Origin of the sequence: Alcanivorax sp. IL3, from assembly GCF_047495465.1 — a bacterium.
Taxonomy (GTDB): Bacteria; Pseudomonadota; Gammaproteobacteria; order Pseudomonadales; family Alcanivoracaceae; genus Alcanivorax; species Alcanivorax jadensis.
On the sequence record NZ_CP179931.1, the window covers coordinates 3,088,126 to 3,203,468 of the forward strand.

At 59.4% G+C, this 115,343-nt stretch carries 99 protein-coding genes and 1 tRNA gene; 35 read left to right on the forward strand and 65 right to left on the reverse strand.

All coding sequences use genetic code 11. The annotated features are described in order from the left end of the window. Window positions 1-103: 103 nt before the first annotated feature. The 4 genes from ACMG4M_RS14395 to ACMG4M_RS14410 form a co-directional block, all read right to left on the reverse strand. Window positions 104-2,851: a peroxidase family protein gene (locus ACMG4M_RS14395; RefSeq protein WP_414430276.1), complete on the reverse strand. Its 2,748-nt coding sequence runs from the start codon at window positions 2,849-2,851 to the stop codon at window positions 104-106. Between the two features lie 255 nt (window positions 2,852-3,106). Further along, window positions 3,107-5,737, reverse strand: coding sequence for a LuxR C-terminal-related transcriptional regulator (locus ACMG4M_RS14400; protein ID WP_414430277.1), 2,631 nt, complete (start codon window positions 5,735-5,737; stop codon window positions 3,107-3,109). A 324-nt stretch (window positions 5,738-6,061) separates the two neighbouring features. Beyond that, on the reverse strand, window positions 6,062-7,021 hold the full coding sequence (gene folE2 / locus ACMG4M_RS14405; protein WP_232221982.1) for a GTP cyclohydrolase FolE2: 960 nt from the start codon (window positions 7,019-7,021) through the stop codon (window positions 6,062-6,064). Window positions 7,022-7,195: 174 nt separating this feature from the next. After that, window positions 7,196-8,089, reverse strand: coding sequence for a tetratricopeptide repeat protein (locus tag ACMG4M_RS14410; protein WP_414431141.1), 894 nt, complete (start codon window positions 8,087-8,089; stop codon window positions 7,196-7,198). A gap of 718 nt (window positions 8,090-8,807) precedes the next feature. On the opposite strand from ACMG4M_RS14410, the gene ACMG4M_RS14415 reads away from it, so the two are divergent. The 4 genes from ACMG4M_RS14415 to ACMG4M_RS14430 all read left to right on the forward strand — a co-directional run bounded on the left by ACMG4M_RS14415 (window position 8,808) and on the right by ACMG4M_RS14430 (window position 11,715). Then, window positions 8,808-9,350: a MarR family winged helix-turn-helix transcriptional regulator gene (locus tag ACMG4M_RS14415; RefSeq protein ID WP_273009810.1), complete on the forward strand. Its 543-nt coding sequence runs from the start codon at window positions 8,808-8,810 to the stop codon at window positions 9,348-9,350. A gap of 4 nt (window positions 9,351-9,354) precedes the next feature. Beyond that, a complete protein-coding gene (ectA, locus tag ACMG4M_RS14420) occupies window positions 9,355-9,897 on the forward strand; it encodes a diaminobutyrate acetyltransferase (RefSeq protein ID WP_272961531.1) in 543 nt (180 codons plus the stop codon). Window positions 9,898-9,947: 50 nt separating this feature from the next. After that, complete coding sequence (gene ectB / locus ACMG4M_RS14425) at window positions 9,948-11,252, forward strand: diaminobutyrate--2-oxoglutarate transaminase (protein ID WP_272961532.1); 1,305 nt, start codon at window positions 9,948-9,950, stop codon at window positions 11,250-11,252. Window positions 11,253-11,319: 67 nt separating this feature from the next. Then, complete coding sequence (locus ACMG4M_RS14430) at window positions 11,320-11,715, forward strand: ectoine synthase (protein ID WP_035244958.1); 396 nt, start codon at window positions 11,320-11,322, stop codon at window positions 11,713-11,715. A gap of 159 nt (window positions 11,716-11,874) precedes the next feature. Here ACMG4M_RS14430 and ACMG4M_RS14435 read toward each other — a convergent pair whose 3' ends face one another. Continuing rightward, on the reverse strand, window positions 11,875-13,068 hold the full coding sequence (locus tag ACMG4M_RS14435; RefSeq protein ID WP_035244959.1) for a DcaP family trimeric outer membrane transporter: 1,194 nt from the start codon (window positions 13,066-13,068) through the stop codon (window positions 11,875-11,877). Window positions 13,069-13,343: 275 nt separating this feature from the next. Between ACMG4M_RS14435 and acs the strand changes: the two genes are divergently transcribed. Both acs and ACMG4M_RS14445 read left to right on the forward strand, forming a co-directional pair. Next, window positions 13,344-15,293, forward strand: a complete 1,950-nt coding sequence (gene acs / locus ACMG4M_RS14440) for an acetate--CoA ligase (RefSeq protein WP_272997907.1) — start codon at window positions 13,344-13,346, stop codon at window positions 15,291-15,293. 170 nt (window positions 15,294-15,463) lie between these two features. After that, on the forward strand, window positions 15,464-16,120 hold the full coding sequence (locus ACMG4M_RS14445; RefSeq protein ID WP_035244961.1) for a response regulator: 657 nt from the start codon (window positions 15,464-15,466) through the stop codon (window positions 16,118-16,120). Window positions 16,121-16,252: 132 nt separating this feature from the next. Here ACMG4M_RS14445 and ACMG4M_RS14450 read toward each other — a convergent pair whose 3' ends face one another. The 6 genes from ACMG4M_RS14450 to ACMG4M_RS14475 all read right to left on the reverse strand — a co-directional run bounded on the left by ACMG4M_RS14450 (window position 16,253) and on the right by ACMG4M_RS14475 (window position 24,820). Then, window positions 16,253-19,720, reverse strand: coding sequence for a PAS-domain containing protein (locus ACMG4M_RS14450; protein WP_414430278.1), 3,468 nt, complete (start codon window positions 19,718-19,720; stop codon window positions 16,253-16,255). A gap of 33 nt (window positions 19,721-19,753) precedes the next feature. Continuing rightward, window positions 19,754-19,969 (reverse strand): hypothetical protein, encoded by a 216-nt coding sequence (locus ACMG4M_RS14455; RefSeq protein ID WP_414430279.1) that lies wholly within the window; start codon window positions 19,967-19,969, stop codon window positions 19,754-19,756. Window positions 19,970-20,105: 136 nt separating this feature from the next. Beyond that, window positions 20,106-20,717: a 3'-5' exonuclease gene (locus ACMG4M_RS14460; protein WP_286827473.1), complete on the reverse strand. Its 612-nt coding sequence runs from the start codon at window positions 20,715-20,717 to the stop codon at window positions 20,106-20,108. 30 nt (window positions 20,718-20,747) lie between these two features. Further along, window positions 20,748-22,559, reverse strand: coding sequence for a putative nucleotidyltransferase substrate binding domain-containing protein (locus tag ACMG4M_RS14465; RefSeq protein ID WP_272997263.1), 1,812 nt, complete (start codon window positions 22,557-22,559; stop codon window positions 20,748-20,750). 193 nt (window positions 22,560-22,752) lie between these two features. Continuing rightward, a complete protein-coding gene (locus tag ACMG4M_RS14470) occupies window positions 22,753-24,549 on the reverse strand; it encodes a sodium:solute symporter family protein (RefSeq protein WP_035244965.1) in 1,797 nt (598 codons plus the stop codon). 13 nt (window positions 24,550-24,562) lie between these two features. Next, the gene (locus tag ACMG4M_RS14475; RefSeq protein WP_035244966.1) at window positions 24,563-24,820 is read right to left on the reverse strand and encodes a DUF4212 domain-containing protein; all 258 of its coding nucleotides are present in this window, start codon (window positions 24,818-24,820) and stop codon (window positions 24,563-24,565) included. 293 nt (window positions 24,821-25,113) lie between these two features. Here ACMG4M_RS14475 and ACMG4M_RS14480 point away from each other — a divergent pair, with 293 nt between their 5' ends. Next, window positions 25,114-26,121, forward strand: coding sequence for an MBL fold metallo-hydrolase (locus ACMG4M_RS14480; RefSeq protein ID WP_414430280.1), 1,008 nt, complete (start codon window positions 25,114-25,116; stop codon window positions 26,119-26,121). Here the strand turns inward: ACMG4M_RS14480 and ACMG4M_RS14485 are convergent. After that, on the reverse strand, window positions 26,069-27,031 hold the full coding sequence (locus ACMG4M_RS14485; RefSeq protein WP_414431142.1) for a tRNA dihydrouridine synthase: 963 nt from the start codon (window positions 27,029-27,031) through the stop codon (window positions 26,069-26,071). The two genes, ACMG4M_RS14480 and ACMG4M_RS14485, sit on opposite strands and share 53 nt — an antisense overlap. 317 nt (window positions 27,032-27,348) lie before the next feature. Here ACMG4M_RS14485 and dctP point away from each other — a divergent pair, with 317 nt between their 5' ends. The 8 genes from dctP (at window position 27,349) to dxs (ending at window position 35,597) form a co-directional block, all read left to right on the forward strand. Then, window positions 27,349-28,359, forward strand: a complete 1,011-nt coding sequence (gene dctP / locus ACMG4M_RS14490) for a TRAP transporter substrate-binding protein DctP (protein WP_052042483.1) — start codon at window positions 27,349-27,351, stop codon at window positions 28,357-28,359. 181 nt (window positions 28,360-28,540) lie between these two features. Beyond that, window positions 28,541-29,116: a TRAP transporter small permease gene (locus ACMG4M_RS14495; protein WP_035244967.1), complete on the forward strand. Its 576-nt coding sequence runs from the start codon at window positions 28,541-28,543 to the stop codon at window positions 29,114-29,116. 6 nt (window positions 29,117-29,122) lie between these two features. Then, a complete protein-coding gene (locus ACMG4M_RS14500; RefSeq protein ID WP_335627224.1) occupies window positions 29,123-30,406 on the forward strand; it encodes a TRAP transporter large permease in 1,284 nt (427 codons plus the stop codon). Window positions 30,407-30,442: 36 nt separating this feature from the next. After that, on the forward strand, window positions 30,443-30,883 hold the full coding sequence (locus ACMG4M_RS14505; RefSeq protein ID WP_035244968.1) for a universal stress protein: 441 nt from the start codon (window positions 30,443-30,445) through the stop codon (window positions 30,881-30,883). 28 nt (window positions 30,884-30,911) lie between these two features. Next, window positions 30,912-31,979, forward strand: coding sequence for a porin (locus ACMG4M_RS14510; protein ID WP_414430281.1), 1,068 nt, complete (start codon window positions 30,912-30,914; stop codon window positions 31,977-31,979). A 506-nt stretch (window positions 31,980-32,485) separates the two neighbouring features. Beyond that, the gene (locus ACMG4M_RS14515) at window positions 32,486-32,728 is read left to right on the forward strand and encodes an exodeoxyribonuclease VII small subunit (RefSeq protein ID WP_035244971.1); all 243 of its coding nucleotides are present in this window, start codon (window positions 32,486-32,488) and stop codon (window positions 32,726-32,728) included. Continuing rightward, complete coding sequence (locus tag ACMG4M_RS14520) at window positions 32,718-33,614, forward strand: polyprenyl synthetase family protein (RefSeq protein ID WP_035244972.1); 897 nt, start codon at window positions 32,718-32,720, stop codon at window positions 33,612-33,614. The genes ACMG4M_RS14515 and ACMG4M_RS14520 overlap by 11 nt, the downstream gene beginning before the upstream one ends. Before the next feature lie 66 nt (window positions 33,615-33,680). Next, window positions 33,681-35,597: a 1-deoxy-D-xylulose-5-phosphate synthase gene (dxs, locus tag ACMG4M_RS14525; RefSeq protein WP_414430282.1), complete on the forward strand. Its 1,917-nt coding sequence runs from the start codon at window positions 33,681-33,683 to the stop codon at window positions 35,595-35,597. Between the two features lie 153 nt (window positions 35,598-35,750). Here dxs and ACMG4M_RS14530 read toward each other — a convergent pair whose 3' ends face one another. The 9 genes from ACMG4M_RS14530 to ACMG4M_RS14570 form a co-directional block, all read right to left on the reverse strand. Beyond that, window positions 35,751-36,977, reverse strand: a complete 1,227-nt coding sequence (locus ACMG4M_RS14530; RefSeq protein ID WP_414430284.1) for a diguanylate cyclase domain-containing protein — start codon at window positions 36,975-36,977, stop codon at window positions 35,751-35,753. 187 nt (window positions 36,978-37,164) lie between these two features. Next, window positions 37,165-37,650 (reverse strand): phosphatidylglycerophosphatase A, encoded by a 486-nt coding sequence (locus ACMG4M_RS14535; protein WP_035244975.1) that lies wholly within the window; start codon window positions 37,648-37,650, stop codon window positions 37,165-37,167. A 70-nt stretch (window positions 37,651-37,720) separates the two neighbouring features. Next, window positions 37,721-38,674 carry a thiamine-phosphate kinase gene (thiL, locus tag ACMG4M_RS14540; RefSeq protein ID WP_414430285.1) on the reverse strand — a complete coding sequence of 318 codons (954 nt, stop codon included), beginning with the start codon at window positions 38,672-38,674 and terminating at the stop codon, window positions 37,721-37,723. Between the two features lie 40 nt (window positions 38,675-38,714). Next, window positions 38,715-39,167 (reverse strand): transcription antitermination factor NusB, encoded by a 453-nt coding sequence (gene nusB, locus ACMG4M_RS14545; protein WP_272961543.1) that lies wholly within the window; start codon window positions 39,165-39,167, stop codon window positions 38,715-38,717. A gap of 60 nt (window positions 39,168-39,227) precedes the next feature. Then, window positions 39,228-39,698: a 6,7-dimethyl-8-ribityllumazine synthase gene (gene ribE / locus ACMG4M_RS14550; RefSeq protein ID WP_035244977.1), complete on the reverse strand. Its 471-nt coding sequence runs from the start codon at window positions 39,696-39,698 to the stop codon at window positions 39,228-39,230. 134 nt (window positions 39,699-39,832) lie between these two features. Next, entirely contained in the window at window positions 39,833-40,942 is a 1,110-nt protein-coding gene (gene ribBA / locus ACMG4M_RS14555) for a bifunctional 3,4-dihydroxy-2-butanone-4-phosphate synthase/GTP cyclohydrolase II (protein WP_035244978.1), read from the reverse strand. Between the two features lie 218 nt (window positions 40,943-41,160). Next, window positions 41,161-41,826 carry a riboflavin synthase gene (locus tag ACMG4M_RS14560; RefSeq protein ID WP_035244979.1) on the reverse strand — a complete coding sequence of 222 codons (666 nt, stop codon included), beginning with the start codon at window positions 41,824-41,826 and terminating at the stop codon, window positions 41,161-41,163. Window positions 41,827-41,939: 113 nt separating this feature from the next. Continuing rightward, window positions 41,940-43,070 (reverse strand): bifunctional diaminohydroxyphosphoribosylaminopyrimidine deaminase/5-amino-6-(5-phosphoribosylamino)uracil reductase RibD, encoded by a 1,131-nt coding sequence (gene ribD / locus ACMG4M_RS14565; protein WP_414430286.1) that lies wholly within the window; start codon window positions 43,068-43,070, stop codon window positions 41,940-41,942. A gap of 10 nt (window positions 43,071-43,080) precedes the next feature. Next, window positions 43,081-44,049, reverse strand: a complete 969-nt coding sequence (locus ACMG4M_RS14570; RefSeq protein WP_414430287.1) for a LysR family transcriptional regulator — start codon at window positions 44,047-44,049, stop codon at window positions 43,081-43,083. A gap of 95 nt (window positions 44,050-44,144) precedes the next feature. Between ACMG4M_RS14570 and ACMG4M_RS14575 the strand changes: the two genes are divergently transcribed. Together ACMG4M_RS14575 and ACMG4M_RS14580 are read left to right on the forward strand one after the other, a co-directional pair. Further along, the gene (locus tag ACMG4M_RS14575; protein ID WP_272961546.1) at window positions 44,145-44,351 is read left to right on the forward strand and encodes a hypothetical protein; all 207 of its coding nucleotides are present in this window, start codon (window positions 44,145-44,147) and stop codon (window positions 44,349-44,351) included. Beyond that, window positions 44,341-45,276 (forward strand): sodium-dependent bicarbonate transport family permease, encoded by a 936-nt coding sequence (locus ACMG4M_RS14580; protein ID WP_414430288.1) that lies wholly within the window; start codon window positions 44,341-44,343, stop codon window positions 45,274-45,276. The genes ACMG4M_RS14575 and ACMG4M_RS14580 overlap by 11 nt, the downstream gene beginning before the upstream one ends. Before the next feature lie 83 nt (window positions 45,277-45,359). Here ACMG4M_RS14580 and nrdR read toward each other — a convergent pair whose 3' ends face one another. The 3 genes from nrdR to glyA all read right to left on the reverse strand — a co-directional run bounded on the left by nrdR (window position 45,360) and on the right by glyA (window position 47,568). After that, entirely contained in the window at window positions 45,360-45,830 is a 471-nt protein-coding gene (gene nrdR / locus ACMG4M_RS14585; protein ID WP_035244983.1) for a transcriptional regulator NrdR, read from the reverse strand. Between the two features lie 58 nt (window positions 45,831-45,888). Beyond that, on the reverse strand, window positions 45,889-46,245 hold the full coding sequence (locus tag ACMG4M_RS14590; protein WP_035244984.1) for a four helix bundle protein: 357 nt from the start codon (window positions 46,243-46,245) through the stop codon (window positions 45,889-45,891). A 66-nt stretch (window positions 46,246-46,311) separates the two neighbouring features. Continuing rightward, window positions 46,312-47,568: a serine hydroxymethyltransferase gene (gene glyA / locus ACMG4M_RS14595; protein WP_035244985.1), complete on the reverse strand. Its 1,257-nt coding sequence runs from the start codon at window positions 47,566-47,568 to the stop codon at window positions 46,312-46,314. A 241-nt stretch (window positions 47,569-47,809) separates the two neighbouring features. Here glyA and ettA point away from each other — a divergent pair, with 241 nt between their 5' ends. The 4 genes from ettA to ACMG4M_RS14615 all read left to right on the forward strand — a co-directional run bounded on the left by ettA (window position 47,810) and on the right by ACMG4M_RS14615 (window position 50,757). Further along, window positions 47,810-49,477 (forward strand): energy-dependent translational throttle protein EttA, encoded by a 1,668-nt coding sequence (gene ettA / locus ACMG4M_RS14600; RefSeq protein WP_035244986.1) that lies wholly within the window; start codon window positions 47,810-47,812, stop codon window positions 49,475-49,477. 68 nt (window positions 49,478-49,545) lie between these two features. Then, window positions 49,546-49,899 carry a PilZ domain-containing protein gene (locus tag ACMG4M_RS14605; protein ID WP_414430289.1) on the forward strand — a complete coding sequence of 118 codons (354 nt, stop codon included), beginning with the start codon at window positions 49,546-49,548 and terminating at the stop codon, window positions 49,897-49,899. Window positions 49,900-49,915: 16 nt separating this feature from the next. Beyond that, window positions 49,916-50,527 carry an RNA polymerase sigma factor gene (locus ACMG4M_RS14610; protein WP_035244988.1) on the forward strand — a complete coding sequence of 204 codons (612 nt, stop codon included), beginning with the start codon at window positions 49,916-49,918 and terminating at the stop codon, window positions 50,525-50,527. Next, window positions 50,521-50,757 (forward strand): zf-HC2 domain-containing protein, encoded by a 237-nt coding sequence (locus ACMG4M_RS14615; protein ID WP_035244989.1) that lies wholly within the window; start codon window positions 50,521-50,523, stop codon window positions 50,755-50,757. The genes ACMG4M_RS14610 and ACMG4M_RS14615 overlap by 7 nt, the downstream gene beginning before the upstream one ends. Window positions 50,758-50,792: 35 nt before the next feature. On the opposite strand, the gene ACMG4M_RS14620 is transcribed toward ACMG4M_RS14615, so the two are convergent. The 7 genes from ACMG4M_RS14620 to ACMG4M_RS14650 all read right to left on the reverse strand — a co-directional run bounded on the left by ACMG4M_RS14620 (window position 50,793) and on the right by ACMG4M_RS14650 (window position 56,261). Beyond that, a complete protein-coding gene (locus tag ACMG4M_RS14620) occupies window positions 50,793-51,209 on the reverse strand; it encodes a hypothetical protein (protein WP_052042458.1) in 417 nt (138 codons plus the stop codon). 81 nt (window positions 51,210-51,290) lie between these two features. Beyond that, window positions 51,291-51,653 (reverse strand): glutaredoxin family protein, encoded by a 363-nt coding sequence (locus ACMG4M_RS14625; protein WP_052042459.1) that lies wholly within the window; start codon window positions 51,651-51,653, stop codon window positions 51,291-51,293. Window positions 51,654-51,717: 64 nt separating this feature from the next. Next, a complete protein-coding gene (locus ACMG4M_RS14630; protein WP_414430290.1) occupies window positions 51,718-53,010 on the reverse strand; it encodes an esterase/lipase family protein in 1,293 nt (430 codons plus the stop codon). A gap of 37 nt (window positions 53,011-53,047) precedes the next feature. Further along, the gene (locus ACMG4M_RS14635; protein ID WP_035244991.1) at window positions 53,048-53,812 is read right to left on the reverse strand and encodes a phosphate ABC transporter ATP-binding protein; all 765 of its coding nucleotides are present in this window, start codon (window positions 53,810-53,812) and stop codon (window positions 53,048-53,050) included. Beyond that, a complete protein-coding gene (gene pstA / locus ACMG4M_RS14640; RefSeq protein WP_035244992.1) occupies window positions 53,812-54,642 on the reverse strand; it encodes a phosphate ABC transporter permease PstA in 831 nt (276 codons plus the stop codon). Before pstA ends, ACMG4M_RS14635 begins: the two co-directional genes overlap by 1 nt. Further along, window positions 54,629-55,489, reverse strand: coding sequence for a phosphate ABC transporter permease subunit PstC (gene pstC / locus ACMG4M_RS14645; protein WP_414430291.1), 861 nt, complete (start codon window positions 55,487-55,489; stop codon window positions 54,629-54,631). The genes pstA and pstC overlap by 14 nt, the downstream gene beginning before the upstream one ends. Continuing rightward, on the reverse strand, window positions 55,458-56,261 hold the full coding sequence (locus ACMG4M_RS14650; RefSeq protein ID WP_414430292.1) for a phosphate ABC transporter substrate-binding protein: 804 nt from the start codon (window positions 56,259-56,261) through the stop codon (window positions 55,458-55,460). Before ACMG4M_RS14650 ends, pstC begins: the two co-directional genes overlap by 32 nt. Window positions 56,262-56,437: 176 nt before the next feature. Between ACMG4M_RS14650 and ACMG4M_RS14655 the strand changes: the two genes are divergently transcribed. The 5 genes from ACMG4M_RS14655 to ACMG4M_RS14675 all read left to right on the forward strand — a co-directional run bounded on the left by ACMG4M_RS14655 (window position 56,438) and on the right by ACMG4M_RS14675 (window position 61,184). Beyond that, window positions 56,438-57,481, forward strand: a complete 1,044-nt coding sequence (locus ACMG4M_RS14655) for a methyltransferase domain-containing protein (RefSeq protein WP_414430293.1) — start codon at window positions 56,438-56,440, stop codon at window positions 57,479-57,481. Between the two features lie 94 nt (window positions 57,482-57,575). Beyond that, on the forward strand, window positions 57,576-57,713 hold the full coding sequence (locus ACMG4M_RS14660; RefSeq protein WP_156964813.1) for a hypothetical protein: 138 nt from the start codon (window positions 57,576-57,578) through the stop codon (window positions 57,711-57,713). Between the two features lie 18 nt (window positions 57,714-57,731). Further along, a complete protein-coding gene (gene lpdA / locus ACMG4M_RS14665) occupies window positions 57,732-59,876 on the forward strand; it encodes a dihydrolipoyl dehydrogenase (RefSeq protein WP_035244996.1) in 2,145 nt (714 codons plus the stop codon). A gap of 78 nt (window positions 59,877-59,954) precedes the next feature. Further along, on the forward strand, window positions 59,955-60,749 hold the full coding sequence (locus ACMG4M_RS14670) for a DUF547 domain-containing protein (protein WP_035244997.1): 795 nt from the start codon (window positions 59,955-59,957) through the stop codon (window positions 60,747-60,749). A 3-nt stretch (window positions 60,750-60,752) separates the two neighbouring features. Next, window positions 60,753-61,184, forward strand: coding sequence for a hypothetical protein (locus tag ACMG4M_RS14675; RefSeq protein WP_273009844.1), 432 nt, complete (start codon window positions 60,753-60,755; stop codon window positions 61,182-61,184). Between the two features lie 167 nt (window positions 61,185-61,351). Here the strand turns inward: ACMG4M_RS14675 and radA are convergent, their stop codons facing one another. From radA to rpsF, 7 genes are all read right to left on the reverse strand, one after another. Beyond that, window positions 61,352-62,719, reverse strand: a complete 1,368-nt coding sequence (gene radA, locus ACMG4M_RS14680) for a DNA repair protein RadA (RefSeq protein ID WP_035245000.1) — start codon at window positions 62,717-62,719, stop codon at window positions 61,352-61,354. Window positions 62,720-62,950: 231 nt separating this feature from the next. Further along, a complete protein-coding gene (gene alr / locus ACMG4M_RS14685; RefSeq protein WP_035245001.1) occupies window positions 62,951-64,012 on the reverse strand; it encodes an alanine racemase in 1,062 nt (353 codons plus the stop codon). A gap of 85 nt (window positions 64,013-64,097) precedes the next feature. Then, the gene (gene dnaB / locus ACMG4M_RS14690) at window positions 64,098-65,492 is read right to left on the reverse strand and encodes a replicative DNA helicase (protein WP_035245003.1); all 1,395 of its coding nucleotides are present in this window, start codon (window positions 65,490-65,492) and stop codon (window positions 64,098-64,100) included. 260 nt (window positions 65,493-65,752) lie between these two features. Continuing rightward, window positions 65,753-66,205: a 50S ribosomal protein L9 gene (gene rplI / locus ACMG4M_RS14695; protein WP_035245005.1), complete on the reverse strand. Its 453-nt coding sequence runs from the start codon at window positions 66,203-66,205 to the stop codon at window positions 65,753-65,755. 15 nt (window positions 66,206-66,220) lie between these two features. Then, complete coding sequence (gene rpsR / locus ACMG4M_RS14700) at window positions 66,221-66,451, reverse strand: 30S ribosomal protein S18 (protein WP_035245006.1); 231 nt, start codon at window positions 66,449-66,451, stop codon at window positions 66,221-66,223. A 15-nt stretch (window positions 66,452-66,466) separates the two neighbouring features. Next, entirely contained in the window at window positions 66,467-66,781 is a 315-nt protein-coding gene (gene priB / locus ACMG4M_RS14705; RefSeq protein ID WP_297769819.1) for a primosomal replication protein N, read from the reverse strand. A gap of 2 nt (window positions 66,782-66,783) precedes the next feature. Then, the gene (rpsF, locus tag ACMG4M_RS14710; RefSeq protein WP_035245010.1) at window positions 66,784-67,125 is read right to left on the reverse strand and encodes a 30S ribosomal protein S6; all 342 of its coding nucleotides are present in this window, start codon (window positions 67,123-67,125) and stop codon (window positions 66,784-66,786) included. 287 nt (window positions 67,126-67,412) lie between these two features. Here rpsF and ACMG4M_RS14715 point away from each other — a divergent pair, with 287 nt between their 5' ends. Next, a complete protein-coding gene (locus ACMG4M_RS14715) occupies window positions 67,413-68,147 on the forward strand; it encodes a hypothetical protein (protein ID WP_414430294.1) in 735 nt (244 codons plus the stop codon). Window positions 68,148-68,184: 37 nt separating this feature from the next. Further along, complete coding sequence (locus ACMG4M_RS14720; RefSeq protein WP_297769812.1) at window positions 68,185-68,778, forward strand: hypothetical protein; 594 nt, start codon at window positions 68,185-68,187, stop codon at window positions 68,776-68,778. A 133-nt stretch (window positions 68,779-68,911) separates the two neighbouring features. Here ACMG4M_RS14720 and rlmB read toward each other — a convergent pair whose 3' ends face one another. Together rlmB and rnr are read right to left on the reverse strand one after the other, a co-directional pair. Beyond that, a complete protein-coding gene (gene rlmB, locus ACMG4M_RS14725) occupies window positions 68,912-69,679 on the reverse strand; it encodes a 23S rRNA (guanosine(2251)-2'-O)-methyltransferase RlmB (RefSeq protein WP_414430295.1) in 768 nt (255 codons plus the stop codon). Between the two features lie 132 nt (window positions 69,680-69,811). Further along, a complete protein-coding gene (rnr, locus tag ACMG4M_RS14730) occupies window positions 69,812-72,229 on the reverse strand; it encodes a ribonuclease R (RefSeq protein WP_414430296.1) in 2,418 nt (805 codons plus the stop codon). Between the two features lie 130 nt (window positions 72,230-72,359). Between rnr and ACMG4M_RS14735 the strand changes: the two genes are divergently transcribed. Together ACMG4M_RS14735 and ACMG4M_RS14740 are read left to right on the forward strand one after the other, a co-directional pair. Further along, a tRNA-Leu gene (locus ACMG4M_RS14735) sits at window positions 72,360-72,446 on the forward strand. 83 nt (window positions 72,447-72,529) lie between these two features. Then, window positions 72,530-72,757 carry a hypothetical protein gene (locus ACMG4M_RS14740; protein WP_035245017.1) on the forward strand — a complete coding sequence of 76 codons (228 nt, stop codon included), beginning with the start codon at window positions 72,530-72,532 and terminating at the stop codon, window positions 72,755-72,757. Window positions 72,758-72,829: 72 nt separating this feature from the next. On the opposite strand, the gene tatC is transcribed toward ACMG4M_RS14740, so the two are convergent. From tatC to ACMG4M_RS14860, 24 genes are all read right to left on the reverse strand, one after another. Then, on the reverse strand, window positions 72,830-73,564 hold the full coding sequence (gene tatC / locus ACMG4M_RS14745; protein ID WP_273009852.1) for a twin-arginine translocase subunit TatC: 735 nt from the start codon (window positions 73,562-73,564) through the stop codon (window positions 72,830-72,832). Beyond that, window positions 73,561-73,848, reverse strand: a complete 288-nt coding sequence (gene tatB, locus ACMG4M_RS14750) for a Sec-independent protein translocase protein TatB (protein ID WP_273009854.1) — start codon at window positions 73,846-73,848, stop codon at window positions 73,561-73,563. The genes tatC and tatB overlap by 4 nt, the downstream gene beginning before the upstream one ends. A gap of 5 nt (window positions 73,849-73,853) precedes the next feature. Next, on the reverse strand, window positions 73,854-74,081 hold the full coding sequence (locus tag ACMG4M_RS14755; RefSeq protein WP_272961570.1) for a Sec-independent protein translocase subunit TatA: 228 nt from the start codon (window positions 74,079-74,081) through the stop codon (window positions 73,854-73,856). Between the two features lie 171 nt (window positions 74,082-74,252). Beyond that, window positions 74,253-76,406, reverse strand: a complete 2,154-nt coding sequence (locus ACMG4M_RS14760; protein WP_414430297.1) for a PhoX family protein — start codon at window positions 76,404-76,406, stop codon at window positions 74,253-74,255. A gap of 262 nt (window positions 76,407-76,668) precedes the next feature. After that, complete coding sequence (locus tag ACMG4M_RS14765) at window positions 76,669-77,961, reverse strand: adenylosuccinate synthase (RefSeq protein WP_035245022.1); 1,293 nt, start codon at window positions 77,959-77,961, stop codon at window positions 76,669-76,671. A gap of 146 nt (window positions 77,962-78,107) precedes the next feature. Further along, window positions 78,108-79,283, reverse strand: coding sequence for an ATP phosphoribosyltransferase regulatory subunit (locus ACMG4M_RS14770; RefSeq protein ID WP_332248852.1), 1,176 nt, complete (start codon window positions 79,281-79,283; stop codon window positions 78,108-78,110). Window positions 79,284-79,605: 322 nt separating this feature from the next. Continuing rightward, a complete protein-coding gene (locus ACMG4M_RS14775) occupies window positions 79,606-79,746 on the reverse strand; it encodes a DUF2065 family protein (RefSeq protein ID WP_414430298.1) in 141 nt (46 codons plus the stop codon). A gap of 140 nt (window positions 79,747-79,886) precedes the next feature. Next, window positions 79,887-83,702 (reverse strand): CshA/CshB family fibrillar adhesin-related protein, encoded by a 3,816-nt coding sequence (locus ACMG4M_RS14780; RefSeq protein ID WP_414431143.1) that lies wholly within the window; start codon window positions 83,700-83,702, stop codon window positions 79,887-79,889. Further along, window positions 83,648-83,857, reverse strand: coding sequence for a hypothetical protein (locus ACMG4M_RS14785; protein ID WP_232222011.1), 210 nt, complete (start codon window positions 83,855-83,857; stop codon window positions 83,648-83,650). Before ACMG4M_RS14785 ends, ACMG4M_RS14780 begins: the two co-directional genes overlap by 55 nt. 843 nt (window positions 83,858-84,700) lie before the next feature. Continuing rightward, a complete protein-coding gene (locus ACMG4M_RS14790; protein WP_414430299.1) occupies window positions 84,701-87,568 on the reverse strand; it encodes a hypothetical protein in 2,868 nt (955 codons plus the stop codon). Beyond that, on the reverse strand, window positions 87,565-88,158 hold the full coding sequence (locus ACMG4M_RS14795) for an OmpA family protein (RefSeq protein WP_414430300.1): 594 nt from the start codon (window positions 88,156-88,158) through the stop codon (window positions 87,565-87,567). Before ACMG4M_RS14795 ends, ACMG4M_RS14790 begins: the two co-directional genes overlap by 4 nt. Further along, complete coding sequence (locus tag ACMG4M_RS14800) at window positions 88,155-89,522, reverse strand: outer membrane protein (protein WP_414430301.1); 1,368 nt, start codon at window positions 89,520-89,522, stop codon at window positions 88,155-88,157. The genes ACMG4M_RS14795 and ACMG4M_RS14800 overlap by 4 nt, the downstream gene beginning before the upstream one ends. Beyond that, entirely contained in the window at window positions 89,414-94,429 is a 5,016-nt protein-coding gene (locus ACMG4M_RS14805) for a hypothetical protein (protein WP_414430302.1), read from the reverse strand. The genes ACMG4M_RS14800 and ACMG4M_RS14805 overlap by 109 nt, the downstream gene beginning before the upstream one ends. 107 nt (window positions 94,430-94,536) lie before the next feature. After that, on the reverse strand, window positions 94,537-97,482 hold the full coding sequence (locus tag ACMG4M_RS14810) for a beta strand repeat-containing protein (protein ID WP_035245036.1): 2,946 nt from the start codon (window positions 97,480-97,482) through the stop codon (window positions 94,537-94,539). Window positions 97,483-97,643: 161 nt separating this feature from the next. Beyond that, complete coding sequence (locus ACMG4M_RS14815; RefSeq protein WP_232221988.1) at window positions 97,644-98,114, reverse strand: hypothetical protein; 471 nt, start codon at window positions 98,112-98,114, stop codon at window positions 97,644-97,646. A 318-nt stretch (window positions 98,115-98,432) separates the two neighbouring features. Further along, on the reverse strand, window positions 98,433-99,491 hold the full coding sequence (hflC, locus tag ACMG4M_RS14820; RefSeq protein WP_035245038.1) for a protease modulator HflC: 1,059 nt from the start codon (window positions 99,489-99,491) through the stop codon (window positions 98,433-98,435). Next, complete coding sequence (gene hflK / locus ACMG4M_RS14825) at window positions 99,491-100,660, reverse strand: FtsH protease activity modulator HflK (RefSeq protein ID WP_035245040.1); 1,170 nt, start codon at window positions 100,658-100,660, stop codon at window positions 99,491-99,493. The genes hflC and hflK overlap by 1 nt, the downstream gene beginning before the upstream one ends. A 38-nt stretch (window positions 100,661-100,698) precedes the next feature. Continuing rightward, window positions 100,699-102,072 carry a ribosome rescue GTPase HflX gene (hflX, locus tag ACMG4M_RS14830; RefSeq protein ID WP_035245041.1) on the reverse strand — a complete coding sequence of 458 codons (1,374 nt, stop codon included), beginning with the start codon at window positions 102,070-102,072 and terminating at the stop codon, window positions 100,699-100,701. Between the two features lie 153 nt (window positions 102,073-102,225). Next, a complete protein-coding gene (gene hfq / locus ACMG4M_RS14835; protein WP_035245043.1) occupies window positions 102,226-102,516 on the reverse strand; it encodes an RNA chaperone Hfq in 291 nt (96 codons plus the stop codon). Between the two features lie 252 nt (window positions 102,517-102,768). Beyond that, window positions 102,769-103,740 carry a tRNA (adenosine(37)-N6)-dimethylallyltransferase MiaA gene (miaA, locus tag ACMG4M_RS14840; RefSeq protein ID WP_035245045.1) on the reverse strand — a complete coding sequence of 324 codons (972 nt, stop codon included), beginning with the start codon at window positions 103,738-103,740 and terminating at the stop codon, window positions 102,769-102,771. 33 nt (window positions 103,741-103,773) lie between these two features. Continuing rightward, window positions 103,774-105,600: a DNA mismatch repair endonuclease MutL gene (gene mutL / locus ACMG4M_RS14845; RefSeq protein ID WP_414430303.1), complete on the reverse strand. Its 1,827-nt coding sequence runs from the start codon at window positions 105,598-105,600 to the stop codon at window positions 103,774-103,776. Between the two features lie 189 nt (window positions 105,601-105,789). Beyond that, complete coding sequence (locus tag ACMG4M_RS14850) at window positions 105,790-107,142, reverse strand: N-acetylmuramoyl-L-alanine amidase (protein WP_414430304.1); 1,353 nt, start codon at window positions 107,140-107,142, stop codon at window positions 105,790-105,792. After that, on the reverse strand, window positions 107,129-107,563 hold the full coding sequence (gene tsaE, locus ACMG4M_RS14855) for a tRNA (adenosine(37)-N6)-threonylcarbamoyltransferase complex ATPase subunit type 1 TsaE (RefSeq protein WP_035245051.1): 435 nt from the start codon (window positions 107,561-107,563) through the stop codon (window positions 107,129-107,131). The genes ACMG4M_RS14850 and tsaE overlap by 14 nt, the downstream gene beginning before the upstream one ends. 11 nt (window positions 107,564-107,574) lie before the next feature. Continuing rightward, window positions 107,575-109,086 carry an NAD(P)H-hydrate dehydratase gene (locus ACMG4M_RS14860; protein ID WP_414430305.1) on the reverse strand — a complete coding sequence of 504 codons (1,512 nt, stop codon included), beginning with the start codon at window positions 109,084-109,086 and terminating at the stop codon, window positions 107,575-107,577. Window positions 109,087-109,131: 45 nt separating this feature from the next. Here ACMG4M_RS14860 and queG point away from each other — a divergent pair, with 45 nt between their 5' ends. Further along, window positions 109,132-110,181: a tRNA epoxyqueuosine(34) reductase QueG gene (queG, locus tag ACMG4M_RS14865; RefSeq protein WP_272963254.1), complete on the forward strand. Its 1,050-nt coding sequence runs from the start codon at window positions 109,132-109,134 to the stop codon at window positions 110,179-110,181. Between the two features lie 175 nt (window positions 110,182-110,356). Here the strand turns inward: queG and orn are convergent, their stop codons facing one another. Beyond that, on the reverse strand, window positions 110,357-110,902 hold the full coding sequence (gene orn / locus ACMG4M_RS14870) for an oligoribonuclease (protein WP_414430306.1): 546 nt from the start codon (window positions 110,900-110,902) through the stop codon (window positions 110,357-110,359). Window positions 110,903-110,969: 67 nt separating this feature from the next. On the opposite strand from orn, the gene rsgA reads away from it, so the two are divergent. The 4 genes from rsgA to ACMG4M_RS14890 all read left to right on the forward strand — a co-directional run bounded on the left by rsgA (window position 110,970) and on the right by ACMG4M_RS14890 (window position 115,171). Further along, complete coding sequence (gene rsgA / locus ACMG4M_RS14875) at window positions 110,970-112,001, forward strand: small ribosomal subunit biogenesis GTPase RsgA (protein WP_035245056.1); 1,032 nt, start codon at window positions 110,970-110,972, stop codon at window positions 111,999-112,001. A gap of 100 nt (window positions 112,002-112,101) precedes the next feature. Beyond that, a complete protein-coding gene (locus ACMG4M_RS14880) occupies window positions 112,102-112,917 on the forward strand; it encodes a sulfurtransferase (protein WP_035245058.1) in 816 nt (271 codons plus the stop codon). A 19-nt stretch (window positions 112,918-112,936) separates the two neighbouring features. After that, window positions 112,937-113,815 (forward strand): archaetidylserine decarboxylase, encoded by an 879-nt coding sequence (gene asd / locus ACMG4M_RS14885; protein ID WP_273009870.1) that lies wholly within the window; start codon window positions 112,937-112,939, stop codon window positions 113,813-113,815. Window positions 113,816-114,025: 210 nt separating this feature from the next. Continuing rightward, window positions 114,026-115,171, forward strand: coding sequence for an alpha/beta fold hydrolase (locus tag ACMG4M_RS14890; RefSeq protein ID WP_035245062.1), 1,146 nt, complete (start codon window positions 114,026-114,028; stop codon window positions 115,169-115,171). Window positions 115,172-115,343: the final 172 nt, after the last annotated feature.

Consider the following 115,343-nt stretch of genomic DNA (forward strand, 5'->3'; position numbering starts at 1 on the left):
CGAACGACCGCTCCCACAGAGTGGTGATGTGGCGGGCATAAAAAAAGCCCGGGCAGCTTGTGGCTGCCCGGGCTTGGTAGTGGCGGGTTAGCGCCGCTCTCCCTTAACGGTCTTCGTAACGCTGGTGCTTGAAGAAGATGCCGGTATCACCGAATTGAGACAGGGTGAACTCGGACTGGGTGACCAGTTCGCCGATTTTGACGGCGCTGTTGCGACGCTCGCGGGCGTAGCGTTCGGTGACCCAGGGCCAGATGGATTTTCGGATCTGCCTATCGGTGCCGTAGACGTCGTACACCTTGGTGCCCGCCGGGATGGCCGTGAGATCATCACGGAAATCGTGAGGGGCGGTGCTGATGGTGTTTCTCAGATCCGGGTTGGGCACGAAGTAGACCTGCGTCGGCGTTTTGACGCTGCCTGCGGCGCTGCCGTCCTGGTTCACTTTGGCCATGTCGCTCATCACCAACAGCGTTGGCTTGGTGGAGACCAGCGAGAATAGCGCGGTGGTGCCCAGGGTTTCATTCACTTCCGCCTGCACGTAGTTGGACAGTTCGTTGGCGAAGATGTTGTGGTTGTCGCCCTGCCCGCTGAGGGTATAAAGCGCCGACACGTTTTCGGAGCGTTTGCCATCCACCAACAGTTTCAGCGCCAGGCCGGGGGCGAAGCCTCGGTCGGACGGGTCGCCGGTGACGGACAGGCGCAGCAGGCCGTGGTCGGCGCCCTGGAACAGGCCGCTGTAATCATGGCCGGCGGCAGACTGGAACTGCACCTTGGCTAGGGCACCGCGCGGGTGAATCGGCTTGCTGTAGCCCGGGGGCGCCACGTCGGTGACATCCTGCACTTTTTTCCACAGTACCGAGTTGATCAGGCCGCCGATGTCGATGGGTTCGATGGCGGGCACGTCACTTTCTTCGTAGCTGGTGCGCAGGGCGCCGTTGACCCACAGGTGATCCTGCTTGGCTTGGGCGGACCAGTCCTGATAGTCGTCGGGCATGTTCAGACCCCAGGGTTTGAAGGCGTTGTTCATGCCCACCAGGCTGGTGGCCAGTGCCGGGAAGTGACGACGTATCACGTCTACCATGGTGTGGTCTTCCACCCAGTCGATACCGCCGGCGGTGTAGACCTCGTCGGTGTAGTCGGTGGTGAAGAAGCGGTCGGTCATCAGACGACGGGAGGCATTGAGGATGAAGATCTGGAATGAAGTCTCGCCGAAGCCGAAGCCTTCCGGACGGGTTTCTTCCGCCAGTTGCCCGACCAGGGTGTCGATCATTTCGATGTCGTTGTTGTAGAGCGACTTCAGATCCGCCAGCAGCTGGGGATCGCTGGTGAGATCCTCGAAACTGGTGATGGGCTTGAGGCCGATCTGGCGACGGAATTCGTTGTAGCGCGGCACACCGCGTTCGCGATCACGCAGTACGTCGATAGCAGCCATGTCGATGTCGCCGATCAGCGGCATGGACAGGTTACGCAGGAAGTCCGGGTAGTTGTTCAGGGTCAGCGAGCCCGGGTGGGTGATGCCGAAGGAATACCACAGGCGATCCTGGCCCACGTCGCCGAGCAGGTCTTCCGCGTCGCCGTTACGGGTGTCCTCAATAGGAATTTCCTGATCGACGATGTTGGAACCGATGTCGTACACCTTGATCTCGTCGCGCAGCAGCGGGTGCATGCGGTACACGGAGACAAATTCTTCGGTCAGGGTGTAAGGCACGCCGTAGTTGTTCGGGGTACGCGAGCCGACCAGGCCGGCCAGGGCGTGTTCGATGGAACTGGTGGGGCTGTCGCCCAGACCGGTGTCGATGCCGACCAGATCAAACAGGCTGCCCAGTTGACCCAGGTTGTTGTTGAGCACGTCCAGGTCTTCCTGGAATTTATCACGGGTGTCGCGATCGCCGCCCAGGCCCCACCAGTTGGCGTACATGGCCCGCTCCAATACCGGGTTGGCCAGAATCGCCGGGGTCCATTCCACGGTGTGGATCTTGGCCATCAGCGCGGAGTTGATCAGGCGCGCCTTGTCGAACAGCCACTGATCGGACTTGCCCGGGTTGTTGGCCTTGAGCATGTCGGCAATGGCGTTGTGCTCCAGGGTGAACAGGTGGTGCATCATGCTCAGCCCCACCCACCAGTTTTCATTGAACCCGGTGATGGGTTTGCCGCTGAGGAATTCCGTGGGCAGGCGGCCGTTGCCGTCCACTTTCAGCTTGCCGTCCACGAACGAGCGCACTTCGTCGTTGGTGTCCTTGTCGCTACCGTAGAGCTGGGAGCCATCCCACCAGTGGGTGTTGATGTTCTCGTAGGTAACGATGGATTCATCGCCGCTGACGTCCGGGTCCGGGCGGGTACGCTGCACGGACATGGTGCCATCGCCCAGCACATCGCCAGGCGGCAACGGGAATTCAATCGGGTTGGCCTCGGTGCGGGGACCGTGGTCGAACCAGTCGTGCACCATGAACTGAATCCAGGAGGTGGCGATAAAGTTCAGGGTGGTAGCAGGCTTGAAATCACCGCCACGGGACATGATCAGGTTACTGACTTCCCGGGGGTTGGGGGTCAGCAGGTTGCCACTGGCGTTTTCCGCATACACCGATGCCGGGTCTACGTTACGGCCGAAGTTGGCATGGGCGGAACCTTCCGCCGGATTGTCGAGAATATTACAGGTGCCGTCTTCGGTACGGGCGGTGAGACTGCGTTCGTCGCAGACAATGCTGGCGTTCTTTTCGTCCCAACTTTCCATGTCGAACATGTTGTTTTCGAGCAGGTCTTCCCGCTGCCCGGCCAGTACCAGCAACGCACCCATAACGCCCAGGGTGCCGAATTTGGTGAGGGCCGGCCAGGTAACCCAGGGGGTCATAGCCATGATAAGCCTCCGTCTTTTGTTCTCGGGTATGTCGGATGACAACGCCCGGACTCTAGCAACGGGGTCGACCCCTCCACCCCCTCCTGCGGGAGGGGGTGAGCGGAAATCGCGAACCGGGTCATGGTTTGCAACGATAGGATTAAGGAGCCTCTGTAGGAGCGGCGCTTGAGCCGCGAACCGAGCGTAGCGAGGAAATGTTTTCCCGAGTACGGTTCGCGGCTCAAACGCCGCTCCTACAGGTGGGGTTTAGAAAGGCTATCGTGGTGCGGCGCGCAGGACGGCTTCGGTGCGGCTGGAGACGCCGAGTTTGCTGTAGATGTTTTTCAGGTGCCACTTGGTGGTGGTGACGGAGGTGCCGGTCTTTTCGCTGATATGGGCATTGCTCAGGCCGCTCTGCAGCAGCTCGAAGATCTCCAGCTCTTTCGGCGTCAGTACCGAGTCCGGATCTACCGCCAGGGGATCGTTGGCGGGCGCCGCATCGAAGACAGAAGGGAACAGCTCGGTATAGAAATCCGGCAGCATCAGGGCTCCACTGCCCCATAGCCGCTGCATCAGGCTGGCCAGCCCCGGCGCTTCGTCAAACACGGAGCGGTTGATGTTGAGCAAGCCGTAACGGGTAATCAGTTCATCCACCCGCTTGGCTTGCTCGCTGGCAGAAAGCCCCTTGCCGGTGATCACCAGCAGGTTGGCCTCGATGATGGAGGCCCGGGTCATGATGCCCGCCGCCTTCACCACCGCCAGCAACCGCTGCAACACGGCTTCCGCTTCGGCAAGACGGCCATTGGCGATCAGCCAGTAGGCCGCGGCCAGCCCTTTGCGCTCCCAACTCTGGCTGTAGGTGGGCGGGGTGCGCGCGGCGTTTTCAGCGACCCAGCCGGCCAGATCAAACCGTTCCGCCACCGCATCCAGTCGGGCCCAGTGGCCGGTCGTAAACGCCTGGCGCATCATTTCCAGCACCGCCATATTGACGAAGCGTTGGTAATTTCCCAGCTGCAGGATGCCGAGCAGTTTTTCCAGCATGCGCTCGGAGGGTTTCTGCTTGCCCTGCAAGTGTTGCAACCGCGACAGCGTCAGGTAGACAGTGGAAATCACTTCCGTGGCCGAGGCGGATGACACCATGGGCAACAGGTCTTCGCACAGTTGCTGGGCTTCTTCCAGCCGGTTCTGGTCGTACAGCACTACCACCATGCCCGTCGCCCACAGGGACCAAGTGGGGCAATCCCGCGAGGTGCCGTGAAAGTGTTCATTGATAAAGGCCACCGCTTCACCGATATGGCCAAGCTGGTGATTGGCCAGGGCGGTAATCAACCCGGCGTAACCGGCGGTGAAATGATGCCCCAGCCGCAGCAGCACGTCCCGGGCCTGACAGGAAAACGCCAGTGCGGATTCCAGACGGCCATGCTGCAAATGGTAATAAGCCACCATGGCCAGGGAGAAGGCGCGGATATCCCGGTGCCCGCTACTTTCCATCAGCAGCGACAGATTGGCGCCTTCCATGAAGTCGGTGTCGTGTTGAAACAGTTGCAGGTGCATTTCCAGAAAATCGATCACCCGGGCATGGTTTCCCCAGGCAGCTTCGCCAGTGCGTGTCGCCTCCTTCAAGGCATCCAGGTAATAGCGGGCGCGAAAGAAACGGCGTGACAGGGTCAGGGTGCTGATCAGGGGCGCGGACAGCTCGTCGCGACTGAGAATCACGCTATCGGGCAGAGTTTCCGCCCAGTCGAGAATATGGGCGGTGTAGCCTTCGCGCAGCCAGTAATCGAACGCCTGCTCCAGGCAGTGAATGAACAGGCTGTCGTCCCCGGCCCGCTTGGCATGCCACACCGCCTGACGAAAATTCTGCTGACGCACGAAATAGCGGGTGGCCCGGCGATGAATCGGCGCGATGCAGTCGGGCATGTCGATGGCCACCCGGGCACGCAGGAAATCCTTGAGCAATGCATGGTAACGATACCAGCCGGGCTTGCCGGGTACCGGGATCAGAAACAGCTCCCGGGAGGTGAGCTCTTCGATCAGGCGGGCGGCGCGATCGCTTTGCAGCACCTGGTCACACAGCTCGGCATTGAAACTGTCCAGTAGCGAGCTCTGCATGAACAGGGTGCGGGCGGTATCGGGCAGGCCCTTCAAGACCGCATGGCCGAAGTACTCCATCAACTCCGGCTGGCTGGCATCAAAGTCCTGAAGGGTCTGCATCCCTGAGCGCATGGCCGCCAGCAGGGCAATCTTGACCCCAGCCATCCAGCCTTCGGTGATGGTGAGCAGGTGGGCCAGCTCGTCCTCGTCCAGGGCCTTGCCACCCAGGCCTTCATTGAGCGCGGTAACTTCCTCGCGACGGATCTTCAGGTCGACGGCGCCGATCTCCACCACCGCGTCATCCAGTCGCAGGCGACTGACATCGAAGGCCGGCTGGGTGCGACTGGCAATAATCAGGTGTACGTCTGCCGGTGGCTGGTCCAGCAGGGTGCTGATGACGCTGAGGGTTTCCGGGCTGCGGATATGCTGAAAGTCATCAAAGACAATGAACAGGGGCTCACGGACCTGCTCCAGCGCATCAAACAGGGCATCGGCAATGGAAGATGGTGGCAACTCAGCCACGTCAAAAGGCATGAACCAGGAGGTATCAAAGGCCGGCACCACTGCCCGGGTGCGTTCGGCAAAACGGCGCAGGAAGCGCACCGGATCATCATCCGCCGGGCGCAGGTTCAGGGACACAACCGCACGGGACTCGCCCCCGCTCTGCCACTGGCTGAGCAGCGTGGATTTGCCCGCCCCGGCCGGGGCCAGCAACAGGGTCAGCGGAACCCGGACACAATGATCCAGCAATGCCACCAGTTCCTTCCGGTAGAACCGACCCGCAGCGGGCCGGGACGCATCAGTCGTACTCATTTCTGGTCTGCCTAGCGTGTTTTTATTGTTGTCGGCCTGGATGGGACGTCAGTACCGATATGCAAACTAGCGGATATCGATACGACCGGCCCGGCATTTGATCACAACTTGAGCAACCGGGTAGCACCGTGGCCGCAAATCACAAAAGGGGGTCGCAACGAAGGGGACGGGGAAAAATCGAAATGGTGGAGCCATCAATACGCTAACGGTGCCAGCCCTTCGCGATGCAAGCATCGCTTCCCACAAGGACCTGAAGGCCCCGGCAGCCACAAAAAAGCCCCCTTCCCGTTAAGGAAGGAGGCTTTAAAGAACTCCCTGAGAGGATCAGGGAATCGGCAGGTAGCCACCGTCCACTTCTTTGGTGACGATCGCCACCGCGTTGTGGGCATGCAGGCTTTCCAGGTGGTTCACACGCAGCCAGAAGTCCTTGTAGCACCCCTGCGGGTTCAAGGCCTGCTTGAGACGGCGCGCCGCATCCTCGCAGAACATCAGGTTCTGACCGTTAAGCAGGGCAAATTCCTGCTCGTCCACCCGTTTCACGGCGGTCTGCACCGGCGTTTTCAGGGAACCCTCGATGGAATCGATCAAGGCGGTGATCGGGAAGGCATCCCCTTCGGTGTGGTCCAGCAACACCCGCACCTGGGCCACGGAGCGCTGGCTGTGTGGGGTCGCCAGGATGCCCTCTTCGGTACCAAGCCATTCGAACACCGCATCCGCATCCACTTTGCCTTCGGCAAAATCGCGGCGGAACTGTTCCTGAATCAGCTGGCGGGACAGCGCTGCAGAACAGGGGCAGGTAGAGGAATATGGCACTTCCACGTACATCTCGATACGCATGCCTTCTTCACACAGGGTGCCCTTGATGCTCACCGGATAGCTCTTCCAGCCGGAGTAGCTGCTTTTCAGGGCCGGGCGACGCATGGAGTATTCAAAGTCCAGCTGCACAAAGCCACGCGTACTGAGGCCTTCATGGGTCTGCAGGAAATTACGCAGCAGCTGCTCGATGGACGCGGCACTGACCGAATGGTCGCCGAAGGTCTCTTCCAGCATCAGGAACAGCCGGGACATATGAATGCCCTTGGCGTCCGGATTGGCCAGGTTCACATAGGCCTGAATGGACGTGCTCACCGGGCGCTCGCCGGCCAGGGTGTCACTGACCCGGGCTGGCAGATGAATTTCGCTCATGCCGACCCAATCCAGGGTGCTATGGATGTGATCCACCATGGAATTGGACGCAACGTCCGGCATCTGTTTGGTGCCACCGGCACCCGTTTCACGTGTCATGGGATTCTCCATAGGGGCGTGCAAGGGGCCATGATAGGACCCTCCGGGTGAACAAAACGGTAACCCGGCCGTCATCGCCCTGACTGACAAGGGGGGCAAGTCTAGCAGAAAGTATCCCGCAAATTGACCATTTGCGGGCGCGGCTTTGTCTATGGGATTGACAGAAGCGGGCTATCAGTCAGCCAGGCCGCTATCGTCAGTAACTCCAACCAGTTCCTGAAAGCGGGCCAACTCGTGCAGCGGCCGGAACATTTCTTCGCTACGGGCGTGGCGACGCAGGGTTTCCGAGGTCTGGATGGCAGCCTCCAGATCGGTAAAGGCATTATCGATTTCGCCCAGCCCGGCCCAGGCGCAGGCGCGCTGGTATAGGGCATGGGAGTTCTCTTCATCCACTTCCAGTACCCGGTCGCACAGGCTCAGGGCCCAGCGCTGCTCCCCCAGCTCCAGGGCCGCATCCGCCTTCCAGGCCAAGGCTTCCGGATCGTCCGGGCGCAGTTCCAGAATCCGGTCGTAGAGCTCGATCTTGGCCTGGGCACTGGGCTCTTTGGTGGCCTTCAGCCAGAGGCTGTGGATCTCGTTGGTACGCTCGATCTCTTCCTGGTTTTCGGCGATGGTCAGGGACTTCTTGCGCAGCTCCCGTTCCAGGTCCGCCAGGCGAGCCTCGTACTCACTGGTGAGGCGGGCCATTTCCTTTTCCGCGTAGACCCGCACGTTGTCCTTCAGGTCACGGATGGTGGACCAGCCCACCAGGGCCAGAATGGAGGCGGCGCCAGCAATCAGGTAGAAGAAATAGGTCACCGTATTGGTGGCGTAGCCCATGGCCTTGTCGGCCACTTCCAGCTCCCGGTCGGTGACCAGCAGGTTCATCTGGTTACGGTACTCCATCATGTCCTGACGGAGGTTACGCAGCTCGCCAAGGATCCAGTTTTCCCGAAACTGGGAAATCACCGGCCCCTTCTCGATTTCGCTTTCAGCTTCCTGGCGGGGAGCCTCGTCGGTTTCCGCCAATACCGTGGGCACCAGGCCCATAAACAACACCCCCAGCAAAGCCAGGCGCGCAAGTCGCATTGTCTGCAAGACTCTATCCTCAATCTGTCGACTTACGTTCAAAAAACGGCCCCGAAGCGGTCACTTCAGGCCCAGGGTATGGTCGCATTAAGCCCTGCCATGCGCCACCACTGTGGCCACATTGGCCAGGACAGCTCAACCCCGGGAACGGTTTTGCCCAGCGCGCAATATTGATTCAACAAGGGAGGGGTTTCGGCCCATGACAGGGCTTGAGGCAAACCCCGCGCAGGCCAGAGAAGACGTAGAGTGGCGCGGTTTTGGCGGGTTCCCGCCGGCAGTTACTTTGACTTCTAAATGTTTTATCTCTAAAATAGCTTATCACTTTTAGCAAGGAATTACTTGGCGTTGCCCTGAACGGTGCGAGGTCAAGGAGCCTCTGAATAACTCCTTGCATGCTCAGTCTTTCAGGCTGGTTCGTAATCTAGGCGCAATTTCGAAGGTGTGTGTCCACCCATCGAGACATTGCAACAACGAGTGCGGGCCAGCATGGAAGACCCGGAGGGCGCGGCCTGAAGGGCACATCTGCTGCGCTTTGTCGCTAGGAAAGGGAACCACCCTGACCGTCGCAACAAAACGCAACAGCTGCACCCTTCAGGCCACGCTGAGTACGCAAGGAGTTACTCAGAGGCTCCTTAAATCCTTACATCTCAAAGGTGATTGCAGACATCCTATGTCTAATAACGGTCACATTACTTTGTTATCAAGAGAACTCACGGCAATGGCCAGACACGAAGACGTGCTGATCGCTTTACGACAGATTATTCGCGCCACCGACCTCTACTCACGGAAATTGAGCAAGGTCTCCGGCCTGACATCGCCGCAACTGCTTATCATGCAGGCGATCTCTGCCCACGGTGAAATCACCATGGGCGACTTGGCTAATGAGGTTTCCCTCAGCCAGGCCACCATTACCACGATTCTGGATCGCCTGGAAAAGCGGGCCCTGGTGGAACGAAAGCGCGGCGAGCAGGACAAACGCCGGGTGTATGCCCACCTTACCCGGGCCGGCGACGAAATTATCGACAAGGCCCCTACCCCGCTTCAGGACGAATTCATCGAGCGTTTTGACCGCCTGGAAGACTGGGAGCAATCTTTAATACTGAGCTCCTTGCAACGGGTGGCCGCCATGATGAATGCCGGAGACATCGATGCGTCTCCGGTACTGGACCTGGGCGCTATTGACCGCGCCCAACCAGCGGTGGACTTAAGCAGCCGCCGCGAACGCGAAGCCAACTCTTTCTCTAAAACGGACCAAAAGTGAAACCATGGTTGCAGACAGTGCAAAGAAAACGGGCTCATCCACCGACAATCAGGATGACATTACTTTCCGCAAACCGGAAAGCCAGGACGGCAGCCGAGTGCACAAGCTGATCAGCGAGTGCAAGCCGCTGGACGAGAACTCCGTCTACTGTAATTTGCTGCAATGCACGCACTTTGCAGACACCTCTGTCGCCGCAGAAATGGATGGCGACCTGGTGGGCTTCATCTCCGGCTACATTCCACCCAAGCAGCAAAACGCGCTGTTTGTCTGGCAGGTGGCCGTGCATGAGAAAGCCCGCGGCAAGGGTCTGGCCAAGCGCATGCTGGCCGAGCTGATAGAGCGCGAAGAAAGCGCCGACGTTCAGTTTATCGAGACCACCATTACCCCGGACAATGAAGCGTCCTGGGGAATGTTCCGCAGCTTCGCCTACCAGCGCAGCATACCCACGGAAGAATTTATTCTGTTCGATTCGCGCATTCATTTTGCCGGCGAACACAATGACGAATACCTGCTGCGTATCGGGCCGTTCAATAGAGACGAAGCCTGAAACCCAGACCAGAACGAACAAGCACCGAATTCACGCGAGGAACAGGAATCATGGATACCGACATTTTTGACAGTCACGAATCGGAAGTAATGAGCTATGCGCGCAGCTTCCCGGTGGTCTTCAACCAGGCCAAGGGCAGCTACCTGTATGACGAGAACGGCAAGGAATACATCGACTTCCTGGCCGGCGCGGGCACCCTCAACTATGGCCACAACAACCCGATTCTGAAAGAGAAGCTGCTCGAGTACATTCAGCGTGACGGCATTGTTCATGGCTTGGACATGCACACCACCGCCAAGCGGGAATTCATGGACGCTTTCTATGAAGTGATCCTGAAGCCCCGCGACATGGACTATGTCATGCAGTTCACCGGCCCCACCGGTACCAATGCGGTAGAAGCGGCACTGAAGGTTGCCCGTAACATCAAGGGTCGCGAGAACATCATCAGCTTTACCAACGGCTTCCATGGCGTGAGCCTGGGCGCCCTGGCCACTACTGGTAACAGCCACCACCGTGGTGTTGCAGGTGTCACCATGGGTGGTGTCACACCGATGCCGTACGACGGCTATCTGGGCGATGCCTTCGACACTACCGAGTACCTGGACAAGGTACTGGGCGATTCTTCCAGCGGCGTGGACCACCCGGCTGCTGTGATTGTAGAAACCGTGCAGGGCGAAGGCGGCATCAACGCAGCCAGCTTTGACTGGTTGCGCAATCTGGAAAAAGTGTGCCGCAAACACGACATGCTGCTGATTCTGGATGACATCCAGGCTGGCTGTGGCCGTACCGGCACCTTCTTCAGCTTCGATGATATCGGCATCACCCCGGACATTATCACTCTGTCCAAGTCCCTGAGTGGCTACGGTCTGCCGTTTGCCATGGTGCTGCTGAAGCCGGAACTGGACATGTGGAAACCCGGCGAGCATAACGGTACTTTCCGTGGCCACAACCTGGCGTTCGTGACTGCTGCCGCTGCGCTGAACCACTACTGGCGCGACGACAAGTTCGCCAAGGAAGTACAGCGCAAGGCGGACATCATCACCGACCGTTTCCGCGAGATCGCCAACACCTATGACGACCACTGGTTCTACCTGAACGGTCGCGGCATGATGCAGGGCCTGGTAGCTCGCGATGGCGAAGTGGCCGGCGAAATCACCAAGGCCTGCTTCAAGCGCCAGCTGGTGATCGAGACCTCCGGTGCCGATGATCAGGTGATCAAGACCCTGTGCCCGCTGACCATTGATGAAGAAGACCTGACCCGGGCTCTGGATATCGTCAAGGAAAGCGTTGCCGAAGTGATGACTGACCGCATCAAGCGCGGTGAAGCGCACTCTGTTGCCAGCATCTCTGCCTAACAGGCTGCCCGCTCCCCCTCCCCGGGGGAGCCTTTCCTCTCTCCCTTTTTGCTCAGGAGTCATATTCATGATCGTTCGTACTCTGGCTGAAGCCGAAAAATCAGAGCGTTGTGTCAAAGCCGAAAACGGCAACTGGCAGTCTGTGCGCCTGTCTCTGAAAGATGACAAGATGGGTCACTCCTTCAACATCACCACCATCTTCAAGGGCACCAAGACCCACATCCATTACAAGAACCACTGGGAATCCGTGTACGTGATTTCCGGCAACGGCAAGATCGAAACCATCGCCGACGGCAAGGTCTATGATCTCACCCCCGGCACTATCTACCTGCTCGACGAACACGACGAGCACTGGCTCTACGGTGGCGACGAAGACATGGTGGTGGCCTGCGCTTTCACCCCGCCCCTGAGCGGCAAGGAAGTGCACGACGAGCACGGCGTGTACCCGGCGGATCTTGATTAAGAGACGCAGCTACACGAATGCACGTAAAAAAACGGGGCGCTTTTCAGCGCCCCGTTTTTTATGTGAAATAAACATCTTTTCACCACAGAGAGCATAGAGGGCCCAGAGTGCAACCCTTTTCTCTATGCGCTCCGCGACCTCTGAGGTGAAATGTTTTCTTTAGAATGCGTACTTGGCCGTAAGCTGTACGCGCTTCAGGTTACCGTCATCACCGGCCTCGGTTTCCCGCTCGGCATAGATCAACTCGCCCCCCAGAGACAGCGGCTTGGCCACCTGCCAGATCAGGTTGGCATGGGCGCTCTGCACGCTTTCATTACTGGTGCCCGCCACAGTGTCCGGGTTGTCCGCTTCGCTCATGGATACCGCAAAATTGGACCGCCAGGTATCATTCCAGTGGTGACGCAGGGCCAGAACCGCACTCCACTGATCAATCAGATCGATATCACCGTCCGCTTCAATCTGCCCGGAGCGGAACGCATTCAGCGTGTGGTAACGGCCAATGGCGTTGCCGTAATTGAGCTGGAAGCGCACGTCGTCCATCTCGCCCAACATCATCTTGCCCGCCAGAGCCAGACCATAACCGTATTCGCTTTCGTCACGGTCCTGCCCACCAATATTGTCCTGATAGGCCAGCTCACGCCCCATGCCGGAAAGGCTCACATTGCCCCAGTCGCCGGTCAGGTTGTAGCGCAACACCACATCAGGCACACCGTTATCGTCGTAGGGATTTTCCGCACCGCCGTAGAGGGTGGTGGACGGGTTTTCCAGGGCCAGCATGATTGGGCCAGTGGTGTAGCGAATCTGCGCTTGCCGCTGGAACACGGTGCCGGCAGCCCCGACAAAGTCCAGGGTTTCCGGTAGCGCGCTCACATTGAAGAAGGTGGACCAGGTTTGCCCGAACAACCATTTGTCCCAGCTCAGATAGGCATGGCGAATCCGCGGCGCATAGCTGTTGGTAATACGCTCATTACCCAGGCCGTTGGTCTGAAAATCGATCTCGATGTGGCCTTTCACATCCCCCACCGGGGTATGCGTCACGCTCTTTAGCCAGAAACGGCTTTGTTTGGCGATCATGTGCAGCTTGCCGGAACCCTCTTCACCGGCGACGGGAATGGTAGAGGGCACCATAAAGTCTTCCCCGATTGCCGACGATGCTTCTTCCCCATCACTGTATTTGCTGAAAATGGTATCGGCTTTGATAAAACCGCCGAAGGTGATCTGACTATTGCCACCGCTGTGCTGCAGCTTGTTCTCCAGATCGGCAACGCGCTCCTCCAGCGTTGCGGCACCTGCGATACCCGCGTGGGCAAACAAAACGGCGGCACACAGGTACGTGGGTTTTATTGCTGTCATGGCCCTGTCCTCTTGTTTTCATCAACACGTAAGTCACTCCACGAACAGCTTGCTCGGACCCTGTGTGCTCAACTATTAGCCATAGGTCGAAGTCCGTGACATGCCAGAAGCCCGGAGCAGCAGGCCCACTACGATGCCTTGCCGGTTTTGCCTTGTTGCCTGAAGCCTGCCGCCTGTTGCGCTACTAAGACCAAGGTCTAATTCAGACCCCCGTCGTGCTTTCGCACACTGGCAATACTCCTATAACAACTGCATCACATCAGTGAGGAAGCCCCATGGAAACGGGTAAACGCGTGCCGGTAAAAGCCGCACTGAAATCCCATTGCTGGATAGACGCCAACGACTACCAGTCTCTCTATCAGCAAAGTCTGCAGGACAGTGTCGGTTTCTGGCGCAGCCAGGCTCAGCGAATCGACTGGCTACGCGAGCCGCAGCAAATTCGCGATACCCGCTTCCACCCGGATGATGTCCATATTCGCTGGTTTTATGACGGCGAGCTGAACGCCAGCAGCAATTGCATCGACCGTCACCTGGCCGGCAATGGCGATGCGGTCGCCCTGTACTGGGAAGCGGATGAACCCGGCCAACCGAGCCGAGAGATCACCTACCAGGCTTTGCACCTGCATGTCTGCCAGCTCGCCAATACGCTCAAGCGACAAGGTGTCAGCAAGGGCGACCGGGTGATGATCTATATGCCGATGATCCCGGAAGCCGTTTTCGCCATGCTGGCCTGCGCCCGCATTGGCGCCATCCATTCCGTGGTGTTTGCCGGCTTTTCCCCGGATGCGCTGGCCGGTCGTATTGCCGACTGCGGCGCCAAAATGGTGATCACCGCCGATGCCGGTCGCCGCGGCGGCAAGCCGGTTCCACTCAAGGGCAATGTGGATGAGGCCCTGCTCCAGGACGGCACCGATGTGGTGGAAAAAGTGCTGGTCGTTCGCCACGTGGGCAATGACATCCACTGGCAGCCCGGTCGCGATCTGGACTACACAGAGGAACAGGCGCAGAGCGACAGCCACTGCCCGGCGGAAGCCATGAACGCGGAAGACCCGCTGTTCATCCTGTATACCTCCGGCTCCACCGGCAAACCCAAAGGCGTACTGCATACCACCGGCGGCTACATGGTCTACGCCTCATTGACTCATCAGCTGGCATTCGATTACCAGCCCGGCCAGGTGTACTGGTGCACGGCCGATGTGGGCTGGATCACCGGGCACACCTATCTGGTCTACGGTCCTCTGGCCAACGGTGCCACCTGCGTCATGTTTGAAGGGGTGCCCAACTACCCTAACGATCAGCGGGTGGGCGATATCATCGACCGCTACGATGTGGAAATTCTCTATACCGCCCCCACCGCGATCCGAGCCCTGATGGCCGGCGGCGATCACTGCTGCCAGAGCAGTCGCCGTGACAAACTGCGTGTGCTCGCCACCGCCGGCGAGCCGATCAATCCGGCGGCCTGGCAGTGGTTCCATGATGTGGTCGGTAACGGCCAGGCGGCCGTGGTGGATACCTGGTGGCAGACAGAGACCGGCGGCATCATGATCTGTCCGCTACCGGCAGCTATTGAAGCCAAACCCGGTGCTGCCACCCTGCCCTTCTTCGGCGTACAACCGGCCCTGGTGGACAACGATGGCAACCTGCTGGACGGCCCCGCCGAGGGCAATCTGGTGATCACCGACAGCTGGCCGGGCCAGGCCCGCACCCTGTGGGGCGACCATGAGCGCTTTGTGCAGACCTACTTCAGCAGCTTTCCCGGCTACTACACCACCGGCGACGGCGCCCGTCGCGACGAAGACGGTTACTACTGGATCACCGGGCGAGTCGATGATGTGCTCAACGTGTCCGGCCACCGCATGGGTACCGCCGAAGTGGAAAGCGCCTTGGTCGCCCACCCGCAGGTGTGCGAAGCCGCCGTGGTCGGCTACCCCCACGACATCAAGGGCCAGGGCATCTATGTCTATGTGACCCTCAATGACGGCGAAGCCGCCAGCGATGCCCTTCTCCAGGAACTGCGCCAGTGGGTACGCCGGGAGATCGGCCCCATCGCCACACCGGATCTGATCCATTTCACTGCCGGGCTACCGAAAACCCGCTCCGGCAAAATCATGCGCCGCATCCTCAGGAAGGTTGCCGCCAACGAGCACGACAGCCTGGGAGATATTTCCACCCTGGCAGACCCGGCCGTGGTGGCCAGCCTGGTGGAGACCCGGGTGAACCGGTAATTTCATGTCAGCACAGGGAGCCCTGAGCGTGCACAACCCGACTCTCAGGGCTCCATGCATCAAGAGCCAGAGAATTTACGCTGAAGGGAGTCTGTTGTTTTATTGTTTTTCCACCTTCAATGCTGCCCGCCAGGGCAGCATCTTTTTTCTTTCATGATTAAATCGAGGTCATGACAACAATACTGATAGCCGATGACCATCCCCTTTTCCGCGCTGCCCTGAAACAGGCGGTGGAGGCCAGCTTTGTCGATGCCACCATCCACGAAGCGGACTCCCTGGCCACCCTGGAAACCCTGGGCCAACAGGCCATTCCCTTTGATGTGATTCTGCTCGACCTGCACATGCCGGGTACCCATGGCTTTTCCGGCCTGGTCTATCTGCGCGAGCAGTATCGCAAGGTGCCCCTGGTGGTCATTTCCGCCACCGAAAGTGTCGACGTGATTCAACGCGCCATTCACTTTGGTGCCGATGGGTTTATTCCCAAGTCGGCCTCCATCGATACCATGACCGATGCCATGCGCAAGATCATGGAGGGTGAGCGCTGGCTCCCCGAACATGCCCGCCGGGCCATGCCCCCCACCCTGCCCGACCATTCCGCCATGAGCGAACGCATCGCCAGCCTCACCCCCCAGCAATTCCGGGTGATGGGAATGTTGATGGAAGGTATGCAGAACAAGGTCATCGCCTACGAGCTGGATGTCTCGGAAGCCACCATCAAGGCCCACATGACCGCTATCTTCCGAAAACTGGGCGTACGCAACCGCACCCAGGCTGTATTGGCCTTGAAGGATTTGGCGATTGAACCGCAAGGGATGGAAGGGAGTTAACAGTGAACAGTTAATAGTGCGCGCCGAGCGCATGTGTTTCTAATACGCATGAGGCCGCGACCATGGTTTGGTCGCGGCCTCATGCCTTGAAGAAAAATAAACACCAAACCGCGAGCTGTTCACTGTTCACTGTTAACTATTCACTGCTTCTAACGTTCGCCGCAACATCCCCTCCGTCAACGGCTTCTGCAAAAACCCAATCCCCTGTTCTTCCGCGCGCTCGCGTACGGCCGGGTTGCGGTCGGCGGTCATCAGGATGGCGGGGACCACGTCTTCCCAGCCGCTGTCCAGGCCGTCGATAACAGTAAAGCCGTCTTCATTATCCAGCTGATAATCCACCAACAGCACATCCGGGACCGGGCAGGTGGCGGCTTTTTTCAGGGCGTCATCAAGGCCGCTGGCGGCGATCACCTCACAGTCGAGCATCTCCAGGGCAGCCACCAGGCTGGCGAGCAGCGCCGGATCGTTATCCACGCAGAAAACCCGCATGCCTTGAATGCCCTGGCTGACGGTGTCTGTTTCCTGCAGCACCGGCGGCACCTCACCCTTGGCCAACGGCACGGTGACACTGAATACGGTGCCCTTGCCCGGCCAGGAGCGAACCGTTAAACGATGTCCCAGAAGACGACAGATGCGATCGGCAATGGCCAGGCCCAGCCCCAGGCCCTTTATCGATTTACGGCTTTGTTGCGGCAGGCGCTGGAATTCCCGGAAGATCGCCTCGTGCTGATCATCGGGAATCCCCGGGCCTGTATCCCACACGTCAATGCGGATGGCATTGTGCTGGCGACGACAGCCAAACAGGATACGCCCCTGCTCGGTATAGCGAATGGCATTGGAGAGCAGATTCTGCAACACACGGCGCAACAGGCCTTCATCCGTTTCCACCACGGCGTTACAAATGACAGCCCGCAGACTGAGGTCATTGGCGGCGGCCAGCGCAGAAAACTCCTGGCTTAACGGTTCCATCAGACTACCCAGGCGCAGCGGGTGCACGTGGGCGGGCATGGTGCCGGTATCCAGTTTGCTGATTTCCATCAGCGCGCTAATGATCTGCTCGGCGGCCTGCAAGGAGGTATCCACATGCCCGAGCACAGCCACCTCATGGGCAAAGCCACCACCATCACGCTTGATCAACTGCTGGCGCAGTGACGAAGTAAACAGCTGGGCCGCATTGAGTGGCTGCATCAGGTCATGCCCGGCGGCAGCCAGGAAACGGGTCTTGCCATCGTTGGCGCGGGCCAGTTTTTCATTGACCTCGGTAAGCTTGCGGGTGCGCTCGGAGACCATGTTTTCCAGGTTTTCGTTGATCTGACGCAGGGCCTGTTCGTCGCGTTTTCGTTCGGTGATATCCATGTAGGTACTGACAAAGCCACCCCCGATCATCGGCGTGCCGCGCACTTCCACGACGATGCCGTTGGGCAGCTCCCGCTCGAACTGGTGGGAGTGACCTTCGCGCAGCAACTGCACCCGCTTGCTCACATCCTCTTCCAGGTTGTCACCCTCGTAGTAGCCGCGCTCCGCGTTATAGCGATACACATCCTCAATGGACCGCCCCAGCCGGATCAGCCCCTCCGGATAATCGAACAGCTTCACGTAGGCCTGATTCCAGGCCACCACCTGCATCTCTCGGTCCACCACACAGATACCCTGGCTGATGGTTTCGATGGTGGTGCGCAGCAACTGGTGATTGAACTGGATGAGCTCGGAGGCCTCATCCATCATCCGCACCACATCGTCATGACGGCTGTTCTGCTTGCGCAGCAGGGTGCTCATCACGATCCGTGCGGTAGACGCCCCCATGGTGCCCGCCAGCAACCGCTCCACGTAGCGCACCAGATGCAAAGGCGCCGGTAATGCCAGCTCCTCGGACACACTGCGCCGACGCATGTAATCGAAGAACAGCGGCTCGGCTCGGGGATGGCCAAGCCCGCGTTTGCACACTTCCAGCAGCTCTGCGGTAGTAATGGACGGGTGGCCAATCCCTTCGCGCCACCAGTCCATGGGCATGTCCACAAACCGGGCCGCCTGAGCCTCGTCGAGGGCATCGTGGGTCGCACGTCGGGAAAAATAGATAAACGCTGCCAGGTTCCCCAATAGAGACCAGAACACGCCATGGGTGAGCGGCTCCAGCCCCTCGATGCCAAACAGGGCATGGGGCCGCAACAAGCCCAGTCCGAGCAGGCCCCGTTCGTTTAGCACCTGCACCCATTCCATGGGCAATATCACCGGCACCAGCAAACAGTAAAACCACAGCAGAAAGCCGACACCCAACCCGGCAAAAGCGCCCTGCTTGTGACCGGTGCGCCAATACAGCGCCCCTACCAGCGCCGGGGCAAACTGGGCCACCGCCGCAAAGGACAGCAGGCCAATACTGGCCAGCCCATCAAAACGGTCAATCAGGGTATGGAAGGCAAAGGCCAAGCCCAGCAATACCAGAATGCTGGCCCGGCGCAGGAATCGCAGCTGCCGGCTCAAGCCGGCCAGTTGATCCTTTTCATGGAGCCGGGACTGCAACCACAAGGGCAACAGCACCTCGTTGGTGAGCATGATGGCCAGCGAGATGGTGGACACAATCACCATGCCGGTTGCCGCCGCGATGCCGCCAATAAAGGACACCATCAGCATGGCGGAATTGTCCTGGGCTATGGGCAACGACAGCATATAGGTGTCTGCCTGACCAATCAGATAAGGCTGGGTGATGACCCCGGCCACCACGATGGGCAGCACAAAGATGGCAAACATCAATAGATACAGCGGAAACAGCCAACGGGTGGTGCGCAGGTGTCGCAGGTCATTGTTCTCCACTACCCCCGCATGGAACTGACGAGGCAAACAGAGGATCGCGACCATGGACAGCAACAGGGCGGTGACAAAACTCTGCGAGAACAGGGTGGGCTCGAAAATCTGCAGCACGTCACCTTGCAACTCCAGTTGCTGCCACATATCCATGGGGCCATCGAAAATGGCATACAGGCAGTAAAGCCCCAGCAACACAAAGGCCACTACCTTGATAAAGGACTCGAAGCTTACCGCCAGCATCAGGCCGGACTGGTGTTCGGTGGTATCGATATGGCGGGTACCGAACAGCAGGGTAAAGACCGCCATCAGTGCCGCCACCACCAGGGCGGTATCCACCCCGTACTGGGCGGAATCCTTGAGCACATAATCAAACGACAGGGTGACGGCTTTCAGCTGCAGGGCGATATAGGGGAGCACACCGATGATCGCCACCAGGGTGACCAGGACCGCCAGCCGGCGGGACTTGCCGTAACGGGCAGCAAGGAAATCGGCGATGGAGGTAATATGATGCTGCTGGGCCACCGTCACCATCTTGTAGATCAGGGCACCGCCCAGCAGTACCGTGAGAATCGGGCCGAGGTAGATGGGCAGGTAGTTCCAGCCGTTCTGTGCGGCTTCCCCCACCGCCCCGTAGAACGTCCAGGAAGTGCAATAGACACCCAGACCCAGGCTGTAGACCCAGGCATTCTGAAAGGTTTTGCGACCCTTGCGTGCCGCCCGGTCGCCCCACCAGGCGATCACGAACAGCACCAGCACATACCCCAGTGCCAGGCCACTCAGCTGCCACAATGAAAACACCGCCGCTCCCGGTTAACGGATACAGATTTCAGCTTATAGCAACGCCTGAACGAAACGTAGCGCCACCGCTACCAGCAATAGGGCGACGCCTGCCCGCTGCCATTTGAATTCACTCACAGTGAGTGTCATTTCCCGTCGCCAGAACATCAGCAGGCCACGGGTGTCCCGGGTCCGTTGCCAGTAACGCAGGTAGGCATACAGCACGATACAGAGACCGGCGATCAAGGCCAATTTTTCTGCGTAGAGCATTTTCCTCTCCACCATCGTTGTGTTGGAGCCTTCCTTGCAAGGCGAAAGGCCAGGCACTTATGACCGGTCGGAGTTATTCGCTTTGCAAGCAGAGCCCCAACGGTCAAGACGTCCTGACCACGGCGTGATCCATCACCTAATTCATCGTCGACTTCTGCAGCTGCAGATACATCAGTGCCGCGGTCACTGCATCGCCACGGGCGGTATGCCGCTCCATGACAGGAACCTGCAGGGCGGCGGCCATGGCATCAAAGTGCAGATCCGGTTCCAGCTCCGGCTTCCAGTGGCGCATTTTTTTCTGGTACAGGGACGACAGCTCGATAGTAGTGTTGGGCAGATCAAACCCCATCAGCGGGCGCAGATAGCGGTTGACCATGGCCACATCGAAATCCACGCACCAGCCCACCAGGGGACGATTGCCGATAAAGTCCAGCAGCTGCTCCAGTGTAGCGACTACGGACTCCCCCTCATCCAGGTCCACCGGCCGCAAACGGTGAATACGAATGGAACTGCCTTCCAGGCTATCCGGGGCTTCCAGTTTGATATCCAGCGCCTGGCTGGTCAGCACCCGCCCCTGCTTCACAGGCACCGCAGCAATGGATACCAGTTCAGCATGGCGGCTATCCAGACCCGTGGTTTCACAATCGATGGCGATCACATCGCTGCCTTCATAGGGCATGAACAGATGTGCGAAAGGCCCATGAGCGTGGCGGTGTCTATCACTAAAACGTCGCAGTTGTCTCAGCATGGCTTGTATCCTCGCACCCATGGGCCGCCCTCAGTATTCCAGATGGAAACGACGGGACAGGCGCTGCTTGAACTCACTGACCAGATGCAGGGCATCACGGAGCAGATCCCGCTCCAGGGATGACAGCCGTTGCACCACAATATGGTTGTCGGGAATATTCATGGCATCGCCATGAAGGTGCTCCAGTTGATGATTCAGACGCAGCTCACTGAACAGCTCCATGGCTTCGCCCAGGTCTTCCGCAATGCCTGGCTCCAGCACCTTCGCTGCCACCAGCTTTTCCAGCCGTGACAGTGTTGAGGTTTCACGAATACGTTGCTGCAACGCCAGAGCGCGCACGCCATGAACCACAGGAAACAAGGCACCCTTCTTGATATCGATACCATGCTGCGGTTTTTTCAAGGAGCCGAACAGGTTCAGTGGCGTGGCAAACTGAAGAACAGGACGGGCAAAATGCGCCATGAACAAATCGTCATTACTGCAACGATCAAACAAGGCCGAACGAACGGTTTCCAGCAACCGGTTGTCTCCTGCCACACAATGGGCATCCATCAGCGTTGTGATGCGTATCAACCCTTCTCCACCGACATCCCCCGCCCAGTCATGAATGCGTTGCTGCCACTGGCTCAGACTGCCCACCCATTCCGGGTTGGACACCATGACCTTGCCGGGGCAAGGCGGGTAGCCCAGGATCAGTAGTGTTTCGGTAAAACGACGGGCGTCGATTTCACAGGAGGGCCAGTGCTGACCATCCGCCAGGATCAGGCCATTATCCTGATCGGTTTTCAGTATCTGCTCCCCGCGCCCCTCACTGCCCATGATGATCAAACAGGCCTGCTGTTGTTCCTCAGGCATAACCATGCCGAAGGTCTTGGCCATGATGCGCCCATTCAGTGCGGCCAGCAGATCCATGGCGAAGCGCATCTTTACGCCCTGGGCCATCAAGGCTTCCACCAGTTCCGGCAGACGCTCGCTGGCCTGCCGTAACTCATCCAGGGATTCTGCCTTCTCGATTTCCAGACCCACCACATAGGAACGGCTGGAAAAGAAGCTGAGTACATCGGTGAGTTCCACCACACCCACCGCCTGCTCGCCGGCCATCACCACTACCCGGGCCACCTTGTGGCGAGTCATGCGGGTCAGCGCGGTAAACAGATAGTCGTCCGGGCGGGTGGTCACCAGCTGCCGCTCTGCCGCCGCTTCCAGCGGCGTGTCGGCAGTTTGTTCATTGACTACCAGGGCTGTCAGCAGATCGGTCTTGGTGACAATGGCAAAGCCCTCATCACTGTGAATCAGCACGCTGTCCACACCGTGCTGCTTGAGCGCCGTCACTGCATCGCGCAGGGTCGCCTTGGGGGCCATGACAAGGGGCTCGCGCATGCACTGATCCACCCGTGCCAGCATGAATCCGGCCAGGGTGACGCCCCCCTCCCGCCGCTCTGCCAGACGCTGGCTTTTTTCCGCCAGCGTCTGGCGAAAGAACCGTCCAAATTCCGGCTCACTGTCGCACAGCTCCAGAAACAGGGCGGCGGGAATCAGGTGGCACAGGGTCTGTTGCTCGGCACGGAAGCGGTAACGGCTTTTGCCGTTGAGTACACTGATGGCCCCGAAAAGATCCCCGGCGGCATACACTCCCACCTGGCTGCGCCCATCCGGGGCATTCACGTCCAGCTCCGCCACGCTGCCCTTGTGAACCACGTAGACGTAATCACTGGGGCTGGCCGCCTCCAGAATAATATCGCCGGGCTCGTAATAGGCCAGATCAGTGCCCTGATTCAGACGATGCCGACCCGCTGTTCCCAGCAGGCTGAACGGATACTGGTCGAGTTCCTTTTCAATCATGGCCACGGACCGATCAATTAAAAGTGGAAAGTTCAACGCCTAAAAGCGCGAGAAGCAAAGCAACTGGCAGGCGTCTGCCTAGCCCTCGTTTCAACTTTGAACTTTCAACTTTTAACTCTCCTCCCTTATTCCGGAAAGCGCAAAACCGGTGCGGACTGACTGCTTCCACACCGGCTTCGCTCATCTCCTACCTTTAGTGCGCCACAGCTTCCCCGGCACCTCGCGGAACACGGATATCTTCCACGATATGCTGGATATGATCCGGTGGCGGGGCGGTAAACCGGGATACGGTGAAGGCCACGGCGAAGTTGAGCAGCATGCCAACGGTACCGATACCTTCAGGAGACACGCCCAGCAGCCAGTGCTCGGCGCTGTTCAGCTCCGGAGACACGAACTTGAAGAAGACGATGTAGCAGAAGGTAAAGGCCAATCCGGTGAGCATGCCAGCGATGGCCCCTTCCTTGTTCATGCGCTTGTAGAAGATGCCCATGAGGATGACCGGGAAGAAGCTCGCCGCTGCCAGACCGAAGGCGAACGCCACCACCTGCGCCACAAAGCCAGGCGGGTTGATACCGAAGTAGCCAGCGATACAGATCGCCACCACTGCCGCCCCCCGAGCCGCCAGCAATTCCTGCTTCTCTGTGATATCCGGCTTCAGGGTCTTCTTCAACAAGTCGTGGGAAATGGCACTGGAAATCACCAGCAACAGCCCTGCCGCCGTGGACAATGCTGCCGCTACCCCACCGGCCGCGACCAGCGCGATCACCCAGGCCGGCAGATTGCCGATTTCCGGGTTGGCCAGCACGATGATGTCACGGTCGATATATACCTCGGCATCGTTGTCGGTTGGCGTATTGGTCAGAACCCGCTCGCCATAGCTGCCCTGGACTTCGGCACGGGTGCCCGCAAAGGTAGGCTTGCCTTCGAAGGGAGCGCCGGCACTCATTTGCACCGCACCGTCACCATTCTTGTCCACCCAACCGATCAGGCCGGAGTTTTCCCAGTTATAGAACCAGTCAGGCAGTTTTTCATACTGGGTCTGGTGAACCGTATCGATCAGGTTGAGTCGGGCAAAGGCACCCACCGCAGGAGCGGAGGTGTACAGCAGGGCAATAAAGAACAGCGCCCAGCCAGCACTGATGCGAGCATCCTTCACGCGCGGCACGGTGAAGAAACGAACGATCACGTGGGGCAGACCGGCAGTACCACACATCAGCGCAGCGGCGATAAAGAACACATCAATGGTGGATTTTGAGCCATCGGTATATTCAGTAAAGCCCAGGTCCGTCACCACCTGATCCAGTTTATTGAGCAGATAGACCCCGGAATCATTACCTGCCGCATCCAGCACGGTGGCACCAAAACCGGTCTGCGGTAGCACATGACCGGTCATCATGATGGACAGGAAGACTGCCGGCACCAGGAAGGCAAAGATAAGCACGCAATACTGAGCCACCTGGGTATAGGTAATCCCTTTCATGCCGCCGAGTACCGCATAGAAGAACACGATGCCCATACCGATAACCACACCGGTATTCACATTCACTTCCAGGAAACGGGCAAACACAATACCGGTGCCACGCATCTGCCCGGCCACGTAGGTAAAGGACACAAAGATCACGCAGATCACAGCCACGGTCCTCGCCACGTTCGAGTAGTAACGGTCACCGATAAAATCGGGCACCGTAAACTTGCCAAACTTGCGAAGATAGGGTGCCAGCAACATCGCCAGCAACACATAGCCCCCCGTCCACCCCATCAGGTAAACCGAGGCATCGTAACCGGAGTAGGCAATAATCCCCGCCATGGAAATAAAAGAGGCTGCGGACATCCAGTCCGCCGCCGTCGCCGCGCCGTTGGCGATGGGAGACACACCGCCACCAGCCACGTAAAAGTCTTTGGTCGACCCGGCTCGTGACCAGATCGCAATCCCGATGTAGAGCGCAAAGGAACCGCCCACAAAGAGATAGGTGAGTGTTTGAACATCCATAATCTTACCCCTCTCAGTCTTCGTGGACGTCGAATTTACGATCCAGCTTGTTCATGGATCGCGCATACATGATGATCAGCACCAGGAACACATAGATGGCCCCTTGCTGCGCAAACCAGAAACCCAGTTTGAATCCGAAAAACTGAATATGATTGAGTTCATCCACCAGCAGGATTCCGCAGCCATAGGAAACCGCGAACCAGATAGCCAGGTAGGTCAGAATCAATCGCAGGTTGGCAGCCCAATAGGCGCGGGCATTTTCTTCTTTCATTACTCGTCCCTCTGCGTCCTCGTTGTAACGGGCTATCCACAAATCGGGATAGGCTCGCTATCAAGACTAGCCAAAGGGCACCGGCGGCACAGTATGACTTTAGTCGAAGCCCTGGCAGAGAGGGCGGACGGGATGGGCAACGATATGACTGACAGAAAACCCGCCAGCATCGTGTCGACTTTGCGAAAGAGCACAGTCTATTGCAGTAGATTCCCTGTCAGAATGCAGGTTTTCCGTTAAAATGCGTCCCCAGGCCCGGAACGGCCTGCCCACAGAACAACATTGGATGTCCCATGAAAATTGCGCGATGGATGATCGGCGCCCTTTTGGTAGCGGCTGTTGCTATCACTGTGTCATTCCAGTTATCCCCCCCACGGGATCACTGGCCCGTTGCCCAGGCTCAGCCTCAGGCCCAACCCGGCGAGGTTACCCTTACCTTTCTTGGCACCAGCACCGTGCTGGTCAGCGACGGCACCACCCACTTGCTCACCGACGGCTACTTTTCCCGGGTCAGCATCCCCCAGCTTTTTGGTACGATCGAGCCCAATCAGCAGCGTATCGATAATGCCCTGAAACAGGCCAACATCAGCGAGCTGGATGCCATCCCGGTACTGCATTCCCATTTCGACCATGCCATGGATTCGCCCATGGTGGCGCAGCGGACTGGCGCTCAGCTGCTAGGGTCCGCGTCCACTGCCATGGTGGGCCGCGGTGGCGGCTTGCCGGAAGCACGCATCACCACGGTACAGACTCACCACCCCTACCGGTTCGGCGATTTCACGCTCTACTTTGTACCCGCCGGCCACGTGCCCTTGCCGGCAGCCATCGAAAAGTGGACCGGCAAGGGGGAAATTACCGAACCGGTAACGCCACCGGCGCCACTGGGCGCCTGGGAAGAAGGCACCAGCTACGGGCTTGTGATCAGCCACCCGGCCGGCAGCCTGCTTATTCAGGGTAGCGCCGGCATGCAGCCCGGCGAACTGGACCGTTACCAGGCGGATTATGCGTTGCTGGCCAGCGCCAGCCTTGGCAAACAAAGCGAGGCCTATCAGCAAGCCTTCATGGAGGAAACCGCCCAGGCGGTGGGGGCGCACACGGTGATACCGGTGCATTGGGATGATTTTTTCGCAGAACTTCGTGACGACGTGGCGCCATTGCCATGGGCACTGGACAATCTGGATGCCTCATTCCGGGCCATGGCCGACCGTCACGACGGTGATTTTTTTGTGTTGCCGCCGTTCCAGCGCTTTACTCTGACGCCGCCTGGCCCGACATCGGCGCCGCCAGAAACGGCGCCATAGCCTGAGGATCAGATTCACGCTTGATCTGCTCCAACAGCACACCGGCCTGGGGCCATTGACGACGCAGATAGCTGAGCCACTGCTTGACCCGCCCCGCTACCTGGGCATCGGTGCCGGTGCCGATCACATCGGCCAGAAACCGGCTCAGCACTGGCGGTATATCCTCCCAGCGAGTGGCGCGACCTTCATCACGTAGCGCATTGACCAACCAGGGATCAGCCACCGCACCGCGACCCAGCATCAAATCCTGGCATCCACTTTCATGCTGGCAGCGGCGGGCGTCTTCCGGGGTCCAGATTTCCCCGTTGGCAATCACCGGCAGCGATATGGCCTCACGGATATGGCTGATGCGGTCCCAGTAGGCCGGCGGCCGGTAACCCTGCCGCTTGGTGCGAGCATGAACCGTCAGCCAGGCAGCCCCCGCCGCTTCCACCGCCCGGGCATTATCCTCCGCCAGCGCATCCTCTTCATTTCCCAGGCGCATCTTCACCGACACGGTAATGGATGACGGCACCGCGCGGCGCACTGCCGCCGTGACCGCATGCACCACGTCCGGCTCATCAAGCAGCACAGCCCCGCCACGATGGCGATTGACGGTTTTTGCCGGACAACCGAAATTCAGATCGATGGCCGGCGCGCCCAGTTCCACCGCCCGGGCCGCATTCTCCGCCATGCAGGCAGGGTCCGAGCCCAACAATTGAACGTGCACAGGAATTCCCGCCCGGGTACGGGAGCCCTGTTTCAGCTCCGGACACCAGCGATAGAAGACACGGGGCGGCAACAGCTGGCCGCTGACACGGACAAACTCGCTGACACACCAGTCATAACGGCCCACGTCGGTGAGGGCCTGGCGAACCCAGAAGTCCGCCAGGCCCTCCATGGGGGCAAGGATCAGTTTCATGGCGCGGATTCTAACAGAAAGCGTCACCAGCTCCCCTGGTGTTTTACCGTAGAAACCCGCAGCGCATCAGCACTCCTCGACAACCTGACCACACCAGAAACCGCAAAAAGACGCACTTCGGCACACCCTGCATCGGTCCACAAAACAGGTGATATTCCTGACACAAACGGGACCCGGTTTCTTGCACTTCCGGTTTTCCTTTGCCAAGGTGAACCTCAATGTTCGTGAAAAATGGAAGATTTTGCGGGCATTGTTTCACCGTCAACCAGACATGAGGGTACACAATGACCATTCGATCACTAGCAGGCGCCGCCGCGGCCACAGTGATGATGGCGTCACTGGCAGCATGTAGCGATAACGCTGAAGAGCCCGCCGCCAGCGCCGAAGCACAGGGACAGAACTGGCGCTATGCCCACGAAGAATACGAAGGTGATGTGCAGGATGTTTTCGCACACAAATTCAAGGAATACATCGAAGACAACTCGGCACACACGTTACAGATTCACCGCTTTGGTGAGCTGGGTGAATCCGATGACATCATGGAACTGACCCAGGCCGGCGTGCTGCAGTTCGTCAACCAGTCACCGGGCTTTACCGGTTCCCTGATCCCCGAGGCACAGATTTTCTTCATTCCTTACCTGCTGCCGGTGGAATCCGAAAAAGTGGTTACCTTCTTTGAGGAAAGCAAAGCCATCAACGAGATGTTCCCCAAGCTCTACGCTGAACAGGGCCTGGAACTGCTGACCATGTACCCGGAAGGGGAAGTGGTGATAACCGCCGATGAACCGGTGACGTCACCGGAAGGTTTCCAGGGCAAAAATATTCGCACCATGACCAATCCGCTGCTTTCCGAAACCTACCAGGCATTCGGTGCCACCCCGACTCCCCTGCCCTGGGGCGAAGTGTACGGTGCCCTGCAGACCAATATCATTCAGGGGCAGGAAAATCCCATTTTCTGGATCCAGTCCGGCGGACTCTACGAAGTATCGCCAAACCTGATTTTCACCGGCCATAACCAGTTCACCACGGCCATGATGGCCAACCAGGAATTCTTCAACGGCTTGTCTGAAGAAGATAAAGAACTGGTTCGCAATGCCACTGATCACGCCTTTGAACATATTGCAGGCTACGTGCCCGGTCTTGGTGAAAAAATGCTCGACAAGATTCTTGAGGACAGTGACGAGGTGACCGTGACCCGCCTGACCAAAGAACAGCGTCAGGCATTCCGGGAGCGGGCTCCGCAGGTGGAAAACCGTTTCGTGGAAATGACCGGCGAAAGCGGCGCCGAACTGCTTGAGCAGTTCAAGGCTGACCTTGAAGCCATCGAAAACGAATAACAGGCAATACCACGCCGGGGCCGAACAGCTCTGCGGTCGGTTCCCGGCGACTAATCAATTCCGGAACCCTGAATAGCAGTACAGGATTCCACGGGGTTCCCCGGCAACACCAAAATCACCACAAGCCGGGGGCGCGGATCAGGATGATCCGCTCAACCGGCAATCGCAGAAGGACGCTATCATGAACGATGGGGCGCCATCACCGCAGAAGTCCACCCTGCCAGGCTTTCTCGGCACCCTCGACAACGGCATCGCCAAAGTCGAAGCCGTTATTCTCGCTACCGGCGTCCTGCTCATGGCCATCAACACGGTGGCAAACGTGGTAGGCCGTTTCATTCTTGGCGAAAGTCTGCACTTCTCCGAAGAACTCAACCGCATCCTGATCGTCATGATCACCTTTGCCGGGCTGGGCTATGCCGCCCGACATGGCCGACATATACGCATGTCCGCCATCTATGATGTGTTCCCGACTTCGGTCCGAAGGTGGATGATGATTCTGATCAGTTTCGTCACCTCCGTGATCATGTTTTTCCTTTGCTGGTATTCGATCAGCTATATCTACTCGGTGTACAGCAGCGGCCGGGTACTGCCCACCCTGGGCTTCCCGATTTATCTGATTTATCTATGGGTGCCTGTGGGGCTCACCGTCACAGGCATTCAGTACTTCATGGCCGGGATAAAGAATATTTTCTCCCGGGACGTGTATCTGTCCACCACTGTGCTCGATGGTTACGACGAACAGGAAACGGAGATCTGACGGATGATGGCCTGGATCATGTTTCTCGTCATGTTGGTGCTTTTGCTGTTCGGGTTTCCGATGATGGTACCGCTGATTGTCGGCGCCGTGGTCGGCTTCGTGATGATGTTCGACGGTTTCGACCGCATGGATTTCTTTATCCAGCAAATGCTCGCCGGCATTCGCCCGACTGCCCTGATAGCGGTTCCCATGTTTATTCTCGCCGCAGATATCATGACTCGTGGCCAGTCAGCCAATCGTCTGGTCAACATGGTGATGGCCTTTATCGGCCATATCAAAGGAGGCCTGGCGGTCAGCACCGCCGCCTCCTGCACCCTGTTCGGGGCGGTGTCCGGCTCCACCCAGGCCACCGTGGTGGCCGTTGGCTCGCCGCTGCGCCCGCGCATGCTGGAATCCGGTTACAAGGATTCCTTTACTCTGGCGCTGATCATTAACGCCAGCGATATCGCTTTTCTGATTCCGCCCAGCATCGGGATGATTATTTACGGGGTGATTACCGGCACCTCCATCGCCGAACTGTTTATTGCCGGCATCGGCCCCGGCCTGCTTATCCTGCTGATGTTCTCCGCCTACTGTGTGACCTACGCCCATATCCAGAAGGTGCCCACCGAGCCCAAGGCAAGCTGGAACGAGCGCTTTTCCTCAGTGCGAAAAGCGCTCTGGCCACTGGGGTTTCCCGTCATCATTGTCGGCGGCATCTACGGTGGCATTTTCAGCCCGACGGAAGCGGCCGCGGCTTGTGTGCTGTATGCGGTCATTCTGGAGTTCGTGATTTTCCGATCACTCAAGGCCATGGATATCTATGCCATTGCCAAGTCCACCGGCCTGATCACCGCGGTGGTGTTTATTCTGGTGGCAGTCGGCAACGGCTTCTCCTGGATCATCTCCTTTGCCCAGATTCCGCAGACCTTGCTCGGAGCCGTGGGCATCAATGAAGCCGGACCTTTCGGCGTACTGATGGCCATTGCCGTGGCGTTCTTTATTGCCTGCATGTTTGTGGATCCCATCGTGGTAATCCTGGTTCTCACCCCCATTTTCGCGCCAGCGGTCGCCTCTGCCGGTCTTGACCCGGTGCATGTGGGGATCCTGATCACCATGATGGTGGCGGTCGGCTCGGCTACGCCACCCTTTGGTTGTGACATCTTTACTGCCATCGCCATTTTCAAACGCCCGTACTGGGAGGTGATACGAGGCACCCCACCTTTCGTCATCATGCTTCTGCTAGCCACGCTGCTGGTTATCGTGTTTCCACAGATCGCCTTGTCCCTGCGAGATCTGGTCTTCAACTAACTGGAGCGAGGAATAACTCCCCGCAAGGAGGCAGTTATGTACCAAAGGATTCTGGTTCCCGTGGATGGCTCCCAGGGCTCGCTCAAGGCCCTGGATCATGCTGCCAAGCTTCAGCAGGACAACGATGCCGAGCTGTATCTGCTCTGCGTTTTCAAACACCACAGTCTGTTCGAGGCGTCCCTGTCCATGGTTCGCCCCAACGATGTGCAGCTACCGGATGAAGCGCTGAAGGAATATGCCTCTTCCGTTGCAGAGCAGGCAAAACAGTTGGCCTCCGACGCCGGCGCCGAACAGGTGCGGGCCTTCGTCAAGGGAGGCAGACCTTCCCGGGCCATTATCCGTTTTGCCAAGGACAACAACGTGGACCTGATCGTGATGGGTTCACGGGGTACCAGTGGCGATGTGGACGGCTACTTTCTGGGCAGTGTCTCCCAGCGGGTCGCCAGCCTGTCGCACTGCCCGGTACTGATTGTCTGAATTTAAAACGAAAGAAGGGAGCTCAAGGATGAAATACCCATACACTCTGCCGCTCAGCGCGGCGCTAATCAGCGGCATGGCTGCCCTGCCTGCCAATGCGGAACTGACCGTGACCCCCTACGGTTCATTACGCATCCAGACGGAAGCGGTTTCCGTGGATGAAGCTCAACCCGGAGAGGACGACTCCTACACCGGCCTGCGCGACGCCTATTCGCGGCTCGGCGTCAACGCCAGCTATAACGACTTCGACAACGTGGATATCACTGCAACGCTGGAATTTCCGATCAACTCTGCCCGACTGCGCGCCGAGGACCCGACCTTCTTTCATGAACTCTATAAAGAAGACAACAACAGCATGCCCCGGGTGGCGACGATTTCTGCGGCCCATGATCAGTTCGGCAGTGTGACGGTGGGCACCCAGTGGCTGGCTTACTACAACAACGTGGCCTACCCGGTGGATTTTTTCAGTTCGTTCTACTCCGGTTATGCCACCCAGGCCGCCTTCCGCCGCGACGCCCTGACCTATACCTCGCCGAGTATGGCCGGGATCACCGCCACGGTATCCGGGGTGGACATGACTGACGAAGCCGGCACCAGCTATCTGGATACCATGCAATATGCCTTGTCCTGGTCAGTGGACAACCTGACCCTGGCGGCGGCCTATCAGGACACCGAACAGGACTCCGGTGACCGCCCGGATCAGGTCGGCGCTTCAGCCACCTACACCACCGGGCCCTGGCGTTTTGCGGCCAAGGTGGAACAACTGCTTTCCCACAGCAGCGTCACCGTGGATGAGGATCCCGTCACCTACAACCTGTACGGCTCCTACACCTGGAACAAGTACACCTTCAAAGCCATGTATGCCCAGGGGGAAGAGAGCGACGGAGAAGGAGAAGCCTTTTTCCAGGGGGATTCCGCCCATGTGGGCGTGGACTACCAGCATACCGAGGCGCTCAAGTTCTTCGCCGAATACTTCTATGAGGAGCTGGGCTACGCCATCTACACCCCCAACTCGGACAGCTTCAACCCGCTGGCTGGCTACCAGGTACAAAGTGACGGACAGGTCTTCACGGTGGGGCTGCGCTACGATTTCTGAAGGCGACAGTACGCCTTAGTGCAGCTTGAAACGAAACAGGCCGCGCCCAGCCAGGGCGCGGCCTGTTTCATTATTTAACCCTTGAGCCTTTCGCGTTGTTGCCGCGTCGATAGGATCCCCGCCGGGGACGCAGACTAAACGCCATAGCTTAGGAGATCAGAGGAAGAAGCTGCCTGCGACCCCCGGTGGGCCTTTCACTATAAGCAGGCCACCGCCAGCACCGGAACCCCCTGTTTAGAACCATTTGGAATCAATTCTCCCCGGCTTCTAAAAGCCCATTTTTACCCTTTCATTATCAGCCACTTGCGACCCATCAAAAAAATCGAACAATGGCGCCTCAAGGCCCCACAGACGGTCAGATAGCAATTGATTCACCACCGCCTGTGCATTACTGTTCCCGCCAAATACACCGGCCCAGACCGCCCAAATCGCCTTTCCGACTGCTATCATCACACCTGTGCATGGTTTAGCGCGTTTTGGTGACATACTCAGGCTAGGAGAAACACATGGCAAAGCAGGCAGCCCCCGCGCTGGAAACCTCACTGGACAATCTTGAATCCCTGGTGGAACGGATGGAATCTGGTGACCTGACCCTGGAAGAGTCCCTGAAAGCCTTTGAAGAAGGGGTTCGCCTTTCCCGGGAGTGCCAACAGGCCCTGCAACAGGCCGAGCAGAAGGTACGTATTCTGCTGGAGCAGAACACTGACGCCGAGCCGGCTCCTTTTGCCGGTGAAGACAATGGCCAGTAACTTCCCCGCCCTGGACCAGCTCGGCGAGACCAGCCGGGCCCGTCTGGAGCAGGCACTGGCCACCTTCGTGCCCGCCGCCAGTGCCGCACCACGACTGAGCCAGGCCATGCGCTATGCGGCCCTCAGCGGCGGCAAGCGTATCCGCCCACTGCTGGTTTACGGTGCCGCCCAGCTGGCCGGGGCCGAACCGGCCAAAGCCGATGTGCCCGCCGCCGCCGTGGAACTGATTCATGCCTATTCGCTGGTCCACGACGACCTGCCCGCCATGGATGATGACGACCTGCGCCGGGGCCAGCCCACCTGCCACAAGGCTTTCGACGAGGCCACCGCCATCTTGGCCGGCGACACCCTGCATACCCGTGCTTTCGAATTGCTCGCCAACAGCGGCCATTACCGCGCAGAAACCCGCATCGCCATGATCCAGCACCTTTGCCTGGCCGCCGGCGTGGACGGCATGGCCGCCGGGCAGATGCAGGACATGCTCGCCCAGGGCCAGCAGCAGACTGTCGCGGCACTGGAAGAAATGCATTATCTGAAGACCGGCCGGCTGATCACTGCCAGCCTGCAACTGGGCTATTTCGCCGCGGAAGTGGATGCCACTGCGCTGATCAACGACCTGAACCGGTTTGGCGATGCCATCGGCCTGGCCTTCCAGATACAGGACGATATTCTCGATATCACCGCCGGCACCGAACAGCTGGGCAAACCCTCCGGCTCCGACCAGAAACTGCAGAAAAGCACCTTCCCTTCCTTGCTAGGCCTGGAGCAGAGCCAACAGCGGGCCCGGGAGCTCTGCCAACAGGCCCAACAGACCCTGGCGGACTACGGAGAACGCGCCCAACCACTGCAACAATTGGCGCAATACATCATCTCCCGCGATCACTGACGCCTGACGCCTGCTGAAGGTATACTAGGGTCTCATTTCGCCGTGCATTTCAGGCTGCATACCTCTATGCCCAAGACATTTACGCAAATCCCGCTGACTCGCCCGGCCACTCCGCTGCTGGACATGCTGACCAGTCCCGCCGAGTTACGAAGGCTGCCAGCCACCCGGCTGGAACAGGTGGTGGACGAACTGCGTGAATACCTGCTCTACGCAGTGGGCCAATGTGGTGGCCACTTCGGCGCCGGTCTGGGTGTGGTGGAGCTGACCGTAGCTCTCCACTATCTGTACAACACCCCTGACGACCGGCTGGTGTGGGATGTGGGCCACCAGTGCTACCCGCACAAGATTCTCACCGGCCGCCGTGAAGGCATCACCAGTATCCGCCAGCAGGATGGCCTGTCCGGATTTCCCAAGCGCAGCGAGTCCGAGTACGACACCTTCGGTGTAGGCCACTCGTCCACGTCCATCAGCGCGGCCCTGGGCATGGCCCTGGGCGCGGAAATGGCAGGCAGTGACCGGCGTGCGGTGGCCATCATCGGCGACGGCGCCATGACCGCCGGCCAGGCCTTCGAGGCCATGAGCCACGCCGCCCACACCCGCTCCAACTTGCTGGTGATTCTCAACGACAACAACATGTCGATTTCCCACAACGTGGGTGGCCTGTCCAACTACTTCGCGCGCATCTGGGCCAGCAAGAGCTATATCGCCCTGCGCGAAGGCGGCAAGAAGGTGCTCTCCACCATGCCGGCAGCCTGGGATTTTATCCGCCGCACTGAAGAAAGCATGAAAAACATGGTGAGCCCGGACATGCTGTTCGAGGCCATCGGCTTCAACTACATCGGCCCCATCGACGGCCACAATGTGGACGAGCTGGTGCGCACCCTGGGCAACATGCGTGCCCTGGAAGGCCCGCAGTTACTGCATGTCTACACCACCAAGGGCAAGGGCTTCGCCCCCGCCGAAGCGGACCCGGTGGGCTACCATGCCATCAACAAGATCGAACCCAAACCCAAGGTACAGGTGGCCGTCCCCAGCCAGCCGAAGAAACCCAAGTATCAGGACATCTTTGGCCAGTGGCTGTGCGACATGGCCGAGCAAGACAAGCGCCTGGTGGGCATTACCCCGGCCATGTGCGAAGGCTCCGGCATGGTGGCGTTCAGCCAGCGCTTCCCGGATCGCTTCCATGACGTGGCCATCTGTGAACAGCACGCGGTGACCCTGGCCGGTGGCCTGGCCTGTGAAAACCAGAAACCGGTGGTGGCGATCTACTCCACCTTCCTGCAGCGCGGCTACGACCAGCTGATTCATGACGTGGCCCTGCAGGATCTGGATGTGACCTTCGGCCTGGACCGGGCCGGCCTGGTCGGCGAAGACGGCGCCACCCATGGCGGCGTGTTTGATCTGGCTTACCTGCGCACCGTGCCCAACATGATCATCGCCGCCCCCTCCGACGAGAACGAGTGTCGGCAGTTACTATACAGCGCCTACCAGCACGAAGGTCCGGCGGCGGTGCGCTACCCGCGCGGCACCGGGCCCGGCGTAGCAATTGAAAAGGCCATGGAAGCCCTGCCCATCGGCCAGGCGCGTACTCTCCGTGACGGTCAGCAGGTGGCGATCCTGGCTTTCGGCGCCCTCACCCCGGCAGCGCAGGAAGCGGGCAAGGCCCTCAATGCCACCGTGCTGGATATGCGCTGGGTGAAGCCGCTGGATCGTGACGCCATCCTCCAGGCTGTCGCCAGTCACACCCTGCTGGTGACCGTGGAAGACCACCAGCGTATGGGCGGCGCCGGCTCGGCGGTGAACGAACTGCTTCACGAGGAAGGCCTGCTGGTGGATGTGCTCAACCTGGCTCTACCGGACCACTTCATCCACCACGGCAAACGGGATGTGCTGCTGGCCGAGGCCGGACTGGATGCCCAGGGTATCGAGGCGCAAATCCGCACCCGCCTCAGCGAACAACAACGCCTGCGCGAAGCACGCTGAACAGCGAACCGTTTTTACCACAGAGGACACAGGGCTCACTGAGGAAAAACTTTTCGGGATTTTCTCTGAAAGCTCTGTGTCCTCTGTGGTGAAAATCGGGTTTGAGATCTTGTGGGTGGACCTGCCCCACCCAGCAGGCATTCTGCGTGAGCCCTACAACCCCTTGTCATCCTTGACCAGCCGCACTCTGGGTGGCGGCTCATACAGTCGCCAGGTGTCCCGGCCACTTTGTTTCGCCTGGTACAGGGCACGGTCCGCCGCATCCAGCAAGGCCCTTGCGGTCTGTTTCGGGCCGGGGGTCAATACGGCTACGCCCACACTGACGGTGACTTCGCCGGTGTCGGGATTGCAGGAATGCGGCATTGCCAGAGCGCGTATCGAGCGACATATCCGGGAAGCCAGTTGTTTTGCCTCGGTGTCCGCAATGCCGGGATAGAGCAACACGAATTCTTCACCACCGAAGCGCGCCACCACGTCGCCGCCCCGCCGCCCGTAACGCCGTAATTCACTGGATAGCTGCTGCAGACAGCGGTCACCCTGCAGGTGTCCGTAATGGTCGTTGTAGGCTTTGAAGCAGTCCACATCCACCAGCATGATAGTCAGCGGTTGCTGCTCACGCTGGCAGCGCCGCCATTCCCGATCCAGGGCCTCATCAAAGGAGCGCCGGTTGGCAAGCCCGGTAAGACTGTCCTCGCGACTGAGCCGATGCAGCCGTTCCGCCAGAGCCTGGGTGCGTTGCTGCTGGCGCAGCAATTGCCGCTGGTTGAAAAACAGCTGGCGATCTCGCACTTCTGAGGTATAGCACAGGAACATGCCCAGCAGACTCACCCCGGTATAGGTACGGTGAGCCACCTGCCAGTCCACCCCGTGACCGAAGCGCTCAGACAGCCACCAGCCCAGCAACCCGCCACCCCAACAGGCCGCTACCGCCACCGGGAAGCGCAGCCCCACCATGGCATAGACAATTACCAACGCATAGATCACCGACACATGGGCCAGCTGGACGGAAACCGACCCATCGATAAAACCGGGAATGGCCATGGACACCGCCACCGCCAGAAAGCTACCCAGCCCCGCGTACCAGGGAAAATAACGATTCAGGGCGGACACCTGGGCCAGGCCGCCGGCCACCAGCACGATAACCCCCACCCAGATATAGGTCGCCAGCCAGCGGCCACGTACCGCTTCCGGCGCCAACGCATAGATACCGGTGATCAGGAGGAGATAAAGCAGAAGAATATAAAAGGCATTGACCCGGAAACCTTCCACGGCTTCCCGGCACTGATATTCACGGTATTCGGTTTCCAGGCGCCGGGGAAAGCGTAACCAGCGCACCCCCGGCACCACCACCCGCCTGGAACGGGGATCGGTATCCGACATGGCAAATCCCTGCCTGCGGTTGATCAGTTATTATCCATTCAGGCTAAGGGCTAAGCCGGCGTGGCGCCATCCTTTTCGTGCCAGCGGTAGTGACAAAACGATATTAGGGCAATTCAGATCAATGCAACAAACCTCTTGGACAGCCCTGTGGCCACAGCCCCTAGTGGCGACGCTTCCTGGCGATTACTCAGGTAAACCACTGCGGCAGAAAAATAATCAGCAACTGTACCACCACTGCCGCATACACCCCGGCCAGCAGGTCGTCCACCATGATACCCAGCCCGCCTTCCACGCGACGGTCCAGCCAGCCGATGGGCCAGGGCTTGATAATGTCGAACACCCGGAAAGCCACAAACCCGGCCAGCGCCCCCCACCAGGTCACCGGCACTGCAATCATGGTGATCAACAGACCGGCGATTTCATCCCAGACAATGCCAGGGTGATCGTGCACATTCATGTCGTGGGAGGTTTTCCCACACAGGAACGGGCCCACCGCGATCACCAGCGCCGTCACCAGCAGATAGCCCCACATCGGCAACTGGGCACACAACCACCAGATCGGCATGGCCGCCACCGTGCCGAAAGTCCCTGGCGCAATGGGCGCCAGGCCTGAGCCAAAGCCGAAGGCAAGAAAGTGGACCGGGTTTGTCATCTTCGGGCGTTTCAGTTCCATCGACATCTCTCGCTTGTACGCAACACGCAACATGCTTCACCCATCATGCCGACAAGCCCGTGTGCGTTACTCAAAAATGTTGCCAGCCAGTGGCGTGCAACGTCGTTATTGTTCCGTCCTGGCCTGCCAGTCGCAGGCCCGCCTGCCGCTCCACCGTGCCCAGACAATAGCAGCCCGGCGGCAGGCTTTCCTGCGCTGGCAGGGTAAAAAGTAGCAGGTAATCATCGCCGCCCTGGAGCTGCAGCCTACGTTGCTCTGCATCGCTGCAACCGGCAAGCACAGCATTGCCCAGCGGCAAGGCGTCTTCCTGCAAACAGGCCCCCAAACTACCGGATGCGGCCAGAATATGGCCCAGGTCCGCCAGCACCCCGTCGGAGATATCGATGCAGGCCGTGGCACGTCCCCGCAGCGCCTGCCCCAGGCTGAGTTGTGGAGACGGACGTCGGAAGTGATCGATGGCGACACCGCTGCGCATTCCTTGCTGCCATTGCTGTAAACCCAGCAGGCCTGCGCCGGTGACACCGCCCACACAGATTTGATCGCCCGCCTGCGCGCCATCACGGCGCAGGGCCTGCCCCGGCGGCACTGCCCCGGTGGCCTGAATGGAGACGGACAGCGGGCCCCGGGTCACGTCGCCCCCCACCAGGGAGATGCCGGCCTGGTCGGCCAGGGTAAACATGCCATCGGCAAAGCCTGACAGCCAGGCTTCATCCACGTTGGGCAGGGTCAGCGAGAGCAGAAACCAGAGGGGGTCGGCGCCCATGGCCGCCAGGTCGGACAGATTCACCGCCAGGCAGCGGTAGCCCACATCAGCGGCATCCATGTCGTCAGGAAAATGGCGCCCGGCCAGGCTTGTGTCCTGGGTCATCACCAGTTGCTGACCGGCGGGGGGAGTCAGAATCGCCGCATCGTCACCGGGGCCAAGCACCACGCCGGCATCCGGACCGTGGTGACCATGGCGATGAAAGTAACGCCGAATCAGGGAAAATTCATCCAGCGTCTGCAGCGTCGAGGTGTCTGTCATGGGAGAAGCATAGCGCGCAGAGAGCCCTGCGCGCACCCGCTCAATCTCGGAAAGGACGTTCTGCGGCTTCCTGGTAACGCAGCTTGCGCGCCAGCTTGTCGAGCACGCCGTTGACGTACTTGAAGGAATCGTCGGCACCGAACACCTTGGCCAGTTCGATGCCTTCGTTGATCACCACCCGATAGGGCACATCCAGGCGCTCTTTCAGCTCGTAGGCGCCGAGGCGCAGGATCGCTTTCTCGATCTGGGACAGTTCTTCTACCCGACGATCCAGATAGGGCGTCAGCAGCTCGTCGAGCTCTTTCACCTGGGCCGGCACCCCGTGCAGCAGGTCATGGAAATACTCGCGATCTGCCTTGGCAAAATCCTGGTTAGCCAGGAACTGGGCTTCGATGTCGCTCACGGCGGCACCCGCCAGCTGCCACTGATACAGGGCCTGCATGGTGAATCGGCGCGCCTTGCGGCGGGCACTGGGTGTGGAAGGATTGTTCATGCTGCCTCAACGTCAGGAAGTGGTGCGGGACGCCTGCGCCCCGCGCCGCGTCCCGAATAATTACAGTGCCTTAAACAGGGAGACCATTTCCAGCGCGCTCATGGCCGCTTCGGCACCCTTGTTGCCAGCCTTGGTGCCGGAACGTTCGATGGCCTGTTCAATGGTGTCCACGGTCAACACACCGAAGACCACCGGTACGCCTGTGGCGTTCTGGACAGCGGCAATGCCTTTGGCTGCTTCGCCGGCCACATATTCGAAGTGGGCGGTGCCACCGCGAATCACCGCACCCAGGGTGATCACTGCATCGTAATCGCGCTTTTCGATGACCTTCTTCACTGCCACCGGCATCTCCCAGGCACCGGGGACACGGATGATCTCGATATCATCAGGGCTGACACCGTGACGGACCAGCGCATCCACCGCGCCTTCCAGCAGGGCTTCCACCACAAAGCTGTTGAAACGTGCAACGACGATACCGTAACGACCGCCCACATTGTTCAGAGTGCCTTCCAGGGTTTTGATGTTTTGCATGCTTGCCTTCCTGTCAGTGCCGGTGGCTCACGGCGACCGACTCAGTATTTAACTTGCAGTCGGACGTCGAAAGTCGGACGTCTGACGCTCTTGAAATTGTCGTCCGACGCCAAACTTCAGACGTCCGACTTATCTCAACTATCTGCTTCAACATACTCGGTGATTTCCAGATCGAAACCACTGAGCGCATTGAACTTCATCGGCGAGCTGAGCAGGCGCATCTTGCGCACCCCCAGGGCCTTGAGAATCTGGGAGCCGGTACCGATGTTGCGGTAGGCACGGGATTCCCCTTTGGGTTTGCTGGCAGTGCCGCCGAAGAAGGCTTCCAGCCGCTCCACGGTATCCTGGGATTCATAATCCTGACCCAGAATAATCACCACGCCGGCATCCGCCTGGGAGACAGATTCCAGAACGCGATGCATGTTCCAGCCGGTGCGGCCATTCATCTTGGCGCTCATCAGATCTCGCAGCGGATCCACCTGATGCACCCGAACGGTCACTTCCTTGTCTTCGCTGATCTCACCTTTGACCAGGGCCACATGGGTCAGGCCATCCACGGTGTCGCGGAAGGCGACCAGACGGAAATCACCGTACCAGGTATCCAGGGTGTTATCGGACATCAGCTCGATGGTTTTCTCGTTGAGCGCACGATACTGAATCAGATCGGCAATGGTGCCAATCTTCAGCTCGTGCTCCTTGGCGAACACTTCCAGGTCTTCGCGGCGGGCCATGGAGCCATCGTCGTTCATCACCTCACAGATCACCCCGGCGGACTCGCAACCGGCCAGCATGGCCAGATCACAGGATGCCTCGGTATGACCGGCACGCCGCAGCACGCCACCGGGCTCGGCCATTAACGGGAAAATGTGGCCAGGCTGGACGATGTCATAGGCGCGGGCATTGCGGGCCACGGCGGCCTGCACCGTGCGGGCACGATCGGCAGCGGAAATCCCGGTGGTCACCCCTTCACGGGCCTCGATGGAGACAGTGAACTTGGTACCAAAACCACTGCCGTTGCTCTGTACCATCAACGGCAGTTCCAGCAGCTCACAGCGCTCGCGAGACATGGGCATACAGATCAGGCCACGGCCGTAGCGGGCCATGAAATTGATTGCCTCGGCGGTGACATGCTCGGCGGCCATCACCAGATCGCCCTCGTTTTCCCGGTCTTCATCATCCATCAGGACAACCATCTTGCCCTGGCGAATATCTTCGATCAGTTCTTCAATACTGTTGAGCTGCATAGTGGTACTCGACCTATTTAGCGTGGAAGCAAACGGCACTTCCTCTGCATTTTTCACCGGTGATGAGCTGCAAGCTACAAGCCGCAAGCTACAAGGAAAACCAGTGCGAACCCTGTCTTTCCGGTACGCCGCGATGTTGGCGCACTCCAGCCTGCAATTGATGGCAACCCGCTTTTATCGCGTTGAAGCTTGTCACTTGCGGCTTGTTACTGGCGGCTTCAGCCGCCTTTCAAAAACCCGTTTTCGGCCAGAAATGCCATAGAGATACCTTCCGCATTCGGCTCGGCGGCCTTGTCGCCCAGCAACAGGCGCTCCAGATAGCGGGCGATTATATCAACTTCCAGGTTCACTGGCGTCCCCACCTTCCATTGACCAATGGTGGTGACATCCTGGGTATGGGGGATGATGTTCAGGGAAAAGACCGCACCGTCCACGCTGTTCACCGTCAGGCTGATGCCATCCACGGTGATCGAGCCCTTGTGGGCGATGTAGCGGGCCAGCTCCGCCGGCGCTTCGATATCGATGCGTACCGAGCGGGCATCCTGCTTCATCTGCACGATCTTGCCCAGGCCATCCACGTGACCACTGACCAGATGACCGCCCAGCCGGGTGGTCGGCGTCAGGGCCTTTTCCAGGTTTACCTGGCTTCCCACGGCAATCTGCTTGAGTGACGTCAGCGACAGGGTTTCCCCGGATACATCCGCCTCGAAGGCACCACCGGGCAGGGCCGTGGCCGTCAGGCAGACGCCGTTGACGGCGATGGAATCACCCAGCTGCACATCGGAAAAGTCCAGCGCGTCGCTCTTGATCAACAAGGTCACGTCGCCCCCCTTCGGGGTCATGGCCGCGACCTGGCCCATGGCTTCAATAATGCCGGTAAACATGGAAAACCTCGTTATTTCAGGCTGTAGGAGCGGCGCTTGAGCCGCGAAGCCAACTGCGGGAACCTTGCCGAAGCGCTTCGCGGCTCAAGCGCCGCTCCTACGGCGAAATTCCATCACGCCGGAACCAGCGTCAGCCGCAGGTCATTACCCACCTGCCGCACGTCCTGCCACTGCAGCGACACCTTCTCGCTCATGCTGGCCAGTTGCGGCAACCCCAGCAATGGACGGGCCGATGAGCCCAGCAGGGCCGGCGCCATATAGACGATCAACTCGTCAAACAGCCCCTCGCGAACGAAGGCCCCGGCCAGCGTGGCGCCACATTCTACCAGTACTTCGTTGCATTCGCGCCGGTTCAGTTCGATCAGTAACTGTTGCAGGTCGATCCCGGACCCGGAGGCGGGCAGCAGCATCACCTCGGCACCGGCGGACTCCAGCGCATTCTGCCGCCCCGGGTGCTGCTCCCCGGCTACCAGCAGGCAATGCCCCGGGGCGCTGACTACCGGCACACCCGGCGGGGTTTGCAGGGTACGATCGAGGATCACCCGCAAGGGCTGGCGCACGCGGTCACTGCCCCCAGAGTGTTGCTGATAGTCAGTCAGGGCCCACTGCTGCGGGCGAACCGTGTAGGAAGGCCGGTCCGCCAGCACGGTGCCGACACCGGTAATCACCGCAGAGCTGCGGGCACGCAGGCGCTGCACATCCTCGCGAGCCGCAGGGCCTGTAATCCACTGGGATTCGCCGCTGGCCATGGCCGTGCGACCATCCACACTGGCGGCAATCTTGATGCGCAGGTAGGGCCGCTGGCGTGTCATACGCGAGATAAAGCCGGGATTCAGCGCCCGTGCGTCGGCTTCCAGCAAGCCGGACGCGGTTTCAATACCCGCTGCCGCCAGCGTTTGCATGCCATTACCGGCTACCTGGGGATTCGGGTCTTCCATGGCCACCACTACCCTGGCCACCCCGGCGGCCACCAGCGCATCCGCGCAGGGCCCGGTACGGCCGGTGTGGGAACAGGGCTCCAGAGTCACATAGGCAGTGGCCCCGAGAGCCCGATCACCCGCTTCCGCCATGGCATGACGCTCCGCATGGGGCTCGCCGGCACGGGCATGAAACCCTTCCCCGACAATCTCGCCATCGCGCACCAGCACGCACCCCACCCGCGGGTTGGGGTCGGTGGTGTAGAGCCCCTGCTCTGCCAGCTGCAGGGCACGGGCCATATATTGATGATCCAGACGCGTAAACATGGCTGGCATTCTACTGGATGCCGGCGTCCGGTGCCGCAACAAAGCGATCTGCATCCTCGACAAAATCCGCCAGCACCGCTTTGCCCTCGTTCGCCATGAACTGCTGGAACGCCTGCGCCACGATAGAGAGTTTTTTCCCGGAAGGCCGCACCAGGTACCACTGGGTCACAATGGGAAGGCCGACCACCTTCAGCGGCGCCAGCCCCACCCAACCGCCCAGATTGAGGGTATGGGCGGAGAGAATGGAAATACCCAGCCCGGCCATCACCGAATGGCGGATGGCTTCATTGCTTTCCACGGTCATCTTCACATTCAGCTGTTTGCCCTGCTGCTGCAGATAATGCTCGATGGCGTGACGGGTACCGGAACCAGGTTCGCGCATCAGAAAGGGCTCGCTGGCGATGTCATCCAGGGTCAGATGGTTACGGCGAGCCAGCGGATGGTTTTCCGCGGCAATGGCCACCAGCGGATTATCCAGGAAGGCGCTGGAGATCAGCGGGCGCCCACCGGGAACATGACTGAAGACACAGAAATCATCCAGCCCCTGCTCCAGCCGCTCGATAATCTGCTCACGGTTGCCCACATGGAAAGACACTTCCACGCCGGGATAGAGGGCACAGAAGGGCCCGAGTAGATGGGGCACGAAATACTTGGCCGTGGTGACCACCGCCAGGCGCAGTGTCCCGGCCTTGAGTCCGCGCAGGTCCGCCAGGGTCATGTCCAGATGCTCGAACTCCTCCATAACCCGACGGGCACTGGCCACTGCCGCCAGCCCCGCATCGGTAAAGCGTAATTTGCGACCCTGTTGCTGGTAGAGCGGCATGCCCATGGCACCAACCAGTTTGCGCAACTGCATGGATACTGTGGGCTGCGTCAGATGCAGCGTTTCCGCCGCCCCGGTCACGGTACCCGCCTCATGCACTGCCAGCAGGATTTCCAGTTGTCTGAGGGTACCCACGCGGGCATGTAACCGGCTCATGATTAGACCTTTATCTATATCAAACCTAGATAGTATCTATTTTTATCTAATCTTTCTCTCTCTGATAATGGCCTCCGATTTCACCCGGAGGTCCCATGCCACAACATACCCGACAGCGTTTTTTCATTCTCTTCGTTGCCCTGATCAACCTTGGCCTGGCCACGGCCCTCATCGCCAACGGGCACGCCGGCATTCCACTGGGGGTAATCGGCATCGCCTTGCTGCCCCTGGCATGGCTGGCAGGGCGCAACCCGGCCGTCGCCACCGGTGATCAGCAAGGCGGGGATAGCTATGCAGCTTGATGCGGTAGTGCTTTTCTTCGTGCTGGGGCTGGCCGCCGGCATATTGAAGGTTCGTCTTCCCTTTCCCGGCGGCCTTTATCAGACCCTGACCCTGTTTCTGCTACTGGCCATCGGCCTGAAGGGCGGCGCCGCCCTGGCGGAACATGCCAGCCTGCGAATCGTCCAGGAATCGTTACTGGTGGTGGGGTTCGGCGTGGTTCTGCCATTACTGGCCTTCCCGCTGCTACGCTATGTGGGCGGCCTGAACAGGGTCAACGCGGCCGCCATTGCCGCCCATTACGGCAGCGTCAGTGTGGCCACCTACGCTGTCGCCGTGGCAGTGCTGGATGCCGCTGGCGTGGCCTACGAGCCCTACTTCCCGCTGTTTGTGGTACTGCTGGAGATTCCCGCCATCATCGTCGGCCTGGTGCTGGCAAAGGGGCTGTCTGCCGGCCTGGCCAGCCGCCAGCTTGCCCATGAAACCCTGCTCAGCCCGGGGATCGTGTTGATGGTGGGCGGCCTGCTGATCGGTGCCTTCGCCGGCGATAGCCTGACCAAGATTTCCCCCTTCTTCATGGACCTGTTCCAGGGCGCCCTGGCGCTGTTCCTGCTGAAGATGGGGCTGATTACCACGGAACAGCTGGGCGCCCTCAAGCAAGACGGCCCGTTCCTGACCGCCTTCGGCATCTTCATGCCGCTGCTGGCCGGCGGACTTGGCGCCCTGCTGGGCCAGGGGCTCGGCCTGTCGGTGGGCGGCATCACCCTGCTGGCCGTCCTGGGCGCCAGCGCGTCCTACATCGCGGTGCCCGCAGCCATGCGCGTCGCCCTGCCCCAGGCGAACGCCACCCTGTCCATGGCCGCGTCACTGGGCATTACCTTTCCGTTCAATGTGCTGGCAGGTATCCCGCTGTATCTGCTGCTTGCTCAATGGCTGCATGGCAGCTGAGCTTCGCTCGCAACACAACGAAAAAAGCCACCGGTCACGCCCTGTGACCGGTGGCTTTTTCGATGCTCAACCTGACGAAAAGACTAGTCGTCTTTCTTGTCACTTCTTCCGCGCAGGCGATCTACTTCTGCGGAAAACTCGGAGATATCCTGGAAGCTGCGATACACGGACGCGAAACGCACATAGGCCACATCGTCCAGTTGCTGCAACTCTTCCATCACGAACTCACCCAGCTCCCGGGCCGGCAACTCACGTTCCCCAGTGGCGCGCAAGCGGTGACAGACACGACTGATCGCCGCCTCCAGATCCTCCATGCTCACCGGCCGCTTCTCCAGCGCCCGCAACATCCCGGCCCGCAACTTGGCTTCGTCAAACGGCTGACGGGTGCCATCGGACTTCACCAGCCGCGGCATCACCAGCTCCGCCGTTTCAAAGGTGGTAAAGCGTTCGTTACAGCTAAGACACTCACGCCGACGACGCACCTGCCCGCCATCCGCGACCAGACGCGAGTCGATCACTTTGGTGTCTTGGGCGCTACAGAACGGGCAATACATGGAAACCCCAGTTGACAGTTGATAGTTGACAATTGACAGCTAAAACCTTGAAACCCGTTTATCGGCGCGTTTTGGTGGTTTTGATAATTGCCGTCAATATCTTTACTAGCTCTTTGGCGTCAGCCATAACTGACTGACCAGACGAAGGCTCCAAATAGCCGGACTCCGTCAATAACTCCAGCCAATATTCCGTTTCATTAGCCTCTTTGAGAGCGATAGACAGCTTATGCACGAAGTCTGCACGACTCTCAGCCTGCTCAGCTTCCCTGACCAAGGCTCCAATTGCTGTTCCACTGCGCAGCAATTGCTTACTTAATATGAATTCTCGCTTCTGCTCTTGTAGATACTGATAAACCTTTATCATCCGCAAAGCAAAAGCGCGGGATTTCTCCCGCGCTGCATACCTCGTCGTCATCCGTGACCCTACGTATTTGTTCGCTTTTCGCTGTCAACTATCCACTGTCAACTGTCAACTCATCTTCTAGCGCTCATACACCGGCAACCGCGCACAAATCTCCTTCACCTTGCCCTTCACGGTCTCGATCACAGACTCATCGCCCATGTTATCGAGGATGTCGCAAATCCAGCCGGCCAGTTCCTTGGCGTCGGCTTCATCGAAACCACGACGAGTGATGGACGGGGAGCCGATGCGCAGGCCGGAGGTAACGAACGGGGAACGCGGGTCGTTGGGGACGGCGTTCTTGTTCACTGTGATGTTGGCGCTACCCAGGGCGGCATCCGCATCTTTACCGGTGATGTCCTGCTTGATCAGGCTGAGCAGGAACAGGTGGTTTTCGGTGCCGTTGGAAACCACATCAAAGCCACGCTCGATGAACACGCTGGCCATGGCCTGGGCGTTCTTCACTACCTGCTGCTGGTAGCCTTTGAAATCAGCCTGCATGGCTTCCTTGAAGCAGATCGCCTTGGCGGCAATCACGTGCTCCAGCGGGCCACCCTGGCCACCGGGGAATACCGCGGAGTTGATCTTCTTCTGAATCGCTTCGTTGGCCTTACCCATGATCAGACCGCCACGGGGACCACCCAGCGTCTTGTGGGTAGTGGTGGTGGTGATGTCAGCAATGCCCACCGGGCTCGGGTAGACACCCGCAGCAACCAGGCCGGCCACGTGGGCCATGTCCACCAGCAGGATGGCACCCACTTCGTCGGCGATGTCGCGGAAACGCTGCCAATCCACCACTTGGGAATAGGCAGAGAAGCCGGCCACAATCATTTTCGGCTTGTGCTCACGAGCCAGGGCTTCCACCTGCTCGTAGTCGATCAGACCGGTGTCGTTGTTCAGGCCGTACTGCACCGCGTTGTAGGTCTTGCCAGAGAAGTTGGGCTTGGCACCGTGGGTCAGGTGACCGCCGGCGTCCAGGCTCATGCCCAGCACGGTGTCGCCCGGCTGCAGCATGGCCATGTAGACCGCACCGTTGGCCTGGGAACCGGAATGCGGCTGTACGTTGGCCCAATCGGCGCCAAACAGTTCACAGGCCCGGTCGATGGCCAGCTGCTCGACCACATCCACATTCTCGCAACCGCCGTAATAGCGCTTGCCCGGGTAGCCTTCCGCGTATTTGTTGGTCAGCACGGACCCCTGGGCTTCCATGACCCGTGGAGACGCGTAGTTTTCAGAGGCAATCAGCTCGATATGCTCTTCCTGGCGAACTTCCTCGGCCTCAATGGCCGCCTGGATTTCCGGATCGAACTCGGCGATGGACATGGATTTCGGGAACATGGGCTACCCTACGGAGTCATTGGTGGATTCGGGGGCGCATATTCTAACCAAAACCGACCGCAAAGACACATGAAGTCGACTCATGGGAACCTGCCGGTCATCTCATCCGCCGTTCGGCTCCACCCGCCTCCCCGGGAAGACCCGGCGGCCTTTCACTCAGAGGCGCTTTCCGTTAGCTTAGGCGCCATTCCGACGGGGCCCGCCGGGCCCCGTACACTCAATGACACTGCGGTCGGAGTTTATGAGCCAGTACATCTTCACCATGGACAAGGTGGGCAAGGTTGTCCCGCCGAAAAAGCACATTCTCAAAGACATCTCCCTGTCCTTCTTCCCCGGCGCCAAGATCGGCGTGCTGGGCCTGAACGGGTCGGGTAAATCCACCCTCCTGCGCATCATGGCCGGGGTGGACAAGGATTATCTGGGTGAAGCACGGCCGCAGCCGGGCACCAATATCGGCTACCTGCCCCAGGAGCCGGAGCTGGACCCAAGCAAGAATGTCCGCGAAATCGTCGAAGAAGCCCTGTCCGAGATTCTCAGCGCCCAGCAGCGGCTGGACGAAGTCTATGCTGCCTATGCGGAAGAAGATGCGGATTTCGACAAGCTGGCCGCCGAGCAGGCCAAGCTGGAAGCCATCATCGAAACCAGCGATGCCCATAATCTGGAGCGCAAGCTGGAAATCGCCGCCGATGCCCTGCGTCTGCCACCCTGGGACGCCAGCGTCGAGCATCTGTCCGGTGGTGAGCGCCGCCGGGTGGCCCTGTGCCGCCTGATCATGAGCGCCCCTGACATGCTGCTGCTGGATGAGCCCACCAACCATCTGGACGCAGAGTCCGTGGCCTGGCTGGAGCGTTTCCTGCACGAGTTTCCCGGTACCGTGGTGGCGGTGACTCACGACCGTTACTTCCTGGACAACTCCTGCGAATGGATTCTGGAACTGGACCGCGGCGAAGGCATCCCCTGGAAAGGCAACTACTCCTCCTGGCTGGAACAGAAAGAAAAACGCCTGGAGCAGGAAGCCAAATCCGAATCGGCCCACCGCAAGACCGTGGAGAAGGAGCTGGAATGGGTGCGCCAGAACCCGAAGGGCCGGCGCAGCAAGAACAAGGCCCGGGTGAGCGCGTTCGAAGAGCTGGCCAGCCAGGAATTCCAGAAACGCAACGAAACCCAGGAACTCTATATCCCACCGGGTGACCGTCTCGGCGAGCAGGTTTTCGAGTTGCACGGCGTGGGCAAGCAGTTCGACCACAAACTGCTCTACGAAGATCTGAGCTTCCAGATTCCCCGTGGTGCTATCGTCGGCATTATCGGCCCCAACGGTGCCGGTAAAACCACCCTGTTCCGCATGCTGGCGGGCCAGGAAACCCCGGATAGCGGTGAAATCGTTACCGGCGACACCGTACAGATGGCCTATGTGGACCAGAGCCGCGAGGACCTGGACAGCAAGAAAACCGTCTGGGAAGAAGTGTCCGAGGGCAACGACATTCTCAAGATCGGCAACTACGAAGTTCCCAGCCGCGCCTACCTGGGCCGGTTCAACTTCAAGGGTGGCGACCAACAGAAACGGGTCGGCGATCTGTCTGGCGGGGAACGAAACCGTCTGCACCTTGCCAAACTCCTCAAGCAGGGCGCCAACGTGCTACTGCTCGATGAGCCCACCAACGATCTGGATGTGGAAACCCTGCGGGCCCTGGAAGAAGCCCTGCTGGCCTTCCCCGGCTGTGCCATCGTGATTTCGCACGATCGCTGGTTCCTGGATCGGGTGGCGACCCATATTCTCTCCTTTGAGGGGGATGCACGGGTAGAATGGTTTGAAGGCTCCTATACCGAGTACGAGGAGTTCAAGCGCAAGCAACTGGGTGACGACGCTCTGCAGCCCAAGCGCATGAAATACAAACGTATCGAGGTGTAAGACGAGTGAGGGTCACCCCGGCGGCAGGAGCGTCGCCGGGGTGCGGGGATTAACAAGGACATAACAACATGAATGAACGGCGCCGGGCCAACCGCGTTGCCTTTGATGGCGAAGCCACACTGATCTTTCAGCAGGATACCGTTGCGGTAGAACTGGCGGACCTGTCCGTCATGGGCGCCCAGGTGCACAGCAGCCAGCCGTTGGCCCTGCCCGATGCCTCGCCGATCACCCTGACCATTATCCTGGAAGATTCGGACATTCACCTGACCCTGCCCGGCACCGTGAAACGTCAGCAGGGCCTGGAAATCGGCATCATGTTCAGCCGTCCTTCCGTGGACGACATGCAGCACCTGCGCCGTCTGGTCATGCTGCACCAGGGGGATGAGGGTGAAGACAACCCCAGCGACCTGCTCCCACGTTAGCTAACCGGAATCGCCAATGGCCGATATTCAGCTGGAAGATCCCCAATTCATCGAACAGCTCCGCCAGGGAGACCGGGCCGCCTTTGGCAAACTCGTCAAAGGCCATCACAACATGCTGCTGGCCACCGCCCGCACCTTACTCAGCCCGGCAGATGCCGAAGAGGCCGTACAGGATGCCTGGATAGCCGCCCATAGAGCGATCGCAAAATTCGAGGGCCGCAGCCTGTTGCGCACCTGGCTGACGCGCATCGTGATCAACCAGGCGAAAATGATGATCAGAAAACGCGGCCGGGAAGTTCAGTTTGATCCCACCAACGACCCTGACGCACTGGCGCATCGCTTTCACGGTGATGGCCACTGGCAACATCCTCCGCAGCACTGGGAACTATCCAGCCCTGACAACCTGCTGACCCGCGAAGAACTGCGCCACTGTATGGAAAAGCACCTGCACTTCATGCCTGACAGTCAGCGCCTGGTGCTGGAGCTGCGTGATATGCAAGGCCTGCCCGCAGAGGATGTCTGTAACATGCTGGAAATCAGTGCATCGAATGTGCGGGTATTGCTTCACCGAGCAAGGGCCCGTTTATTCGAAATGGTGGATCACTTCCAGGAGACAGGCGAATGCTGAAATGCCAACACCTCGTTGAAAAAGCGGACGCACTGGTAGATGGCAGTCCGATCAGCCTTCGCGAGCGCCTTGCTCTGCGCCTGCATCTGATGATGTGCCACCATTGCCGGCGCTATGTGCGCCAGCTTCGCGCCCTGCTTGGCTTTTTGCCACGGGACAAGCAACCTCTGGAAGAGGCAGCGATTGAGGACATTCTGAAAAAGCTGGATACACCACAAGATCAGCCCTGATCCCCCTGCTGTTTTACTTAGTCAAAGCCTCACCGTTATGTTAGCCCCGGTGTTGCCCGGTCTCCTGCCACCCACTTGGCACTGTCCATCACATCAAAGGCCAGGCTGATGCCATTGACCACCAGCAGCAGCACCGCCAACCCCAACTCCAGGGCTCCCGCTTCGGCACGGAAGCCGCTATCAGCCAGCAGCATCAACAGATAGATTTGTAGCGGCCCCCAGGCAATCAAGTGCGGGATCGACAACACCTTGTTCATGCCTTTGTAAATCCACATCAGCGGCACATTGGTCACTACTACGAACAGCGCCGCCAGACTGGCAGCTAACCCTACCCGGGTATCGAGCAGAAAAAATGGCAAACCATTCACCGGCACAAGAATCCCTACCACCCAGATTTGCACCCACAGCGGCAAGCTACGCAACGAACGCCAGATGTCATTGATACGATTCATAATGGTCCCCGGTACATTGTTATTGAACAAGAGAGACGCCCGGCAACCTGGGTTGTTACACCCTGGCAATAGGAAGATGTATCAGCCAGACAACACCGATGCCGACCAGGCACGCAAGAACCTGACGATATCAGACGATTCATACAGCCACTGGACTTGCTCGCCCTCGCTAATACGCAGACAGGGCACGGTGGTGCGCCCACCTCCCGCCTTCAGGGCATCACGGGCACCTACATCCTGCCGAATATTGCGACACTCGATGGTCAGCTGCATGTGCTCAATCTCACGCAATACCTTTCGACAAAATGGGCAGGAGGGAAAAAAGAACAATGTCAGGTTTTCACCGGCCTGATCCAGTGTTCGCTGCTGTGCGGGAGAGCGCCCTAGCGCCGGCGAATCCGAGCCCTGAAACCAGCGCTTCCACTTTGTCACCAGTCTTTTCATTCCCTTTTCCTCCTTTTAATTACCGCCCCCCCCTTGGCGCAAAAACGACACAGGCTGATTCACATCAATGATCGATGCTGAGCAGAAGATGGAGCAAGTTGTCCTGAAAATTCACATTGCCGGTGAGACCATCATGTTGCTCACAAAGAAAAAAAGCACTGCGTGCAGGAAAGTGAATATGGGGGTGACGCGGCAAGGCCGGGTTCAATACATTACGCGCCAACAACGAGGACTTGGTGACCACACCATCCCCCGGCTCCAACATCCAGCGCTGATAGTCCCGGCCCGGCTTTCGGTCCGCAATGTCCTCAGGCCACAGCCGCAGATGTGACGTCCCGTTAACCTCCTCCACCAGAAAACGGCTGGGAGAGGGATGGCAATCGCCGCCAAGCTGGTAAATGTCTGCCTCACCCGCCGGCACCGGCACCGTCAAAGACCAGGAGAACCGACGGGCTCTTTCCAGGTAACGTTGACTGGCCTGCTGCAGGGACTCAAGGTGCTGCGGCTCTATCCGCTTCGCCAACGCCGGATCCCAGGGTCCGATCTGAAAACGTTTCCAGATATAGGCATCAAACTGGTCACGGGATAAAGGCTGACCGGTTTCCGTCACCAGCCAGGGCGTCAGAGCATGAGGCATCAGTTGATAGACGGAAGGGAACGACAACATCACCTCCGCCGGCACCCGACGCAACCCTACTCTCTGCCCTTCCAGCAACGAGGTCATGGCGGTAATCGAGCCAAGATTCGGGGTACCCAACAGGATCAGCCGATGAATCCGCTCGGCGCCCACGCCGTTGACAGGAAAATCGTTGCTTTCCAGCACATCCACGGTGCCATAACGCAGGTAATAACGTAGCGCCAGGCCACCCATGGAGTGGGCAATCACATCTACTTTCAGGGCGGGATCATCATGGTCTCGACGAATCTGTTCGATCAGAGCATGCAGGTGACGGGCAGTGGCCACGTTGTCCTGTCGCCAGTCGTAATCAAACTCGTAGTAGCGAGCCACAGGTTCATCAATCGGGCTTCCGGGTTCGGTACGCTGGTAACCCGCCGCCTCTTCCAGGGTGCGCACAATGCGACCATAGAAATCCTGACCTGCTACACCATCAAAGAACCCGGCCACCTGCCACTCTGACTCCTGAGGGTCACCCGACAATGGCAAGGCCAGATCCGCATAGTAAGAAAACAACAGCCGCCCGAGCCCACCCGGCCAGACCTCTTTGCCGCTGTCCGTCGCCACCAGCCGGCTGCCCATGACCCCCGGCACCACAATCAGCGGTGGAGGCACCCGGGCTTCCCGTGCCTCACCGTAAAGCCAGTGCAGATCCGGTTGCGGCTCTGAGCAACCAGCCATGATGAGCCCGACCAACAACCCTAGCCGCCACATGTCACTAACCCGCCTCCCCGGCACAATAGGCGGCGGTGATCGGGTGGCTGGGGTGTTCGAACACCTGACGGCAGCCGTTGGATTCCACCACGCAACCACACCCCGCTTCGACCCAACACACCGTCACGCTGTCAGCAATACGCCGGGCTTGCGCCAGATTATGGGTGACCATCAGCAGGGTATAACGGCCTTTCAGAGAGACAATCAGCTCCTCCACCACCTTTGAGGACACCGGGTCCAGTGCGGAACAGGGCTCGTCCAGCAACAGCACCTGCGGCTCCAGCACCAACGCCCGGGCAATACAAAGGCGCTGCTGCTGACCGCCGGACAGCCCCAGGGCCGACTGATTCAACCGCCCTTTCACCTCCTCCCACAGCCCCACTGCCCGCAGGGCCTGTTCAGCAAGGGCATCACGATCGCGACGAGGCACGCCGTGTTCAGAGAGGGGGAAACGCAGATTATCGATGATCGACAACGGGAAGGGATTGGGCTGCTGAAACACCATACCGATCTGGCGGCGCAACGTTGCCGGATCGCGGCGGGCAGAAATAACCTCATCTCCCAGCAATACACGACCACTGACCCGACATCCGGGAATGCTGTCGGTCATGCGGTTGATACTGCCCAGCAGGCTGCTTTTGCCACAGCCACTGGGGCCGACCAGTGCCATCAACTCACCACCACCCACGGTCAGGCTGGCATGTTCAATCGCTGCCTGGTTGCCGTAATGCACACACACGCCTTGTAGTTCCAACGAAGGGGGCATCATCAGTACAACACTCCTTGAGCCGGACGCAGCCAGCGCCGCACCAGCAGATTCAGTATCACCAATATGGCCACCAGCACCAAGCCGGTGGCCGCGGCCCGGGGCATACCACCGGGCACGTTCATGGCCAGATCGTAGATATGCACGCTCAGGGCACGACCGGAATCCATAACCGAATCCGGCCGCCGCAACACATAGCCGGCGGTGAACAACAGCACGGCGGTTTCAGCCAGTGCCCGACCGATGCTGAGAATAATCCCCACCGCAATCCCCGGCGCGGCCTGCGGTACAAGGATGCGTCTTACCCAGCCCCAACGACTGATCGAGAGCGCCTCACCGGCCTGCCGATAGGACAGCGGCACCGCCCGCAGGGCCTGCTCTGCACTACGAATCATCAGCGGCAACACCATCAGCGCCAATGCCAGACCGCCACTGAGAATGGAAAACCCCAGCCCCAGACTGATGGCAAAAAACTGGTAGCCGAACAGGCCGTAAACAATGGAGGGCACTGCCGCCAGCATATCCAGCACGCCACCCAGCCATTGGGCGCGGCGGGTGCCCGCTGGCACCTGTTCACTCAGATACAGTGCGCAGCCAAGCCCCAGCGGCACGGCCACCAGCAGACACACCGCCAGAATCCAGCCAGTGCTGATCATCAACGACGCGATACCACCGGCACGGCCAGCCTGACTCGGATCCTCAAACAGAAAATCGACGGATAACACACTGCTGCCTTGCGCCATCAGCGACCACAGCATCAGGCCCATGGGCACAAGCACCGCCAGCAGCAGTAATGCACCGGTCACTGCCGCCAGACGATCAGGCCAGCGCATGCTTTTCTCCCCGCAACCGCCAGCTCAGCAACAACAGCAGCGCGGTAACCAGTAACAGCAACAGCCCGCTGGCAAACAGTGCCACTCGATGGTCGCCAGTAGCATAGGCCATTTCCAGGGCGATATTGGCGGTCAACGTCCGTACCGGGTCGAACAGGGAGGTTGGCCACTGCACCACATTGCCCGCCACCATCAATACCGCCATGGTTTCCCCGAGGGCACGACCGAATTGCAGCACTAGCCCACTGACAATGGCCGGCCCCGCCTGGGGCAGCAGGACCCGGCGGAGCATACCCACCCGGGACAGGGATAACGCCTGGCCGGCCTGCAGGTAGCGAACGGGCAACTGGCCCAGGGCCGTATCGGTGACCAGCAATGCCAGCGGCAGAATCATCAGGGCCAATACCAGCGATGCCGCCAGCCACGAGGCCCCCGGCGGTGCCCACTGGTTGATCCAGGGCACCAGTACCAGCATCCCCCACAGGCCATACACCACTGAGGGGATGCCGGCCATCAACTCCACCAGCGCCAGCATAGGCCGGCGCAGTGCAGGGGCGAAATAACGCAACCAGGCAGCCAGCAATACCGCCAGCGGCCCGGCCAGCAGCAGCGCCAGCACGCTCACCACAATAGAACCGGCCACCATGGCCGCCATGCCATAACGGGCCTGGCCGGGTTGCCAGTCGTTGCGCCACAGGTCACTGCCATGATCAAACAGAAACGGCGCGGACTGCATCAGCAGTACCAGCACGATACCGCCCAGCACCAGCACGGCTGCAGCGCCGGCCAGCCTTAGCCCCCAGCTCAGCAGCCGGTCAGCGCGTGGCGGGGAGGAAGTAGTAAGCATGGTATATCTCGGCCTGGGCCGGATCAGAGAGGAAATCCAGCAGCGCCTTTGCCTGTGTGTTCAGCTCGCCCCGGCTGACCAGGTTCAATTCACGGCTTAACGGGTAATCGCCCTGCTCCAGCGCCGCCAGGCTGGCCGGCACGCCCTGCAGCGGCAACAAGCGCAGCGGCACGTCATGGTCTGCCTCATAAACCGCCGTGCCAATGGAGACATAGCCAATGGCATACGGGTCGCCGGCCACCGCCTTGATCCCCTGCTGGTTTTCACCAATCACCAGGTCCGGCTGAACCTGGTCGTTATCCAGGCCAAAATGTTCAAGAAAAAGCTCCTGCGTCGATCGGCCGTCGGCCTTGTGAACCACGGTGATGGGCCGATCTGCGCCACCCAGCAGCGACCAACTGTCGAGCTTTCCGGTATAAATAGCGATAATCTGATCCTGGGTAAGCGGGGCCACCGGATTCTCTGCGTGCACAATCAGCGCGATGCCATCGCGGGCGATCACATGGCCGGTCAGGTCCTGCTCGTCCTGTTTCAACGCACGGCTGACCATGCCCAGATCCGCCAGCCCCTGGCGTACATCGCTGATGCCGCGACCGGAACCGCCGCTCTGCACATCCACCTGCACCCCGGTTTGTGCCTCATAACGTTCAGCCAGCTCCGCCATCAGCGGAGCGATGGTGCTGGAACCGGTAATCACCAACTTGTCAGTTGCCGGCTGACAGCCCGCCATTGCCAGCACGAGCAATAGTGCGCTCCATCTTTTTCGTTGCATCTTTTGTCCTTGTTTTCACTTTTTACTGCCGTCTTGGATGCCATCTTGACGCAATAATTACAGTCATCGTCTCTCGCCGGTGTAACCTGAACACAAAGATGGCATCTTTACTTCATCGCACTACACCGTAAGCAGTGAAACCACGTTACACCGAAGCCACCACCAGAGGATCAACAATGCGTGAAGAGGTACAGAACTACTACGGCCAACAGCTGCATTCCAGTGACGACCTGCAGACCAATGCCTGCTGTGATCAGGAGCCGCCGGCCTATCTGAAACCCCTCCTTGCGCAGCTCCATGATGAAGTGGTCATGCGCTACTACGGCTGCGGCCTGGTAGCTCCACAGCAATTGAAGGGTATGCGTATTCTCGACCTGGGCTCCGGCTCCGGGCGCGACGTCTATCTCCTTTCTGCCTTGGTGGGCGAGCGCGGTGAAGTGGTGGGCGTGGACATGACCGACGAGCAGCTGGAGGTAGCCAGACGTCATCAGGACTACCACCGGGACGTTTTCGGCTATGCGAAAAGCAATGTGCGCTTTCTCAAAGGGTATATCGAAGAGCTGGATCAGCTGGATCTGCAAGAGGGCTACTTCGACATTGTTATTTCCAACTGCGTGATCAATCTCAGCACCGACAAGCCCAAGGTCATACGTGACGTGAAGCGGCTGCTCAAACCCGGTGGCGAGTTCTTTTTCTCCGATGTGTATGCAGACCGCCGCGTGCCGCAACCGCTGCTCAATGACCCGGTGCTGTACGGTGAATGCCTGGCCGGCGCCCTGTACTGGAATGATTTTATCAATCTGGCTAAACAGAACGGCTTTGCCGACCCCCGCCTGGTGGAATCCCGCCGGCTGACCATCGAAAACCCGGACATCGAAGCGCGCCTCGGCCAACAACGTTTTTATTCCGCCACCTACCGTTTGTTCAATATCGAAGGGCTGGAACCGGCCTGCGAAGACTACGGTCAGGCGGTGATCTATCAAGGCACCGTAGAGCAGCATCCCCATGCGTTCATGCTGGACGATCACCATGTCATCGAAACCGGCAAGGTGTTTCCGGTGTGCGGCAATACCTGGCTGATGCTGGAGAAAAGCCGCTTCGCCGAGCATTTCACTTTTATCGGGAACTTCGATACCCATTACGGCATCTTTGAAGGGTGCGGATTGAACGTCCCCTTTGAAGAGAACGATGCCAGCAACGGCGCCGCTCCCTGCTGCTGAGACGCCGACGTAACGCCTGCTGTTATCGACTCGCGGTGTAACACCGGTTCTCGACACGCATCCTATTGCTGCATCCGGTCACCAGGAGAAGATAATGCAACGGGCCATGATCGTGCTGGCATTACTGGCATTTAGCAGCCTTACCCTGGCGGGCACGGCTTATTCTCCTGGCGAGCAGGAGCAGTGCTCGCTTTGGACCCTGATCGACCAACCCTGGATTTTCCAGGGTTAATCCGGCAAGGACTTTTCCATGAATGTTCGCAAACTCATCCTGCTGGCGGTCTTTGCCACCCTGATCGCCAGCTACTTCTTCTTCGATCTTGGCCAGTACCTGAGCCTGGATTACATCAAGAATCAACAAGCCTCTTTTGATGCCCTGTATCAGGAAAATCCGGCACTGATTCTGGGCGGCTTCTTTCTCATGTATGTGGTGGTTACCGCCCTGAGCCTGCCCGGCGCTGCCATCATGACACTGGCCGCCGGCGCTCTTTTCGGTTTCTGGGTGGCCTTGCTGCTGGTGTCTTTTGCCTCATCCATGGGGGCCACCCTGGCCTTTCTCGCTTCCCGGTTTCTGTTCCACGATACGGTGCAGCAACGCTTCGGCGACCGCCTGAAAAAGCTCAACGAAGGTGTCAGGAAAGACGGGGCGTTCTATCTCTTTACCCTGCGTCTGGTGCCGGCTTTTCCGTTTTTTGTCATCAATCTGGTCATGGGTCTGACCCCCATCAAGGTCCGCACTTTTTACTTTGTCAGCCAGGTGGGCATGCTGGCGGGCACCGCCGTCTATGTACTGGCGGGCACGCAACTGGGGCAGATAGAGAGCGCCAGCGGGTTGCTGTCACCGGAACTGATCGGCGCCTTTGTATTGCTGGGCATCTTCCCCTGGATTGCCAAATTCATCATGGCCAGACTCCAGGCCCGCAAGGTATATCGCGGCTGGCAGAAACCCGATCACTTTGACCGCAACCTGATCGTCATTGGCGCTGGTTCCGCCGGACTGGTCAGCGCCTATATCGCTGCCACTGTCAAAGCCAAGGTTACCCTGATTGAAAAGCACAAGATGGGCGGTGATTGCCTGAACACCGGTTGCGTGCCGTCCAAGGCATTAATCAAAAGCGCACGTCTGGCCTGGCACGACAAGGAAGCAGACAAGTACGGCTTCGATGCCATCCGTAGCGATTTCCGTTTCAGCAACCTGATGGCCCGGGTGCACCGGGTGATCGAAAAAATCGAACCCCATGACTCCGTGGAACGCTACTCGGAACTGGGGGTGGATTGCCGCCAGGGAGAAGCGCGCATGGTCTCACCCTGGGAAGTGGAAATTCGCAACGGTGACAACATCGAGACACTCACCGCCCGCAGCATCATCATCGCCACCGGCGCGCGCCCCTTTGTGCCACCCATTCCCGGCATCGAGGACATGGATATCCTTACTTCCGATAATTTGTGGGAGCTGCAGGATCAACCCAAACGGCTGGTGGTACTCGGCGGCGGCCCGATTGGCTGCGAGCTGGCCCAGACCTTCGCTCGCCTGGGCAGCCAAGTGATGCAGGTGGAAATGCTGCCACGGATCATGCCCCGCGAAGATGACGACGCCGCCGCCCTGGTCACCGCCTCACTCCGCGACAATGGCGTGGACGTGCTCACCGAACACAAGGCCGTGCGTTTTGCCCGGGAAGGCGACGACAAGGTGCTCTATGTCGAACACAACGGCGAAGAAAAACGCCTGGTGTTCGATGCGGTACTGGTGGCAGTGGGTCGCCGCGCCAATACCGATGGCCTGGGTCTGGATGAGCTCAACCTGCCCACCAACGGCAATGGCACCGTCACCGTCAATGAGCGACTGCAAAGCCGCTACCCGAACATCTACGCCTGTGGCGACGTAGCCGGGCCCTACCAGTTCACCCACACCGCCGCCCATCAGGCCTGGTATGCGTCAGTGAACGCGCTGTTCGGTTCCTTGAAAAGCTTCGCCGTGGATTACCGTGTGATCCCCTGGTGTACATTCACTGACCCGGAAGTGGCTCGCGTTGGTCTAAACGAACAGGAGGCCGAAGAGCAGGGAGTGGATTACGAAGTGACCCGCTATGGTATCGACGACCTAGATCGGGCCATTGCCGACAGCAATGATCACGGCTTCGTGAAAGTGATTACCGCCAAGAGCAGCGACAAGATTCTCGGCGTTACCATCGTCGGCGCCGGTGCCGGCGACCTGATCGCCGAATATGTGTTGGCCATGAAACACGGCCTGGGTCTGAACAAAATTCTCGGCACCATCCACATTTACCCGACCATGGCGGAAGCCAACAAGTTTGCCGCCGGTGAATGGAAGAAGGCCCACAAGCCGGAAGGCGTGCTGCGGTGGGTGGAGCGCTTCCATAACTGGCGACGATAGACTGCCATTTTCATCCGGCGCTCTCGTCTTGCAGACCGGGCGCCAACAGATTTTCACATCGATTTCTCTGGAGGCCCCATGGCTGCTCGGCTACTGCTACCACTACTGTTATTACTTGCCAGCCCGCTGATGGCCTTTGATCACCAGCGCTGGGATGCATTGCTGGACAACCATGTGCAATGGCAACGGGGCGGAGTCACCACCAGTGTTGATTACCCTGGCTTGCGCAAGGATCGGGCAGCACTCGACGAATATCTGGGCGCTCTCTCGCAGGTATCAAAAGATGACTTCGAAAGCTGGCCTCGGGATAAGAAGCTTGCCTTTCTGATCAATGCCTACAATGCCTTCACCATCGACCTGGTCCTGCGCCAGGACACCCTGCCCGACTCCATCCGTGATATCGGCTCCTTCTTCTCCGGCCCCTGGGATCAGCGCTTTTTTACCCTGCTGGGTGAAGCACGCACCCTGGACGAAGTTGAGCACGACATGATTCGCGGCAACCCCGCACTGATGGATCCGCGCATTCATTTTGCTGTGAACTGCGCCTCCGTGGGCTGCCCCGCCCTGCGCCCGGAAGCCTATCGGGCCAAGGAGCTGGAACAGCAACTGGCCGACAGCACCCGCCGCTTTCTGGCCGACCGGCAGCGCAATCGCTTCAATGAAAAACCGCCCCATCTGGCAGTCTCAAAGATCTTCGACTGGTATGAAGACGATTTCATCGATGCCGCCGGCAGCCTGTCTCATTACCTTCTGCAGTATGCGGATACGCTGGAGATACCTGCCAACCACCGAAAATCACTGGACGCAGAACGGCTGAAGATTCAATTTCTGGATTATGACTGGTCACTGAATAGTGAAACCAACGGGAGCTGAGTCATGGAAGGCAACTCCACCTCACATCGCCTGCTGGGCATCTGGCATTCCTTTCGCAACCTGCCCCTGTGGCTGCAAGGCTGGGTACTACTGATCCTGATGCCCCTGAACGGCGCCAGCCTGTTACTGCTGAGCAGCTTCAGCGGCCAGGCCACCGCCCTGGCCCTGTTGCTGGTTCTGGCAGTCAACCTGTCACTGATGTGGCACCACGGCGGCATGAACAAGGACATGTCCCTGGTTCACCTGCTCGCCTGGATCCCCCTGGAGCTGGGCCTGCTCGGCCAACTCGCCGGCCTCTGGGGCGACGACTTCATGACCGCCAGCCAATGGGCCTTCACCGTGGCCATCGTGATGACCAACGCCGTCAGTCTGTTCTTCGACATCGTCGATGCCTGGTGCTGGGCGCAGGGAGATCGGGTGACGCTCCACCCGTGAAATGCAATTGATAGTTGAGAATGGATAATTGATAACTCGCGATGCGGCATTACCCTTTCTGAAATTTATGAGGCCGCGCCCATGCTTTGGGCGCGGCCTCATAGGTTTTAGGTCGTGAGGGCATTTCTCGCGACGTTATCAATTATCCATTCTCAACTATCAATTAACTAAAGGTATTCCAGCGCCTCCCCCACCGTACTCACCCCGATCACCTCCACCCCTTCCGGCAGTTGTCGTGGAAGGTTTGCCTTGGGAACAATGGCTTTCTTGAAGCCGTGTTTGACCGCTTCGTAGAGACGCTCCTGGCCCTGGGGCACCGGGCGGATTTCGCCGGACAGGCCCACTTCGCCGAACACCACCAGTTCCCGGCCCAGAGCCCGGTCGCGAAAGCTGGAGACGATGGCCAGTACCTGGGCCAGGTCGGCGGCGGTTTCGGTGACCTTGACGCCACCCACCACATTCATGAACACATCCTGATCGCCTACCTGGATGCCACCATGGCGATGCAGCACCGCCAGCAGCATGGCCAGACGATTTGCCTCCAGGCCCACACAGACCCGGCGGGGGTTGCCGAAGTGGGAGGCATCCACCAGCGCCTGCAGCTCTACCAGCAAGGGACGAGTACCCTCCCAGACCACCGTCACCAGGGAACCGGACGCAATGTCGTCGGCCCGGTTGAGGAAGATGGCTGAGGGGTTCTTCACTTCTTTCAGGCCTTCGCCGGTCATGGCAAACACACCTAGCTCGTTGACTGCACCGAAACGGTTTTTCAGCCCACGTAAGGTGCGAAAACGTGAATCCGTGGAGCCTTCCAGCATTAGTGAGCAGTCGATCATATGCTCCAGCACCTTGGGGCCAGCCAGGGTGCCATCCTTGGTGACATGGCCCACCAGCAACAGCACGGTGCCGGTCTGCTTGGCAAACCGGGTCAACGCCGCCGCACACTCACGCACCTGGGCCACACTGCCCGGGGCGGACTGCAGGGCAGCAAGGAACATGACCTGAATGGAATCGACCACCAGCACCCGGGGCTGCTCCTTGCGAACCAGATCCAGTATTTGCTCCACATCGGTTTCCGCCGCCAGCCGCAGCTGCTCCTTGGGCAGCTTGAGCCGGTCAGCGCGCATGGCCACCTGGGAGAGGGATTCTTCACCGGTGATATAAAGGCACTTCTGGGTGGCCGCCAGCTTGCACAGCATTTGCAGCAACAAGGTGGATTTGCCGGCACCGGGGTGCCCGCCAATCAGGATCGCCGAGCCCGGCACCAGGCCTCCGCCCAGCACCCGGTCCAGCTCGCCCATGCTGGAACTGATGCGCGGGGTTTCCGCCAGCACGATCTCGCCAAGGTTCTGCACCTCGGACAATTGCCCGGAAAAGCCGCCACGGCTACCTGCGCCCTTGGACATGGGCGTGGCCGGATCATGAACGAATTCCTGCAGGGTGTTCCAGGCGCCACAGGCGGGGCATTGCCCCTGCCACTTGGGGAAATCAGCGCCACAATCGGTGCAGACAAAGGCAGTTTTTTTCTTGGCCACAAAAAAATCCTTCTTATGTATTACTCTCTACGATAGCCGCTGTAGGAGCGCCGCTTGAGGCGCGAATCCAGGCCTGAAGGGAAGATTTTTTTACCACAGAGGACACAAAGACAACTGAGGATAAGCCGGTTTTCTCTGAGAGCTCTGTGTTCTCTGTGGTGAAATCGCACTTGGTTTTCGCGCCTCAATCGGCGCTCCTACAGCGGCTTCGCATGATACCGACTGTGCGAATCAAACGATGACGCGTTCCGGCCGACCGGTGATCTGGCAGAACAGTTCATAGCTGATGGTGCCGCAGGCGCGGGCGACCTTGTCCACGTCCACGTGGTCGCCCCACAGCTCTACCTCATCACCGATATCGGCCTCAATGCCATGCAGGTCAATGGTCAGCATATCCATGGAGACACGCCCCACCAACATCGTGAGCTGGCCATTAACGGCGGCGGGAGTGCCGCTGGGGGCATGACGCGGGTAACCATCACCATATCCGGCGGCCACCACGCCGATGCGACCGGGACGGGTGGCGGTCCAGGTGGCGCCGTAACCCACTGTGTCACCCGGCTGGATCTCATTAATGGCGATCAGGCGGGCACTGAAACGGTGGCTTACCGCCAGATCCAGCTGCGCGGCACTCTGCCAGTCGAAGGGTGACGACCCATACAGCATAATGCCCGGCCGTACCCGTTGGGCACGGGTATGGGGGTAGCGGATCAGGGCCGCCGAATTGGCCGCCGAGAGAGGCAAACCCAGGCGATCTGCCACTTCACCGGCCAGCGCCATCTGGGGATCAGTACGACCCTCATCGGCTTCGTCGGCGCAGGCAAAATGGCTCATCACCCCCACCGGGTTCATGCTCGCAGCGGCCAACTGCTCGGCGGCTTCCAGGGCAATGTCAGGACGCAGCCCCAGCCGGTTCATGCCGGTATTCAGCTTCAGCCAGAGGCGCAGCGGGCCGGGGTTGTCTTGCAACAGGGCGACCTGCCAGGGGGAATGCACGACCATCTCCAGAGACAAGGCCCTGGCCTGCTCCAGCTCTTCGCGATCAAAAAAACCTTCCGCCACCAGAATCGGTGCACTGATGCCATGCTCACGCAGGGCCCGGGCTTCTTCCAGCACCGCCACCCCGAAGCCATCCACCTCTCCAGCCAGGGCATCCGCAGCCAGTGTCAGACCATGGCCGTAGCCGTCGGCCTTGATCATGGCAAACACCTCGGCACCGTCTGCCAGAATCCTGGCTCGCCGCGCATTGTTCCTGAGCGCCCCGGGACGGATTTCGATACGGGTTCCTCTCATTGAGAGACACTCCCACGCCACCATGCCTCACGCCGGCACACCAGAGCACTCCCTTGCAATTTACCTCTTGAAACTTGCAACTCAATCACTCGTCCATGGCCGACAACTGGGCATAGTATTCCGGTGCCAGGTCATCGAAGCGCAGGAATTCACCCCGAAACGCCAGGCGCACGGTGCCGATGGGACCGTTCCGGTGCTTGCCGAGGATGATTTCCGCCACGCCTTTTTCGTTGGTTTCCTTGTTATAGACCTCATCGCGGTAGAGGAACACGATCAGATCCGCATCCTGTTCAATCGCCCCGGATTCGCGCAGGTCGGACATCACCGGGCGTTTGTTGGGGCGTTGTTCCAGGGAGCGGTTGAGCTGGGAAAGCGCCAGTACCGGGCAGTTCATTTCCTTCGCCAGCCCCTTCAGATTACGGGAAATCTCGGAGATTTCGTTGACCCGGTTTTCCACGCCGGGCACCTGCATGAGCTGCAGATAATCGACCATGATCAGGCCCAGCTCACCGCCGCATTCCCGGGCAACCCGGCGCGCCCGGGCACGCATTTCCAGCGGGCTCAGGGCCGCGGTGTCGTCGATGAAAATCTTCTGCTCACTGAGCATATGAATGGCGGAGGTAATGCGCGGCCAATCATCCTTGTCCAGGTTACCGGAGCGAATCGAACTCTGATTGATTCTGCCCAGGGACGAGAGCATCCGCATGACGATGGCATCGGCGGGCATTTCCATGGAGAACACCAGCACCGGCTTGCCGTTCTTGATGGCCACGTTCTCGCACAGGTTCATGGCAAAGGTGGTTTTACCCATGGAAGGACGCGCAGCAATCACCACCATGTCGGAGGGCTGCAGGCCTGAGGTGATCTTGTCCAGCTCCTCGAAACCGGTGGTCAGACCGGTCAGCGAGCCCTTGTGCTTGTAGAGCTCATCAATGCGGTCCACCGCCTTTTTCAGCACGGTTTTGATGTCCAGCGGGCCCGCCCCTTTCTTCTGCTGTTCGGCAATGCGGAAAATCGCCGATTCCGCTTCATCAAGAATCTCCAGGGATTTGCGGCCCTGGGGGGTGAAGGCGTTCTTGGTGACATCCTGGGACACATGGATCAACTGCCGCAGGATGCTGCGCTCGCGCACGATATCCGCGTAGGCGTTGATATTGGCAGCACTGGGCGTATTGCGAGCCAGTTCGGACAGATAGTTCATGCCGCCCACATCGTCCAACTGGTCCAGATGAGTCAGCGCCTGAGACACGGTGACCAGGTCACAGGGCTTTTCCTCTTCCACCAGTTGCCCGATGACGGAAAAGATCTGGCGATGCTCCTTGCGATAGAAATCTTCCGTGCTGATCCGCTCGGCGACGTCATCCCAGGCGCTGTTATTCAGCAACAAGCCACCCAGAATGGCCTGTTCCGCCTCCAGGGAATTGGGGGGGACCCGGAGGTTTTCCGGCAGGTGTTTATCCAGCGACAGGGCATCATTCATGGGGCAACCAACATAAGAGGAGAAAGTTGAAAGTTAAAAGTTGCAACGCGACAGGGGGGAAAGCGCCATTCTAAACGTCTCTCCGCGCCAACGCCCTGAACGCGGCCAGCAACCCTGAAATTGTGACCGGATTGGCTCGCGTTTCCACTTTGAACTTTCAACTTGTCACTAAACGAAAAAGGGCACTGCCCTTGCGGACAATGCCCTAATTCTGTCACCGCGCCCCGCAAGGGGCAAACCGGTTGTCGGTCAACTGTCGATTACTCGGCAGGAACCACAGCCAGCTTGATGGTCACGGTCACGTCGGCGTGCAGAACCACGTCGATGTCGTACTCACCAGTGTTACGCAGCGCACCGTGGGGCAGCTTCACTTCGGCCTTTTCCACTTCCACACCAGTAGAAGCAGTGATGGCGTCGGCGATGTCGCGGGTACCCACGGAACCGAACAGCTTGCCTTCGTCACCGGCCTTGGAGGTCACGGTCACGCTGGCTTCGTTCAGTTTTTCACCACGTTCCTGGGCGGCGGCCAGCTGCTCGGCAGCTTGCTTCTCCAGCTCGGCGCGACGCTGTTCCACTTCGGCCAGGTTGCCTTTGGTAGCCGGCAACGCTTTACCTTGCGGAATCAGGAAGTTACGACCGTAACCGGAACGCACATCCACCACAGCACCCAGGTCACCCAGGTTCTTGATCGTTTGCAGCAGGATCACTTGCATGATGGTCCCCTCGGCTTAATTGTCGTGGCTGTCAGTGTACGGCAGCAGCGCCAGGAAGCGGGCCTGCTTGATCGCAGAGGCCAGCTGACGCTGGTAGCGTGCCTTGGTGCCGGTAATACGGCTGGGCACGATCTTGCCGGTTTCAGTGATGTAAGCTTTCAGGGTGTCGAGATCTTTGTAATCGATGTACTCAACACCTTCCGCGGTAAAGCGGCAGAACTTGCGGCGGCGATAAAAACGGGCCATTGGATAATCTCCTCTTTAATCCTGGTTGAGGGTGTCCAGCGTTTGGGCAATCAATTGCAAACGGTCCCGGGCGTCACCTTTGTAACCGGCGCGACTCAGGCAACCGGTAACTTTAATGCGCTGACCCTCTTTCAGGCTCTGCGCCTGTCGGGTCATCCCACCTGCCAGTATCACGGCAATGCGGGCCTGGACTTCGCGGGGATGGCCATCTTCCAGTTGCCGGGAGCGATGCTCCAGCCACAGGCGTTGGCGCGGTACCCCTGCCGGCGTCACGATCACTTTTTCCAAAGTGACAATCACACCAGTGAGTTCACAGCGATTGCTTTCCAAAATCAGCTGGCAGCCCCCTCCTTCTCGTCATTCTTGGCTAGCGGGGACGGCTCGGAGGCCGCCTTGTCGCAACGAATCACAAGGTGACGGATTACGGCATCGTTAAAGCGGAAAGTGTTTTCCAGCTCGCCCAGGGTCTCGCCGTCACATTCGATGTTCAGCATCACGTAGTGGGCTTTGTGGATCTTGTTGATCGGGTAAGCCAGCTGACGACGGCCCCAATCTTCAAGACGGTGGATGGTGCCCTTACCATCGGTCACGATCGCGCTATAACGCTCGATCATGGCCGGCACCTGTTCGCTCTGGTCCGGGTGAACCAGGAACACAACTTCGTAATGACGCATGTTAGCTCCTTACGGTTGCGATACCTCACGGCATCAATTCAGCTTCCCATCCGCCAGATGCTGGACGGTGAAGCAAGGAGACCTGCTCGACAGGCTAAAGCCTATAGGACGCAGGAAGCGCGCGATTCTATCCCATTGCACGCCCTTTCCTCAAGGCATATCCGTTGCCATCCGGTAAAGACGGACGTATGCTCAGTAGAAACAAAACGCTACAAACGCTTACAAGAAGCGTCGTTAACCCTAAATCCCTGAAATAAAAGGGAAAACAACAAGAACGGGATACGACCATGAAATTTAGCGCTCTGGCCTTCGGCCTGTGCAGCCTATGCCTGCTGAGTCCCCTGTCCGCCCAGGAATCGGCCCCGCCACCCTGTGGCAGCCCGGTGGCCGTGCCGGACAAACCGGCTCTTGAAGATTACCCGGATTACTCGGACTTCCTGCTGCAGGTGATGCAGTACAAGCAGGCCAATCGTCAGCAAGCCAACCATCAGGCAGCCTGCCCGCAGGATTATGAGCCCGACCCGGTGGCCAGCAGCGACCCCACTGTCATCGACCAACCGGAAACCCTGGACAGCGCCCTGGCCCGCACCGAGCGCCTGAGCCCGATTGATTACCAGCGCAATCGCACCTGGTATAACCGCTCCACGTCACAGAGTTTTGGCCTGCCGGCCCTGCCCGGTAACTCCCTGTCCGGAGAGCATATCCGCACCCTTCTCGGCAACGCCGGGTCAGACACCCCGCTGGTGCTGCCGATGACCATCGTCGGCATGCAGCTAAACGGGCTGAACGATGGCGGCGAAGCCTGGAACCTGCTCACCGAACAGCTTTACCGAAACCTGTTTGGCGAAGAGCGCAAGGCAGACCTGGCCACCCAGATGGCCGGCAACCCCAATGCCATCGTCGAGATATCCAGCAACGGCAATCTGATGCTCTACCTGGATGTGAACAATGAGTCAGTGCTGACCACCGGCCTCATTGAAGTGGAAAGCTGCCTGAGCAGCGGCTGCGAGAATTCGCCCTGACCCGCGCGCAGATGTGAAAGAGGCCCCGGAGCACGCCATGTCCCTGATCCGCTTAATCATCCTGCTGACCCTGCTAGGGCCGCTGCTGCCGACGATGGCAGCGGCCGCCGGCAGCAGCGGGCTGAGCCAACCCCAGCAACAGGCCCTGAAGCAGGCACTGGGGCCTCGACCGGACATTCATGAGTACAATCGCCAGGACCAGTTCGTCACCGATCTGCTGGCCTGGCAACAGCGCAAGAGCCGCCTGACCGCCAGACTGGCCCGCGGCGAATCCATCGCCCCACCCCGACCCAGCAGCCCCAATGACTGGCACCATGTCACCGGCCCGGAGGATCTGGACACCGCCGTGCGCAATGCCGATGGCTATGTGCAGCCGCAATACCGGGAACCGATTCGCTATAACCGCACCACCCATATCAGCTTTCCGCTGGCGCCACTGCCCGGCCAGAAGCTGGCCGACAAGGCTCTCAGTGTCCCCGGCGCTCTGCCCAATAACCTTGACGATGACATTCCGGAAATACTGCTGGAGGACAACGTGCGCATCCAGCGGGAACTGTCCGTCAGCCGCACCCCGCTGCCGCTACCCACGCTGGAGCGTCAGACCGTCGTCAACCAGGCAGAACTGCGGTAGCAGTTAATAGTGAACAATGAATAGTTAACAGCCTCGCGATTCAGGCTTGTAGCCTTCCCAACGCATGAGGCCGCGACCAGAATCTGATCGCGGCCTCATATATTCAGAAAACCGGACACCGTTGCTCGCGCAACTATTCACTGCTTTCCCTCTGTGCGCACACATGAAACAGCATCACCCCCGTGGCCACGGACACATTCAGGCTCTGCACCTCGCCGGCCATGGGGATTTCCAGTAGCTGGTCGCACTTGTCCCGGGTCAGGCGCTTCAGGCCGGCACCTTCCGCGCCCATCACGACTGCCAGGGCATTCGGGGGCTGGAACGCAAACAAGGATTCACTGCGCTCTTCAAGTGCAGTGCCCACCACCCAGACGCCCCTTTCGCGCAGCTGATCCAGCAAACTGGCCAGGTTGCCCACCTCGTAATAGGACAGGCTTTCCGCTGCCCCCACCGCCGTGCGACAGGACACCGGAGTGAGCCCGGCGGCGTTGCGGCGCGGTACGATCACCGCATCGACTCCGGCCGCATCGGCACTGCGCAGGCAAGCCCCCAGGTTATGGGGATCGGTGACATTTTCCAGAATCAACAGCCAGGGGCGTTCGGGTTTGCCATCCAGCCACTTCAGCAGGCCACTCTCATCGCCGGGCTTGCGCGGCCGCGCCCGGGCCACGATGCCCTGATGCTGGGGACCGGCGTGTTTTTCCAGCACCTCCCGACGCGCCCGCTGTACCGCAATGCCGAAGTCCCTGGCAGACTGGATCATGGCGGCCAGCCGAGGCTCCTCCCGCTCGGCACGGCTGTCTTGTACAAACAGCTCCAGCACCGCCTCAGGACGATGCCGCAACAGGGCTTCCACCGCGTGGAAGCCGGAATACATCTGGGGTTTCTGGGGTTTGCTCATGATAACGCCTGCACGCATCACACCCGCACGCGGCGCGCCCGGGCAAATAGGGGATCAGGGGAGCCTGACCACAAACGACGCCACCGGGACCGGGGGTCACTTGCAGGCAGGCTCGCTCCTGCAGAGAAGGGCCTAGCTTTTGCTGCTACGCCGGGCCGCTTTTTTACCGCGCGGCGGCCCCTTGCGTTTGGGCTTGGCTTTGGGGATATCGCCCTTGGCCAGCTTTTCCCGCTCGCTGTTGCCGCCTCTGCGATTACCGCCACCGCCTTTCTTGCTGCCGCCCTTGGGACGACCCTTGCCGGAAGGCGTGGACGACTCCAGCTGCAGATCAATCTTGCGGTCTTCGGTATGGACTGCCGCCACACGCACGGTGACGCCATCGCCGAGCCCGAATTTGCGGCCACTGCTTTCCCCGGTGAGGGTCAGATTGACCTCATCGAAGTGGTAGTAGTCGCTATCCAGGTTGGCCACGTGTACCAGGCCATCGATATGCAGCTCATTGAGCTGGATAAAGAGACCGAAATTAGCCACACCGCTGATCACGCCTTCGAAAACGTCACCGATATGCGATTCCATGAACTGGCATTTGAGCCAGGACACCACATCGCGGGTGGCGTCGTCAGCCCGGCGCTCGGTCATGGAGCACTGCTCACCGATGGCCACCATGTCTGCCTGACTGTAGGGAATCAGCTTCTCAGCGGGAATCTTCGGAAGTTTGCCGGGATTGTCCACGTGATTGGGCTCACCTTCGCTACGAATGAGGAAGCGGATGGCCCGGTGTACCAGCAAATCCGGATAACGGCGAATCGGCGAGGTGAAGTGGGTGTAGGCCTTGTAGGCCAGCCCGAAGTGCCCTTTGTTCTCCGCCTCGTATTTGGCCTGGGTCATGGAGCGCAGCATCATGGTCTGAATCACGTTGCGATCCGGTCGATCCAGAATCTGCTCACGCAAATCCTGATAGACGTGCGGCTTGGGCGCGCCTTCCGACCAGCCCAGGCTCAGCCCCAGGCCACCCAGGAATTGCTGCAGCTTGCTGAGACGCTCTTCCTTGGGGGGCTCGTGGTTACGGAACAGGGCCGGCAGACCTGATTTTTCCAGCAGTTTGGCGGAACAGATGTTGGCGGCCAGCATGGCCTCCTCGATCATGATATGCGCCACATTGCGGGTCACCGGCACAATGGCCTGAATCTTCTGGTTTTCATCGTAGATGATGCGGGTGTCATCGCTGTCGAAATCGATGGCGCCCCGTTCCGCACGGCGCTTGCGCAGTGCCAGGAACATTTCATGGAACGACCAGATCATGTCCAGGGACTCGTCGTCCAGACTGGCCACGGTGTCCTGGGCCAACTGGGAATCCGGTTCTTCGATGATCGCGCCGACCTTGTTGTAGGTCAGGCGGTGCCGCGAGCGCATCACCCCTTCACGGAAGACAAACCCGGTCAGACGACCGTTGGCGGAAATTCTCATGTCGCAATACAGGCACAGCCGATCCACATGGGGATTGAGCGAGCACAGCCCGTTGGACAGGGCCTCCGGCAGCATCGGCACCACCCGGTTGGGGAAGTACACCGAATTGCCACGGGTAGCGGCCTCCCGATCCAGGGCAGAACCCGGCGCCACATAGTGGCTGACATCAGCAATGGCGACGATCAGGCGCCAGCCACCACGGGGGCGACGCTCCACATAAACCGCGTCATCAAAATCCCGGGCGGTTTCGTCATCAATGGTGACCAGCGGCAGATCACGCAGGTCCACCCGATGGGCTTTCGCCTTGTGGGGCACACCGGTGCCAAAACGCTCGGCGTCGGCTTCCACACCGTCCGGCCAGACATGAGGAATCTCGAAACGGCGCAGGGCCACCTCGATTTCCATGCCAGCCTGATCCGGAGTGGCAATAATCTCTTCCAGACGCACCAGCACATGGTGGTCACGGCTGGGGTACTGGGTAATCGTGGCGCGTACGTGGTCACCCGGGTTGGGTTTGAGGCCATTCTTGTCCTCAACCAGCACTTCACGGGTAATACGCCGGTTTTCCGGCTGCAAGAAGCTGATGCCGGCCTCGCGGGAGTAGCGGCCGACCACTTCGGTGGCAACCCGTTCGGTGATCTCTACGATGCGGGCTTCTTTTTTGCCAAAGCGGTTATAGCCGGCATCGCTGACCAGCACCCGATCCCCATCCAGGACTTTTTCCATCTGGCGAGGCCCCAGAAACAGGTCGCTCTGGGTTTTGTCATCGGGAATCAGGAAGCCAAAGCCGTCCTTATGAGCCTGAACTCGGCCGGCGATCAGGTCCATACGGGACACCACGCCCAGCTTGCCATTGCGGTTCTGTACCAGTTGGGCATCACGCAGCATGGCTTTGAGACGACGTTCGAGGCCGACTTCACCATCCTCGTCCACCTCCAGCAGGGAGGCGATTTGCTCGAACTCCATGGGCTTGCCATGGTCGTTGAGCACCTCAAGGATCAGTTCCCGGCTGGGAACAGGGTTTTCGTAGTTTTCGGCCTCACGATCGGCATGGGGGTCACGGTAACGTTTTTTAGGGGGCATTAAATTTTTTTCGGAAAGAGGGTTTGACATCCGGCCATCATATACTAGAATGCACGCGCTTTCGCGATGAACCGGCCGGAAACGGTAAGCAACTTTACCTTATATTGAAGGGTTCGGTACAGCACGAAACGCCGAGGTGGTGAAATTGGTAGACACGCTAGCTTCAGGTGCTAGTGGGGGCAACCCCGTGGAGGTTCAAGTCCTCTCCTCGGCACCAATTCAAAGGGCTCCCAAACGGGGGCCCTTTTTTGTTTCAGGCCAAACACCGCCAGCCGTCCCAGAGCCAAGGTGCAGAAAGCCATGAATATCCTACGTTCCATGATCGCAGCCTTCGTATTGGCCACCAGCCTGTTCCTGGCGCCGGTTGCCACCTATGCCGACGATGGCAGCGCCAAACACCCCGCTATTCAGCAAGCTGATGCCCAGCGCGAGAAAGAAGCCAATCGCAAACGCTACCTGCTAGTGTTTCCGGCGGCAGTCATCGGCATCACCGTGGCACTGATCATCATTACCCGCCGCAGGAAGTAACCAGCTGGCCCTGGCAGCGCCCCTGCCGACAGGCTCCGCGTGATCTAGACCCCACACCCTGCCTGCGCCCCGTCAGGACAGCGCCTCACTGTCATCCGCCATCGGCTCCACCCAGCGCGAACACAGCAGCCCCACCTCAAAGAGCACCCACATGGGGATCGCCAGCAGGCTCTGGGAGATAATGTCCGGCGGCGTCAGCAACATGCCCGCCACGAAACACCCCACCACCACATAAGCCCGCCCACCGGCCAAAACTGTCGGCGTGACAATTCCCGACGCTACCAGCAGCACCACAGCCACGGGCAACTCAAAGGCCATGCCAAAAGCCATCACGAATGTCATGGTGAACCCCAGCCAGGCACCGATATCCGTCATCACCGCCACCCCTTGCGGGGCCACCGAGATAAAGAACGCAAACAACAGCGGCATGACCACAAACCAGGCGAACACGGCACCGAAATAGAACAACAGCACGCTGGCAAACAACAGCGGGCGCGCAAAACGCTTCTCACGCCGATAAAGCCCTGGTGATACAAAGCTCCAGCATTGGTGCAGTAAAAACGGCATGGCCAATAACATGCTCAGGTACAACGCCAACTTGAAGGGCACCAGAAAAGGCCCGGTTACATCAGTGGCGATCATGCTGCCGCCTTCGGGCAGCGCCTGCATCAACGGCTTCGCCAGCAGGGTATAAATGTCCCCGGCAAACATGAACAAGGGGATGAAAATCAACACAACAGCAACGACTGAGCGCAACAGTCGCTGGCGCAGTTCCAGCAAATGCCGGGTCAGCGGCATGGAATTCATGATGACTCCATTTTCTTCGCCGACCCATTTTCCTCCATGGGGGGCTTATCGACAGGCTCTTGTTGCAATAACGCCAACTCTCGCTGGATCTTGTCACGGCGTTCTTTCATATCCAGATTGCGCGCTTCGCTTTCCAGCTGTTGCTGCACCTGCTTCATCATCGCGCGGCTTTTACCCAGCCACTGCCCCAGAGTGCGCACCAGCCTGGGTAGCTTTTCCGGCCCCAGCACCACCAGCGCGATCACACAGACCAGCAGCACTTCCATGAACCCGAAATCGAGCATGACTCTCAGCTCCGCATGGTGTCTTTCTGAGAGTCCAGATCACTGGACACCAATGACGCCGAATCCTCCTGTTCCGCTTGCAGGCTTTTCTCGCCATCCTTGACCGCATCCCGGAAGCCCTTGAAAGCGCCTCCCAGATCAGAACCAAGACTACGGATTCGTTTGGTACCAAACAGCATGATGACGATGACCAGAACAATAAGAAGTTGCCAGAGGCTGATACCGGAAAGCATGTTTTTCACCTGCGTTTGTCTGATGGGATATGACGAACATTGTCCCGACTCCGCATGACTCCGCGATGACAGCAACGCGCTATCTCAGTGACGCTTTGACTTTAAAAAACACAACCCGGAACGAAAAAAGCCGCCCACAATGTGGGCGGCTTTTTTCGTTAGATTGCCGACTTACAGTGCGATTTCACCACCATCTTCACGGGTGATCACGATAGTGGCAGAACGAGGACGGCTGACACCATTGCCCAATGACAAGGCATCACCATTCGGGTTTGGCCATGTGCTTACATCCGTGTTGAAGTTGGCGGCAGAGCCACCCTCGCCGGGGTGCTGCACGTTGATGAACAGACTGCGGGCATCCGGCGTCATGGTGATACCGGTAATTTCACAGCCTTTCGGGCCGACCAGGAAACGGCGAAGGTCCACCGCCGATGCATCCTTGCCAACGAAGGTGGTATTTTCCTCAGCACCAAAATCATTGGTAAAGGTAAGCATGCCACCGTCACCGACCTCGCCCGGTATAGCCACCAGCATCTGGTTATTCACCGTATCGCGGTAGGCGCCATCATCGGTCTGAATCCACAACAGACCACGTTGGTCGAAGTACAAACCATCCGGGCTGGAGAAATCATTGTCGGCGGTCAGGCCGGACAGATTGATGCTCTGAGCATCCTTGTCGGCAGGGGCGCCGAACAGGAACACATCCCAATCGAAGCTGGTGGCGGCATGATCGCCACCCTCTTCGCGCCAGCGGATAATGTGACCATTGGGGTTACCGCCCGAGCCGCCATAGGTGCGCGGATTGACGCCATCAACGGTATCCGGGGTACGGTTTCTGCCGTTGTTGTTGGTCAGGGTCAGGTAGCACTCACCATTCATCGGGTTGACCGCCGCCCACTCCGGGCGATCCATCTTGGTCGCACCAACATGGTCTGCGGCAAGACGGGTCGCCAGGATTACATCACCCTGACTGGAGAAGGGGTAAAGGGGATTCGCTGCATCCAGCCCGTTCACTCCGAAGCTCAGCTCTTTCCACTCGCCGGTGCCGTCATTGTTGAAGATCGCCACATACAGCTTGCCGTCATCCAGATATTTGTTGCCCGCAGTGGTTCCCATACCCACGTCAGCGGGATCCCAGCTGGCAGCACTGACAAACTTGTAGAGATATTCGTTGCGGGAATCATCGCCCATGTAATACACCAGCGGCTTGCCGGCTTCGGCGGGAGCAAAGATGGCGCCTTCATGGGCAAAGCGGCCCATGGCGGTACGCTTGACCGGTTTGCTGGCGGTATCGAAAGGATCCACCTCCACAATATAGCCAAAGGTGTTCGGCTCATTGCGGAAATCATCCGTGGCCGTGGCACCGATGACACTGATATTGAACCGCTGGTACATGTCGCCGGCAACGGTGTCCCATTCCCGATATGAAAACCCTTTGCTCACCAGCCCCATGCCGTAGCGCGCGAACAGGTCATTCTCGACCGCACTGCGCGCATCAGACGCGTCGTTGCGATTGAAATACGAAAACCAGTTTTCTTCACAGGTCAGGTAGGTGCCCCAGGGAGTGCGGCCGCTGGCGCAGTTATTGAGGGTGCCAAAGCCCTTGTCGCCGGCAGGGCTCAGTTTGGTTTTCAAGGCGTCATGGCCTGCGCAGGGGCCTGAAATCACCGCTTCAGTGGCACCGGTAACACGACGGTTAAATGCGGAATCCTTGACGTAACGCCACTGGCCATCCTCTTTGATCACTTCCAGACACGCCACACCATGGGCGAGGATTTCCCGGTCAATCTCCACCTGCGGACGGGCACCGCCGTTATCGGCGGCATCGGTCACCCCATTCTCATGCAGGGTGTCATCTTCCAGATTCTCGTGATTCATGCACAACACGCCACGCTCAGAGGCATTCGGCTCCCAGACACCCGCAGCCCCCAGGCCGAAGAACTCCATGCCGTCGTGCTCATCGCCGGAACGCTTGTCGAAGTCCTCACCGCTACCATCGTTCTGGTAATCCGCGATATCGGAAAACAGCGCATCACCTTTGGCGATCAGCACACTGGCCTGGTAGCCATCAGGCAGCACCACCCGATCCTCCAGTGACCGCGGCACCGCCGCAAAACCCAACTCGGCAGGCGTCTCACTACCCGCATCACCGCCATTACGATTGTTGCTGTCGCCACCACAGGCCACCAGGCTGGCACCTGCCACCATGGTGGCAGCGGTAGCGCCGCCGCGCAGGATCTGGCGACGGGAAAGGTGCTGCTCCAGCACAGTGTTGATGGTGGTGTTATCGGAACGGTTGCTGTCTTCTACGGGATGGTGGCCCATCTCTGTTCTCCCTGTGTCTGTTTTCGTTGCCTGCCTGCAGCCGGACGTACCGGCCACTGAGTCGGTGAAAGTACGCAAACGAGGTTAGGCAGAACGAATGACAAAAAGGGGTACAGACCATGTCATTTTCAATGCATGGATGTGTCTATCAAAAGACAGTCAGCGCGGGGGATAATCAGGGCAGAACAGGAAGGCGCAAATAGCGCGAACCGTCACGTCACCAGATGCCCGGCGGGCATCGGTGACGTGACGGAAGGAGCCGTCAGGAGAACGGGTGCCGCTTGATGATGGTTTCCACACGGTCCGGGCCGGTGGAAATAATATCGATGGGCGCACCGGTCACTTCTTCGATTCGCTTGAGGTAGGCCACCGCATTGGCAGGCAGGTCATCCACGGATTTGGCACCCAGGGTGGACTCGGTCCAGCCGGGCAGGCTTTCGTAAACCGGTTTCACTTCTTCGTAGCTATCCGCATCCCAGGCGCAGGTGAGGGAGTTGCCTTCCGCATCCTGATAGCCGATACAGATATTCACTTCTTCCAGACCGTCGAGCACGTCCAGCTTGGTCAAACACAGGCCGGTAATGGAGTTGATCTGGATGGAGCGCTTCAGAGCCACCGCATCGAACCAGCCGCAACGGCGGGCACGCCCGGTGGTGGAACCGAACTCGTGGCCTTTCTCTGCCAGGTAACGGCCATTCTCATCGAACAACTCGGTGGGGAAAGGACCGCTGCCTACCCGGGTGGTGTAGGCCTTGGTGATGCCCAGCACATAGTCCAGATAAAGCGGGCCGAAACCGGTGCCGGTGGCGGCGCCACCAGCGGTGGTGTTGGAGCTGGTCACATAGGGATAGGTGCCGTGATCGATATCCAGCAGGGTGCCCTGGGCGCCTTCGAACATGATGTTCTCGTTGCGCTCACGGGCGCCGTGGAGCACGGTGGTCACGTCGGTGACCATGCTGCGCACGTCTTCGCCCATGGCCAGGGTTTCATCCAGGGTTTTCTGGAAATCCACCGGCTCGGCATTGTAGTAACTGCGCAGCACAAAATTGTGGTAGTCCATCACTTCGCCGAGCTTGGCGGCGAAGCGCTCACGGGAATAGACATCTCCCAGGCGCAGGCCTCGACGGGCCACCTTGTCTTCATAGGCCGGGCCGATACCACGACCGGTAGTCCCGATCTTCTTGTTGCCACGGGCCGCTTCCCGGGCCTGATCCAGTGCCACGTGCACCGGCAGGATCAGCGGGCAGGAGGCAGAAAGGCGCAGACGCTCACGTACCGGCACGCCATTGTCTTCCAGGCCGCCGATTTCCTTGAGCAGGGCATCCAGGGCCAGCACCACACCATTGCCGATCAGGCACTGAACGTCATCGCGCAAAATGCCGGAAGGAATCAGATGCAGGACGGTTTTCTTGCCATCGATCACCAGGGTATGGCCGGCATTGTGACCACCCTGAAAACGGGCCACCAGAGAGGCCTGATCGGTAAGCAGATCGACGATCTTGCCCTTGCCTTCATCACCCCACTGGGTGCCGAGAATGACTACGTTCTTACCCATGATTGCTAGCTGCCGTGTTGAGTTATAACAAACGCTTGCACGCGACCCGCTTAACGGGGCACGCACGATCTTTATCGCAGGAGCCGTGCTCGCATGACAAACGCCATCGCAAGCAAATTCGCCATGCAAGCATGGCTCCTACGGGTTCAGTCGATATCCTTGATGACCCAGTCGCTGCCTTCTGACACCAGCTTGCGCTGACAGCCCAGTTCCTGCGGGTCATTGTCTGCTCCGGTCAGGGCCAGGACCACCCGCTCACCGCTACCTCGCAGCTCGTTCACCCGGGCGACAAAAGCAGCATCCTGCAGGGAGCCCTCCGCCAAAATGCCACTCAGCGCGGCAGCGTCAGTGCGCGCCGCGAGCATTTTCAGATCGGCACTGAACCCGGTCGCCGGGCGAGCCCGCCCGAACACTTCACCGATATGGTCATAACGGCCGCCCTTGGCAACCGGCTCGCTCTCACCGGGCAGGTAGGCGGCAAAGACACAGCCGGTGTGGTAGTGATAGCCACGCAGTTCGCCCAGATCCAGGTGCAGTTTTACACCCCGGGCATCCAGTACTCCGGCCAGCACCGCCAGTTCATCCAGCGCCGCCACAGCACCGGGAAAATCACCCAGCAGGGTGCGAGCCTGATCGATCACGTCGACGCCACCCGCCAACCAGGGCAGGGCCGCCAGGGCACGAGCCGCGGGAGCCGGCAGATCACGCTCTGCCAGGAAGGTATCCAGCTCTACCCGCGCCTTACGCACGTAAATGTCTTCCAGCTGACTTTGCTCGGCATCGCTCAGGTCACAGGCATCCAGCAGCCCACGGAACAGGCCCACGTGGCCCAGATCCAGCACCACCTGATCGGCCACACCGGCCAGCGCCAGGGTATCCAGCAGCAGACTCATCACTTCCAGATCGCTGTCGCTGCCAGCATGACCAAACAGCTCTACACCAAGCTGGTAAGGCAGACGGGTGGCGCCGGCCACGGCCGGGCGAGTACGCAGCGCGCTGGAGCAGTAGCAAAGGCGAGAGGGGGCCGAACGGCGCAGGCTGTGGGCATCCATCCGCGCCACCTGGGGCGTGATATCCGCGCGTACGCCCATCAGGCGGCCAGTCAGTTGATCGGTAATCTTGAAGGTTTCCCGTTCCAGATCACGACCGGCGCCGTTGAGCAGGGATTCGAGGAATTCGATCAGTGGCGGAAATACCAGTTCATAGCCCCAGCGCTGGTAGAGATCCAGCGTCTGCCGGCGTAATTGCTCAATGGCCCGGGCTCGTCCCGGGAGAACCTCTTCTACCCCGTCGGGCAGTAGCCACTGTTCTTCCTGGTTCATCATTTACGACCGCATCAGTAGTAGCAGGCCGGCACCCAGTATCATCAGCACCAGCCCCAGAATTCTTAGAGCCTGTTTAGACTCTCTACGCAACCGCGCCGGAGTCAATTCTTTCGCCAGGTCGTGATTTCGCGCGTGTCGTGTAGTCATTCTACATAAACAAGCGCAATCGCGGGCTGGCGGAAAAAGGGGCCCGGCCCTTCGGGTTGCCGCTTAAAATGGCGCCATGCTGTGTTGTGAACCTTGAACTTGACCCGTCAGGCCCTGCGGTTCACGCCTTGCTTGGCGCCATTTTAAGCGGCAACGCGGCTGCGTAGAGAGTCTAAACAGGCTCTCGTGTTCGCCCGGGCATCCGGGCAACCTGCAGCGCTGCCTCACGCGCACGATTAGGCGCCAGAAACAGCGGAATGCCCTCTATGACCAGTACCAGGCACAGGGCCTTGATCAATAAGCCTAAATCCATTGTTCCTGCCAGACAGCCACAAAAAAACCGGGAGCCTCGGCCCCCGGTTGCAGCATTCTACCACGGTCGCCCGGCGGCAGATAGGTTCCGGGCGCCCCATCATCGACTGGCTGACAGAGGGCCTGGAACGGGCCTTCGGGCTAGTCCTGGCTAACCCTTACGTCATAGCTGACAGCCCCCTGCCCGCCGGGTTGCAGCTCGCCGGTAAACTGCCATTGCAGGCCACCCTGATAGCCACTGCCATTGCTGCCATCCGGGGCAGACAGGGCACAGGCGCTGAGCGCTGCCGGCAATGCAGCAGGGCAAGTCGCCGCCGCATTGAGGGCGCTGTAGGCCGGGGTGCTGTCTGTGACGATAACCTCGGTCAGAGGATTGCTTCCCTGATTACGGAATATCAGCCGGTAGCGCAACACATCCCCCGGCGCCGCCTGGTTGGCTGTGGTGTCGGTCGCGTCCACATCATCGCCGGTGTTGGCGATGCCATCCGGACCAATATTGCGCACCTGCTTTTCCAGCTGTAGCTGGCCGGCAGCCAGCCGGGTCGTATCCGTCACCTGCGCAGTGGCCTGGAACGCGGTACCGGTATAGGTCTGGGTAGCGGAAAGCGGGCGGCTGTGGAGCGCCTCCACCGGTGCATCCGCAGGTGCAAACACTTTGGCCAGCAGGCACAGCCGGTCACCCGCCGTCACATTGACACCGACGAGAGGCAAGGAGGCATCCGCGCCGTCCAGCTCGCCGTTACAATTGTCATCACGATACAGCGCATCGTTCCAGGCGGGTGCCGCCGGGCTGGTGGTGGGGGCTTCCAGTACAAAGTCCACATTGCCGGCACTACGGGCGGTAAAGCGGTGGCTATAGAAACGGCTGCCGCCCGGCGCTACCACGCCCTGCTGATCCGGCTCCAGTATCGGCAGGCCGGCATCACCAAACAGGATGCCATCCCAGACAGTGCCGGTGGCAGGCACCGTCAGGCTCATCACATCGTCATTGGCGGCACCGGTATTGATACCGGCACCGGCGCTGCCGCTATTCTCGGAGACCGACAGCAAACCATTTGGAGTAGCCACCACCAGACAGGCGCTCTTGCCCACATCCGCCAGAGCCGCTACCAGCTGCCAGGCACCATCCCCATCCGTGGTGGCTTCCGCCAGCACCGGGTCGCTGGCAGAACATTGCCCATTATTGTCCACGTCGTGGTACAGGGTTACCGGCACATTCGCCAACCCCGGCTCATCCGGCCCTTTCTGGCCATCGTGGGCCGTTGCCCCAACGCCGTTGTCTTCAAATACCCAGCCGGACAATGGCCCGGCGGTAGCCGCCGGGGCCACCGTCACCTTGTAGTCCTCCACTTCACCGCCCATGACCAGCAAGCCACCCGCAGGCACGTCCGGGGCATTGGCGAAACGGAAGCGGGCATAGGTATCGCCTACAAAGGCTCCCGGAGGGACAAACACATTCAGCCGGATCTCACCCGCCGCCGGGTTGGTATCTTCCGGGCCATTATCCCGCACGTTCAGTGCCACCTGCTCACCAGCATCATTCAGATCGCTGTCCCGGTTCCAGTCGATCCAGCCTTGCAGGTAACCCTGCCCCGCTGAGGTCTCGGTAACGATAATGTCCAGAGTCGCATTACTACCCGGCACTAATGAGGAGAAGACAACCCCCTCTTCTTCCGCACCGTCCGCATCGGCGTTGGCTGAATTCTGGTCCGCCTCTTCCGGGCCTGGCGGAATCACGCCCAGATATGGTTCAGGAGCAGCCAGGGTTGCCAGAGAAATATTATTGATATCGGTATCCGCTGTCGGCTTGCCGCCGCCCTGAGCTACCCAAGAGGCGAAATGGCCACCACTTTCCGGATAGCCACCAGCAATATCACCGTGATCTTTCTGAATAAACACGCCGAACGCCAATGCCTGACCGCCACCGGTATTGATGGTATGCCGGGTGGTCATAACGCCCTGGGTCATTGCCAGGAAGCTGCCCACGCCATTGCCAGGCAAACTGGACAACAGCATCCTCTCGCCACCATTTTCAAAACGCATTTGCAGATCGTTGGTCCCCGGGGCGACGGCAAATAGCTCCCATGGACCGCCATTGGTTTCCGAGATAATGGATTCACCATTATCCGTATCTTCCGCATCAGCGATGATAATCTCAGCGGATATCGGATCACCTTGAAGAAAAACCTCCCAATCGATCCGGAATGAAGGATTGGTATTGTCAACATTCCCCAACCCGATGGGATTCACCCCTACATAAAGGTCATCAAGGAGATCACCCGTCCAGCTACCCGTCACATAAGGCTCAATCGGCGACGTGATATCCGACACTGTGGCGCGAATTTCAACGGGACCGTACACCCAGCTTTTCAGGATCACATCCGAGGTCTGGAAAACGCTTTTCCCCAGACAGTTCCAGTCCAGCCAGTAGATTGCGTCCCGGAAAGGGCCATTGCCACCAGAAGCGATCCCTCCACCGGAAGCGGACGAGCCCGCCTCACAGAGGGAAACAGAGCGAGAGGTAATCAAATAGTCCTCAACCTCACCATCCGGTGCACCTTCCGTTGCATCCAGCTCCTGCACGGACGACCAACGGAAGCGGGCATAGGTGTCACCCTCTACGACGGTGCCACTGGGTGCCGCTGTCACCAGGATAATGCCGTCGCCATCCTCATCCTGGAGGTCAGTGGCGATACGCTCTTGTGGGTCGTCGAAAACACCGTCGCCATTCCAGTCAACCCAGGCCTGCAGGTAACCATCATCACCGGAAACCGAGACTTCGATGGGAGTCAGATTGGGCAGCGCTCCAGGAAAGATCACACCATCATCGAAACTGTCAGCGGCAGCATCCTCATCGTCATAGCTCAGGGCATCCGGTGACACCTCATCACCCAGTTGCAGATTTGAGCCGAGGATATGTGATGGCTCACCAAAACTGATTGGGGCATCACCATAATCTACCAGCACCTGTGGCGGCGCACTGGTGACACAGATTTTCTGCAAGTTTGAAGAGCCACCCGTGGATGCGGTGAATCCAAAATATACGTTGGGATCACCGGAAAAAACCGTGTTAACAAAGTCCACATTCACCGTGGACGTCAGATTGCCATCAAAAAAATACTGCAGCTGATCACTAGCCGGATCCCAGTTCAACTGAACGGTATGCCAGTTACCGTCCTCTATATTCCCAAGATCTTCCACGGAACTATAAAGACTGGCAGCACCACCACCGGATGAATTCGCATAATTTTCGGGGTTATAAATAGCAGTATGATCGTTAGCAATATCGCCGTAACCGCTGCCGTTATCATAGGTATCAAACTCAACGGCAACAGCAGGATTGAGCCCGCCCACGCCCAACGCGCCACCAAACACACCCGTAGCACTATTCCCCGCAGGATCATTCTGAAACGCAAACGCTATACCATCAGCCCCTGCAGCATTCTTGGTACCCAGATAGACGGAAAACTCAACAGTAAACGCTGAAAGCAAACTGATGCGTTCATTAGACCACGCCGAGCCCGCCTGATTGCCCAAATCTTGCGTTAACGTGATTTCCCCCGTGCCATTATCCCTGGTTGCAGAGCCACTTAACTGCATGCTCGTAGACACAGGAAGATCACAGAACAGAGAGCTCAACGTTATCGCGTAATCTTCTACCTCACCATCATCTGGGCTGTTACCAACCCCTGGATCCGGCGATTGTGTGAACTTGAACCTGGCATAACTGTTTCCATCCGAAATAGCCGACGGAACCGATACCGGAATAGCCGTTTCCGTAACAAAGTTACTGGAGCCTGCACCGCTGACCGTCTCACCATTATTTTCAATATAAACATTGCTTACTGCCCGCTCCCCGGGATCGGAGAAGTCACCATCACGATTCCAGTCGAACCAGGCATTTAAATAACCACTTCCGTAAGTGGAAACGTCAATATCAACATCTTCATCAGGCACAAAAACCCGACCATCCAGAACATTGCCAGCAACGGAAATGCCATCTTCATCATCAAAATTGACAACCGCCCCACCAGCACCATCAGTGTCATCACCCCGCGCATCAGCGCTTTGTTGCTGCGCACCATCGCTGTCTGGCACCAGGCCTCTGCCAAGCCCTAACCGGCTGGAAATTGATTGGCGCGATGATGGATACGCAGCCGGGGTATCACCATAATCCGTATTGCTTTCGATAAGATCCTCAAAATCATCGACCCTGAAGGAAATAAAGTACCCTCTATACGACCCCAGACCTGAATTGTTGCCATAGGCGTTATCGTTTTGAATACGAATGTCGGCTGTTGATGTTCCTACAAAAACCACACTGGCGCGGCATTCCGGGTCGACCGAATTGCTATCATCCGTACAGTTACCAGAAGTTCTTCCTTGAATGCGAGTATTGTAGTTGCCGCCAAAATACGAGCCGGAAAGAACAGATGTCTGCGAATTTTCTGATACGTAGGATTGAGTAGCAGGACCGGTATTGAAGTACAGGTCATCTGTGGAAGTGCCTGAAGATGAATCCAGATCGAACCCGGTGACGATCAAGCGATCAACTTCTACAGGGGTTGAGGTTCCTGCCCGCACCAGTGTTAAGCGCATATCTACATGGGCCGCATTGTCTGCAAAATCCTGATCGTTGATATACACTTCCAGAACTTGATTGCCGACACCGACGCAACTTGGTCGCCCCCCTCCTGGCGAATGCTCATTATCTTCGCTCAAGACGTCGACAAGCAGATCCAGGGGCTGCCCTTCATACGTGGTATTGGTACCAAACCGGTAGCTGGCCACTCCACAATCCTGGCCAGATGTAACACTTCTCGTTCCACTCAGAGGAACACTGACGCCCCATGCCTGTTGACTTAAAAAAAACGATATCAACAGGACAAAAAACACCCCGCACGGCATACCCGCTAAAAAAGGATTGTTGTAAGAAGGGTTTCTGTGAGCCATTTTCATTCCACCCGTAAGCCGAAAATCAGCATGGCGGCTTCGCCGGGACCCAGCAACCCAATCTCGGCAGACACATCGCCAGTGGCTGCATCCGCTGGTTCCACCACGCTGCAAACACCCGCCGGGGCTTCACAGCTGGTTGCTGCTGCCAACATGCTGGTGAATGGCTGGGTACGATCGTTGATGATGACCTGATACATAGGCTCCGCGCCGGTGTTGGTGGCGGTCAGACGATAAATGACGCACTGCTCGCCGGGAGTCACTTCGAAGCGAGTGAAGACAAAACAGTTGTCGCCGCTGCATGCGCCAGGGCCATCGGGAATACCATCGCAATCCGCATCCAGGGCTTGCTCCTTGGTGATGGCCACGTCGGTGTTGTTGGTTGTAGTGGTATCCGTTGCGGAATCGCTAACACTCTGGCTGGCGCCCTCAGCGTTAGCGGTGAGCGTTTTCACATTGGTGATGCCGAAGGCCACGGAGGCCGGAGCAAACACCTTGGAAAAAATAGCCAGGCTTTCACCCACATCCAGAACGCCATCGGCGCCAGCCGTCTGCAGTGCCACGCCATCTCCGATTACCGTATCTGTCGGGCCCCAGACACCATCGCCGTTACTGTCTTCATAGAGCACCACGGACCAGCCATCGTCGGACGCCGCATCCGGGGTGCCCGAAAGCAGCACATTGCTGAGCGGCACATTGCCGGTGTTGGCCAGTTGATGGGTATAGACCACCGAGCTTCCCGGCTCTACCTGCCCCACCTGATCCGGGGTCAGGGCCAGGGCAGGGCCAGCCACCACGGCCACCGCATCCAGCTTGATATCGCTGGCGCCGCTGGTCGGCGACAAGGCACGGAAATACAGATTTAGGGTATCGCCGCCCTGTGCGTTTGCCGGTGCGGTTACCCGGGCACAGATCCGACGATTGTCGCTGGCAGGGATCAGCCCGGTGTTGTTAAGCACCGCGCCCAGTGAGCTGCAATCGCCGTTGCCACCGTCGCGATAAAAACTCACCTGCCAACCTGCGGGTAACTGCCCGGGGGCAAAATCCATGTCGCTGACCGCCAGGACATAAGAGTCCTGCCGCGCGCCGGTGTTATTAACCACCAGCTGCAGTATGGCCTGTTCCCCCGGGGCCACATTAACTGTCTGAACCGGCGCCGCCTCCGGGCCCGCTCCTTCACCGGGGGCACCGCCATTCACCGGCACATCATTGGTCAGATCCACGCTGTTGGCGAGAATGCTGAGGAGGATATCGCTGACCGCGTTAGTGACCTGAGGGTCGGTGACAGAACGCGCCATCTTGGTGACTTCAAAGGGACCGCCCAGGGCATCCGGAGGCAGGGTGGCCTGCATTACCACGCGCACCCCACAGGCCAAGTTAATGCTGTCGGTCACGAAGCGGGGCGGACACTGGCCACCGGCATCCGGCAGCGGGACCGGCCCGGTATCAGCAACACCATTGCCATCGGTATCCACCAATGGCGTACCACCGTCGCTTTTGTACAACTGGAACACGGTACCCGCCGGGAAGGGCGTGGCCAGAGGCGCGCCAAGTCGATCCTCCGCCGGGTCCACCAGAACATCGAAAGTGTCTTCGCCATCGCCCCGGTTCCAGATCACGTTGCTGAACGATGCCACTCCACCCTGCCCCAGGCTGGCCAACTCCACCCGGTTACCGGTGTTGCTACTATCATCCTCGCCGGTCAGGCTATCGGATTCGCTGTTGTTGGCCACCACGGCGGGCAGCAGAGCTCGCTCGATAATCCGGTAATCCACGGTGTTGCTATCAAAGGGCCCAAAGGCATTGCTGCCGTCGCCATTCTGATAATTCAGCGTTGCCAGGTTGCGCACCCGGTCGCCGGCGGCCAGCCCTGCATCAATATTGACGTCAAAGGCCAGGGAACCCACCGCTCCCGGTGGCAGCTGGGCAATGACAGCACGAACCCGATCATGGCAGTCGCTGTTTGCCGCACCGGTATCGTAGGCACAGTAATCGATCAGGTCCGGGGCACTACCCTGGCTGCCATCGTCACCGTCATCGGTCAGCACGGTGGCGCCGCTAACAGTCCAGCGTGCCGAACCCGGCACATAGGTCATTCCCGCATTTACACCGTCCACGGAAATCTGCGGCAGCAGATCCTCGATTTCCACCTGGGTGGCAACCTGATCGGACGGATTGCGATAGGCCAGGGTCACCGTAACCGGCCCTGAGGGCGAGCGACCCTGGCGAACACTGAGGGATTTGACCACTTCCAGCACCGGCCCCTCGATCAGGTTGATGGTGTCGGTATTGGCTGCCGTCAGGGCGGCATTGCTGTTGCTGGTAGCGGTGACGTCCAGCGACAGGGACTGCCCGCTAATGGCCACGCCGCTCACCTCGGCTTCGATGACCAGCGCAAAGCTGTCACCGGCCAACAAGTCCGGGGTCGGGGAATCCCAGCAGCCATCGGGATCAGTATGGGTAAACAGGGGGGCGCCGCTGTCCGCTTGACCATCGCCATTGGCATCCGGGAATACAGACCAGGCAGCGACATCCGCATCGATGCTGCCCAAACAGAGCTGGTAGCGATCCCGGCCATTACCGGTATTGGTCAGGGTGTGGGGGAAATACACCACGCCCCCCGGCAGCGACGGCTTGCTTTGCGCGCTGACCAGTTCGATGCCGGGCACCGCCTGTATCAGAGTTTCCACCAGGTTGGAGGTGACACGCTGGGTCTCGGCCAGCACAGAACAGTCATCATCCAGACAGGCCCGGTAACTGGCCGATGCCTGATTCTTGATAACAGTTCCCGCCGTCGGTGCCGCCGCCTTAACTGCCACGGCAGTCAACAGCAGCAATACTATACCCAGAGACTTGCGCGTCACTTTCATCCCGTTACCTCACCGGCTCGGGTGCCACTGAAACTGTCGCCGCCGCTGCCCTGGAAATCAACCCGCAATACCAGCGGACGACCTTGCGCATCCAGTGGCATCAACTCAACCCGCCGATTGACGATGCGATCCTGCTCGCTGTCGCTGGGCAGGATCGGCAGTTCCTTACCTAGCGGTGCCTTTTTGATTCGCGAGGAATCCAAGCCATTTTCCTGCAGGTAATCGCTGACCTGATCCATACGCTTTTCGGCCAGCTCACGGTTATAAACCCTGCCTCCCAACTGATCGGTAAAGGCCTGGATACTGATTTGCAACGCCGGATATTGCTTCAGAATGACAAGATTGCGGTCGAGACGCGTCACTTCATCCTCAATCAGACCGTACTCATCAAAACCGAAATACACCGCCGGTTCCCAGAGCTGACCTTTCGATTGGGACGCCAGCGCCGTGACCATCACCATGCCGGTGTCAGTCACGGTGGCTTTTACCGGACACACTTCTTCGTACTCGGCATACAGTGCCTCGGTACTGACACAGCCAGACAAACCTGCCGCCAGCATCATGTATGCCGCCATGACCAAACGGTTCATCGCGCGTCTCCCATATAACTGCGCTGGCCGGCAGCCTTGCTTCCCAGCCAGCCCAGATCATCTTCATCAAACTTGTATTCCAGGCCGATATACAGGCCTTCCACGTTATAGCCTTCCGGATCCAGGTCATCATCGCGGAAACCGGAGAAATTGTAGCCAACGCCCATACGCAGATTGCGGCGCACCAGGGCGTTGACGCCAACGCCAAAGCTGTAGCGGCGTTCGCTGACTCCTTCAGTGGTCAGCGCGCCGCCATGCAGATCCAGATCAAAACGACGAGAAATGTCCCAGATAATACGGCCATCGGCCACATAGGCATCGGTATCCACATCCAGATTTCCCAGCTCAGTCTGTTGCCACTTGGCGCCAATGCGGCCGGAGAAAATCCAGTCGTCGTGGGGCTGAAAATTATGGTGGTTGGAGAGGATGTGTACGCGCCGATCACTGGCGGCGTCGCCGCCCCACTGGGTTTTCCATTTGTACATGAACAGCATGTGGTGGCGGTTGTCCAGACGCGGGCGGCGAGCCATGCCCAGGGTGACGATATTGTCGCCCTGCTTGGGCTGGCCATCGAAGTATTGCAGCCGCAGGTCGTCACGTACCACGGCAGACCAGTCCAGATTGACGCGCCAGATGTTGGCAGCACTGAAGCCGTAGTAGGTGCGCTCATCGCCGAAGCGGGTTTCCACCCGGCCCAGCGTGCGGCGATTAGGGTTACGTTTGTCTTCTGCCGCCAGCGACAGGGCAGTGGAATCCTGACTGGCATTACCCTCCAGGGTTTCAATCCATTCCGCCGACGGGCTGAAAGTCAGGCCCGGTTCGATTTCGAAGTGTGAACGTACCCCGTTGGCTGCCGCCACATCACGACCATCCTGGGCACCGCGCAGGCGGTACTCGGAAAATACATCGGTGCTGCGGCTGAGCGCGGAACGGACGCCAAAGGTGAACTGGCGGGTCTCCACCTCGTTGTTCAGCAGATTGACACCACTGAGACTGTTGATCAGCTCATAGCGGCTGTAGAGGCTGGTCTTGTCAGTAATACCCAGGTCCGCATCGGCGGCAATACGGCGTCGATCACGGTCATTGAAGGCCTGCTCGTATTCCGAGCCCACGGTCAACGGCTTGCCGAACAGGCGCGTCCCCTGGCTGGCACCCAGAACCCAGGTTGCGAAGCGGTCTTCCCCTTGGTCATCTTTCTGCTCGATGCCCCGGGCCCCGGCACGTAACTGGGTGGCACCGATCTGTTTCTTGCCGATCAGACCCAGGCTACTTTGCGCGTCGTCGTTTTCCAGGGACTGGGAATGCACGGCTTCCACCTGGGCGGACAGACTGCGCGACAGCACCTGCTCGTGATCCAGACGCATTTCTTCCCGGGATTCAGCAATGCCCGCCGCCGGATTACGGAAACCCTCTTCCGCCCGGGCCCAGCGAAGATCGGTGCTGGAGCCATCCTGCCAGCGCCATTGGCTGCCCAGGCTGATCGCCCCCCTTCGCTATCGTCATCATTGTTTTCCATGGTGGCTGACGACGCATAAATACTGTTCTGATCGGTGAGGGCGTACTCCGCAGCCACGCTACTCAGGTCGAAGCCTTCGCTTTCATGCTCGTCGCGGGTGCGGCTGGCGCTGACAGTCAGCTTGTCATTGAGTTGGTAGCGGAAGCGGGCGCCGAGCACGTTGTATTCCTCGGCATCAGAGGCTTCCACGTTATAGCTGGCACGGATGAATACCGGATTCAGGTTTTCATCCACGGTGGGAATGACGTCATGAAAACGGATATCGCCAGTGAAGTAATTCACCGAGTAATCCACGTAACGGGTCAGTGGCTGAGTGGAAATCACCAGCCCCGGATTGCCGCGATCGCGGACAATCAGCTCCAGGGTTTCGCTGTCGCGAGCCGGACGATTGGCCAGGGTGAACAGCAAGGCGGTACCGTTACCGGGAATTTCCTCGCTGACTTGTTCGTATTCCGGCCGGGCGCCGAACACCTGGAAGCGGGCTCGATCATTTTCATAAATGGCGTTCAGACCGGTGAGGGTGCGTTGCACCCGACCAAGATCCTGGAAGTCGTAATTGGGGTCGGTCAGGTAGTCGCCCCACAACAGACTGCTGCGATCTTTTTCCAGCTTGGCGTAGAGTTTGCTGCGGCTGCGGGCATCATAACCGCGCACCGAGGCATCGCCGGCGATGGGATAGGAGTCTGACGGATTCAGGTCGCGGCGAATTTCTTCATCATCGTCCAAATCATTATCCGTATCGTAGGCGAGCGTCAGGTGAGCACCACCGCGCACCGCCCCTTTGAGGAAGACGGCACCGTTAGCATCCAGACCTTCTTCAGGCAGTGAATCGCCGATGTCGGTAGGCGCATTGCCGTTATCACGCAGATTTCCACCAAAGCCCTGACGCAATTGCACATAGCCGGTGGCGACCAGAGGCCGCATGGGCGCTACCTGCTCGACTCGCGCCGTGGCGACAAAGTCTTCTACCAGGGCTCGTAGCCGGATCGGCCCGGTGTATTCGGTGCTGCGCAGGTGAATCATCCCTTCACCGTCGCTGACCCGTATCTGGTGGCCAGGGTTGTCCGGTTGCAGATCCTCTTCCAGCCAATCGCCCCTGTCATGTTCCAGAGTGACAAAATAGGTGCCCCGCGCCGGGTTACCACGGGCATCGAGCATTCGCACCCTGATCGCCAGCGTGGAACGACCGCCATCCGCCGCCAGGGTATCTTCTGCCGGTTCCAATTCCAGGCTGCGCGGCGCTTTCGGGCGCAGGATCTTGGTACTGGCAAGCACCCGTTCGTTACCGAAGGGGTCCAGGGCTTTTACTTCAACCTGATTGTCACCCTCATCCAGTGATACACCATACCAGCTCAGCACCTGGACCTTTTCACGACGGTTCAGCACTTGCTCACCCAATTGGCTGCGCGGCACCTTCTTGCCTTTCACGTACAGCTCCGGCTCCACACCGGCGCGCACTACCACCTGCAAACGACCATCCCGACTGATACCGTCCTGCGGCCATAACCAGGTACCGGCGACGCCCTGCTCGCGCGTCACTTTTGCTGCCATGTCCTTGGTCTCGCCCATCTGGGCGTCGGCCACCGGATCCATGTTTCTCTCCAGGCCGGTAGCCGGCTGGCTGCGGCTGACCTGATCCCAGACTTCCGCCAGGTTGGCATCGCCGGTTTGGGTGTAAACACCACTGCCCAGATCGCCGCCGCCATCGGCCTGGCGCAGACGGTTATTCACGTTGTTCTGGCGCAGTGGATCGAAGCGGGCCGCCTCATCCAGCATCCAGTCACCGGAGAGTGACGCATTACGGGCTTTCAGATTTTCGACGATGGCGTCACGCTGGTCCGCAGGCGGGCACATGGCGGCGAAGTCTGCACGGTGGTATTCCCCCGGGCGCAGATCCAGGAAGCGGCTTTGTGGATCTGCAGCATGGCGATTATCAATGGGCTTGAGTTTCAGCCCTTCAGGCAACGTTAGCGGATCCACCTTGATGGTATGCAGTCCCGGGCGCAGGCCATAGAGGCTGTATTGCCCGTTTTCATCGGTGATCACCCAGGAGCCGTCAGACAAATACAGCTTCACCCCGCCCACCGGGTATTCGCCGTCGTTCTGCAGATTGTTACAGTCGTTATCCACGTAGACCTTGCCAAACACCATGGCCCGGTCCGAGAGTACGCCTTCGCTACGCACCTGGACTTTCGCTTCGCCCTGATTGGAGAAGTAAGTGAACCCGGAAGCGTTGTTGGCCTGAGCCGTGGCACGGTTGATGCCGTCACTATCCACGGCGCCGGCTGACAGGCGCAGGCCGTAATGCAGGGTCACCGTGCTGCCTGGCTGCAATGGCAACGGCTGAGGCCCGCTGGCGGTCTGTTGCTGGACCAGGAAGGTCAGTTGATTGCCGCCGTTGTTGGCAGGCGCGGGAATCTCGATGCGCTGATCGTTGATTTCCAGCCAGGCACTGTCCTCGATATAACGGAACCCATAAGGAAGGCGATCAACGATGCGGGCCGCGAACAACTCACCGTCATGGTTGCTGGTGATATCAATACGGTAGGCCAGCACATCACCCACACCCGCCCGCTCCGCTTCTACCTGTTTGTCCAGCACCAGTACCCCGGCGGCTGTCGCAGCGGACGGGTCCAGGGGAATATCCACAAACACATCAGCCAGCCCAAGCAGAAACGCGCCCTGGTTATCCACGCTGGCCATTCGTGCCGCTGCCCGACCCACCGGTGCTGCAGCCGGGTCATAGCCGCCGAGACCGTAGGAACTTTCCGAGATATTGGCAAAAAAGGTTTTTGCTGCATCCGGTGAAACAGTGGAAGGAAAGGTGTAGCCCGGGGGGGGCACCACGTCCAGATAATAACAGTGCCCCGGCGTCGCCAGCGGGAACTGATAACGCCCTGGCTGCTGAGTATTATCCGCGGCAGTGGTGTTGGTGTTTTCCCTGGGCAGAATCTCGCCAGTAAAAGGATGCAGCCCACGCTCGTAGGCATTTTCCGGCAAGGCGGCACAGCTGGCGGCACCGGTATCAACCAAGGGCTGGCGAGACTGAAACAGCGTCACCACCGCATCCGGCAAAGGACGACCATTACTGGAATCGTACACCGTTCCTGCCGGATCTACTGCCGCCAGAGCCGTGACAGTCTGCACATTCACCACGCTGCCATCCGGACCGAAGGTCGGCACGGTGAAGGTGGCGGTGATGCGATCTTCCGGCCCCGTCTGCAGCACACAGCCAAGGCCCAACACTTCGTTCAGGGTTGTGCTGCCGGAATATTGCACCAGATTGTTTGCATTGGCCGTTGCCGGGCACAGACCACCGCCCCCGGAGCGCGTCTCGTTGAGAGAGAACGGGTACACACTGCGGAATACCCCGGTGTTAACCCCGGTCTCCTTGACCGCCATGAGCAAGGTATCACCCGTCAATCGGGAGGTTAGCGAGACTTGCAGCAGCCGCGCCCCACCCGGGGTGGTCTGCACAAAGTCCTGATCGGCCAATACCTGGTTCAGTTGGGAAGCCGTGAGCCGCAGGTAGACCCCGTCCAGCAGAATGCGTTGGCTTTGTTCCGGCAACAGGGGATAAATGGCGGCATCGACAAAATCGCTGTCTTCACTATGGACAGGCGCACGGTTCTGCTGGAAGACCGCATTCGAAGGGCGCTGGAAAGTAATACCCGGTGACAGGGTGGCCGCAATGCGATGGCAGACCCGGTTACTTTGCACATCGGCCAGGCCGTCGCCCTGCAGATCCACAAAGGCGCGGTTGAATAGCATGGTGCCCTGGGTCAGCCCGCTGTTGATCTGCACCTGGAAGGCAAAGCCACCACTCTGGTTATTGCGAATCTGATACGCCGGAATCAACAGCCCCAGACGATCTACCGTGCCGCTGCCATCCCAGTCGTCATAACGCTGCCAGACATCTTGCCCATCACCGGCAAAGTGCACCAGAGCTTGTGCCTGAAGTGGCGCGATATTGTTGATCGCCGCAGGCATCAGGCTGACGTTACCCGGCAGGGAGTCTTCGATCAGTACGCCCTGCTCCTGTTGCCCGGAAACCTGCAGCATTCTTTCTACCGGCGCGGTGTTACCCACATTGGTGACCGACACCTGATAATCCAGTATCGCGCCTTCTGGCTGCGGCAGATCACAGCTCTGACTGGAAGACTTGCTGAGTACCAGAGCGGCGCCATCGCCAATCACAATCCGATCCAATGCCGTATCGATCAGAGTGCTATCCAGCTGCGACTGACCCTGCAATGACAAGCGGATTTCATCGCCGGTCTGCAAGAATGCCGGCACCGTGCCACTGATAACCAGGTTGACAGTCTGTCCCGCCGGCAAGGAGGTAATCTCCGTGATAGCCGGCTCGCCAGGATCGGCGATCCCGTTGCCATTGATGTCGCGGTAGACCCTCAGCACCTGCAGATCGCCCGCATCGCCACCCAGGTTAGCCAGGGTCAGAGTGTAGCTGTCGGTCACATTACCGGTATTGGTGAGCGTATGTTCGATGCTGACGGACTGGCCCGCCGAGGCCTGACGAGTCTTGCCCTGGTCCACCTCAAAGGCGGGGCTTTCTCCAACCATGACCCGGGAAATATTGGAGCGCACCACAACAACCTGCTCTGTCAGCGGATCGAAATAGCGCATTTCTGCCTGGTTCAACAAGGCTGTGCCTGGCGCCGTGGCAGCATGTAGCAGCACGCTGGTCAAGACCAGCATGCTGACAACAGCAATGCGAAGGGCGGCAAGCAATTTCATTAAGCGTTCAGTACCCGTTGTTATTTGCCTCAGGGGCTTTTCCAGACCCGGCGCACCGGCCCTGGAAAAGCCCTCCCCCGAAGGGGAGGGCAATGCCTGGGGGAGCGTTAGTTCACTTCGACACAGAACTGGGTACGGGCACTGTCGCCCGACACCAGCTGGCCAATTTCCCACTCCACCACCGGCAGAGTGCCGGTATTGGCTGTGGTGGCGCTGTCAGAAGCGCGCACCGCGTCGTCCGCCGCCTGGAAGGTGGTGAACTCGGTGGTCTCATCAGTGATCACCACATTTTCTGCAGTGGTTGCCCCTTCGTTGGTGGCGGTCAGCTGCCACACAACACACTGGCCGGGTTCAACCTGGGTGGATTGCACGGGCTCAAAGCCACCAGCAGGCCAGGTACCACCCGCACAATCACACGCCGCATCAACGGCTGCCTGTTTGTCCAAACGCACCTGACCCACCACCACTTCCGTGGTGTCGGTGGCGGTATCGGACACATTGGCGTTACTGGCGGTCAGGGTGTAGCTGTCCACGGTACCGGCAGGCGCATTGGACGGCGCGAATACGGTGACGCGAACATCCAGACGCTGACCCGGCTCCAGGGTGACCAGAGGATTGGCACCTGCGTTATTGATATCCACGAGGATGGTGTTGCCATTGGGCGTGCGCACTGCCACATCATTGGCGGTGGGCAGGTTATCCAACTGCACCCAGGCATCCGGGGTACCGTTACCGGTGGTATCGATAAACAGCTGGGTGTTGTTGTTCCAGCCATCTGCAGCCAGGGAGTTGGCCGCGGTGATCTCTACCGCTTCGGAGGTGTTGCCGCCGTTGGCAATCACATGGGTGTAGTCCACGTTCCCGCCGGGCTGTACCTGGTTGGCACCATCCGGAGACACGGTGATATTACGGTTGGCAATCACATCCACCGCATCCAGTTTCTGGTCGGTGATCGTGCCGTCAGAGGAAGACACCACAGTGAAGCGAATCGGATAATCGCCATCGCTATCGTTGGTATTCACAGTACCTGCGCCAGTGAAATCTGCTGCTGCCTGAGCCACATTGGATGACACCTGCACGTCAGCCTGGTACTGGTACACCGCGCCTGCAGGCAGGCTGGGGGTTGCGGTTACCACATTACCGGCATTACTGGTGTTATCGGCAGTACCATCAGCATCGGTATCCACACCGACCTCACGGAAGGTCACCGCCCAGCCAGCAGGCAGGTCCGCACCCAGGGTGAAGGATTGGGCATTACCTGAGTTGTTGGCCACGAACAGCGGGAAGGTAGCAATGCCGCCAACAGCGACTTCCGTAGTCGTGGTCGGGGCTGCCGCATTAAAGGCATCCGCATCGATAACCGCGTCAGTCAGATCTGCAGAATGACTGTTGGCCAAATCCACAGCCGGCGCCACGATTTCAGTCAGCACTTCCAGCTTGTCATCACTGACGCTGTTGTCACCAAAGGAAGTGGCCACCATGGTTGCCACGAACGGGCCAGTGCCACTAACACCTGCCGGCAGCTGAGCACGCACGGTAATGCGGCGATCGGCGCCCGCTGCAATGGAGCCGGTATCCGGTACGCCATTGCCGTTGGTGTCAGTCAGCTGGGTATTGTTGGTTGCGTTCCAGAAGGTGAACAGCGTCCCTGCCGGGTAGGACTGTGCGCCGGCCGGAACCGTGCCAGCACCTGCGTAACCGGCGCCCGCATCGTTACCGATACTGAGATCAAACACATCACTGCCGTTACCGTTGTTGGCAACGATATTGGCAAACGCCACCACGGCGCCAGAGTTTGCTTCATCCTGCAAAGCGATATCGTTCAGCGTGGCATCGGCATCGGCCGCATCGCCAGTGTCCGTTGCATCCACCGCATAAACCTGCTGGATGGTAGTGGTGGTGGTGTTGGAGGTAGACGGATCATCCGGGATGTTATCGCCATCCAGATCCCCTTCTGCCGCAAAGGTGTTGCGGATCTGGGTGCCAGAGGCCAGGGTGCCGTCAAAGTCGACCTTATAGACAACGGTCACGGTGGTGTTAACGCCCATGATGGCATCACGGAAGTTGATACCTTTGAGGGTTTCACCCGTGGTGCCGTTACCATCCAGGTCCACTCCCGCCGGCTCAGTCACATCGGCCAGGTCAGCAATACCCGCATAGGAATGCGGCAGCGCCTGCAAAGCACCGGTGCTGTCCAGCCACTGGTCACCACTGGAGGTGAGCAAACCGTTTACAGAAACGATTTCCGCAAAGGTGGCGTTGGCAGGAATCGGATCGAAGATATCCACGTCTTGCGCAGCTCGACCACCATTGTTCTTCACTTCCAGGGTGTAGGTAATGGTGTTGTCGTTAAAGTTCGGCACCGCGGTCTTGCTCAGCTGTAGTACCGCATCGGTGGTCACCGTCACCACATTGTTGTTGGTGTCGTTACCGTCCGGGGTACTATCACCGTCAGCGTCATAGGTAGCGGCATCGCCGTTTGCACCGATATCCTCAACGGTGCCTGCACCACCACCGACAGATTCCACCAGCAGGGTGGACTCGATGGTATCGCCGGCACCGGCACCCGCCGGCACAGGTACGGCAACGATCAGCTCAGCCTGCTGGCCGGCATTCAGATTGACCGTGTTCACCGCAGCCTCACCAGCATCCGGTACGCCATTGCCGTTGGCATCCAGGTACACGGTGTAGGTGGACGCGCCAGTGGCAGCATCCAGCCCGGCCAGGCCGTCAACGCTGAAGGAATCATCGGCGTTACCGGTGTTGGTCAGCGTATGGGTGAAGTAGACAGTTTCACCGGGCGCACCGGACTTGCTGCCGTCATTCTCCAGGGTGGCCGCATACACTTCGGCCACGGTTACCGTGGATTCATTGGACTGTGCCGAATAGCTGTTGCCATTGGCGTCCTCGTAGGTCACTGTCGCCCGGTTGTTAATGTCGGTCCCGGCAGGCGTCAGAGCCAGTGTTTGCCCGGCGGCAAGCACCAACCCCAACCCCATCGCTGAGGCGGACACACGCGCAGACAACAGGCCCTTTTGAAAGGCAAGTTTCATGGCTGTTTCCTTTAATTGGAGTTTAAGTTCGGACTACTTCTGATCTGAAAGCCTTGCCAGAGCGACCCTCCACACATGGTGTGAGCCACTCCCCCAGTGCGACACAAGTCGCTCGCACAAGACTTCCCGGGCCCGGGAGGGCCCTGATCATGTTCCCCCGGTTATTGCACCTTTACCCGGTACCGGTATTCCAGTACCTGGCCCGGCTGGATTCCGTTTTCCGGAACCCAGCGCAGCTGGGTGTAATCACTGGGAGCAACAATGATGTTCTTTGACTGGCCGTCAGGACCGGTCGTTGTTCTGGTTACAGGCTCAAGCTCAAAGCTGCTGCCATCGTCAATGCTGACAGTGAATTCAGCATTCACATCCGCAGAGGCGGAGTCTTTGAGGTAGGCGGTATTGGCGGGAATTGGCCCGGTGATTTCCAGGCCGGAAAGCGGCTGTTCCGCTTCGTTGGTATAGACCAGTCGATATTCGATCACATCACCCGGAGAGGCTTCTTGCGTAGCAATCATCTCTTCCTGGCCATTTTTTTCAGTGACCAGATAGGTGTCCATCTTGCTGGACAGTGGGCCATCCGCCCACAGAGTGGTTGTCCAGAACAGCAAAGCCCCAAGAATAATGCGGTTCATCTCGTGATCCCCTATGATCTTGGCAGGCTTCTTCCTTCTGGCCCCAACACCAGCTCGCAGGCATCCTGCCGAATTTAATATGCCAATAATTGGCTATTTGGCGATTTAGTCACATACATAATGTGACAGAGTTTGAATTTTGCACGATTTTTGTGTTGTTTTCATGTGAACTTTGTAAAAGAATAACCCCATATTCTTACATTTTGACCGACATCAATAAAAAACTAAGCAAAAACAATGGTATTTCGAGTACCCCCAAAACAGTAAGCCCATAAAAAAACCCGCCGAAGCGGGTTTTTTTATGGGCTTACTGCAGGGCTACTGCCCTTGTGACCCCTTCAGGTAGCGGAAGAACTCGCCATCCGGCTCCAGAATCAACACATCTTCCTTGTCCTTGAAGCTCTCCTTGTAGGCCTGGAGACTGCGGTAGAAGCGGAAGAACTCCTTGTCCTGGTTGTAGGCCTCAGCGTAGGTCGCAGCGGCCAGCGCGTCACCCTCACCACGGGTGGCCTGGGACTTCCGGTAGGCTTCGGCAAGGATTTCACTGCGCTTGCGGTCCGCACCGGCCCGGATTTTCTCCGCTTCCTCGCGACCCTGGGAACGGTGAGCCGCCGCATCCCGCTGGCGCTCGGCACGCATACGGTCGAACACCCGGCCACGTACCTGGTCCGGCCAGTCCACCTGTTTCACCCGGATATCCACCACTTCGATACCCAAATCTTCCATGGTGGACTTGTTCACTTCCGCACGAACCTGATCCATCAGCGCTTCGCGCTGGTCACTGGCCATTTTTCCGTCGGCAGCGTCACCGTTCAGCGTTTCGCCCTCTGCTGCACGGATGATGGATTCGTCCAGCTGATTCTTCGGCACCTCGGTCACTTCGCCGGTGACCGGGTCGCGCAGCAGCGCTTTGTCGCCTTCCAGTTTTTCCACGTTGCTTTCACCGGCAACCACCTGGAACACCGTGCGTGAGGCAAACTCGTTACGCAGGGCTTCATTGACCCGTGGGTCCAGCAACTGCCGAGCGCGGCCCTCCATTACCTGAGCATTGGAAGAGCCACCGCCCACACTGACGATGTAACGCTGCACATTATTGATCCGCCAGACCACAAAGGCATCCACATTGAGCAGCTTCTTCTCTGCGGTCAGGAAAGACTGGGTAGCCACGTCGTACACCAGGGCACGACCGTCCACGCGGACCACTTCTTCGACCATAGGCCACTTGAAGTAGATACCCGGTTCGATATCGGACTTGTCGATCCGGCTGAACTGCTTGAGTACCGCTTTTTCGGTCTGGTTCACAATAAAGAAGGAATCCAGCGCCAGCAGCGCCAGGACACCCAACGCCAGCAGCGCCAACCATCCACGATTATTCATTAGCGCAACTCCCCGTTTCGTGTGCTGTAGAGGCTGCGAGACGCCTCGCGGCCACTGCCGCCGTCATCCGCACCGGCCGATGATGGGCTGCTCGAGCTGGCACCGTTTTGCTGCGGCGCCCTGGCCTTGCTGGCGCCGCCCTTGACCAGCTGTTCCAGTGGCAGATAAATCAGGCTGTTGCCCTTATCCACATCCACCATCACCTTGCTGGTGGCGCTGTATACCTGGGTCATTGTCTCCAGGTAGAGACGCTCACGGGTCACTTCCGGCGCCTTGCGGTATTCCGCCAACAGGTCGGTAAAGCGCTCCGCGTCACCTTTGGCGCTGTCGATCAGACGGTTTCGATAGGCTTCCGCCTCTTCTTCCAGACGCCTGCCCTCACCCCGGGCCTGAGGGATAACCGAGTTACGGTAGGCTTCCGCTTCCTTCTTGAAGCGATCCTCGTCTTCCTTGGCCCTGGACACATCGTCAAAGGCATCACGTACCGCATCCGGTGCCTGGGTCTGATCCAGTACCACCTGCTTCAATACCAGGCCGGTATCGTAACGGTTCAGGTACTCATCCAGACGCTCACGAACCTTCACCCGGATCGCTTCCCGGTTGTCCTTGAGCACATCATCCATGGTCGCGGAACCCACCACATGGCGCAGGGCCGAGCTGGTGGCGTGCTCCAGAATGGTTTCCGGACGGGCCACCTTCAACAGGAAGGGAATCGGATCCAGCACCTGGTACTGCACCTGCAAGGTCACGCTGACAATATTGGTGTCGCGGGTGAGCATCGCCTCAGTAATGTCGTAGCGGCGATTTTGCTCCACGTCGACCTTCTGGAATTGCTCGATGATCGGCGCACGCCAGCGAAGACCGGGATCCACGGTGCGGTTGTATTCACCAAAACGCAGCACCACGGCGCGTTCGCGCTGATCCACCTGGAAAAAGCCGACCAGGGCGTAGACCACCACGCCGATTACGGCAGCGATAATCAATACCGGCCAGGGGGAACCGCCCCCACTGCCGGAGCTACCGCCGGACTTGCCGCCCTTGCCACCGAATACGCTGTTAATTTTTTCTTTCAGATTCTTCAGGGCTTCATCCAGATCCGGCGGCCCCTGGTCACCGCCTCCACCCCAAGGATCCTTCGGCTTGTTGCCGCCGGGTTCATTCCACGCCATGTAGGTCTCCAATCGGTCAGGGCGCTGAGCCCACCGGATTATTGATGGCTCGCATCGTGCGAGCGTTGTGAATTGTAGGAAGGGCCGTCATCCCCTGCAACCGTAGGAGCCGGCACCACCAGTTCTTCCTCTGTCAGCCCCTGCTCACGCAAGAGCCGCTCAAAATGTACCCGGTTCACATTGATGCGCAGGAGCATGCTGCCATCCAGCGCTGCCTGCTCTTCCAGCACCTCACCGGCCTCGTGCAGGCGGGCGCGCAGGCGGCCGGCGGACGCGGGCAAACGCACCCAGCAATCCACCCAACCTGCGGCCAGTCGTTCGGCAATGGCCTGGAACAGCAGATCAAAGCCATCACCGGTCTGCGCGGAAATCCACACCCGCCAGGGATGGCCATGCTCATCCCGGTCAATTTTCGGCGACTGGCCCAGGTTGTCGACCTTGTTGTAAACGTGCAGAACCGGCAGCTTGTCGCCACCGATTTCTTCCAGCACCTCATTCACTGCCGCCACATTACTGTCACGCTCTTCTGCGCTGCAGTCTGTCACGTGCAGCAGCAAGGTGGCGTTAACGGTCTCTTCCAGGGTGGCGCGAAACGCCTGCACCAGCCGGTGGGGCAAATGGCGAATAAAGCCCACCGTATCCGCCAGAATCGCCGGCCCCACGCCCGGCACCTTTACCTTGCGCAGGGTCGGATCCAGAGTGGCAAACAGCTGATCCGCCACATAGACATCACCGGTGGTGATGGCATTGAAGAGAGTCGATTTCCCCGCGTTGGTGTAGCCCACCAGGGAAATTAGCGGCGTTTCGGAACGCTGGCGAGCCCGACGCCCCTGAGCGCGCTGCTTGCGCACCTTCCCCAGACGCGACTCAATGCCACGAATACGATCACGCAGCAGGCGACGATCGGTTTCCAGCTGGGTTTCCCCGGGACCGCGCAGACCGATACCGCCCTTCTGCCGTTCCAGGTGAGTCCAGCCTCTGACCAGCCGGGAAGACAGATGCCGTAACTGAGCCAGCTCTACTTGCAGGCGACCTTCATGGGTGCGGGCACGCTGGGCGAAGATATCCAGAATCAGGCCGGTACGATCCAGTACCCGGCATTTCACCACTCGCTCCAGGTTGCGTTCCTGGCCCGGGCTCAGAGCATGATTGAACAGCACCACATCCGCGTTGATTTCCGCCACCAGCGCTGCCAGCTCTTCTGTCTTGCCGGAGCCGATAAACAGGGCAGGATCGGGCCGATCACGCTTGCCGGTCAACTCCGCCGCCGGCTCCACGCCACTGGAGGTGACCAGATGATAAAACTCATCCAGATCTTCGCGTCCCATGGCATCGGGCAAATCCAGGTGCACCAGAATAGCGCGCTCACCGGCGCCGGTTCTGGTCTGCTCTGTACGATCAAATAGGTCCATAGAGGCCTGATATGGGGGATGAGACCGCCAGTTTAAACCAGTCAGAGGAAGAAGACAGGGAAACCGGCATGAAAAGTACCGATCGGAGGCGTTAACGCGGCCACAACGCAAAGAGCCACCCGAAGGTGGCTCTTTGCAGGATCTGCGGCAGCGTTACTGGTTGCCGAAGCCCTCATCGGCAGCAGGAACGGCGGTGCCGCCTGTACCGGTGGTAGTCATGGCCGGGTTACCGCCGCCACGGGGGTTGCGGGCAGGCACGACGGTGGAAATCGCGTGTTTGTAAACCATCTGACTGACTGCATTTTTCAGCAGCACGACATATTGGTCAAAAGACTCAATCTGCCCCTGGAGCTTTATTCCGTTTACCAGAAAGATAGATACCGGAATACGCTCTTTACGAAGCGCGTTGAGAAAAGGGTCTTGTAGCGAGTGCCCCTTTGACATGGCAAGTCTCCTTGAAATAACAGTAAAAAGTAGTGCCCAACACTTCGGGCAATCAGCGCTGTAACACAGTGAAACCGTCCCATACGGTCACTGCCTTCGCCCGATGCGCTATCGGGCAAATTTTTGTCAACAACCCGGCAAATTGGTTCCAGGTGCCGACACAACACATTTGCGCCGTGCTTCTCAAATCGCCGCAGAATGGCTCAAAATCGATGATCGGCGAATTATAAACCAAAAAGTCCAGTAACAGGGCTAACTAAACACAGATTTACAGATCTTCGCAAGCTGCTCGACTAGCGCCCGCCGCTGTGACGCATCGTTACTGTCGAAGCCGTGCAGATACGGCCATTTACGCAGCCAGGTGAACTGTCGTTTGGCCAGTTGCCGGGTAGCGATAATCCCCCGTTCCACCATGCTTTCATAATCATACTGGCCGTCCAGATAGTCCCATACCTGCCGATACCCCACCGCCTTCATGGCCGGCAGATCCCGATGGATTCCGGGCAGCTGTCGCAGTGTCTGCACCTCGTCCACCAACCCCTGCTCCAGCATCTGCCGGAAACGGTGCTCGATCATGTGGTGCAGCCAGGCACGATCCGGTGGCAACAGGGCCGCACTGTAAACCGGCCAGGGCAAGGCACTGAACTCACTCAGACCATCCCGGTTCTGTGTGACAGTTGTATGATGATCCGCGTGAAAAGCGGACAGGGGCCGACCGGTTAGCCGATAGACTTCCAGGGCCCGCTGCAGGCGCTGGCGGTCCGTGGGTTTGAGCCGCTCGGCGCTGACCGGGTCCACCTGGGCCAGTGCCGCATGCACCGCCGGCCAGCCTTCGCGTTCGGCCAGGGCGGCAATATCGGCACGCACCGCCGGGTCCGCTTCCGGCAGAGGCGCCAGTCCCTCTACCAGCGCCTTGAAATAGAGGATGGTGCCACCGACCAGCAGGGGCAGCTTGCCGTTGGCATGGATCTGTTCGATTTCCTGCAGGACATCGGCGCGGAAATCAGCCGCCGAATACGGCGCATCCAGCTCGCGGAAACCCAACAGCCGATGCGGCGCCGCCGCCAGCTCCTCATCAGAGGGCCGAGCCGCACCGATGTCCAGCCCCCGGTAGACCAGCGCTGAATCCACATTGATGATGTCGATGGGCAGGGTCTGCGCCGCCTCGATGGCCAGTGCAGTTTTGCCGGAACAGGTGGGCCCCATCAGCAAAAGAACCGGCATGGCACAGGGTGTTCTGTCGCGTCCGGCGTCCACCTACTGCCCCCGCATGAACAACCGATCCAGATCTTTCAGGCTCATCTGGGTCCAGGTGGGACGGCCATGGTTGCACTGGCCGGAGCGCTCAGTCGCTTCCATATCGCGCAGCAGGGCATTCATTTCCGGGATGGTCAGCCGGCGGTTGGCGCGCACACTGCCGTGACAGGCCATGGTGGAGAGCAACTCATCCAGCTTCTGTTCTATCCGTTCGCTGCTGCCCTGGGCCAGCAGGTCGGACAAGACATCGCGCACCATGGCTTCGCTGTCACTGTCGCGCAGCATGGCCGGCACTTCCCGTACCACCAGGGTCTCCGGCCCGGCGCGGTCCACCATGAACCCCAGGCGGGAAAACACCTCGGGTTGCTGCTCGGCAAAATCCGCTTCCCGGGAGGACACCGCCAGCGACACCGGCACCAGCAATGGCTGGCTGCGCACCTTGTCATCGGACCAGCTCTGTTTCAGCCGCTCGTAGGTAATGCGCTCGTGGGCGGCATGCATGTCCACCACCACCAATCCCTGCTGGTTTTCAGCGAGAATAAAGATGCCATGCAACTGCGCCACCGCATAACCCAGCGGCGGCACGGTTTCCTGTTCCGAGGCCGGCGGCATGGCCGGATTTTCAGCCACCCCGGGGCGCACCAGGGCCCCGTAGGCGTCCGCCTGCCGCTGGCCCTGACCATAGCCGAATCCGTTGGCCGGCGGTGATGCATAGGAAGGCCGACCCGCCGGGGCGGACAGAGACATGCTGGCCTGACTGGGCTCCATGGCCGGCATCACCGGCTCACCTTCGTCCACCACACTGGCGGCCAGTGACTGGCCCGGGCGCACTTCGGCGATGGCCCGATGCAGGGAGCTATAAAGGAAGCCGTGCACCATGCGCTGCTCGCGAAAACGCACCTCGTGCTTGGTGGGATGCACATTCACATCCACCTGGGCCGGGTCCAGCTCCAGAAACAACACATAGGCAGGATGACGACCGTGGTAGAGCACATCCGCGTAGGCCTGACGCACCGCGTGGCTGACTACCTTGTCGCGAATCACCCGGCCATTCACATAGAAATACTGCAGATCCGCCTGGGAGCGGGAAAACGTCGGCAGCCCCATCCAGCCATGCAGACGAATGCCATCGCGTTCCACATCCACCGGAATCGCCTGCTCCATAAAGCCCTTGCCACACAGCTTGGCCACCCGCGCCGCGCGCAGGGTGTCATCCAGCCCGGCGGGCAACTGGTGGATCACCTTCTGGTTGTGGGTCAGCCGGAAAGCGGTATTGAACTCGCTGAGCGCAATGCGCCGGAACACTTCTTCCAGGTGATTGAATTCGGTTTTCTCGGTGCGCAGGAAACGACGACGGGCCGGGGTGTTGAAGAACAGGTCGCGCATGGTCACGGTGGTGCCGCGCGGGTGCCCGGCCGGGGTGACCGAGGGAGCCATGTCGCGCCCTTCCACCTGCACCTGCCAGCCTTCCGCTTCGCCCTCCACGTTGCTGGCCAGGGTCAGCCGGGATACCGAACTGATTGCAGCCAGGGCCTCGCCGCGAAACCCGAGAGTGCCGATGGCTTCCAGATCGTCGAGTCCACGGATCTTGCTGGTGGCATGGCGGGACAGGGCCAGGGGCAGGTCATCGCGATCAATGCCGCTACCGTTATCGCGCACCCGCACCAGCTTCACACCACCCTGCTCCACATCCACGGTTATGGATTCCGACCCCGCATCCAGCGCATTTTCCAGCAGCTCTTTCAATACCGAGGCAGGACGTTCCACCACCTCACCGGCGGCGATCTGGTTGGCAAGGCGGGAATCAAGCAGCTGGATCTTTGTCACGGGCGTCTCTGTTGATGGGGTTCAGGGCTATTCGCCAATTAAGCGGCATGTCATCCCGGGCTTGCCCCGGGACCTCCTTCAAGCCATCGCAGCCTTTCGGAAAGGCTCTGCCATCGGAGGGAGGTCCCGGGGCAAGCCCGGGATGACATTGGTATAAAGGATGCTACCTCGCTGCATCCGGCGCTCCATTCATGAACGCGGAATTTTCAGCACCTGCCCGACCACGATTCGATCCCCATTCAACGCGTTGACGCTACGGATCGCCTGTTCGGAGACGCTGTACTGACGGGCAATTTCCGAGAGTGTATCACCGGGCTGGATACGATACTGCTCGCCGTGCTCACGGCGCTGGGCTGCATACCAGCTATGCGGTGCCGGGTGATTGCGGAAATAGGCATCCACCCCGTTGACGATAGAGCGGGCCAGCTTGCTCTGATGGGCGGAGGAGCGCAGGTTGCGCTCCTCCTTCGGATTGGAAATAAAACCGGTCTCCACCAGGATCGAGACCATTTCCGGCTCCTTGAGCACCGCAAACCCGGCCTGCTCCACCCGGTCCCGGTTACCGTGCAGCTTGGTCACCTTGCCCATTTCTCCCAGCACCTGCCGACCCAGGTAAAGGCTGCCGGCCATGGAACCATTCATGCGCAGGTCCGCCAGCACGCTGAGCAAGGAGCTGTCGTCCTTTTCCTCTTCGTAGACCCCGGCCACCCGGTCGGATTCGTTGGCAATCTTGGCAAGATAGCGGGCCCGGGCGCTGGTGGCGCCACTACTGGACAGGGCAAATACGGAAGCACCGTTGGCGCGGGCATCGGTGAAGGCGTCCGCGTGGATGGAAATAAACACATCCGCCCCGTGATCTTCACGGGCGATGCGGCGACGCTCGGCGAGAGGCACATAATAATCCCCGTCACGAACCATCACCGCCCGCATACCGGCCTGATCATTAACCTGCTTTTCCACCTTCTTGGCGATCTGCAGCACCAGGGTCTTCTCGTAAACACCGCTGGGCCCGCGAGCCCCCGGATCTTCACCACCATGGCCTGCATCAATGGCCACCACCATCAATCGAGGCTCGCTGGGTGCCTCCTTTTCCTTCACCGGTTCCGGACTGGTTTTGGCAGCACTTTGTAGTTCGCTGTCGAACAGATCCACCACCAGACGCCAGCCATGGGGCTCGATGGGTTTGAGCAGATTGGTACGGGTTCGCACACCGTTTTTCATGTCGAAGACAACACGGGTCTTGTCGCTATGCTTGCCCACACGAATATTGGCAATGGGGCTGCTGGCGTAATCCAGGGTGTTGACGTCGAAACCCAGGCTGGCATCCAGCAGATCCAGCACGATGCGATCCGGGTTGGCCAGCTTGTCGAGTTTGTGATCCACCGGGGCGGGCAGATCAAACACTATGCGAGTGTGGTCCGGGGCCCGGTGCAGACGCACCGAATCAATGTTGGTCTGGGCAAACCCCAGGCTGGCCCAGAAGCCACTGAGCAGAAGCACAAACACTGCGGTAAGGGTTTTCTTATTGTCACGATGCGTCATAGGCCCAATCCAGGGTCGCCTTTCGTCCACGGCCGTTGACGGCCAGTGTAATGGTCAAATCCGGTGAAGGCACCACCCCGGCGCCCCGCTCCGGCCACTCCAGCAAGCACAAGCTGTCGGAGGAGAAATAATCCCGTACGCCTATCAACTCCAGTTCTTCCGGGTCGCCAAGACGATACAGGTCGAAGTGATAGATATGGACGCCGCCAAGCTCGTAGGGTTCCACAATAGTGTAAGTCGGGCTCTTTACCGCCCCCTCATGACCCAGGCCTCGTAGCATTCCGCGCACCAGGGTGGTCTTGCCGGCGCCCAGGTCCCCTTCCAGATAAACGCAGCCGCCACCGCTCAGACGGCGGGCCAGACGGGCCCCCAACGCCAGGGTGGCAGCTTCATCGGGCAACTCCACATGCTCAACAGTCATCTACGCTCTCGTCATTCAGCCAGACAGGTTTCATTCAGCTCGGCGCGCAAATACGGCAACAGATCCGTGGCCAGCATGCCCCGTGGACCACACCGGGCTGCACAGGCGTCAGCGGCGCGGGCGTGAATCATGGCCCCCAGCCGAGCCGCATCATAGCCTGTCAGGCCTTGGGCGCGTAAGGCGGCAATCACGCCGGTGAGCACATCGCCCATACCGCCGGAGGCCATTCCCGGGTTGCCGTCACGGATCAGGGCGCAACTGCGCTCGCCTTGCCTATCCTCGCCCTGAATCAGGGTACCGAGCCCTTTCAGCAGAACCGTGCCGCCGTAACGGGCCGTCAGGGTTTCCAGGGCAGCAAAGCGGTCCTGCTGAATATCCTTTGCAGACCCACCAAGCAGCCGCCCGGCCTCACCAGGGTGAGGGGTCAGCACCCAGTTTCCCTGACCAATGCGGTCATCGTCCGCCATTAGCGTCAATGCATCCGCATCGATCACCAGCGGCTTGCCGCTTTCCAGCGCCAGGGCCAACAGGGCACGCCCCCAGTCATCGCGACCCAGGCCCGGGCCAATGGCGATGACACTGGCCGCTTCCAGCAGGGGCGCCGCGTCACTGGCGTTTTCTACACCGCGGGTCATGATTTCCGGCTGCCGGCTGAGCGCCACTGCCACATGATCGCAACGGGTAATCAGGCTGACCTTGCCAGCCCCACAGCGGGCGGCGGCCTGGGCACTCATCACCGGGGCACCGGCAAAGCCATGGTCTCCGCCGATGACCACCACATGGCCATAGTTGCCTTTGTGGCCATCGACCCGTCTCGGCGGCAGCAAGGCATGCAGGTCGGCGGGCACCGGCACTCGGCAATCCGCCGGCACCTGGGAATAAACATCCCGGTCTACCTGCAGATCAAAAAAACACAGCTCACCGCTATGCACCGGCCCCTCACCGGTCAGCAGGCCGCGCTTGAGGCCAATAAAGGTACAGGTCAGGTCCGCCGCCAACACCGCACCCAGCGGCATGCCGGTATCGGCGCCCAGTCCGGAGGGAATATCCAGCGCCAGGCGCGGCACCGGCAAGGCATTCAGCGCGCTCAGCAAGGCAGCCATTTCATCGCGCAGAACACCGCTCAGCCCGGTGCCCAACAGACTGTCCACCAACAAGTCCACTTCCTCGGGCAGGCGATCCAGTGTCAGCGGTGTCATGGGGATACCGGCTTCCCGGCAGCGTTCGGCCATGGCCAGGGCATCACCCTTGAGCTTTTCCGGGGGCGTGGTGAAATGGATCTGTGGTGCCAGCCCCGCGGCATGGGCAAGCCGCGCCACCACATAACCATCGCCACCATTATTGCCACCGCCACACAGTACGGCGATCTGACGTGCTTCCGGCCAACGCTCACACAACGTATCGAAAGCCGCCTGCCCGGCACGGGCCATCAGTTCGGCCCCCGGGGTGCCGGCGGCAATCGCCAATCGGTCCAGTTCGCGGGTCTGTGCTGCGGTATAGAGAGCCTTCGGCAGTATCGTCATGTTACCCTTTGCTCCTCATTTCCCGGCATTATATCCCCTCAAACCATGGACCTGCAGGCACTGAAAGAAAAGATCCAGCTCTGGGGGCGCGAGCTCGGCTTCCAGCAGATCGGCATTGCCGACACGGATCTGCATGCGGCAGAAGCAGAGCTGAAAGCCTGGCTGAAAAAAGGCTACCAGGGCCAGATGAACTGGATGGCCGCCCACGGCAACAAACGTTACCGTCCGGATGCGCTGGAACCCGGCACACTGCGGGTGATTTCCGCACGCATGGATTATCTGCCGCCGGATACGAAACCGGTGAAGATACTGCAACAGAAAGACAAGGCCTATGTGTCCCGCTACGCCTTGGGGCGCGACTACCACAAGCTGATCCGCAAGCGCCTGGCCACCCTGGCCGCTCGCATTCGTGAGGAAGTGGCCGACAGCCAGTTGGCCCGGGCCTTTGTGGACAGCGCCCCGGTGATGGAAAAGCCCCTGGCTGCCAAGGCCGGACTGGGCTGGCAGGGCAAACACACCCTGGTGCTGAACCGGGAAGCGGGCAGCTGGTTCTTTCTCGGCGAGATCTACACGGATATTCCTCTGCCGGTGGATCAGCCCGGTGAAGATCACTGCGGCAAATGCCGGGCCTGCATCACCGTCTGCCCCACCGACGCCATTGTCGCCCCCTATGAGCTGGATGCCCGGCGCTGCATTTCCTACCTGACCATCGAGCATGAAGGCAGCATCCCCGAAGACCTGCGCGAAGGCATCGGCAACCGTATCTTCGGCTGCGATGACTGCCAGCTTATGTGCCCCTGGAACCGCTTTGCCCAACACACCGGCGAAGGCGACTTTCACCCCCGCCACGGGCTGGGCGATAGCGATCTGGTGACGTTGTTTTCCTGGAGCGAGGAAGAATTTCTGGAGCGCACCGCAGGCAGCGCCATTCGCCGGGCCGGGTATCGCAAGTGGTTGAGAAATATTGCCGTGGCGTTGGGGAATGCGCCGGGATCAGAAGAGATTGTGCAGGCGCTAAGAGACAGGCGGGACTTTCCGGACGAGACTGTGCAGGAGCATGTGCAGTGGGCGCTGCAGCGGCACACCCAAACATAATATCCCCTCCGTAGGAGCGGCGCTCTCTGTGCCCTGTGGGTATGAGCCGCGAATCGAGCGTAGCGAGGATCCTGGTTAGTCTTTCCCGGGACTCTTCGCGGCTCAAGCGCCGCTCCTACTGCAACAGGGAAGCTCTCTCCACCACTGGTGGCGCCAACATTTTTGCGTGCCAGCATCAGCAATCAATAAAATGCTCGCGGTAGTACTGCAGCTCGGCAATGGATTCGCGGATATCGTCCAGCGCCAGATGCTTGTTGTCCTTCTTGAAGCCCGGCAGGATCTCCGGCTTCCAGCGTCGCGCCAGTTCTTTCAGGGTGGACACATCCAGGTTGCGGTAGTGGAAGAAGGCTTCCAGTTCTGGCATGTAGTTGGCCAGAAAACGGCGATCCTGGCAGATGCTGTTGCCACACATGGGTGACATACCCGCCTCCACATGCTCCTTCAGGAAATCCAGTGTCTGGGCCTGGGCCTGCATCTCGCTGATGCGGCTCTCCTTTACCCTGGCCACCAGCCCGGAATTATTGTGGTGCTCGGTGTTCCACTCATCCATGCCATCCAGCAGGGCATCACTCTGATGCACCGCCAGCACCGGCCCTTCGGCCAGCGGGTTCAACTGGTCATCGGTGACAATGGTGGCGATTTCGATGATGCGATCGTTGGCCGGGCTCAGGCCGGTCATTTCCAGATCGATCCAGATCAGATTGTTGCGCTTGTCAGTCATGGGCATTCCGTATCATGGCTTTATGCCGACATGGTAGCATGCGGCCACCAATCAACCGGAATACCTCGTGGCCAAACGCAAGCTCAACCGACGCCAACAGTGGCGTATTGAAAAAATCCAGGCGGAAAAACGCGATCGGGCACAGCGACGCAACGCGGAGCTGGAGACCCTGGTGGCGGACGACCTCGGCGACGAGCAGACCGGCACCATCACCGCCCACTTCGGCCAGCAGGTGGGCGTGGAAAGTGCCGATGGCGAATCCATGCGCTGTCACTTCCGCGCCACCCTGGAACAACTGGTGGTGGGCGACCGGGTCATCTGGCAGCCGCCGAAAAGCGAAGGCCTGGGCGTGGTGGAGGCCATCGAGCCACGGCATACGGTACTGAAACGGCCGGACATGTACGGCAACCTGAAACCGGTGGCCGCCAATGTGGAGCAGATGCTGGTGGTGTTTGCTCCCTTGCCGACGCCTTCCAGCGCCCTGCTGGACCGTTATCTGGTGGCGGCAGAACTGTCTGACATTCCCGCCACCCTGGTGCTCAACAAGGCTGACCTGATCGATGAGGAATTGCGCCCCTTTATTGACGACATGAAGGCGCTTTACCAACGGCTCGGTTACCCGGTGCTGGAAGTCAGCGCCCATGACAGCCTAGGCCTGGCGCCGTTACAGGAGGCCCTGGTCGGCAAGACCAGCGTGTTCGTGGGGCAATCCGGGGTGGGCAAATCCTCCCTGGTCAATGCGGTGCTGCCAGAGGCTGACCTGCAAGTGGGCGACCTGTCCGCCAGCTCCGGCCTGGGCCAGCACACCACGGTCACCGCACGGCTATTTCACCTGCCCACCGGTGGCGAGCTGATCGACTCCCCCGGTATCCGTGAATTCGGCCTCTGGCATATCAGCGAGGACGAGCTGCTGCACGGTTACCGGGAACTGTCCGACCTGGCCGGCCACTGCAAATTCCGCAATTGCTCCCACCGCAACGAGCCCGGCTGCGCCCTGATCATGGCGGCAGAAAGCGGCGAGATCAGCGAAGAACGGCTGGCCAACTTCTACCAGATTGCCGACACCCTGGATGAGGACGGGCGGGAGAGATACTCCTGACGGCAATGGATAATTGATAGTTGATAATTGATAATGGGGCTCGCTAACGGGCAGAGCCTCTCGTTATCCATTTTCAATTATCCATTATCAATTGCCTTTTATGCTTCCTCTGCTGCTCGAACCTGCCGACCTCGCCAAGCACCTGGGCGATGACAAGCTGCTCATCATTGATCTGAGCAAGCCCACCATTTATGTCCAGGCCCATGTGCCAGGGGCGATTCATCTGGATTTCAGACGCCTGCAGACTGGCGCCCAGCCGGCACCGGGCATGCTGCCGGATGACGACACCCTCGGTGACCTGTTTTCCGGATTGGGGCTGACGCCGGATACCCATGTGATCGCCTATGACGACGAAGGCGGCGGCTGGGCCGGGCGACTGTTGTGGACCCTGGATGCCATTGGCCACAAGCATTACAGCTATCTGAACGGCGGCATTCATGCCTGGCTGGCAGAGGGGCACCCCACCAGTAGCGAATCCACTGAACCCACCCCCAGCGACTACGAAGTGGGCGAACATGATCCGCTGACCGAGGTGAACCTGGATTACCTGCTGGCCCATTATCAGGATCCCGGGGTGGCAATCTGGGATTCCCGCTCGGAAGAAGAATATTCCGGCGTGCGCGCTTTTGCCCAGAAGCCCGGCCATATTCCCGGCGCTGTCCACTACGAGTGGACCGACCCCATGGACAAGCAGAACAACCTGCGTTTGCGTCCCCTGGATGACATTCGTGCGGAGCTGGAGGCCCGCGGCATCACGCCCGACAAGGAAGTGATCTGCCATTGCCAGACCCACCATCGCTCCAGTTTTTCCTGGCTGGTGGGCAAGATCCTGGGCTACCCCATGCTCCGAGGCTACGCCGGTTCCTGGGCAGAATGGGGCAACCACCCCGACACCCCGGCGGAAAAATCCGAATAACCCACGTTAAGGACTTCTCTTGAATAACTGGCGCGACAAGCTCTTCGTTACCCTGCAATACCTGATTCCCCAGCATGCCTTGTCTCGGCTGGTGGGCATGCTGGCGCGTAGCGAAGTGCCGTGGATCAAGACCACTTTCATCAACATCTTCATGAAGCGCTTTGGCATCGACCTGTCGGAAGCCCAGATCGAAGACCCGGACCAGTTCGAGACTTTCAACGCCTTCTTTACCCGAGCACTGAAAGCGGACGCCCGGCCACTGGAGGCAGCGGACGCCACCGACATCGCCTGCCCGGCGGACGGAGCGGTGAGCCAGCTGGGTGCCATTCGCGCCAATCAGGTGTTCCAGGCCAAGGGCCACGACTATTCCCTGTACGATCTGCTCGGCGGCGACAGCGCCCTGGCCAGCGAATTCACCAATGGCCAGTTCGCCACCATCTATCTGTCTCCCCGGGACTATCACCGCGTGCACATGCCGGTCACCGGCACCCTGCGCGAAACCCGCTATGTGCCCGGCGACCTGTTTTCCGTGAACGAGGCCACCGCCAACGGCGTACCCAACCTGTTCGCCCGCAACGAGCGACTGGTGTGCATCTTTGACACCGAGCACGGCCCGGCGGCGGTGATTCTGGTGGGGGCCATGATTGTGGCCGGCATCGAAACCGTGTTCAGCGGTCAGGTGACGCCCCTGCCGAAACAGGTGGTTACCACCGACTACCAGCGCACCGCCCCCATTACCCTGGAGAAAGGCGACGAACTGGGCCGTTTCCTGCTTGGCTCCACCGTGGTGCTATTGTTCCCGGAAGGCAAAGCGAATTTCGAAGCCGACCTGAAAGCCGGCAGCCTGGTGCGGGTGAAAGGCAAGCTGGGACAGTACAGCGAACACACCCCGGCCTGATTCCGAATAACGGGCCGATGCCATCGGCCCGTTGCCCCACCTGAAGCCGAAACATTTTCGCTTTTCTCGTCTACTCCATATCCTCCCATCATTCAATGACCCGGATTGACCGGGTGTCCCGCCTGACATCAGGCCCGGTCCGCAGAGCAACTGCAGATTGCCGCATCTTCCCTACAATGGCCGCCCAACGAATTGATCGCCGGTGTAACCATGATCACTGACACCCTGCAACAGGCTCTCCACAACACCACTCGCCCCTGGCTACAGCGCCTGGATAACGGCCGCGCCCGGCTGTTTCAGGCGGACGCCCTGAGCCAGGCCGAACAAACGCCCCACGAGACCCTGTTCGACGACGGCCTGGTGAAGCTGCGCTATTACCCGCCGCTGCAGGAGAACGCCATCCCCCTCACGGACGGCACGGTGATGCCCGTAAATCGGGACGCCCAACGTACACCGCTGGTACTGGTGGCGCCGTTGGCGGTGAACATGCTGATCTATGACCTGTTCCCCCAGCGCAGTCTGGTGCGCTATCTGCGCGCCCGCGGCTTCGAGCTGTACATGGTGGACTGGGGTCGTCCCGGCAAGTACCACAACCATCTGAGTCTGAGCAGCTATTTTTCCGACTACCTGCCCAAACTGCTGGTGCAAGTGCGTCAGCACAGCGGCAAGCAGCAGCTGAGCCTGCACGGCTGGAGCTTCGGCGGCCTGTTCAGTCTCTGCTATAGCGCGCTGGGCGAAGACCCGGACGTGAAGAACCTGGTACTGGTAGGCGCCCCCACGGATTATCACCGTAACGGCGCCCTGGGTGCCCAGTACCGCCGTTTCAGCCGCCGGGCCAAATGGATCCGTCGCACCACCGGCCTGCGCATCCATGATGTGCCGGCGGGACTGCTGCGCTCTCCCGGCTGGGTCAATAGTCTGGCCTTCAAACTCACCAACCCGGTAGGCAGCCTGCAGGGCTACTGGAATCTGGTGAAGAACCTGCACGACCGGGACTTCGTCTCCGCCCATGCCACCAACGGCGCCTTTCTGGACGACATGGTGGCCTACCCGGGCGGCGTAATTCAGGACATCATCCGTTACCTGTGGACCGACAATGTGGTGGCCCACGGTCAGCTCCCCATGGAGGGAACCGAAGGTCACCTGAATCAGGTCACGGCCAATGTGCTGAACATCACCGGCGCCAACGACCCTATCGTGACGCCGGAATGCAGCCAGGCCATGGAGCCGCTGATCCGCAGCAAGGACAAGACCTTCATCACCATTGAAGGCGGACACATGGGAATCCTTGGCAGCGCCGCGGCACAGAAACAGAGCTGGGCACGAATTGCCGACTGGCTGATTGAGCGGGATTGAAAGCAGCGGCTAGCTACCAGCTTCTAGACGGGCTCGTCCGTGCCAACCGAATTGTGCCGTCGCGAACAGCCAGGATGCAGGAGCGTCGCTGATGGCGCGATCCAAGCCCTGGCAAGGATTTGAGAATTCAATGTAGGAGCACCGCTTGAGGTGCGAACCGAGCGTAGCGAGG

Excerpts from the sequence above, each read along its gene's own strand:
- ACMG4M_RS14505 (WP_035244968.1), top strand. The coding sequence starts at position 30,443 with ATGTACCAAAGGATTCTGGTTCCCGTGGATGGCTCCCAGGGCTCGCTC.
- ACMG4M_RS14575 (WP_272961546.1), top strand. The coding sequence starts at position 44,145 with ATGCCACAACATACCCGACAGCGTTTTTTCATTCTCTTCGTTGCCCTG.
- ACMG4M_RS14720 (WP_297769812.1), top strand. The coding sequence starts at position 68,185 with ATGTCCCTGATCCGCTTAATCATCCTGCTGACCCTGCTAGGGCCGCTG.
- tatB (WP_273009854.1), bottom strand. The coding sequence starts at position 73,848 with ATGCTCGATTTCGGGTTCATGGAAGTGCTGCTGGTCTGTGTGATCGCG.
- ACMG4M_RS14415 (WP_273009810.1), top strand. The coding sequence starts at position 8,808 with ATGGCCAGACACGAAGACGTGCTGATCGCTTTACGACAGATTATTCGC.
- ACMG4M_RS14740 (WP_035245017.1), top strand. The coding sequence starts at position 72,530 with ATGAATATCCTACGTTCCATGATCGCAGCCTTCGTATTGGCCACCAGC.
- rplI (WP_035245005.1), bottom strand. The coding sequence starts at position 66,205 with ATGCAAGTGATCCTGCTGCAAACGATCAAGAACCTGGGTGACCTGGGT.
- ACMG4M_RS14610 (WP_035244988.1), top strand. The coding sequence starts at position 49,916 with ATGGCCGATATTCAGCTGGAAGATCCCCAATTCATCGAACAGCTCCGC.
- ACMG4M_RS14570 (WP_414430287.1), bottom strand. The coding sequence starts at position 44,049 with ATGAGCCGGTTACATGCCCGCGTGGGTACCCTCAGACAACTGGAAATC.
- ACMG4M_RS14670 (WP_035244997.1), top strand. The coding sequence starts at position 59,955 with ATGGCTGCTCGGCTACTGCTACCACTACTGTTATTACTTGCCAGCCCG.
- rlmB (WP_414430295.1), bottom strand. The coding sequence starts at position 69,679 with ATGAGCAAACCCCAGAAACCCCAGATGTATTCCGGCTTCCACGCGGTG.
- ACMG4M_RS14530 (WP_414430284.1), bottom strand. The coding sequence starts at position 36,977 with ATGTCGGATACCGATCCCCGTTCCAGGCGGGTGGTGGTGCCGGGGGTG.
- glyA (WP_035244985.1), bottom strand. The coding sequence starts at position 47,568 with ATGTTCCCGAAATCCATGTCCATCGCCGAGTTCGATCCGGAAATCCAG.
- ACMG4M_RS14890 (WP_035245062.1), top strand. The coding sequence starts at position 114,026 with ATGATCACTGACACCCTGCAACAGGCTCTCCACAACACCACTCGCCCC.
- folE2 (WP_232221982.1), bottom strand. The coding sequence starts at position 7,021 with ATGACACGTGAAACGGGTGCCGGTGGCACCAAACAGATGCCGGACGTT.
- ACMG4M_RS14580 (WP_414430288.1), top strand. The coding sequence starts at position 44,341 with ATGCAGCTTGATGCGGTAGTGCTTTTCTTCGTGCTGGGGCTGGCCGCC.
- ACMG4M_RS14795 (WP_414430300.1), bottom strand. The coding sequence starts at position 88,158 with ATGAACCGTTTGGTCATGGCGGCATACATGATGCTGGCGGCAGGTTTG.
- ACMG4M_RS14470 (WP_035244965.1), bottom strand. The coding sequence starts at position 24,549 with ATGGATGTTCAAACACTCACCTATCTCTTTGTGGGCGGTTCCTTTGCG.
- orn (WP_414430306.1), bottom strand. The coding sequence starts at position 110,902 with ATGACTGACAAGCGCAACAATCTGATCTGGATCGATCTGGAAATGACC.
- ACMG4M_RS14850 (WP_414430304.1), bottom strand. The coding sequence starts at position 107,142 with ATGACGCATCGTGACAATAAGAAAACCCTTACCGCAGTGTTTGTGCTT.
- hfq (WP_035245043.1), bottom strand. The coding sequence starts at position 102,516 with ATGTCAAAGGGGCACTCGCTACAAGACCCTTTTCTCAACGCGCTTCGT.
- ACMG4M_RS14655 (WP_414430293.1), top strand. The coding sequence starts at position 56,438 with ATGCGTGAAGAGGTACAGAACTACTACGGCCAACAGCTGCATTCCAGT.
- tatC (WP_273009852.1), bottom strand. The coding sequence starts at position 73,564 with ATGAATTCCATGCCGCTGACCCGGCATTTGCTGGAACTGCGCCAGCGA.
- ACMG4M_RS14770 (WP_332248852.1), bottom strand. The coding sequence starts at position 79,283 with ATGAACCAGGAAGAACAGTGGCTACTGCCCGACGGGGTAGAAGAGGTT.
- rnr (WP_414430296.1), bottom strand. The coding sequence starts at position 72,229 with ATGCCCCCTAAAAAACGTTACCGTGACCCCCATGCCGATCGTGAGGCC.
- hflC (WP_035245038.1), bottom strand. The coding sequence starts at position 99,491 with ATGAATAATCGTGGATGGTTGGCGCTGCTGGCGTTGGGTGTCCTGGCG.
- ACMG4M_RS14500 (WP_335627224.1), top strand. The coding sequence starts at position 29,123 with ATGGCCTGGATCATGTTTCTCGTCATGTTGGTGCTTTTGCTGTTCGGG.
- ACMG4M_RS14880 (WP_035245058.1), top strand. The coding sequence starts at position 112,102 with ATGCTTCCTCTGCTGCTCGAACCTGCCGACCTCGCCAAGCACCTGGGC.
- ACMG4M_RS14630 (WP_414430290.1), bottom strand. The coding sequence starts at position 53,010 with ATGGCTGGTTGCTCAGAGCCGCAACCGGATCTGCACTGGCTTTACGGT.
- ACMG4M_RS14755 (WP_272961570.1), bottom strand. The coding sequence starts at position 74,081 with ATGCTTTCCGGTATCAGCCTCTGGCAACTTCTTATTGTTCTGGTCATC.
- ACMG4M_RS14765 (WP_035245022.1), bottom strand. The coding sequence starts at position 77,961 with ATGGGTAAGAACGTAGTCATTCTCGGCACCCAGTGGGGTGATGAAGGC.
- alr (WP_035245001.1), bottom strand. The coding sequence starts at position 64,012 with ATGAGAGGAACCCGTATCGAAATCCGTCCCGGGGCGCTCAGGAACAAT.
- ACMG4M_RS14400 (WP_414430277.1), bottom strand. The coding sequence starts at position 5,737 with ATGAGTACGACTGATGCGTCCCGGCCCGCTGCGGGTCGGTTCTACCGG.
- pstA (WP_035244992.1), bottom strand. The coding sequence starts at position 54,642 with ATGCGCTGGCCTGATCGTCTGGCGGCAGTGACCGGTGCATTACTGCTG.
- rpsF (WP_035245010.1), bottom strand. The coding sequence starts at position 67,125 with ATGCGTCATTACGAAGTTGTGTTCCTGGTTCACCCGGACCAGAGCGAA.
- ACMG4M_RS14465 (WP_272997263.1), bottom strand. The coding sequence starts at position 22,559 with ATGATTGAAAAGGAACTCGACCAGTATCCGTTCAGCCTGCTGGGAACA.
- lpdA (WP_035244996.1), top strand. The coding sequence starts at position 57,732 with ATGAATGTTCGCAAACTCATCCTGCTGGCGGTCTTTGCCACCCTGATC.
- ribD (WP_414430286.1), bottom strand. The coding sequence starts at position 43,070 with ATGTTTACGCGTCTGGATCATCAATATATGGCCCGTGCCCTGCAGCTG.
- ACMG4M_RS14620 (WP_052042458.1), bottom strand. The coding sequence starts at position 51,209 with ATGAATCGTATCAATGACATCTGGCGTTCGTTGCGTAGCTTGCCGCTG.
- dctP (WP_052042483.1), top strand. The coding sequence starts at position 27,349 with ATGATGGCGTCACTGGCAGCATGTAGCGATAACGCTGAAGAGCCCGCC.
- ACMG4M_RS14675 (WP_273009844.1), top strand. The coding sequence starts at position 60,753 with ATGGAAGGCAACTCCACCTCACATCGCCTGCTGGGCATCTGGCATTCC.
- ACMG4M_RS14625 (WP_052042459.1), bottom strand. The coding sequence starts at position 51,653 with ATGAAAAGACTGGTGACAAAGTGGAAGCGCTGGTTTCAGGGCTCGGAT.
- ACMG4M_RS14495 (WP_035244967.1), top strand. The coding sequence starts at position 28,541 with ATGAACGATGGGGCGCCATCACCGCAGAAGTCCACCCTGCCAGGCTTT.
- dxs (WP_414430282.1), top strand. The coding sequence starts at position 33,681 with ATGCCCAAGACATTTACGCAAATCCCGCTGACTCGCCCGGCCACTCCG.
- hflX (WP_035245041.1), bottom strand. The coding sequence starts at position 102,072 with ATGGACCTATTTGATCGTACAGAGCAGACCAGAACCGGCGCCGGTGAG.
- ribBA (WP_035244978.1), bottom strand. The coding sequence starts at position 40,942 with ATGCAGCTCAACAGTATTGAAGAACTGATCGAAGATATTCGCCAGGGC.
- ACMG4M_RS14435 (WP_035244959.1), bottom strand. The coding sequence starts at position 13,068 with ATGACAGCAATAAAACCCACGTACCTGTGTGCCGCCGTTTTGTTTGCC.
- ACMG4M_RS14860 (WP_414430305.1), bottom strand. The coding sequence starts at position 109,086 with ATGACGATACTGCCGAAGGCTCTCTATACCGCAGCACAGACCCGCGAA.
- pstC (WP_414430291.1), bottom strand. The coding sequence starts at position 55,489 with ATGCTTACTACTTCCTCCCCGCCACGCGCTGACCGGCTGCTGAGCTGG.
- ACMG4M_RS14395 (WP_414430276.1), bottom strand. The coding sequence starts at position 2,851 with ATGGCTATGACCCCCTGGGTTACCTGGCCGGCCCTCACCAAATTCGGC.
- ACMG4M_RS14515 (WP_035244971.1), top strand. The coding sequence starts at position 32,486 with ATGGCAAAGCAGGCAGCCCCCGCGCTGGAAACCTCACTGGACAATCTT.
- nrdR (WP_035244983.1), bottom strand. The coding sequence starts at position 45,830 with ATGTATTGCCCGTTCTGTAGCGCCCAAGACACCAAAGTGATCGACTCG.
- ACMG4M_RS14615 (WP_035244989.1), top strand. The coding sequence starts at position 50,521 with ATGCTGAAATGCCAACACCTCGTTGAAAAAGCGGACGCACTGGTAGAT.
- acs (WP_272997907.1), top strand. The coding sequence starts at position 13,344 with ATGGAAACGGGTAAACGCGTGCCGGTAAAAGCCGCACTGAAATCCCAT.
- ACMG4M_RS14635 (WP_035244991.1), bottom strand. The coding sequence starts at position 53,812 with ATGATGCCCCCTTCGTTGGAACTACAAGGCGTGTGTGTGCATTACGGC.
- ACMG4M_RS14760 (WP_414430297.1), bottom strand. The coding sequence starts at position 76,406 with ATGGGCCACCATCCCGTAGAAGACAGCAACCGTTCCGATAACACCACC.
- ACMG4M_RS14790 (WP_414430299.1), bottom strand. The coding sequence starts at position 87,568 with ATGAAAGTGACGCGCAAGTCTCTGGGTATAGTATTGCTGCTGTTGACT.
- ACMG4M_RS14410 (WP_414431141.1), bottom strand. The coding sequence starts at position 8,089 with ATGCGACTTGCGCGCCTGGCTTTGCTGGGGGTGTTGTTTATGGGCCTG.
- ACMG4M_RS14650 (WP_414430292.1), bottom strand. The coding sequence starts at position 56,261 with ATGCAACGAAAAAGATGGAGCGCACTATTGCTCGTGCTGGCAATGGCG.
- nusB (WP_272961543.1), bottom strand. The coding sequence starts at position 39,167 with ATGAACAATCCTTCCACACCCAGTGCCCGCCGCAAGGCGCGCCGATTC.
- dnaB (WP_035245003.1), bottom strand. The coding sequence starts at position 65,492 with ATGAATGATGCCCTGTCGCTGGATAAACACCTGCCGGAAAACCTCCGG.
- tsaE (WP_035245051.1), bottom strand. The coding sequence starts at position 107,563 with ATGACTGTTGAGCATGTGGAGTTGCCCGATGAAGCTGCCACCCTGGCG.
- ACMG4M_RS14715 (WP_414430294.1), top strand. The coding sequence starts at position 67,413 with ATGAAATTTAGCGCTCTGGCCTTCGGCCTGTGCAGCCTATGCCTGCTG.
- ectA (WP_272961531.1), top strand. The coding sequence starts at position 9,355 with ATGGTTGCAGACAGTGCAAAGAAAACGGGCTCATCCACCGACAATCAG.
- queG (WP_272963254.1), top strand. The coding sequence starts at position 109,132 with ATGGACCTGCAGGCACTGAAAGAAAAGATCCAGCTCTGGGGGCGCGAG.
- ACMG4M_RS14800 (WP_414430301.1), bottom strand. The coding sequence starts at position 89,522 with ATGCGTCTGGATCACGAGCAGGTGCTGTCGCGCAGTCTGTCCGCCCAG.
- ACMG4M_RS14815 (WP_232221988.1), bottom strand. The coding sequence starts at position 98,114 with ATGAACCGCATTATTCTTGGGGCTTTGCTGTTCTGGACAACCACTCTG.
- ACMG4M_RS14475 (WP_035244966.1), bottom strand. The coding sequence starts at position 24,820 with ATGAAAGAAGAAAATGCCCGCGCCTATTGGGCTGCCAACCTGCGATTG.
- ACMG4M_RS14460 (WP_286827473.1), bottom strand. The coding sequence starts at position 20,717 with ATGCTGAGACAACTGCGACGTTTTAGTGATAGACACCGCCACGCTCAT.
- ACMG4M_RS14455 (WP_414430279.1), bottom strand. The coding sequence starts at position 19,969 with ATGCTCTACGCAGAAAAATTGGCCTTGATCGCCGGTCTCTGTATCGTG.
- ACMG4M_RS14590 (WP_035244984.1), bottom strand. The coding sequence starts at position 46,245 with ATGACGACGAGGTATGCAGCGCGGGAGAAATCCCGCGCTTTTGCTTTG.
- thiL (WP_414430285.1), bottom strand. The coding sequence starts at position 38,674 with ATGACAGACACCTCGACGCTGCAGACGCTGGATGAATTTTCCCTGATT.
- ACMG4M_RS14805 (WP_414430302.1), bottom strand. The coding sequence starts at position 94,429 with ATGAAATTGCTTGCCGCCCTTCGCATTGCTGTTGTCAGCATGCTGGTC.
- ribE (WP_035244977.1), bottom strand. The coding sequence starts at position 39,698 with ATGCAAAACATCAAAACCCTGGAAGGCACTCTGAACAATGTGGGCGGT.
- ACMG4M_RS14510 (WP_414430281.1), top strand. The coding sequence starts at position 30,912 with ATGAAATACCCATACACTCTGCCGCTCAGCGCGGCGCTAATCAGCGGC.
- ectB (WP_272961532.1), top strand. The coding sequence starts at position 9,948 with ATGGATACCGACATTTTTGACAGTCACGAATCGGAAGTAATGAGCTAT.
- ACMG4M_RS14520 (WP_035244972.1), top strand. The coding sequence starts at position 32,718 with ATGGCCAGTAACTTCCCCGCCCTGGACCAGCTCGGCGAGACCAGCCGG.
- ACMG4M_RS14480 (WP_414430280.1), top strand. The coding sequence starts at position 25,114 with ATGAAAATTGCGCGATGGATGATCGGCGCCCTTTTGGTAGCGGCTGTT.
- ACMG4M_RS14605 (WP_414430289.1), top strand. The coding sequence starts at position 49,546 with ATGAATGAACGGCGCCGGGCCAACCGCGTTGCCTTTGATGGCGAAGCC.
- ACMG4M_RS14660 (WP_156964813.1), top strand. The coding sequence starts at position 57,576 with ATGCAACGGGCCATGATCGTGCTGGCATTACTGGCATTTAGCAGCCTT.
- ACMG4M_RS14430 (WP_035244958.1), top strand. The coding sequence starts at position 11,320 with ATGATCGTTCGTACTCTGGCTGAAGCCGAAAAATCAGAGCGTTGTGTC.
- miaA (WP_035245045.1), bottom strand. The coding sequence starts at position 103,740 with ATGCCGGTTCTTTTGCTGATGGGGCCCACCTGTTCCGGCAAAACTGCA.
- ettA (WP_035244986.1), top strand. The coding sequence starts at position 47,810 with ATGAGCCAGTACATCTTCACCATGGACAAGGTGGGCAAGGTTGTCCCG.
- ACMG4M_RS14560 (WP_035244979.1), bottom strand. The coding sequence starts at position 41,826 with ATGTTTACCGGCATTATTGAAGCCATGGGCCAGGTCGCGGCCATGACC.
- ACMG4M_RS14445 (WP_035244961.1), top strand. The coding sequence starts at position 15,464 with ATGACAACAATACTGATAGCCGATGACCATCCCCTTTTCCGCGCTGCC.
- rpsR (WP_035245006.1), bottom strand. The coding sequence starts at position 66,451 with ATGGCCCGTTTTTATCGCCGCCGCAAGTTCTGCCGCTTTACCGCGGAA.
- ACMG4M_RS14810 (WP_035245036.1), bottom strand. The coding sequence starts at position 97,482 with ATGAAACTTGCCTTTCAAAAGGGCCTGTTGTCTGCGCGTGTGTCCGCC.
- ACMG4M_RS14775 (WP_414430298.1), bottom strand. The coding sequence starts at position 79,746 with ATGGATTTAGGCTTATTGATCAAGGCCCTGTGCCTGGTACTGGTCATA.
- ACMG4M_RS14535 (WP_035244975.1), bottom strand. The coding sequence starts at position 37,650 with ATGGAACTGAAACGCCCGAAGATGACAAACCCGGTCCACTTTCTTGCC.
- hflK (WP_035245040.1), bottom strand. The coding sequence starts at position 100,660 with ATGGCGTGGAATGAACCCGGCGGCAACAAGCCGAAGGATCCTTGGGGT.